Raw genomic sequence first — 112,941 nt, 5'->3', positions numbered from 1 at the left:
GGCCTCGGTCGACGAGAGCGCCATCACCGGCGAATCGGCCCCCGTGGTGCGCGAATCCGGCGGCGACTTCTCTTCGGTGACCGGCGGCACGCGGGTGCTGTCGGACTGGCTGGTGGTGCGCATCACCGTGAACCCCGGCGAGTCGTTTCTGGACCGCATGATCGGCATGGTCGAGGGAGCCCAGCGCCGCAAGACACCCAACGAGACGGCGCTGACCATCCTGCTGGTGGCGCTGACCATCGTGTTCCTCGTCGTCACCGTCACGCTGCTGCCGTTCTCGCAGTTCAGCGTGCAGGCCGCCGGCGCCGGCACAGTGGTGTCGCTGACCGCTCTGGTCGCCCTGCTCGTCTGCCTCATCCCCACCACCATCGGGGGGCTGCTGTCGGCAGTGGGCGTGGCCGGCATGAGCCGCATGCTGCGGGCCAATGTGATCGCCACCTCGGGCCGCGCGGTCGAGGCCGCGGGCGATGTGGACGTACTGCTGCTGGACAAGACCGGCACCATCACGCACGGCAACCGCCAGGCTTCTGCGCTTCTGCCGGCGCCGGGCATCACCGCCATGCGGCTGGCGCGTGGCGCGCTGCTGGCCTCGCTGGCCGATGAAACGCCCGAGGGGCGCAGCATCGTGGTGCTGGCGCAGCGACAGCGCATCGATGGCGGCGCAGTCGAGCAGGCCGTCGAGGGCGCAATCGATGGCGCGCAGCCCGTGGCCTTCACGGCGCAGACGCGCATGAGCGGCGTCGACCTGCCGGACGGCACGGCCCTGCGCAAGGGTGCCGTGGAAGCACTGCGCCGCCATGTCGAATCGCTGGGTGGCCAGCTGCCGCCGGAAGTGGCGCGTGCCGCAGACGAGGTGGCGCGCCGTGGCAGCACGCCGCTGGCCGTGGCCGAAGGTGCGCGCGTGCTGGGCATCGTCGAGCTGAAGGACATCGTCAAGACCGGCATCCGCGAGCGCTTCGCCGAGCTGCGCCGCATGGGCATCCGCACCGTGATGATCACCGGCGACAACAAGCTCACGGCCGCCGCCATCGCGGCCGAGGCCGGTGTCGACGACTTCCTCGCCGAGGCCACGCCCGAGGACAAGCTGCGCCTGATCCGCGCCGAGCAGGCCGGCGGCAAGCTGGTGGCCATGACCGGCGACGGCACCAACGACGCACCCGCGCTGGCCCAGGCCGATGTGGCCGTGGCCATGGGCAGCGGCACCCAGGCCGCCAAGGAGGCCGCCAACATGGTCGACCTGGACTCCGACCCCACCAAGCTGCTGGAGGTGGTGGAGACCGGCAAGGCCCTCTTGATGACGCGCGGCGCGCTGACCACCTTCAGCATCGCCAACGATGTGGCCAAGTACTTCGCGATCCTGCCGGCCATCTTCGTCGGCACCTACCCGCAACTGGCCGCGCTGAACCTGATGCGGCTGGCCAGCCCCAACTCGGCCATCCTGTCGGCGGTGGTGTTCAACGCGCTGGTGATCGTGTTCCTGATCCCGCTGGCGCTGCGCGGCGTGCGCTTTCGGCCCGTCGGTGCGGCCGCGCTGCTGCGACGCAACCTGGCCATCTACGGCCTGGGCGGGCTGCTCGTGCCCTTTGTCGGCATCAAGCTGATCGACCTCGTACTGGCCGCTGTCGGCCTTGTTTGAAAGCCCACCCACCATGACCACAATCATTCGCCCCGCCCTGGTGCTGTTCGTGCTGCTGAGCGCGATCACCGGGTTCGTGTACCCGCTGGCCGTCACCGGCGCGGCGCAGGCCCTGTTCCCGCAGCAGGCCAACGGCAGCGTGGTGCTGAAGGACGGCAAGCCCGTCGGCTCGGCACTGATCGGCCAGCACTTCAGCGAACCACGCTACTTCTGGGGCCGGCCCTCGGCCACGGCCCCCACGCCATACAACGCGATGGCGTCGGGCGGCGCCAATCTCGGGCCGTTGAACCCGGCACTGGTCGATGCCGTGCAGGCCCGCGTGGCGGCGCTGCGCGCGGCCGACCCCGGCAACCAGGCCACCGTGCCGCTGGATCTGGTCACCACCTCGGCCAGCGGGCTGGACCCGCACATCAGCCCTGCCGCCGCGCGCTGGCAGGTGCCACGCGTGGCACGCCTGCGCGGCCTGGCGCCCGAGCGTGTCGAGCAGTTGGTCGCCCAGCACACCGAGGCGCCGTTGTGGGGCCTGCTGGGCGAGGCGCGCGTGAACGTGCTGGCGTTGAACCTGGCGCTGGACGCCGCAGCCCGCTGAGCACGCCATGGCCGAACTGCCCGAGTTCCTGTTGGCGCTGGCCGCCCTGTTCATGCCCCTGGCCTGCGCCTGGCTGATCGTGCGGCATGGCGAGCGGCGTCGGCGCGGCCGCCGGCCGCCGCTGCGCTAACCTGCGGCGCTCGATGACCGACCCCGTCCGCCCCGATCCCGATGTGCTGCTGGCACAGCTGCACGCTGACGCAGCGCGCGGCCAGCGCGGGCGCTTGCGCATCTACTTCGGGGCCAACGCCGGTGTCGGCAAGACCTGGGCCATGCTCACCGCCGCGCAGGGCGCCCTGGCGGCGGGCCGTGACGTGGTGATCGGCGTGGTCGAAACCCATGGGCGCAGCGAGACGGCGGCGCTGGTCACCGGCCTGCCAGCCTTGCCCCTGCGCAGCGTGCCGCACCGTGGCAATGCGCTGCGCGAGTTCGATCTGGACGCCGCACTGGCGCGCCGGCCCGAGGTGCTGCTGGTCGACGAGCTGGCGCACCACAACGCCCCCGGATCGCGCCATGCCAAGCGCTGGCAGGATGTCGAGGAACTGCTGGCCGCCGGCATCGAGGTCTGGTCCGCGCTGAACGTGCAGCACCTGGAAAGCCTGAACGGCACAGTGGGCGCCATCACCGGTATCCGCGTGCACGAGACCGTGCCCGACAGCGTGCTCGACGACGCCGACGAAGTGGTGCTGGTCGACGCCACGCCCGACGAACTCGCGGCGCGGCTGGCGGCCGGCAAGGTCTTCCTGCCCCAGCAGGCCGAGCGCGCCGCGCAGCACTTCTTTCGCAAGGGCAACCTGATCGCGCTGCGTGAGATCGCCCTGCGCCGCACGGCCGAACATGTGGAAGACGACGTGCGCGACTGGCGTGTGGAGCAGTCCGGCGTACCACCGGCCGCCTGGAACACCTCGGGCGCCATCCTGGCCGCCGTCGGCCCCGGTGAAGGCGCGGCGCAGACCGTGCGCGCTTGCGCGCGCCTGGCCGGCCAGCTCAACGTGCGCTGGCATGCCGCCTATGTGGAGACACCGGCGCTGGCCCGCCTGCCGGCCGCGCAGCGCGACCGCATCCTGGCCGTGCTGCGCCTGGCCGAGGAGTTGGGCGCCGAGACCGCCGTTTGCACCGGCCAGGACGTCGCGGCCGAACTTGCGGCCCAGGCGCAGCGGCTCAACTGCGCCACGTTGCTGATTGGCCGCAGCACGGCAGCGCGCTGGCGCTCGCCGCTGGCCAGGCCACTGGCAGAACGACTTGCGCGCGCGGCACCGGCGCTGGACCTCGTCAGCGTGGCCCACACCGCCAGCGCGCGGCGCCTGGCGCGCACGCCGGTGCCGACCGATGAGGCCGACCCCGCCGCTGCGCGCTGGCCCGGCTACGCCTGGGCAGCCGCCGCCTGCGTGGCCGTGACGCTGCTGGCAGCGCCGCTGGCAGGCCGGCTGGAGCTGAGCAACATCGTCATGCTGTTCCTGCTCGGCGTGGTCGGCGTGGCCTGGCGCTTCGGCCGCGGGCCGGCAGCTTTCGGCGCAGCGTTGAATGTGTTGGTCTTCGACTTCTTCTTCGTCGCGCCGCAGCTGTCCTTCGCGGTCAGCGATGTGCAGTACCTGCTGACCTTTGCCGTCATGCTGGGCGTGGGTCTGCTGGTGGGCCAGCTGACGGCCGGCCTGCGCTTTGCGGCCCGCGTGTCGGCCAGCCGCGAGCGCCGTGCGCAGTCGTTGTTCGAGCTGACGCGTGAGCTGTCTGCCGCGCTGCAGAGCAGCCAGGTCGCGGCCCTGGGCGCCGCCGCCGTGCAGCGCCACTTCGGCGGCGAGGCGCTGGTGCTGGTGGCCAATGCGGCCGAGCAACTGGTGCTGCCGCCCGAACCACCTGCAGGCTTCGATGCCAGCGTGGCGGACTGGACCTGGCGCCAGGCACAGCCAGCCGGCCTGACGACAGGGACGCTGGCGGCCCAGCCCTGGCACTACGTCCCGCTGAAGGCGCCGATGCGCGTGCGCGGCGTGCTGGCGCTGCGCCCGGCCCAGCCACGCTGGCTGTTGATCCCGGAGCAGGCACAGCAGCTGGACACGCTGGCGCGGCAGATCGCGATCGCCATCGAGCGCGTGCACTACGTCGAGGTGGCGCAGCAGGCGGTGCTCGACATCGAATCCGAACGCCTGCGCAACGCGCTGCTCAATGCCCTGTCGCACGACGTACGCACGCCGCTGACGGCGCTGATCGCGCTGGCCGAGTCGCTGCGCGGCCTGCCCGTCGCCGAGCAAGGCCCGGCCGCCGATGCCATCGTGGCCCAGGCCCACGCGCTGCACGCGCTGGTCAGCAATCTGCTGGACATGGCGCGGCTGGAGAGCGACATGCACCTGCGGCGCGATTGGCAGTCGATCGAAGAACTCGTGGGCGCAGCCATCCGCGCGGCGCAGCCGGCCCTGCGCGGTGCGTCCGTGCACACTGCGCTGCCGGCCGACTTGCCACTGGTGGAGTGCGACGCCGTGCTGATGGAGCGCGTGCTGGTGAACCTGCTGGAAAACGCCGTGCGCTATGGCGCGCCGCCCTTCCTGGTGGCCGCGCAGGCCTTGCCGCAAGCCCTGCAGCTCAGCGTGCGCGACCATGGCCCCGGCCTGCCGCCAGCACTGCACGGCCGCGCGCACCAGCTGTTCGACAAGTTCACGCGCGGCCAGCCCGAATCCGCCACGCCCGGGGTGGGCCTGGGCCTGGCGATCTGCAAGGCCATCGTGCAGGCGCATGGCGGCGAGATCAGCGCCCACGATGCGCCGGGCGGTGGCGCAGAATTCCGCATCACCCTGCCACGCCGCGAACCACCGGCGCTCCCTGCATGAAACCCATGCCCGTTGCCATCGTCATCGAGGACGAGCCGCAGATCCGCCGCTTCGTGCGCAGCGCGCTGGAGGCGGAGGGCTGGCAGGTGCACGAGGCCGGCACGCAGCGCGAGGGGCTGGCGGCGGCTGGCACGCGCCAGCCCGATCTGCTGGTGCTGGACCTGGGCCTGCCCGATGGCGACGGCCTGGCGCTGATCCGCGATGTGCGTGGCTGGTCGGCCGTGCCCATCATCGTGCTGTCGGCCCGCAGCGACGAGGCCGACAAGATCGCCGCGCTGGACGCCGGCGTCGACGACTACCTGACCAAGCCCTTCGGCACCGGCGAGCTGCTGGCCCGCGTGCGCGCCAACCTGCGCCGGCCCCGCGCGCCGGCTGGCGACGGGGTCGATGAGGCGCTGTTGCGATATGGCGAAGGTGAGGGGGTGGTCGAGCTGGACCGCGCGGCCCGCGTCGTGCGGCGCGCAGGGCAGGAGGTGCATCTCACGCCGACCGAATACCGCCTGCTGACCGTGCTGGCAGCGCAGCCCGGCCGCGTACTGACGCAGCGCCAGTTGCTGCGCGAGGTCTGGGGGCCCAGCCACGTGGAACACAACCACTACCTGCGCGTGTACATGGGCCAGTTGCGCGCCAAGCTGGAGGTGGACCCGGCGCAGCCGCGGCATTTGCTGACCGAGACCGCCGTGGGTTACCGGCTGGTCACCTGAAGGCAAAAAAGGCCCGCGCCTTGCGGCGCGAGCCCTTCATGCAGCGTGAGCGCCTGACGCTCAGACTTCGCCGCCCACCAGCTGACCGTGACGCACGGCATAGACCGCTTCGGCGCGCACAGCGTCGCGCGTCAGGTTGCTCTTGGCCGAGGCCACAGCACCGATGTCGGCGCCTTCGCCCACTTCAGGCAGCGCGTCGTTGCGCTGGGCCTGCAGATACTCGGCCTGCACGGCAGAGCGGCTCAGCGTGCTGACCGAGGCCACCGGCGCAGCCGGCACGTAGCCCACTTCGCCGCTGGCGTTGTCGGCTGCAAAACTGGGAGCGGCGGCAAATGCGGCAGCGGCGATGAGGGCGGTGGTGAAGAGCTTGTTCATGGTGATTTCCTTCGATGCATGTTGACAAATCCGGGCAGGGCGGGCCACTTGCCCGTCTCGTCCAGCCTCGGTGAGTCGTCTACTTGGATACGGCTCATCGATGGGATGAACTGTAGAAGTTGGAGCACCAAAGAAAAATAGCCCGTGGCCGAACTGACCGTTTCGGATCTGGCAACAGTGCTGCGGCTCACCACGGGTGCGGCCCATTGCTCGGTGGTCAACCTACAGCCGGTTCAGCCCCAGCAACGCGGCATGCTGCAGCAGCATGATGGTCTTGCCGTCGGCGATGGCGCCTGCCGTGATCATCTCCAGAGCGACGGCCAACGGGATCTCCATCACCTCGATGTCTTCGCCCTCGGCGATGTCACCGCCACCGGGGCCGACACGGTCGCTGTCCTCGTATTCGGCGACGAAGAAGTGCAGCTTCTCTGTCACCGAGCCAGGACTCATGTAGGCCTCGAACAGCCTGCGCGGCGTGCGCACGGCGAAGCCCGTTTCCTCCTGCGCCTCGCGGCGGATGCAGGCCTGCGGATCATCGCCGTCGAGCAGGCCGGCGCAGGCCTCGATCAACAGGCCGTCCGAGCAGCCGTTGACGTACGCCGGAAAGCGGAACTGCCGCGTCAACACCACCGTGCCACGCGCGGCGTTGAACAACAAGAGCACGGCCCCGTTGCCACGGTCATAGGTCTCGCGCGACTGGCGCTGCCACTGGCCATCGCGGCGCTGGTAGTCGAACAGCGTCTTCTTCAGCAGGAACCAATCGTCCGACAGCACGCGCTCCTCGACCACGCGCACGCGCGCGTTCGCCGCCAGCACCGCCGCGCCGCTCACGACCGTGCTCCCGTGTCCATGCGCAGTGGCAGTTCCTGGACATCGAAGACCACCGGCAGGCCAAGCGCCCGGGCGCGGGCCACGTCCTGGTCGGCCCCGCGCGAGGCGCCCGGGATGCGCAGCACGGCGTCGCAGCGCGCCAGCAGCCGGTGGGCGACTGGGTACTGGTAGGCGTCGAACACCGCATCGCCATGCGCGCGGCCGCCCGCCGCATGGATGATTGGCAGCGCGACCCACTCGCTCACCATCGGCACATGGCCTCTGGCATACACGGGCAGGGCAAAGCTCTCCAGGCGCGCGCGGTTGGCGGCGACCTTTTTGGGGTCGCCGTCGGTGCCCGACATGTAGGGGCCGGCAATGAGCACCAGCAATGGCTTCGCGAGGTCGTGCAGGATGGAATCGGTTGTAGGCATATTTGCGTAGTTTCGTGCAACTTCGTGCAATCATAAGAGCCACCGCCTGCAAGTGCAAGCGAGAATCCCGCACCACGACACCGCCCCAACGACAGCATCATGTTGACCGTCCAGCGCAAAAAGCTCCTCCTTACGCGCCTCGCCGCGCAGGGCCAGATCGTCGCCAAGGACCTGGCGCACGAACTCGGCATCTCGGAGGACACGATCCGCCGTGACCTGCGCGAACTGGCCCAGGCCGGCCAGTTGCAGCGCGTGCACGGCGGCGCGCTGCCGGCGTCGGCGGCCGTGGGCGACCTGCGTGTGCGCGAGCAGGTGTCCCCGCAGGACAAGGCCGCGCTGGGGCGCTGCGGCGCAGCCATGGTGCAGCCGGGCCAGGTCGTCATCCTCGATGGTGGCACCACGGCCATCCAGATCGCGCGGCACCTGGACCGCGCGCTGCGCGCCACCTTCGTCACGCACAGCCCCAACGTGGCCGTGGAGTTGGCCGCGCATCCGCATGTGGAGATCATCATGCTGGGGGGCAGGCTGTTCCGGCACTCCATGGTCAACGTGGGGGCGGCCGTGATCGACGGCGCCTCGCGCCTGCGCGCCGATGTCTACTTCATGGGCGTCACAGGCGTGCACCCCGAGGCCGGGCTCAGCACGGGCGACGCCGAAGAGGCCGCCGTGAAGCGCGCGCTGCACGAGCGTGCGGCCGAGACGGTGGTGCTGGCCTCGGCGGAAAAACTGATGGCCGCCTCGGCCTTCGTCGTGGCGCCGCTGCAGGCGCTGAGCATGCTGGTGGTGCCGAAGGCCACGACTGCGCGCACGCTGCGGGCCTTGCGGGCGGGCGGGGTCGAGGTGCGCAAGGCGGGCTGAGGGCGCCGCACTGGCAGCGTGCGCGCCTGCCCTGCGTCGGCGTCAGGTGGGCGTGTCGGCGTCTCGGTAGAAGGCCTCGACCTTGCCCTTCAACTTGATCAGCAGCGGCTTGCCCTTGCGGTCCACGGTCTTGCCGGCGGCCACCTTGATCCAGCCTTCGCTCAGGCAGTATTCCTCGACATCGGAGCGCTCCTTGTCGTTGAAGCGGATGCCGATGTCGTGCTGGAACACGGCGGCCACATGGTGCGGGCTGCGCGGGTCGACGGACAGGTGGTCGGGCAGCGGCGGGCGGGGGGAAATTTCTGCGTTCATGGGGCGTGATTAGACCGCGAGTCGCGGCACGCTCACACCAGCACGCGCCGCAACGCGCGCACCCGTTGCCACACCTGCGCCTGCGTGCCGGCCACTGCCATCATCTGCATGCAGCGCTCCAGCCAACCGGTGCGCGCCTGCATGCGCTCGATGGCGCGCAGCAGGTCACGGCGGATGGACGCACCGTACGCCCCTTCCGCCTTGGCGACGGCCTGGCGCAGCAGCGGCAGCCTGGGCTGCAGCATGGCCAGGTCGATCAGGTCGCGGCTGAACACGCCGTCATCTGGCCAGCGGTCGGAGTTCGCCAGCAGCTTGCTCGTCGCCATGTCCAGGCGCGTCAGCGTGGGCACGCCACACAGCACATCGGCCTTGCCCGGTGTATCGAGCGTGATGCGGGCCTCGAACACGATCTCCATCTTGATCGGCTGCCCGTCCGCCACGATGCGCGTACGGATGCCGTACTGGTCGGCCCGCAGCTCACCGGCCTGCACGAGCGGCACAGACTGCGCCCGGGTGATGGCCGACAGGCCTTGCCCACCGGTCAGCGCCTGCCGCAACTGGCGGTACGCGGCGAGGTCGCTCACCAGGAAATCGATGTCCACCGACTCGCGGTATTCGCCGCAGCACAGCGCGATGGCCGTGCCGCCACCGAACAGGCACTGCCGTTCTCGCAACGCCGCACCATCGAGCGATTGCAAGACCCGCGCAATTCGCTGGTGGTGCGGCCGCTCAAACAACGGGCTGCCCCACAGGCGCATCGCCCAGGGCCAGGCGCAAGGCGTCGATCAGGTCGCGTTCGTCCGCGCCCAACGTCGCACTGTCCAGATGGCGGGCATTGCGTTCATAGATGCCCAGTGCCTCGCGCGGTGTCAGCACCTGGGGGCCATGCACCTGCCACGCGAGCTGCTGCAGCCAGGGGTAGTCGGCGATGTGGATGCGCGCCGGCAGCCAGCCGGTGCGCGAGGGCGCATGCGCGGCCGTCGCGTCGCGCGTCTGCACTGCAGCCGCAAGACCCAGCACCGTCAACACCTGCCAAGCCGCGCCGAGCGTGACCGAAGGCTCGCCCTTCTCGATGCGGTGCAGCGTCGGCCGCGAGATGCCCGCAGCTTCTGCCGTGGCCACCGCGCTGAGGCCCAGTGCCTTGCGCCGCTGGCGCACGGCGGCGCCCATGGCGACGAGAGCGTCGGTCGCCTGCAATGTCGAGGGCGGAGCAGAAGCGGGCATTTGTGATTCTCATTATTTACAAAACGTCCAATTTGTCAATTTTGAGAAACACTTTTGCTGCTCTACTACTCTCAGAGCCGCATCAACACCTTCTCCCCCGTCGCCTGTTTGCCATACACGCCAATGGCCTCCAGCGTCAGCGCCTGCGCCATCGTGACCTCGCGCGTGTAGTGGCTGGCGAAGGTGGTGGTCAGCTCGGCAGCCACGCGGGATTTCAGCTCCTGCACGCGGTGCGCGCCGACCTTCTGCAGGAAGGGGAACAGCAGCCAGCCGCCCACGCTCCAGGCCATGCCGAAGCCGCGCGCCAGTTCGATGGGGCTGCGGTCCAAGCTGCCGTAGACGTAGACCTGTTTGTGCGTGGCCGAGCCGTAGCGGCTGTACTCGGCCGCCTTGCGTGCGATGGCCGCTTCCATGGCGACGAGGATCTGGCCGGCCAGCTGGCCGCCGCCGATGGCGTCGAAGGCCAGCGTGGCGCCGGTGGCGGCAATGGCGTCGGTCAGCTCGGCCATGAAATCGGGTGACTGGCTGTCCACCACATGCTGCGCGCCCAGGCTGCGCAGCAGCGCGGCCTGCTCGGGCTTGCGCACGATGTTGACCAGACCCACGCCGTCCTTCAGGCAGATCTTGTTCAGCATCTGGCCCAGGTTGGAGGCCGCCGCCGTGTGCACCAGCGCGCTGTGACCCTCGCGCCGCATGGTCTCCACCATGCCGAGCGAGGTCAGCGGGTTCACGAAGCACGAGGCGCCCTGCGCGGCTGTCGTGCCCTCGGGCAAGGGCAGGCACTGCGCGGCCGGCATGGCGCGGTATTCGCTGTACATGGCGCCGCCGATGAGGGCGACCTTCTTGCCCATCAGCGCCTGCGCGGCGGCGGACGTGCCGGCCGCCACAACCGTGCCCGCGCCCTCGTTGCCCACGGGCATGGATTGGCCCAACCGGGCGGCCATCGCCGCCATGGCGGCAGGCGGCACGGTGGCCGTGATGACGGGCCGCTCGGCCGTGCCCGAGGCCTGCGCCGTGCGCATGTCGGCGCCGCCGAACAGCAGGCCCAGATCCGACGGGTTCAGCGGCGCGGCTTCCATGCGCACGATGACGTCCTCCTCGTGCGTGGGCTCGGGCACGGGCACCTCGGCGAGCGAGAGTTCCAGCACGGCATCGGGGCGGATCAGGGAGCGCAATTGCAAGGACATGGGCAAGGGCATGGCGGGCTTTCAGTTGGACGTTCAGACGGGTTCGGGGCAGTATAGAAACGCCCGATTCGCCCCGGGCCGGCGGGCACAATCGCGCGCCATGCGGTTCCTCAAAGACCTGAGCCTGCCAGCGTTCACGGCTGGTTTCGTCGCCGTCCTGGTCGGCTTCACGAGCTCGGTGGCCATCGTGTTCCAGGCCGCGCTGGCCTTTGGCGCCACGCCCGAGATCATCAGCTCGTGGATGTGGGCGCTGGGCCTGGGCATGGGCCTCGCCACGGCCATCCCCTCGCTGATCCTGCGCATGCCGGTCATGATCGCCTGGAGCACACCGGGCGCCGCCGTGCTGGCCGTGGCCGGTGCGGGCTATGGCATGGGCCATGCGGTGGGCGCCTTCATGCTGTGCGCCGCCGCCATCGCCCTGGCCGGCATGACGGGCTGGTTCGAACGCGTCATGAACCGCATCCCGATGGCGATTGCTTCGGCGCTGCTGGCCGGCGTGCTGGCCCGCTTCGGGCTGGAGGCGTTCCTGGCCGCCAAGACCGCGCTGGGCCTGGTGCTGCTGATGCTGGGCGTGTACCTGCTGGGCCGGCGCCTGCTGCCGCGCTACGCCGTGCCGTTGACGCTGCTGGCGGCCATCGTCTACTGCGCGCTGCGCGGTGAGCTGGCCTGGTCGGGCGTGCAGTTCGCGCTGGCGGTGCCGGTGTTCGTGATGCCGCAGTTCAGCTGGCAGGCGGCCATCAGCCTGGCGGTTCCGCTGTTCGTCGTGACCATGGCGTCGCAGAACCTGCCGGGCGTGGCGGCGATCCGCGCCTCGGGCTATGGGCGCATGCCGATCTCGCCGCTGATCACCATGAGCGGCCTGGCCACGCTGGTGCTGGCGCCGTTCGGCGCGTTCGCACTGAACCTTTCGGCCATCACGGCCGCCATCTGCATGGGCCGCGAGGCGCATGAAGATCCGGACAAGCGCTACACGGCCGCCGTCAGCTGCGGGCTGTTGTATGTGCTGATCGGCATCTTCGGCGCCACCGTCACCGGGCTGCTGACGGCCTTTCCGCGCGAGCTGGTGGCGGCCATCGCCGGGCTGGCGCTGCTGGGCACCATCGGCAACGGGCTGGCCATGGCCATGCACGACGAGAAACATCGCGAAGCGGCGCTGATCACCTTCCTCGTCACGCTCAGCGGTGTGGTGATCGCCGGCATCGGCTCGGCCTTCTGGGGCGTGGTGGCCGGCGCCGTGGCGCTGTTTGTGCAACAGTACGGCCCTTCCCGAACGCCCAGGCCATGACCTCCATGAACATCCTCTTCGTCGCCGATCCGTTGGCAGATTTCAAGATCTACAAGGACACCACCTTCTCGATGATGCGCGAGGCCCATCGACGCGGTCACCGCATCACGGTCTGCGAGCCGCGCCAGATCAGCTGGCGCACCGGTGGCCTGGTGCAGGCCCAGGTGCGCGAGATCACGCTGACCGGCGAGCCCGACGCGTGGTTTCGCGAGACCGCCACGCCGATCAAGGCCTTGAAGGAATTCGACGCCGTGCTGATGCGCAAGGACCCGCCGTTCGACAGCGAGTTCTTCTACGCCACGCACCTGTTGGAGCAGGCCGAGCGCGAAGGTGCCCGCGTCTTCAACAAGCCGGCCGCGCTGCGCGACCACCCGGAAAAGCTGGCCATCATGGAGTTCGCGCAGTTCACCAGCCCCACGCTGGTGACCCGCAGCGCGGCCGACGTGCGCGCCTTCCACGCCGAGCACCACGACATCATCCTGAAGCCGCTGGACGGCATGGGCGGCATGGGCATCTTCCGCGTGAAGGCCGACGGGCTGAACCTGGGCTCCATCGTCGAGACGCTGAACAAGGACGGCGCCGAGACCATCATGGTGCAGCGCTTCGTGCCCGAGATCACGCAGGGCGACAAGCGCATCCTGGTGATCGGCGGCAAGCCGGTGCCGTTCTCGCTGGCGCGCATTCCGCAGGGCTCGGAAGTGCGCGGCAATCTGGCAGCAGGCGGCAAGGGCGTGGCGCAGCCGCTCTCGGCACGCGACCTGGAAATTGCAGAAGCCATCGGCCCGGTGCTGGCCGCGCGCGGCCTGCTGCTGGTGGGGCTGGACGCGATCGGCGACTGCCTGACGGAAGTGAACGTGACGAGCCCGACCTGCTTCCAGGAGATCACGGAGCAGACGGGGTTCGATGTGCCGGCGATGTTTGTCGATGCGCTGGAGGCGGCGCTGGCGACATAGAACCGCTTCAGTGGTAGTCGCTCTCGCGCTGATGGCGGACCGCACCGATCAGCACGACCTGCGCATCCCGGATCTCGAACATGGCCACGTAGCCAGTCGCGCCGAAAGGAATGATGAGTTCGCGCACGAAGGCGCCGTCGCCGACCTTTCTGCAGCTGAAGGGTGTCAGTTCCAGCACACGGCAAGCAGTGCGGATGGCGTCGATGGCGCGGGCCGCAATCTCCAGATCGCCTGTCGCACTGTGCAGCGCACGCTCCGGCACATGGTCGAACAGCCTCTGGAGATCGTCTTCGGCCTCGCGGCTGAAGATGACCTGAAAACTCATGCGCGCTTGGCTTTGCGGGCTACGGCCAGCTTCGCTTCGAGCTTGGCAATCACGGCGTCGGCCGCAATGCCGTCGTTCGCCATGGCCGTTCGCGCGATGGCCGCGAGGCCGCGGCGGATGAATTCGGAGTGCTCACGCCGACGCGTCACTTCTGCGCGGACGGCCGTCTCGACCAGCCCCGCCATCGTTTCTCCCTGAAGCAAGGACTGCTCGATTTCGTCGCGAAGTTGCGGCTCGATCCGAACCGGGGGGATGGTGGCGGTCTTCATGTCCGCAGATCGTATTGCCGATGCGATACAAAAGTCGCCCTGCCCACTGCACTACGCCTGCGCACGAAAGTGCCGCTCGATCTCCTCCACCGTGCCCAGCAACAGCGGCCGCACATCCCGCATGAACACCTCCGCCGGCATCGCGCTCGGCCCGGCCGCGCTGAGCACCATCAGCGGCAGCCCCTTGCCGACGCGCACCGGCGCCGCAATCGCATGCACCTCGCTGCGCCAGTCGCCGAACGAGCAGCAGCACCCGTGCTGCGCCAGATCGCCCGCCGCCTGCGCGATGCCCTGCTCGATGCGCGGCCAGCCGGCGGGGTCGAGCGCGCGGATGCGGTCCTCCAGCCCCCGGCGCGCGCCGGGCTTGGCGGCGGCCAGGTAGGCGCGGCCCATGGCCGAGACCGCCAGCGGAATGCGCGAGCCGATGTTCAGGCGCAGCGTGACGATGGAATCGCTGCGGCAGGTTTCCATGTAGAGCATGGACATGCCGTCGCGCAGGCCCAGCGCGATCAGGCATTGCGTGGCGTTGGCCAGCTTCTGCATCAGGGGGCGGCTGACCTCCTTGGCATCCAGCCGCGCCAGGGTGGTGCCGCCCAGCGTGAGCGTGGCCATGCCCAGGCGGTAGCGGCCCTCCTCGGCCACGTGGTGCAGAAAGCCGAGCTTGGTCAGCGTGTACGTCAGGCGCGTGACGGTGGACTTGGGCAGAGCGCAGCGCTCGGCCAGGTCCTGGTTGCCCAGCCGTTCCTCGCCCGAGGCGAAGCACTGCAGTACCTTGAGGCCGCGCGCCAGCGCTTCGACGAAATGCCGGTCTTCCTTGGCGTTGGGCGTCGGCGCGGGCGCCGGGCTGGCGCGGGGCACGCGCTTCAGGCGCGCAGCAGGCCGGCCAGGCGCTGCGCGATGAGCGTTTCGGCCTCGCGCATGATGCGCGCGACGAGATCGGCGACAGTGGGGATGTCGTGGATCAGGCCGGCCACCATGCCGCAGCTCCAGGCGCCGGCGTCGAGTTCGCCCTGCTGCATCACCCGGGGGTAGATGCCCGCGACCTGCTCGTGGATGTCCTCGATCTTCAGCGCCTCGCCCCGCTCGCGCTCGATCTCCAGCAGGCGCTGCACGCCCGCGTTGTCGAGCACGCGTTCGGTGTTGCGCAGCGACCGCATGATGAGCCGCGTGTCGAGCTCGGACGCAGCCACGATGGCCTGCTTGACCTTGTCGTGCACGGGCGCCTCCTGCGTGGCGATGAAGCGCGTGCCCATGTTCATGCCCTCGGCGCCCAGCGCGAGGGCGGCCACCAGGCTGCGGCCGTCGGCCATGCCGCCGGAGGCGACGAACGGGATCTTCAGCTCCTCGGCCGCGCGTGGCAGCAGGATGAAGTTGGGCACGTCGTCCTCGCCGGGGTGGCCGCCGCACTCGAAGCCGTCCACGCTCACCGCGTCGCAGCCGATCTTCTCGGCCTTCAGCGAATGCCGCACCGAGGTGCATTTGTGGATGACCTTGATGCCCGCCGCCTTCAACGCCGCCATGTGGGCCTCGGGGCTGCGGCCTGCCGTCTCGACCGCGCGCACGCCGCCTTCGGCAATCGCGGCGATGTACTCGGCATAGGGCGGCGAGCTGAAGGTCGGCAGGAATGTGAGGTTCACGCCGAAGGGCTTGTCGGTCATTTCCCTGCAGCGGGCGATTTCGCGCGCCAGCAGCTCGGGCGTGCGCTGCGTGAGCCCGGTGATGATGCCCAGGCCGCCGGCGTTGGAGACAGCCGCAGCCAGCTCGGCCAGGCCGACGAAGTGCATGCCGCCCTGGATGATGGGGTGTTCGATGCCGAACAGTTCGGTGATGCGTGTGCGCATGGTGGGTGTCTCAATCCGGGTTGGGTTGGGCGCGTTGCGCGGCGATCTCGTCCTCGACGGCACGCAGGCGGTCCTTGCCGAAGAACATCTCGCTGCCGACGAAGAAGGTGGGCGAGCCGAACGCGCCGCGCTCGTAGGCGGACTGCGTGTTGGCCAGCAGCTGCTGCTTGACCTCGGCGTCCTGCGTGGCCGCGAAGAGGGCGGCCGATGGCAGATGGGCCGCCTCCAGCGCGGGCGCCACGACCTGCGGGTCGGCCATGTTCAGGCTCTGCTCCCACATGCAGGCGAACACGGCATCGACATACGCCTCGAAGCAGCCCAGCCGCTGCGCCGCGACAGCGCCGCGCATGATCAGCAGCGTGTTCACCGGGAAGAAGCTGTTGAAGCGGTAGGCCGTGAGCCCGTGCGCGGCGATGAAGCGGCGCATCTCCAGTGCGTCGTAGGCGCGCTTGTTCGGCACGGCCGCGAACGCTTCGGCCGGCGAGCGGTTGTTGGCCAGCTTGAACAGGCCGCCCAGCAGCACGGGCACGTACTCGACCGCCGCGCCGGTGCGGGCCGTCATCTGCGGCAGCACCTTGTGGCACAGGTAGGCGTTGGGGCTGCCGAAGTCGAACAGGAATTGAACGGGTGCCATTACCAGGACTCCATCCAGGGGCGCAGTTCGGTCTCGTGCGTCCAGGCGTTGCGCGGCTGCATGTGGATCTGCCAGTACGCATCGGCAATGCTGTCGGGCAAGACGATGCCGCCTTGGTCCTTCACTGCGTAGCGCTCGGGGAAGTTGCTGCGGATGAACTCGGTGTCGATCGCGCCGTCGATGATCGGGTGCGCCACGTGGATGCCCTTGGGCCAGAGTTCGCGCGCCATGCTCTGCGCCAGTGCGCGCAAGGCGTGCTTGGCGCTGGCGAATGCGGCGTAGCCCTCGCGCCCACGCAGGCTGGCCGTGGCGCCGGTGAAGATGATGGTGCCGCGGCCGCGCGGCAGCATGCACCTGGCGGTTTCGCGGCCCATGAGAAAGCCGCCCAGGCAGGCCATCTCCCACACCTTGGTGTACACGCGCGTCGTGGTGTCGGCGATGCCGAAGCGCACGTTGGCGCCGATGTTGAACACCGCCACCTCGATGGGGGCGATGTTGCGCTCGATGTTGTCGACCAGCGCAACCATGTCTTCCTCCTTGCGTGCGTCGCTGGCAAACCCGTGGGCCTGGCCGCCCGCGGCCTCGATCTCCTGCACCAGCGGCACCAGCTTGTCCGCGGTGCGGCGGGTCACGCAGGCGATGTAGCCCTCGCGGGCAAACCGCTTCGCGATCGCGCCGCCGGTGGCGTCTCCGGCGCCGATCACGAGGATGGCTTTCTTCTCACTCATGGCGATGTCCTTGTTGTCGTCGAATGCCAGATGACTTTCATCGGGCCGGTTCATTGTGGGGTGGACATGGCGGCAGCGGTGCATCGGTTACGCAACGTAAAACTGCACTGCAGAACAAGCACGAGCTTCTGCCAGTGGCAGGAACACGTGAATCTATTTCGACCGTACGTGCGTTCTGCACTGCAGTTCCGGTCTTTGCCACACGCAGGCGTCGGCTGCCTACACTGCCGCCCCAACCTACAAGGAGACTGCATGAGCGACGCGCCGGGCCGCCCCAAGCCAACACGCACCGAAGGCGACGCCGAAAGTACCCCGGTGAGAACCGATCTGCCGCCCGATGCGCCGCGTACCGGAGTCCGCCAGGCCCGTGACGATGCCGTGCACAAGGAGACGCTTCCCGCACCGCAGCGCGTGCACGAACTGCTGGCGCCCTGGCTGGAGCGCCAGCCCGATGCGCCGGCCTTGCGCGATGCGTTCGTCACGCTGCGCTACGGCGGGCTCGGACTGCAGCTGGAACAGATGGCGCGCCACCTGCAGGACGCGGGCGTGCGCGCCGGCGACCGGGTACTGATCGTGGGCGAGAACTGTGTCGCGCTGTGCGTGCTGTTCCTGGCGCTGAGCCGGCTTGACGCCTGGGCCGTGGTCGTCAACGCGCGGCTCTCGGCACGCGAGATCGACCAGTTCATCGCGCATTCCGGGGCGCGGCGCGCGCTGTACCTGCGCCATGTCTCGCCCGATGCCGGCGCGCACGCCGAACGCCATGGCGCCTCGCCGTTCGCGGGCGTGACTGGCACGCTGGGCGACATCGCCATCGGCCCGCTTGCCGACGCGGCCGTGCCCGAACCGTGCCACGCCGACCCGCGCGCGCAGGTGGCGGCCCTGGTCTACACCTCGGGCACGACCGGCGCGCCCAAGGGCGTGATGCTGACGCACGCCAACCTGCGCTTCGTGGCGCAGGCCGCGCGCGACATCCGGGGGCTGGGGCCGGGCGATGTCATCTACGGCGTGCTGCCGATGGCGCACGTGGTGGGCCTGTCGACCCAGTTCCTGGGCGCCATGTGCGCCGGCGCCCAGCTGCTGCTGGCGCCGCAGTTCTCGGCCGAGCGCACCGTGGATGCGCTGCGGCGCGAGGGCGTGACCGTGTTCACCGGGGTGCCGGCGCTGTACGCCCGCATCCTCGAATGGACGCGCCAGCGCGGCGAGTCGATCGGCGCCCCGGCGCTGCGCCTCATCAGCGTGGCCGGCTCGCCGCTGACGCCGCCGCTCAAGGCCGACGTGGAACACACCTTCGGCCTGCCACTGCAAAACGGCTACGGCCTGACCGAGACCGCGCCCACCGTCGCGCAGACCCGCGAGGAAGCACCGCGCGAGGACTGCTCGGTGGGCCCGGCGCTGCCGCAGGTCGAGCTGCGCCTGGTCGATGCCGCCGGGCGCGATGTGGCGCCGGGTGAGGTCGGCGAGCTGTGGGTGCGCAGCCCCGGCGTGATGCAGGGCTACTACCGCAACGCCGAGCTGACGGCCGCTGTGCTGGACGCGGCCGGCTGGTTCAACACCGGCGACATGGCGCGCATGGCCGCCGATGGTGCGCTGTTCATCACGGGGCGCAGCAAGGAGCTGATCATCCGATCGGGCTTCAACGTGTACCCGCTGGAGATCGAGCAGGTACTGAACGCCTACCCGGGCGTGGTGCAGTCGGCCGTGGTCGGGCGCGAGGCCGGTGCCAACGAGGAGATCGTGGCCTTCCTGGAGACCCGGCACGGCATGGTGATCGACGAGGCGCAGCTGCGCGCTTATCTGCGCGAACAGCTGTCGCCCTACAAGCAGCCCAGCGAGATCCGGCTGATGGCAGCCCTGCCGTCGGCACCGAACGGCAAGGTGCTGAAAAACGTGCTGAAGGAACAGGCCCGAACGCCCATGCCCTAAAAGACGGGTAGCGCCGCCTCAGTGGCGAGCGCCCCGCATCACGCCCGGCGTGCAGACGTGTTGCCGGCGCGTCGGTAGCTACATCGACAGGGCGCCGTCGACGAACACCTTCAGCTCGCCCGGCGCAAACGCCGTCCAGGCTTCGTTGGTGGTCAGCGGCGCTGTCACCACCACGGCCACGCGGTCGTTGGGCGTGGTCACCGTGGCGAAGTCGACCGACAGCTCCTCGTCGGTCAACTGCGCGTGGGCGAACGGGTGCCGACGCTCCACGTAGTGCAGGTGCGTGGAGGCATGCGCCCACAGCGCCTGGCCGTTGGACAAGAGGAAGTTGAACGTGCCGTGGCGCGCGATGCGTGGGGCCAGCTCGCGCAGCGTCAGCGTCAGCTCCTCCACCGTGGGCACGCCGGCATGCGACTTGGCCAGCTCCTGCAGGATCCAGCAGAACGCGCGTTCGCTGTCGGTGGTGCCCACCGGGTGGTAGGCGGCGTGCAGCCGGGGGTGAAAGTCCTTCAGATCGCCGTTGTGCGCAAACACCCAGTAACGGCCCCACAGCTCGCGCACGAAGGGGTGGCAATTCTCCAGCGCGATGGCGCCTTGCGTGGCCTTGCGGATGTGCGAGATCACGTTGCGGCTCTTGATCGGGTAGCGGCGGATCAGCTCGGCCACGGGCGATTCGCAGGCGCCCTGGTGGTCCACGAAATGCCGCAGCCCGTGGCCCTCGAAGAACGCGATGCCCCAGCCGTCGCTGTGGTGGTCGGTGCGGCCGCCGCGTTCGGCAAAACCGGTGAAGCTGAACACCACGTCGGTCGGCGTGTTGCAGTTCATGCCGAGCAGTTGGCACATGTCTACTCTCCCTGCGCCGGGCGCAACTGGCGCGCCGCGACGATGGCCAGCGCGCACAACGCGGCCAGCATCAAAAACGATTCGTTGAACGCCGCCAGCCGCGCCGGGCTGGTGACGGGGTTGGCCATGCTGTCGCCATGCACGGCCAGCCGCCATTCGAGCACGATGCCGCACAGGCTGATGCCGGCCGCGCCGCCCAGCATGCGCAAGAAATTGATGGCGCTGACACCCTGCGGGATCAACGCCTTGTCCAGCCCGCGCATGGCGCCCAGGTTCAGCGATGGCAGGATGAAGCCCAGGCCGATGCGCCCCAGGATCGCCCAGGCCACCAGCCACCAGATCGAGGTGGAGAGCGAGATCGTGACCATCAACGCGAACGACGCGGCCAGCAGCGCCAGCCCGGTGCTGACCAAAAGCGAGGCCGGCATGCGGTCGGCCAGGCGGCCCACGCCCACCAGCACGCCCGCCAGCACCAGGCCCGCCGGCATCAGGATGGTGCCCACATACGAGGCCGACAATCCCAGGCCTGACTGCATGTAGACCGGCAGCAGGTAGGTAGAGCCGAACAGCGCCGTGCCGTAGATGAGAGACACCACGCTGCCCATGGCGAACTGGCGGTAGCGGAAGAGCGCCAGGTTCATCAGCGGCGCGCCCCCCTGTGCCGCCAGCCGCCGCTGCCACCACAGGAACAGGCCGAATGCCGCCGCTGTGCCGGCCAGCAGCGCAGCCGCCCGCGCCAGCGCGCCATCGTGCAGCTCGACCATGCCATTGAGCAGGCACAGCGTGCCGACCGTGCCGAGCACCAGGCCGCGCCAATCGAGCGCGGCACCCCGGTCGACCGCGCCGCCACCCGGCGCCGTGACGGGCACGAACTTGCGCGCCAGCCACAGCGCAGCCAGGCACAAGGGCACCACCATGAAGAAGATGGAGCGCCAGCCGAACAGGTCGACCAGCACGCCACCGATGCTGGGGCCCAGCGCCGGCGCCAGCACCACCCCCATGCCGAAGATGCCGCTGGCGCGGCCCTGCTCATGCGGCTCGAACGCCCGCAGGATGATGATGGCCGGGATCGGTTGCAGCACGCCGGCCGCCAGGCCTTCGACCACGCGCGCGGCCAGCACCAGCGGATAGTTGCCGGCCAGCCCGCCGACGACACCGCCGACCAGCAACAGGCCCACTGCGCCGTAGCACGTCATGCGGTAGCCGTAGCGTGCCAGGAGCCAGGGCGTGGTCAGCATGGAGCTGGTCATGGCGACCATGAATCCCGAGCTGACCCAGGTGGCGCGCGAAGGGGTCAGCGCGAAATGCTGGCTCATGTCCGGCACGGCCACGTTCACGATGGTGGAGGACATGATGGAGGCCATGGTCCCCACCATCACCGACAGCAGCAGCAGCCAGCGGTAGCGCGGCCCGTAGCGGGCCTGCAGTTCGGGCAGGGTGGCCGGCGCGCTCAACGCAGATGGGCCATTACTTCTTCTCGGACCACAGCACGCCGCCGGTGGCCCAGTTCTGGCGTTGGATGTCCGTGATGATCACGTCCACCGATTCAGGCGAGCCGCCCAGGACCTCGACCGACACGCGCGTCAGCTCGGCGACCAGCTTCTTCTTCTGTTCGAGGGTGCGGCCTTCCATCATTTCGACGTGGTAGGTGGGCATGGGGTACTCCGATGTGATTGAAAGCCGGGGATGTTAGCCGCCGGCCTCGCCCCTGGCGCACTGCGCGCAGACGCAGGCGCGCCCGCGCAGCGCGGCGGGAATACGGTCGAGCACGCCGGGTGCGAAGTCGGTGACCTTGCACCAGCAATCCAGGGGTTTGACGCCCTGTGAGGCGCCGGGAACCGCCTGCAGGGCACAGCCGTTGGCAGCGCCGCACAAGGGGCACCGGCCGGGGTCCGGGGGCACGGCGGGCCCCTTTGTCGAAGTGGACATGCGGGCCAGTGTAGGCCGGCGCCGCCATGCCCACCGTGGGCCAAAGGGCCGGTCATGCAAGCCCCTCACAATGGGCCGTTCGCACAACAAGGAGAACAAGATGCTTGCCAATGTCCTGGTCGCACTGGTGGCCGCCCTGCACCTGTATTTCCTGGTGCTGGAGATGTTCCTGTGGGACAAGCCCTATGGCATGAAGACCTTCGGCAACACGCCCGAGAAGGCCGAGACCACCAAGGTGCTGGCCGCCAACCAGGGCCTGTACAACGGCTTTCTGGCCGCAGGTCTGGTGTGGGGGCTGAACCTGGGCGCCGATGGCCGGGAGATCACCACCTTCTTCCTCGGCTGCGTGGTGGTGGCCGGGCTGTTCGGCGCGCTGACGGTCAGCCGCAAGATCTTCTTCGTGCAGGCGCTGCCGGCGTTGCTGGCGCTGGCGGCGCTCTGGTTGCTGTGAACGGGCGCTCGAAGCGCTGCGCTCAGGGCAGCGGCCGCTCTGGCGCCTGCAGTGCCGCCGGCGCTGGCACGTCCACCGGCGGCGGCAGGGCCGCGGCGCGGGCCGCCTCATTGGCCTCGGCCTGCTCGGTGGAGAAGATGTCCCATACGGCGATGAACATGGCGGCGATCAGCGGGCCGATGACGAAGCCGTTCAACCCGAACACCGCCATGCCGCCCAGCGTGCTGATCAGCACCAGGTAGTCGGGCATCTTGGTGTCCTTGCCCACCAGCAGTGGGCGCAGCACGTTGTCGACCAGGCCGATCACCAGCACGCCATAGACCACCAGGCCGATGCCCGGCAAGGTGGCGCCGGTGGCCAGCAGGTACAGCGCCACCGGCCCCCAGACGAGGCCGGCGCCCACGGCCGGCAGCAGCGACAGAAACGCCATCAGCACCGCCCACAGCACGGGCGCATGGATGTCCAGGAACCAGAAGGCCAGCCCGCCCAGCGCGCCCTGCACCACGGCCACGGCGATGTTGCCCTTGACGGTGGCGCGAATGACGGTGATGAACTTGCCCGAGAGGTTGCGCAGGTACCGGGCGTTCAGCGGAATCGCATCGCGCATGCGCCGCGACAGCTGCGCACCGTCGCGCAACAGAAAGAACAGCAGGTACAGCATGATGAAAAAGCCGACCACGAAATCGAAGGTGTTCTGCCCGATGTTCAGCGCGCTCTGCGCAATCTTCTGACCGCCTTCGTTCAGCGCCGTCGTCAGGCGTTGCTGCAGCAAGGAGAGGTTGTCCAGCCCGAAGCGGCCCAGCAACTGGGTGAACCAGTCGGGCAGCGCGGCGTAGATCTGGTTCGCATAGCCGGCCAGGCTGATGTCGCCCTCGCGCATGCGCTCGACCAGCGACGTGCCTTCCTGGATCAGCGAGGCGGTGATCAGCGACATCGGCAGGAACACCAGCACCAGAATCCCCAGCAGCGTCAGCAAGGCCGCGACGGTGCGCCGCCCACCGACCTTGGCCAACAGCTTGCGGTAGACCGGCGCGAACACGATGGCCAGCACGGCCCCCCAGAACACGGCGCCGTAGAACGGCAGCAGGATCCACCCGAACGCCACTGAGACCACGAGCAGCAGCAGGATGAAGGCCTTCTGTTCGAGGGCGGGAGGCGATTCGGGGGGCAGGCCGTTCATGGAAATACGAGGGAGCGCAAGATGGGCTGGATCGTATCGGGAATCGACGGGCCGGTTTGTGGGACGGCGACGCGTGCCGGGGCGTGGTCCCCGTGCGGGTCGGCTGCGCGATCCGTCACCCCCGGTGGCGCAGCCCCGATGCCATGGGCCACCGGGACCAGCGCGGCCGGGCGCGTGAACTTCACCCGGGCGCTACGCCACAGCCGCCTGGCGCGTTGGCACCTCGACGCTGCCCTGCGCCCTTTGAAACGCGGCCAGGCGCAGCTGGCGCAATGTCTGAGCCACAGCCACGCTCTTCTCCTTGACGTGCCCGTAGCCGCGGATCTCGTCCGGCACGCTCGCGAGGGCCACGGCCGCGCCGTGGTTGGCGGGCTTGAGCCGGGCGCAGACCATGTCCAGTTCCTCGATGTAGTCCGCGATCAGCTGGCGCTCCTGCCGGCGTTCGTCCGTCTTGCCGAAGGGATCGAGCGCACTGCCACGCAAGCGCTTGAGCCGCGCCAGCCACTTGAACGCACCGAGCACCCAGCCGCCGAAAGCGCGCTTTTGCAGCGCGCCGGTCACCGCGTCGCGCTTGGCGATGCTGGGCGGCGCCAGGTGGTACTGCAGGCTGTAGCCGTGGGGGAACTGCGCGTCCAGGCTGGCCAGAAACGCCGGGTCGGCATGCAGGCGCGCCACCTCGTACTCGTCCTTGTAAGCCATGAGTTTGTAGAGGTAGCGCGCTGCCGCCTCGACCAGCGCGGCCTCGCCGGGCACGGCCTTGCGCTCGGCCTGCGCCACGCGCGCGATCACCTCGGCGTAGCGGCGTGCGTAGGCTTCGTCCTGGAAGGCGATCAGCTCGGGCACACGCGCTTGCAGCATGCGCCGCAGTTCGCCGCGCGCGCCGGTTTGCTCGACGATGGCCAGCGCCGCAGCGCTGAGCGCGGCCGGCGCCGGCGCGCCGCTGCGCGCCCTGGCGACCTCGGCCTCGACGAAGCACCGGTCCACCACCGCCATGCGGCCCCAGCGAAAGGCCGCCAGACTCATCTCCACGCCCACGCCCGACTGCCGGATGGCGGTCTCGATCGACTCGGCCTTCAAGGGCAGCGCACCGGCCTGGAAGGCCACGCCGACCATGAAGTTGTTGGTCGCCATCGCATCGCCGAACAGGCCCTCGGCCATGGCCTGCCCGTCCAGGTACACGTTGTCGGCCTTGCGCGTGACGCGGTCGATGCCGGCCGTGAGCACCCGTGGCGCCGGGAACAGCACATGGCGGTCGGCGATCATCTGGCCGGTCGGCGTCTGGGTGACCGACACCACGGCGATGGTGCGCGTGGGGTGGCACTTGTCCAGGTTCTTGGCGTCGGTGGCGTTGAGCAGGTCGAACCCCAGGTAGAGGTCGGCACGGCCGTCGCTGATCTTGTTGGCGCCGTCGAACGGCGCGTTGGTGATCTTGATGTCGGAGATCACCGCGCCGCCCTTTTGCGCCAGGCCGGTCTGGTCCAGGCCGATGACGTGTTTGCCTTCGAGCCGCGCGGCGTTGGCGATGGTGGCCACGACCGTCACCGAGCCGGTGCCGCCAATGCCCATCACATGGATGCCGAAGCCGAAACTGGCGTCGACCTTGGAGACCGGCTCGGGCAGGTCGACGTCCAGCGTGGGGATGCGGCCCTTCTTTTTCTTCGTCGGCGCGTCGCCCGTGGCAGGCGGTGCGTTCGGCGTGACGGTGAGGAACGACGGGCAGAAGCCCTTGACGCAGCTGAAATCCTTGTTGCAGGAGCTCTGGTGGATGCGGGTCTTGCGGCCGAACTCGGTCTGCACCGGCTCCACGCTCATGCAGTTGGACTTGACGCCGCAGTCGCCGCAGCCTTCGCACACGCGCTCGTTGATGACGGTGACCTGCACCGGCTCCTCGGCCTTGCCCCGGCCGCGGGCGCGGCGCAGCTCGGCCGCGCACTCCTGGTCGTGGATGAGCACGGTGGTGGCTTCCACGCCGGCCAGCGAACGCTGCGCTTCATCGAGCCGGTCACGGTGCCAGACCTCGGTGCCGCCGGCCAGCGTCACGCCTGCGTAGCGCGTGGGGTCGTCGGTGGTGACGAGCACCTTCCTGACGCCGTTGGCCAGCAGGTCGCCCACCATGTTGGCCACCGGATGCGCGCCCATGATGGCCTGGCCGCCGGTCATCGAGGTATGCGCATTGACCAGCAGTTTGAAGGTGATGCGTGCGTTGTTGGCGGCGGCGTAGCGGATGGCCAGGCTGCCGGAGTGGGCGTAGGTGCCGTCGCCCATGTTCTGGAAGATGTGCGGCGTGTCGGTGAACGGCGCCATGCCGATCCACTGCGCGCCCTCGGCGCCCATGTGGGTGCCCATCACCACGTTGCGGCCCATCCACATCGCCATGGTGTGGCAGCCGATGCCGGCCGAGACGATGGAGCCCTCGGGCGCCTGGGTGGAGCTGTTGTGCGGGCAGCCCGAACAGAACCAGGCGGTGCGGGTGGCGGTGGCGAGCTTGTCGCGGGCGTGGATGTCGTCCAGCCGCGCCAGCCAGGCGTCGGCCGATTCGACGCGCGCCTTGCGCGACAAGCGCTGGATGAGCGCGCGGCCGATCACGTCGGACTCGAACTCGCCGTAGTGCGGCAGCAGTTCGCGCTCTTCCTCGTCGAACTTGCCGACGATGCGCGGCGCGTTGGCCATGCCATAGAGCACGTTCTTGGCGAACATCTCCAGGAACGGGCGCTTCTCTTCGATGACGAAGATCTCTTCGAGACCTCGCGCGAACTCGCGCACCACCGTCGGCTCCATCGGAAACAGCATGCCCATCTTCAGGATGCGGATGCCGTAGCGCTGCAGTGCCGCGTCGTCCAGGCCGAGTTCTAGGAACGTCTGGCGCAGGTCGTTGTAGGTCTTGCCGGCGGTGAGGATGCCCAGCCACGCGTCGCGGTTGGGCAGCACCACATGGTTGAGCCGGTTGGCGGCGGCGTAACGCTTGGCGATTTCCAGGCGCCGGGTGTAGAGCGATTGCTCCATCTCCAGCGCTTCGGCGCGCACGTTCATGCCCAGGTTCATGCGGGGCGCGAAAGGCACGCCATCGAATGTCAGGTCGGGCGTGACGAAGTCCAGGCGCTCGGGGTCGACGCAGGCCGTGCCCGAGCCGTCGGCCACGTTGGTGACGATCTTCATGCCCACCCACAGGCCGGACAGGCGCGACATCTGGTAGCCGTGCAGGCCGTAGTCCAGGATCTCCTGCACGTTGGCCGGGTACAGGCTGGGGATGCCCACGTGCATGAGCATGGGCTCGGACTGGCTGGCCAGCGAGCTGCTCTTGCAGCTGGGGTCGTCGCCGGCAATGGCCAGCACGCCGCCGTTCTTGCCGATGCCGGTGTAGTTGGCGTGCTTGAGCGCATCGCCCGAGCGGTCCACGCCGGGGGCCTTGCCGTACCACAGGCCGGTGACGCCGTCGAACTTTTGCTTGCCCACGGTGTGCAGCATCTGTGTGCCCCACACGGCGGTGGCGGCCAGATCTTCGTTCAGGCCGTCAACAAAGTGGATGTGCTGGGACAAGAGGAGCTTTTGCTGCTTGATGAGCGCCGCGTCCAGCATGCCGACCGGGGAGCCCCGGTAGCCGCTGACGAACATGCCGGTCTTCAAACCCCGGCGTGCATCGGTGCGCACCTGGTCCAGCGTCAGGCGCACGATCGCGTCGATGCCGCCCAGGTGGATCTGCCCTGTTTCCTGGGTGAAGTTGTTGGGGGCTTCACTTTTTTTGGTTGCCATGGCGGCCTCTCGTCTGTGGTCTTGTGGGGTGCTTGCAGGAAGGTGGTGGTGCCGGGGCCATCAATGCCGGTGGCCCAGGTAGGCCTCGATCACCTTGGGGTGCTGCTGCAGTTCCTTCGCCGGGCCTTCCAGCGTGGTTTCACCCAGCTCCAGCACATAGGCGTGGTCGGACACCTTCAATGCAGCGCGCGAGTTCTGCTCGATCAGCAGGGTGGCCACGCCGGTGTCGCGCAGGCGCGAGATGACGCGGAACACCTCGTCCATGATCAGCGGGGCCAGGCCCAGCGACGGCTCGTCCAGCATCAGCACCTTGGGGCAGCTCATGAGCGCACGGCCGATCACCAGCATCTGGCGCTCACCGCCCGACAGCGTGCCGGCCATCTGGCTGCGCCGCTCCTTCAGGCGCGGGAAGGTGGCATAGATCGATTCCAGCCGTTCGTCGCGCGCCTGCGCACCCGCGCGGCGCTGCAGGTAGCCGCCCAGCTCCAGGTTGTCCTGGATGCTCATGGTGTTGAACAGCTCGCGCGATTCGGGCACCAGGGCCAGGCCACGGGCCACGCGTCGCTCCACCGGCAGGCCGCTGATGTCCTGCCCCTCATAGCGCACCTGGCCGCGCACGCGGCCGTTGCCGGGCAGGTTGCCCATCAGCGCGTTGAGCAGGCTGGACTTGCCGGCACCGTTGGGGCCGATCACGCAGACGATCTGGCCAGGCCGCACGGTGATGCTGGCGTTGGTCAACGCCGGCACCTGGCCATAGTCGACGCACAACTTGTGCGATTGCAGGATGGGTTCGGTCACAGCTCAACACCTCCAAGGTAAGCCCGCAGCACAGCGGGATCGTCACGCACCACTGCCGGCGTGCCCTGCGCGATCAGGGTGCCGAATTCCATGACCACGAGGCGGTCGGTCAGCCCCATGACGAAGTCCATGTCGTGCTCCACGATCAGCACGCCCATGCCCTCCTTGCGCAGCTGGCCCAGCAGGTCGGCCAGGGATTGCTTTTCCTTCAGGCGCAGGCCGGCGGCCGGCTCGTCCAGTAGCAGCACGGCCGGGTCGGTGCACAGGGCGCGGGCGATCTCCAGGATGCGCTGCTGGCCCAGCGCGAGGCTGCCGGCCGGTTGGTCCAGCAGGTCGCCCAGGCCGACACGGCGCAGCTGGGTGGCGGCCAGGTGCATCAGCCGCGCTTCTTCGGCCTGGTTGGTGCGCAGCGCGGCGCCGACGATGCCGCCGTTCCCACGCAGGTAGGCGCCGATGGCCACGTTCTCCAGCACGCTCATCTCCGGCATCAGGCGCACATGCTGGAAGGTGCGGGCCACGCCCAGCCGCACGATGGCGCGCGAGGGCAGCGAGTCCACCCGTTGGCCCAGGAAGCGGATCTCGCCCGAGGTCACCGGCAGCACGCCGGTGATGAGGTTGAACATGGTCGACTTGCCGGCCCCGTTGGGCCCGATCAAGCCGACGATCTCGCCGGCATGCAGGTCGAACACCATGTCGTTGACGGCCAGCAGACCGCCGAACTGCTTGCGCGCCTTGCGCACCTGCAGCACCGACTCGCCACGCGCCGGCATCACCCGGCTGGGCAACTGGGCAAAGCCTGCGGGCTCCTGCACCGGCGCGCGGGAGACGCGGGTCTGCGGCACCCAGCGCCGCCACAGCGCCTGCACCCCCGGCCACAGGCCACTGCTGGCAAATTGCAGCACGACGATGATGATCAGGCCGAAGGCCACGATCTCGAAGTTGCCGCTGGAGCCCAGCAGCCTGGGCAGCCAGTCCTGCAGCTCGCCCTTGAGCATCGTCAGCAGCCCCGCGCCCAGGATGGCGCCCCACACATGGGCGGCACCGCCGACCACGGCCATGAACAGGTACTCGATGCCCGCGTTCAGGCCGAACGGCGTGGCATTGATCGAGCGCTGCAAGTGGGCGTAGAGCCACCCGCCCACGCTGGCCATGGCCGCCGCCATCACGAAGGCTGCCAGCTTGTAGCGTGCCGTGTTGGCGCCCATGGCCTCGGCCATGACCACGCCGCCATGCAGCGCCCGGATGGTGCGGCCGGGTCGCGAGTCCAGCACGTTGAGCGTGACCACCACGCAGCCCAGCACGCACAGCCAGATGAGCGGGAACACCCTGTCGGGCGTGTCCAGCACCCAGGGGCCGATGGCGATCGGGGGGATGCCCACCAGGCCGTCGTACTTGCCCAGAAACTCCAGCGTGCCGAACAGGTAGTACAGCGACAGGCCCCAGGCGATGGTGGCCAGCGGCAGGAAGTGGCCCGACAGCCGCACCGTGAGCGAGCCGATCAGCGCGGCAGCCACCGCCGACAGCGCCGTGCCCGCCAGCAGGCCGGCCCAGGGCGACCAGCCGTGCGCCGTGCACAGCAGCGCCGTGGTGTAGGCGCCCAGGCCCACGAAGGCGGCCTGGCCGAACGAGGTGAGGCCGGCGACACCGGTCAACAGCACCAGGCCGATGGCCACCACGGCGGCCACGCCGATGTAGCAGCCCAGCGTGTACCAGAACGGCGGCACGGGCAGCCACGGCAGCGCGAGCATCAGCAGAAAGAAGACCACGGCAGGGCCGCGTGCGAACAAGCGTGCAAACATCATTCTTCCTCGACGTGGCGGGTGGTCAGCGAGCGCCAGAACAGCACCGGGATGATCAGCGTGAAGACGATGACTTCCTTGTAGGCACTGGCCCAGTAGGACCCATAGCTTTCGATCAGGCCGACCAGCAATGCGCCGGCGGCCGCCAGCGGGTAGCTGGCCAGTGCGCCGACGATGGCGGCGACGAAGCCCTTCAGCGCGATGAGAAATCCCGTGTCGTACTGCACCGTGGTCAGCGGCCCCATCAGCACACCGGCGAGCACGGCCATGGCGCTGGCCAGCGCAAAGGCTAGGCGGCCGGCACGCTGCGGCGCAATGCCCACGAGGCGGGCGCCAGCCCGGTTGATGGCGGTGGCGCGCAGCGCCTTGCCGGTGAGGGTGTGCGTGAAGACGAGGTAGAGCGCGGCAATCCATGCGGCCGACGCGAGCACGACGAGCAGGCTCTGGCCGGACAGCACCAGGGCGCCAAAGCTCCATGTCGTCTCGTTCAGCGGCTCGGTGCGCGCACCCTCGGGCCCGAAAGCCAGCAAGCCCAGGCCCATCAGCACGAAGTGCACGCCGACCGACATGATCAGCAGCACCAGCACCGAGGCGTTCATCGCCGGCTGGAACACCAGCCGGTAGATCATGGCGCCCATGGGGACGATGAGCGCGACCGTCATCGCCAGTTGCGCCAGCAGGCCCGCCGTGTCGAAGCGCACCACCTTGAGCACGCCCACCAGGGCCAGTGGCAGCATCAGGTTGAGCGCCACGCTCCCCAGCCAGGTGCGTGCCGGTGTGGCGCGGCCCTGCCGTGCGGCCCACAGGGCCTGCAGCGCATCCAGCGCAAAGGCGCAGCAGCCGAAGGCCAGCAGCAGCCAGGCGGTGTTGGGCCACTGGCCCGACTGCAGGGCCGCCAGCGTCAGCGCCGCAAAGGCCACCAGTTCGCCCTGCGCCACGAAGATCACCCGTGTCACCGAGAACAGCAGTACCAGCGCCATCGCGCGCAGCGCATAGACCGCGCCGTTGGTCATGCCATCCTGGGCCAGGATGGCGGTTGTCGAAAAGTCCATGCGTCAGTTCCCCTCGGTGGTACGGAAGACGAAAGCGTCACTGTGGAAATGGGCCGGGTCGAGCTGACCCTGCTGCGTGAAATCGCGCCGGGCCGCGTCGACCATCAGCGGGTGGCCACAGGCGTAGACCTCGTGGCGGCGCAGGTCGGGCCAGTCCTCCAGCACGGCCGTATGCACCATGCCGCGCCGGCCGGCCCAAGCGTCGCTGGGGTCGGACAGCACCGGCACCAGGCGCACGCCGGGGTGCGCGTCGTGCCATTGCGAAAGCGACGGCGCGCCGTACAGGTCTTCCGCGCGGCGCCCGCCCCAATACAGCACCGCCCCGCGCTCGGCCAGCTGCGCGCCGTGCGCTGCCAGCATCGAGGCGATGGGCGCGTAGCCGGTGCCCGAGGCCAGCAGCACGACGGGCGCCGTGCCCTCGCGCAAGGTGAAGCTGCCGAACGGCCCTTCGATGCGCAGCAGGTCGCGTGCCTTGAGCTTGTCGTAGGCGTGGGCAGAAAAGCGCCCGCCTTCGATGCGGCGGACATGCCATTCCAGCAGGCCCTCTTCGTTGGGCGCGTTGGCCATGGAATAGCTGCGCCGCGTGCCGTCGCGCAGCACCACCTCGGCGTATTGGCCGGCCTTGAAACGCCAGCCCGACGCGGGTGGCACCTGCAACCGCACCACCGTGACATCGGCACTGGGGCGCTGCACGTCGACCACGCGCGCGCCGGCCTGCACGACGCGCTGCCCCGGCTCGGCCGGCACGCCCGGCGCGCGCAGCACCAGGTCGGCCAGTGGGCGGGCCTGGCAAGCCAGGCATTCGCCCACCGGCGTTTCTGCCAGCGCCGTGGCGCCGGGCACCGCATCGGTATAGCTGATGCCGCCGGTCTCCAACGGCAGTCGGCAGGTGCCGCAGGTGCCGATGCGGCAACTGTGTGGCAGCCAATAACCGGCGGCGACGGCCGCGTCGAGCACGGTCTGGTCCGGACGGCAGGCAAATTGCCCACCGGCCGGGTCGATTCGAATCTGGAACATGTTCTCCTCCATGGGGGTTGCCGGCCCGCCGCTGCATGCGGCAGGCACGGCGGTCGGTTCTTATTTGAGAAAGATGACGCGGTCGGACTGCGGGTTGGTGTGCAGCATCAGCACGTCCTCGGCCCGGCGCGTGAGCACGGCGCGCTGGTTGATGTAGCCCTTGTCGGTGATCTCACCGGCGTCCAGGCTGGGCGGCTCCTGCAGCACGAGGGCCATGCCGGGGCACTGCGAGGCGCCACCACCGGCTTCGGCGCGCAACTTGCGCAGGCCCTCGCGCACGTGGGTGTGCAGCTGCTGCGGCGCCAGCTTGGCGGCCTCCGGCGTGGGGAAGATCAACAGGCCCACGGCGTCGCGGTCATGGCCGGTGATGACGACGTCTTGCGCAAAGGGCGCCAGTGCCGTCACGGCGGCCACGCGCAAGGTGCCCACCGAGACCCAGGTGCCGGTGGTCAGCTTGAAGTCTTCTGCCACGCGGCCGTTGAAGGCGATGCCCTTCTCGGGCAACTTCGCGTCCACCAGCCGGCCGGCGTCGCCGATCACGTAGTAGCCGTCCTCGTCGAACGCGTCGGCAGTGCCTTGCGGGTTGTTCAGGTAGCCCGCGAATACCTGCGGCCCCTTGACGCGCATCTCCAGCTTGTCGCCGTTGGGCAGGAACTTGATGGCCGTGCCCGCCACCGGCAGGCCGATGTTGCCCGGCCCGTCCAGCCGCCAGTGCACGTTGGTCAGCAGGGGCGCCGTCTCGGTGGCGCCCCAGGCGGAGGTGAACCACACCTCCTCGCCCATCACCTTCTTGGCCGAGCGCTCCAGGCGGTCCCAGGTCGACTGGGGCAAGGCCGCGGCGGCATAGAACATGGCCCGCAGGCGGCCGAAGAAATCGCGCGCGAAGGTCTCGTCTTCTTCCAGGAACGAGGCCAGCGCGTCGAAGCCGCGCGGCACGTTGAAGTACAGGTTGGGCTGCACCTCGCGCAGGTTGCGCACCGACTTTTCCATCTGCCCCGGCACGGGCCGGCCTTCGTCGATGTGCAGGCTGCCGCCGTTGGCCAGCACCATGTTGAAGGTGAAGTTCGAGCCGAAGGTGTGGCTCCAGGGCAGCCAGTCGACGAGCACGGGCCGCGTGTCCTTCAGGAAGGGCCAGCTCAGCTGCACCTGCTTCTGGTTGGCGCACAGCATGCGGTGGGTGTTGACGACGGCCTTGGGCCGCCCCGTCGAGCCCGAGGTCAGCAGGTACTTGGCGTGCGTGTCCGGCGTGATCTGCGCGAACGCCTGCATGACGGCGGGGCCCTCATCGCTGCGTTCCAGTTCGCTGAAGCTGACGCTGCCCTGCACCTGGTAGGCGTTGTGGCCCAGCACCACCGGGCAGTTCGCCATGGCGGCGCGGATGGCCGGGCCGTAGACGGCGCCATCGCTCGCATAGATCACGCCGGGCGCGAGCTCGTCCAGGATGGCCACGACCTTGCTGAACTCCTTGGCCAGGCGCGAGTAGGCGCTCGACACGGTGGTGTAGGGCCGGCCGATGTGCAGGGTGGCCAGCATCAGCAGCGCCTGCTCCAGGCTGTTGTCAGACAGGCAGACCACGGGCTGCGTCGGCCCCAGGCCCAGGTCCAGCAGGCCCTGCGCAATGCGGCCCACGCGGATGCGCACCTGGGCATAGGTCAGCCGGATCCAGTGGCCATCGGGGCCGCGCTCGGCCAGGTAGAGCTGGTTGGGCGTGCGTTCGGCCCAATATTCCAACCAGTCGCCGATGCAACGGGTCACCTCGCCCAGGGGTTCGGAGCAGGCCAGGATGAACCCGCCCTTGGACAGGTCGATGCGTGTGACGCGCGGCGGCGCCAGCATGCCGGGGTTGTCGAAGAAGCTCATGCTGTCCTCACTTGATGAGTTGCCAGGCGTTCTTCTGGATGCCCAGCAGCACGCGCGAGCGCACGTCGAAGCCGGAATGGTCCTGCGGGCTCATCGTGATCACGCCATGCGTGACCGCCAGCCCCTTGGTCCCTTCGATCGCATCGCGCAAGGCCTGGCGGAACTCCACGCTGCCCGGTGCGTTCTTCGTCGCGGCCTGTGCCACGGCTTTGTCCAGCACCAGGTAGGCGTCTTGCGCGTAGGCGCCGAAGTTGTTGCGCGAGCCGGCGCCGTGCTTGGCCTCGTAGGCCTTCACGTAGGCCAGGCCGATGGCCTTGGAGGGGTGGCTGTCGGGCAATTGCTCGGCCACCAGAACCGGCCCCGAGGGCAGGATGGCGCCTTCGTCGGCTGCGCCAGAGACGCGCAGGAAGTCGTTGTTGGCCACGCCGTGGGTCTGGTAGATCTGGCCCTTGTAGCCACGCTCGCGCAGCGCACGCATCGGCAGCGCGGCCGGGCTGCCACTGGCGCCCACCAGCACGGCATCGGCCTGGGCGCCCACCAGCTTCAAGGTTTGCGCTGTGACGGACGTGTCGCTGCGGGCATAGCGCTCGCTGGCCACCAGCTTGATGCCCATGGCCTCGCTGCGCGCCGTGGCTTCCTTCAGCCAGGACTCACCCCAGGCGTCGGCAAAGCCGATGTAGCCCAGCGTCTTCACGCCGTTGGCCTTCATGTGGTCGAACAGTGCGCCGGCCATGATGCTGACCGACTGCGGCAGCGAGAACACCCAGGGCAGCTGCTCGGGCTTGACCGCGAACGGCGCCAGCGCGATCTGCGGCGTGCGGGTCTGCGCGGCCACTTCGGCAATGGCCAGCGAGGCCGGCACGGCCGTCGAGCCGATGATCACGTCCACCTTGTCGACATCGACCAGACGGCGTGCGTTCTTGGCCGCCTGCGAGGGGTCGGTGGCGTCGTCGAGCATGACGTAGCGCACCGGCTGGCCGCCCAGGGTCTTGGGGGCCATTTCCAGCGTCTGCTTCTCGGCAATGCCGAGCGAGGCCGCCGGCCCGGTGGCGCTGAGCGACACGCCGACCACGACTTCGCGCGGTTGCGCCAGCGCCGGTCCCGCCGCGGCCAGCGCCGTGGCCAGGCCCGTCAACATCCATTTGCGTCTTTGCATTTCTTGTCTCCTTCATCAGGGGTGGATGGGCTCGGCCCGTCAAGGCTTGCCCGGGGGGGTGAAAAAAATTCCGCGTTCAGCGCAGGGCGCCCAGGCGTTCGAGCAGGGGGCCGGTCTCGGCCTGCTCGGCGCGCAGTGCCTGCAGGTACTCGGTACGCAGCTCGGCCACGATGTCGGCCACCGGGGCGATGCGGTCGATGCCGCCCACGCCGTGGCCGGCCGACCACACGTCTTTCCAGGCCTTCTTGCGGGTGCTGATGTCGCCGGAAAAGTCGATGCGCTGCTCGGCCTGGAGCGCGTCGCCGCGGATGCCGGCCGCCTCCAGCGTGGGGCGCAGCCAGTTGGCTTCCACGCCGGACACGGCCTTGGTCAGCACCAGATCTTCCAGGTGGCTTTGCACCAGCATCTCGCGGTATTGAGGGGTGGCCAGGCTTTCGGTGGCCGCGATGAAGCGCGTGCCCGCGACGACGAAGTCCACGCCCAGGCGCTGCGCGGCGCGGATGTCCACGCCGCGCGTGACGGCGCCGGCCAGGCCGAGCGGGCCGCTCCAGAAGCGGCGCACTTCGGCGACGAAGGCAAACGGGTTGTATTGGCCGGTGTGGCCGCCTGCGCCCTGGCACACCAGGATCAGCACGTCGACGCCGGCATCGGCCGCCTTGCGCGCCAGCGTCGGATTGACGACGTCGGCCACCACAATGCCGCCGTAGGCGTGCACCGGCTCCAGCACCCGGCGCGGGCTGCCCAGCGCGGTGGACACGATGCGCGGCTGGTATTCGCACACCAGTTCCAGCTCGCGCTCGAAGCGGTCGTAGGTGCTGTGCACGATCATGTTCAGTGCGAACGGCACGCCGGTGCCGGCGTTCTCCAGGCCGTCCACGGTGCGGGCCAGCCATTCGTCGAGCATCTCGACCGTGCGCGCATTGGCGGCCGGGTAGCTGCCGATCACGCCGGCCCGGGCGCAGGCCACCACCAGCTCGGGGCCGGAGACCAGGAACATGGGCGCGGCCATCAGCGGCAGGGCGCACTGCTGCAGCAGCGCCAGGAAGTCGACCTGCGCCGGCGTCAGGCCGCCGGTGGCGCGTTCGTTCGACGCGGGGATGTGAGGGGACATGGGTTGGCTCGTGTGTGTGAACACCCTTGCGGGCTTGCGCGGGGCGCACGCGTCCCCGCACCCCGACACATCGGGGCGTGGGCACATGGCCTTGCGTGGTGAATGCCTGGCGGGAACCGCTCAGCGCGCGCGCCGGATCTCCCAACCCCCATCGCTGTGGACGATGGTCGCCGTGGTGGCGCGCGAATTGGCCTTGGAGGCCAGCAGCACGTAGTGCCCGGCGTGGTCGTCCGGCTGGGCCATGAACTTCAGCGGCATGGACTCGGCCACCGAAGCCTGGAAGCCGGGGATCTCCGACAGGCGCTGATCCTGGCGCCCCAGCGTGGCCGGGCCGCGCAGCGGTGTGTTGGTGCCACCGGGTGCCACCGCGTTGACGCGCACGTCGGGCGCCAGCTCATAGGCCAGCTGCTTCACCAGCCCCACACCGGCGTGCTTGGAGGCCACGTACAGCGGCCCGCCGCCACCGGGGTAGAAGGCAGCGTTGGACAGCGTGAAGATCATGCTGCCGCCGCTGCGCCGCAGGTGGGCCACGGCCGCACGGGCCGCCAGCACATAGCCCTTGACGTTGACCGCGAAGATCTCGTCGAAGCTGGCGTCCAGATCCTGCGCGCTCAGTTTTTCCAGGCTCGCGAAGAAGTCCCACACGCCAGCATTGCCGACCAGCGTGTCGAGCTTGCCGTAGGCCTGGACCGTGCGCTCCACCGCCGACACGTTGTCCACCGGCGAACGCACGTCGCCCACCGTCACGCAGACCCGCGCGCCGAACTCGGCCTGCAGCGAGTCCACGTGTTCCTGGCTGCGCACCAGCACGCCGACGCCCACCGCGCCTTCGGCGAGGAAGCGTTTCACCACCGCCCGCCCGATGCCCGAACCGCCGCCGGTCACCAGGGCCACATTGCCATCAAGCCATCCCATGATCCTGTCCTCTCACAAGAAGGTGTTGAGGTTCTTGGCCATGAAGACCGACTGCGTGATCAGGATCTTGCGCCGCGCGATCCTGAAGCTGTCGCCATCGGCGCGCAGCACGTCTTCGCGCCGGCCGATCAGCAGATCGTTGTCACGCTCGACGCGGCTGCGGTAGTTCACGAAGGTGCTGTGCACCACGTACTCGCCGGGCACAGCGCCTGCGTAGGCTTCGATGCCGGACACCACATGCACATGGCGCGTGGGCGGGTCCTCGGCCCAGGCCGAAGGCTGCTTGAAGCGGGCGACGCGGCGCGTGAGGTCCAAGAGGTTGTCGTTGTAGAGCGCGCCACGGTCGAGCGCATAGGCGCCGTTCTTGTCGGCGCGGCGGCGGTTCTCCATCGTCGGCATCCAGTAGTGGATGTCCTCGGTCATGAGCGCCAGCCAGGCGTCCCATTGCTCGTGGTCGAGCAGGCGGGCTTCGCGGTAGAGGAACTGCTCGACGCGGTGCAGGGTCTGCGCGTCGACCGGCACTTCGGCCGGTGCCGCTGAGGCGAGGGCGGCGGCGTTCATGCGGCCTCCTGCAGGGTCGGCACGTCGCGCTGGGTGACGCTTTTCCAGTGGTCGGCCTTCAGGAGGTCGAGCCAACGCTGGTAGAAGGCGCGCTGGTTGGCCTCGTTGATCTGGCCACGGAAGACGTTGCCGGGCAGGCCGGAGTCGTGCAGCCGGGTGTCCTGCCCCAGCCCGATGTAGAGGTCTTGCTGGCGCGTGACGAAGCCGGCGTTGACGCGCGTCGAATACTCCCAGTTCTCGCCGTCGTCCATCTCGAACACGCCCGAGGGGCTGAACGTCATCATCGCGCCCTTGCGCCAGGCGTCCTTGATTTCCTGCGGCGCGTTCTTGTTGACGAAGGTCCAGGTGTGCAGCTCGATCTGGCCCGGCCCACGCGGGTGCCAGGTGCGAAAGGTGTTCTGCCCGGGCAGGAACGAGGTGTTGGGGAACAGCGTGCACGAGGAGATGGCGCCGATCATCTTGGAGCGCACCTCGCCCATGCGTTCTTCCACCTGGGGCTGCAGGGTGTAGAGGTACTTGATGATGCTCTTGTCGCCCAGCGTTCCGGCGTTGCCGACGATGTCCTGGTTGAACTCCCAGCCGTGGCCGTTGAAGTTGACGTGGTAGGACTGGTCGGGGAACTTGTGGACCTCGGCCACCGGGCCGCCCACCATGGCCTTGGCGCCGGAGTCGTGCGTCCACAGCGCGTGCAGGATGTCGCCTGTGAAGTTCTCGGAGGCGTATTTCCAGTTGCACGAGATCACCGACTTGACGCAGCCGCCGATGAACTCGGTGCCGCCTTCGTCCATGTTGAACACGGCGTCCAGGTAGTAGCGCATGTCGCCCAGGTAGTCGGCCAGGCTCGGTGCGTCCGGGTCCAGCGTGGCGAAGATGAGCCCACGGTAGCTGTCGATCTTGGCCACAGGATGCAGGCCGTGCCGCGACTTGTCGATGCCGCTGTCTTCGTAAGCCTCGGAGGCCGCCATGCCCTTGAGCGCACCGTCGATGCCGAACGACCAGCCGTGGTAATTGCAGACGAACTGGCGCGCGTTGCCCAGGTCGGCAAAGCACACCTTGTTGCCACGGTGGGGGCAGGTGTTGAGGAAGCCTTTGACGCTGCCATCCTTCTGGCGCACGATCAGCACGCTGTCTTCGCCCATGTAGGTGGCCACGTAGTCGCCGGGCTTGGGCAGCTGAGAATCGTGTGCCACGAACAGCCAGCAGCGCGCGAAGATGCGCTCGAGCTCCTGGTCGTAGATGTCACGGTCCCAGAACACGTCGCGCGACATGCGGCCCGCGTCCAGGTCCATCAGCTGGTCGAGGCGATCGACCGAAGGCGCCACAGGGCGGCGGATCAGGCGCACGGGGACGCCCTTGGGTTCGTTGCTCATGCTCAACACTCCTCTTGTTGATGTGTGGGTGGGAGAGGGAAGGGGGCTCTAGATGGCGCTGGCCGCTTCGTCGGCTTCCTGGTCCAGGTCGACCATGACTTCGTCGCCTTGCTCGATCACCTTGTAGGTGCGCAAGGCGTGTTCACAGGGGAAGCTCAGGGCCTGGCCGGACGGGATGTGGAAGGTGCCGTCGTGCACCGGGCAGGCGATGCAGTCGTCGTCGATGATTTCGCCCTCCGACAACGAGGCCGTGGCATGGGTGCAGGCGTCCTGCGTGGCATAGAACACGCCATCGACGTTGAAGACCGCCAGCGCGTTGCCTTGCAGGTCGACGCGGCGCGCCTGGCCAACGGCCAGGTCGGCCTTGCGGATCAGAAAAATGGGTTGTGACATGGGGGGTTCTTCCTCAGGCGTGGAGTTGCACAAAGCCCAGGCCGGTGACCCATTGCGGAACCGGGGCGTAGTCGATCAGCTCACCCCGGGCACCCGGCAACGCGCCCATGGCGCAGGCCCACTGACGGATTTCCATGCCGCCGTTGCCACCGTGTTCCAGGATGTAGTCGTCGCTCAGCGCGGCCATGGCGTCGGTGTCGCCACGGCAGGCGTAGTCGATGATTTCGCGGTCGAAGGCTTCGTTGACGCGGCCCATTTCGGGCGTGCCGACCCAGTGGCTGATGCCGCCGCTGCCGATGACGACGACGCGCTCGTCCGCCGGCGCGGCCTCGACGGCTGCCCGGATGGCGCCGCCCAATGCGATGGCGCGGCGCATCTTCAGGTAGGGGTCGGAACCCGCCGCCAGGTAGACCGGGATGGTGCCGATCGACAAGCCCTTGGCACGCGCCGGATCCACGATCAGCCGGTCGGGCATGGCCACCGCATGGTCCACGGTGAAGGCGCGTGAGACCGTCCAGTCGAAGCCGTTCTCGAAGCCATGCTCGGCAATGAAGCGTGCCAGCGGTTCCCGCGTGGGGATGGTCTGGCGCCTGAGGCCCGGCATCACGTCGATGGGGCCATCCACGTCACCGGTGCCGATCAGGTACTGCGGCAGGCAGCCGGGGCCGAAGTTCAGGCAGTGGTCGGCGCCGATGATGACGACCGCCGTCGGCTCCAACGCGGCCAGCCGCACGGCGCAGGTCGCAAACGCTGCCCACATGCGGCGGCGCACGTCCAATGCGGGCGCCTCGGGCGCCACGTACATGATCGGGCAATGCGAGACGGCAAAGCCGCCCACGATCTTTCCCATGGTGTGCTCTCCGTTATTGCTTGAGGGCGGCCGAGAAGGTCGGGCCTGAGCCGGGGTCGGCGCCGCGCAGTGCCGTCATGTAGGCCACGGGGCTGCGGTCCGGCGCGTTCTCGGACCAGAAGCCCATGGTCAACATGGCGTTGACGCCGTGGCGCTGCATCGCGGCCACGTCGAAGCCGCGCACCATGGCGCGTTCCTCATCGGTCAGCGCGTAGCGGGCGAGCAGGCCTTCGGGGTCTTCCTTCAGGCGCTGCTTGACGGCGCGGTCGATGCACAGCTGGTGCATCAGTTTTTCCAGAACATTGCGGCTCATGGCGCGACCCTCGCGTCAGGCGCAGAACTGGCGCACGAGATGCAGGAAATCCGCCCGGCGTTCGGTCTGCACCCAGTGGCCGCAGTGGCCGAACAAGTGCAGATCGGCCTGCGGGATCGCCTGGGCCAGCAGCTGGCCGCACTGGGGCGGCACGACGCCGTCTTCGCGGCCGTGCAGCACCAGCGTCGGCGCCTGGATCTGCTTGAGCGAGGCTTCGGGGAAGCCCCTGACGATGGTCGGCCCTTCGGTGTTGGGCTTGGGGATCAGCTTGCGCAGCGCGTCTTGTGAGCCGGGGCGTGCGCTGGCCTCGAACCGCGTGCGGATCATCTCTTCGGTGATGATGGATTGGTCGTAGGGGAACAGCCGCATCGCGCGCTCCATGGCTTCCATGGAGGGCTCGTATTCCCAGGCCGAGCGCAGGCCGGCGGTCTGCTCGAACTCACCGGCTGGCGTGCCCAGCAGCACCAATTTGTCCACGCGCTCGGGCTTGAACAGCGCCAGGCCGATGGCCAAGGCGCCGCCGAAGGAGTTGCCGACGAAGGACGCTTTGTCGATCTGCAGCGCATCCATGATGCCCAGCAGGTGCTTGGTCCACAGCTTGATGTCGTACTTGCTGTCGGCCTTGAACTCCGTGTAGCCGAAGCCTGCGATGTCCGGCGCCACGATGCGGAAGGCGTCGGTCAGCGACGGCCAGACCTTGCCCCAGTTGGTCCAGGCGGACACGCCCGGGCCGGAGCCGTGCAACAGAAAGAGCGGTTTGCCCGCGCCCTCGTCAAAGTAGTTGGTGCGGTGGTCCGCTGCGGTCAGGGTTTTTCCAGTTCCAGTTTGGTTCATCATGGTCTCCATACAGATACGAATGTGTATGGTATGGAGGCGCCGCGATACCCACAAGAGAACTAAGGGAAAGTACTAATGATTTACATCAAAAACTAGGATTAATAGCTCATATAAGAGTTTTTGAATCGACGACTCTGTGATTTGGATCAAAGACAGTTCCGTGAAATCACAATACACATGCGTATGTGTCTTGGAATTCCGGGTGCAAATCAGCGACGTCTACAATTCCGGCATGCAAGACTCAGCTGAGCCCACTTCGCCTGTTCCTGGCGCGCGCCGGGCGCGACAGCCTGCAGGTCAGACGCCTGGTTCCGCGCCGCCAGGCCGCACCCAACTGACGCCGCAGGACTGGATCGATGCGGCCACTGCGGTGCTGGTGGACAAGAGCATCGATTCCGTGCTGGTGGATGCGCTGTCAAAGTCCCTGGGCGTGACGCGCGGGAGCTTTTATTGGCATTTCACGGACCGGGCGGATCTGCTGGCGCGCGTTCTGCAGAGCTGGCGCGACGCGGCGACGGAGCAGGTCATCTCGCGCTTCGAGCGCGAGGGTGCCACCGCGCGCGAGCTGGTCGGCGAGTTGCTGAATCTTCCGTTCCGGGGGCGTGCCGCCTCGCGTGCCTCGTCGATCGAGATGGCGATACGTTCGTGGAGCCGACGCGACGAGATGGCCCGGCGTGCAGTCGATGAAGTGGACGCCCAGCGCCTCGCTTACATCGCCCAGTGCTTCTCGAGTCTGGGCTACGACATCGCGGAGGCACGCACCCGCGCCTTCGTGCTGTATGGCTTCGAATTTGGCGAATCGCTGCTGATCCGACACGGCACCGACCAGCAGCGCGAGGATCGGCGCGCGTTCATCGAGCGACTGCTGCTGAGCCCGGCGTCCAGCGGGACGTCCTGAGGCTGCTGGTGCGGCCGTTGCGCCGGGGGTGCCCCGGCGGCGGGTTCAGTACCGCGTCTGCGCTTGGCCGACGGGTCGGGGGGCCGGGTCGTATGGCGGGAGGTCTGCGCCTCCCGCGCTGAGGAGCGCTCAGCCCGCCTTGACCTTCAACCGCCAGGCGTGCAGCAGCGGCTCGGTATAGCCACTCGGCTGCTCCTTGCCCTTGAACACCAGGTCCAGCGCAGCCTTGTACGCCGCCGACGTGCCGAAGTTGCCCGCCATCTTCTGGTACAGCGGATCGTCCGCGTTCTGCCCGTCCACCACGGCGGCCATGCGCTCGAAGGTGGACTTGACCAAGGCTTCGGTCACCACCCCATGGTGCAGCCAGTTGGCGATGTGCTGGCTGCTGATGCGCAGCGTGGCGCGGTCTTCCATCAGGCCCACGTTGTGGATGTCGGGCACCTTGGAACAGCCCACGCCCTGGTCGACCCAGCGCACCACGTAGCCCAGGATGCCCTGGGCGTTGTTGTCCAGCTCCTGCTGCTTCTCGGCGTCCGACCAGTTCGGCGTGGCCGTGACGGGAATCGTCAGCAGCTTGTTCAGGATGTCGGCGCGCTCGGCGGCCACGTCGGTCTGCTCCAGGCCCTTCTGGATCTCGGCCACGTTGACCTGGTGGTAGTGCAGCGCGTGCAGCACGGCGGCCGTGGGGCTGGGCACCCAGGCGGTGTTGGCGCCGGCCTTGGGCTGGGCGATCTTCTGCTCCAGCATGGCGGCCATCAGGTCGGGCATGGCCCACATGCCCTTGCCGATCTGCGCCTTGCCGCGCAGGCCGCAGGCCAGGCCGACCAGCACGTTGTTCTTCTCGTAGGCCTGGATCCAGGCCGTGGTCTTCATGTCGCCCTTGCGCAGCATGGGGCCGGCCTGCATGGCGGTGTGCATCTCGTCGCCGGTGCGGTCGAGGAAGCCGGTGTTGATGAACGCCACGCGGCTGGCGGCGGCGGCGATGCAGGCCTGCAGGTTGACGCTGGTGCGGCGCTCCTCGTCCATGATGCCCAGCTTGACGGTGCTGTCGGCCAGGCCCAGCAGCTGCTCGACGCGGCCGAACAGTTCGCTCGCGAACGCCACTTCGGCCGGGCCGTGCATCTTGGGCTTGACGATGTAGACCGAGCCGGTCCGCGAGTTGCGCACGGTCTGGCCGGCGCGGGGCTTCAGGTCATGCAGCGCGATGGTGGTCGTGATGACCGCGTCCATGATGCCTTCGGGGATCTCTTTCGTGCTGCCGTCGGCGGCCGTGTAGAGGATGGCCGGGTTGGTCATCAGGTGGCCGACATTGCGCAGGAACATCAGTGAGCGGCCGTGCAGCGTGACAGGCTTGCCGTCGGCACCGGTGTACCGGCGGTCGGCGTTCAGCCCGCGCGTGAAGGTCTTGCCGCCCTTGGCGACTTCTTCGGTCAGCGTGCCCTGCAGGATGCCGAGCCAGTTGCTGTAGGCCAGTTCCTTGTCTTCGGCGTCGACCACGGCGACCGAGTCCTCCAGGTCGAGGATGGTGGACAGAGCCGCTTCCATCACCACGTCGCTCACGCCGGCCGGGTCGGTCTTGCCAATCGCCGTGCTGCGGTCGATCTGGATGTCGATGTGGTTGCCGTTGTGCTTGAGCAGCACCGAGGTCGGCGCGGCTGCATCGCCCTGATAGCCGATGAACTGCGACGCGTCGGCCAGGCCGGTGGCGCCCTGGGCCGTCTGCACCACGAGCTTGCCGCCGTCCACGCGGTAGCCGGTGGCGTCCGTGTGCGAACCGCTGGCCAGCGGGGCGGCCTGGTTCAACACATTGCGGGCGTAGGCGATGACCTTGGCACCGCGCACCGGGTTGTAGCCCTTGCCCTTTTCGGCGCCGTCGGTCTCGGCAATGGCGTCGGTGCCGTAGAGCGCGTCGTACAGCGAGCCCCAGCGCGCGTTGGCGGCGTTCAGCGCGTAGCGCGCGTTCAGGATCGGCACGACCAGCTGCGGGCCGGCTTGCGTGGCCAACTCGGCATCGACATTGGTCGTCGTCGCCTTGGTGCCGGCGGGCACAGGCACCAGGTAGCCGATTTTTTCCAAGAACGCCTGGTAGGCGGGCATGTCGGCAGCACTGGTGGAATCACCTGCGGCGATGGGGCCGGGGTGGGCCTTGTGCCAGGTGTCGATCTCGGTCTGCAGGCGGTCGCGCTCGGCCAGCAAGGCGATGTTCTTGGGCGCCAGGTCACCGACGATGGCGTCGAACCCCTTCCAGAACGCGGCGGCCTCGATGCCAGTGCCGGGCAGCACCTTGTCTTCGACGAAGCGAACCAGGTTGGTCGCAACCTGGAGGCGGTGGAGGGAGGTGCGTGCGGTCATGGTGCGGGCCTTTCGGGTGTCGGCGGGGGTAGCAAGAACAAAGCCGCGCGCAGCGCGTGGCGTCAGCATCGACTGTAGAGGAGACTTGGGGTCTGATTGCCCATGCCGACTGCGGGTCATCTGTGACCCAGACAATCGTAATCGCTTGCAAAATCCATCGAAACCGATGAGCGGACGGCGCAATGACCGCGCCGTTTTTCTGTCCAGAACGCACCAGGAACTCTTGCCCATGGCCCGTCCAAACGCCCGACTGAACCCCGCCGCGCTGCGCCGCCTCACGCAGACCTTGCAACAGCACATCGACGCCGGGCGCATTCCCGGCGCCGTGGCCCTGGTCGGCGCGGGAGGCGAGGTGCAGCACTTCGAGGCGCTGGGCCGGCTCGACCCGGCCGGCAGCCGGCCGATGCCGCTGGACGCGGTGTTCCGCATCTATTCGATGACCAAGCCCATCGTCTCGCTGGCCACGTTGATGCTGGCCGAGGCCGGCCGGCTGCAGCTGGTCGACGCGGTGACCAAGTACCTGCCAGCGTTCTATGCAACGCCCGTGGGCGTGGAGCAGGACGGCACTCTGGTGCTGCAGCGCCCGCATCGCCCGGCGACGGTGCACGATCTGCTGCGCCACACGGCGGGCTTCACCTACGAGTTTCTGGGCGACAGCGCGGTGCAGCGCCAGTACCAGGCGGCCGACCTGGCCGAGCGTGGGCGCGACAACGCCAGCTTCTGCGAGGCGCTGGCGCAGCTGCCGCTGGCGGCCCAGCCGGGCACACAGTGGGCCTACAGCCGCGCCACCGACGTGCTGGGCGCCGTGCTGGAGGTGGTCTCAGGCCAGTCGCTCGGCGCGCTGCTGCAGGACTTGCTGCTGGGCCCGCTGGGCATGGCGGACACCGGCTTTCACATCGCGCCGGACCACTTCCCGCGCATCGCCGAGCCCTTTGCCAACTGCCCCGACAGCGGCCAGGCGGTGGTGATGATGGACGCGCGTGTGGTGCCGGCCTTCGAATCCGGCGGCGGCGGCCTGCTGTCCACGGCAGGCGACTACCTGCGCTTCCTGCAATTGCTGCGCGGTGAGGGCATGTTCGAAGGCCAGCGCCTGGTGTCGCGCAAGACCATCGCGTGGATGACGGCGGACCACCTGGGCGCCATCCCGGCCAGCGGCGACCTGCTGCCGCCGGGCCACGGCTTCGGCCTGGGTGTGGCGGTGCGGCTGGCCGAGGGCCTGGGGCCGCAGCCCGGATCGCCCGGCATGTACTACTGGAGCGGCATCGGCGGCACCTCGTTCTTCGTCGACCCGCAGGAGGATGTGTTCGCCATGCTGCTGACGCAGGCGCCGAACCAGCGGATCTACTTCCGCAATCTGTTCCGGCATCTGGTGTATGCGGCGGTGGAGTAGAAAGCGGGCATGACCCATTTCCGACAGCCGCATTTCCTTCAAGCGAGCCCGCGTTGGCGCTGGCTTGTACCCGTCACGGCCAGCTTGCTGACGGCCTGCGCCGGCCTGACCGCCCCCGACCCCGGCGCTGCAGCCCGCCGCGCCGGCGCCATGCCCGGTGCCGTCAGCGTGACGCATGCCGACCCGGCCCAGTTTCGCAACGCGCGCAGCGGCGGGCACGAGAGCGCGGCATCGCGCCGCGCCTGGCTCAACGAGCTGAGCGAACACCTTGCCGATCGCGCCGCCGCCGTGTTGCCGGCCGGGCAGCGGCTGGAGGTGCAAATCACGGATGTGCAACGTGCCGCCGGTGCCGAGTCCGGCAGCGGCGCGCCGGCGGCAGACCTGCGCATCGTGCGCGACGCCTATCCGCCGCGCATCGACCTCACGTTCAAGCGCCTGGCGGCCGGTGGCAAGGTGCTGCAGTCCGGCAGCCGCCAATTGCGCGACCAAAACTTCCTGATGCGGCCCAACCGCTATGGCAACGATGCGCTCGGCTTCGAGAAAAGGCTGGTCGACGACTGGGTCGACCAGGAGTTCGGCGCCGGGCGCTGAGCTGCGCACGGCGCCGCGTGGCAAGGGCCACGCAGCGGGCGGCCTGGCCGCTGGCGCCGCTCAATCCGCGTACACCCCCGCCGCGCGGATCACCGGCCCCCACTTGCCGATCTCCGACGTCAGCCAGGTCTTCAGACCTTCAGGCGACTGCTTGGATTCGGGCACCACGTCGGCGCCCAGCTCGTTCATGCGACTCACGAAGGCCGGGTCTTTCAGCGACGCGCGCAGCGCGACATTGAAGCGCTCGATGGTGGCCGCCGGCGTGCCCTTGGGCGCGTAGATGCCGTGCCAGACCTTGACCTCGAAATCCTTCAACCCCTGCTCGGCCAGCGTCGGTGCAGTGGGCAGTGCGCCCACGCGGGCCAGCGTGGTCACGCCGAACAGCTTGACGGTGCCGGCCTTGATGTGCGGCGTGGTCTGCGTGGTCTGGTCGCACAAGATGTCGACCTGGCCGCCCAGCAGCGCATTCATGGCCGGCGCCGTGCCGGAAAACGGCACGGTCGTCACCTCGACGCCAACGGCCTTCTGGAACAGCATGCCGCACAGGTGCGAGACGGCGCCCAGCCCGGCGTTCGCCAGGTTGGCCTTGCCAGGGTTGGCCTTGAGCCAGGCCAGCAGCTCTGGCAGGGTGCTGGCGGGCAGGTCCTTGCGGCCCAGCAGCGTCATGGGCACGTCGACCACCTGGCTCACGTACTCGAAATCGGTGAGCGGGTTGAAGCTCATCTTGCGGTACAGCGCCGGCGCGGTGGACATGCCGTTGTGGTGCAGCAGCAGCGTGTAGCCGTCCGGTGCGGACTTGGCGACGTGGGCCGCTGCCACGGTGCCACCGGCGCCGACCTTGTTCTCGACCACGACCGTCTGGCCCAGCTGGCGCGTCAGCAGCGCACCCACCGTGCGGGCGACGACGTCGGTGGGGCCACCGGCGGCGAAGGGCACGACCAGCGTGATGGGCTTGGTCGGGTAGGCCTGGGCGTGGCTGGCGGCGGCGACCAGCAGCAGGGCCGGGGCCAGCAGCAGCGCACGGGCGCGGCGCGACCAGGAACGGGGGGTGGCGGACAGGGGGGACAGGGGCATGGGGATGGGCTCCAGATCGGGTTTGTAACGAATGGTGCAGTCTGCCTGCGCAGCCCGCGCGCAGAAAGGGCGTTATCCCGAAGCCCCTGCAACTCTATGCGGCGGTCGAACGCAGGCACCGTCGACGCAGGCACCTGAGGAAAGAGCGTGCGCAAGGCAGGCCATGGGAGAGGGCTTGCCCCACCCGTTGCCGCAACGGCGCTTCAAGCCCCCGCGAGTGCGCGGTGCACCAGGGCCATCAGCTCAGAGGGCAGCACAGCCTCCCCCATGGCCCCGGCCGCAGCGCATCGCGCAGCGCGCTGGGCACGCCGGTCGGGATTGGATTCGCCGTGGTAGACCACCACCGGTACGGCCTGGCCGGTCGCACGCATGCGGCGCAGCAGGCTGAGGGCCGCAGAGCCGCTTTCGTCCGGGCGCGTCCAGTCGGTCAGCACCAGGTCGAAGGGCTCGCCCGCCGCAGCGTCATGCGCCAGCCGGGCCAGCGCCTCGTCGGTGGAGCGCACGGCAACGACCTCGATCTGCAGTTTGGCGAGGGCCGCCGCTTCAAGGCGGTTGTTCTCGGGCCGTTCGTCCACCCAGAGCACGCGCCGTTGGTCCGGCACGTCGATCAGCGCGCGCGTGTCCTCGGCCAGCTGCGCGCGCAGGCCCTCGCCCACCGGGGCGCCGCCGCGCGCGGCCTCGGCAGTGCCGACCTGCCGCAGCACACCGTCCACCACGGCCGCCAGCACCGCGTCGGCGGCCGGTTGCGCCGCGCCGGTCGGTGTCGGGCCATCCGCCGGGACTCCACTGCGCCTGGCCATCGGGCGCGTGGCGTCGCCTGCCGGGCCGCCGGCCGCTGCATTCGGTGCGGGCTGCCGTGCCCGCACGGCGGCGACTGCGGCCCGCAGCCCCTTGGCCACGTTGGTCCACGCCTCGTCGCGGTTCGCCCACGAGGTGACGGGCTTCAGGTCGGTCGGCAAACCCTGCAAGGCCATGAACGGGAACACATCGCGGTCCTCCGGCTCGATGTTGACGGCCCGCACGATGATGGGCACCACGTCGCAGGCCCGGTCGGCATGGCGCTGCATGGCGCGCTGCAGCTCGACGCCGAAGATGTAGTCGCTCTCGATGAAATCCTTGCTGACCAGCAGCAGCACGAGGTCGGCACGGTCGAGGTTCTTGTCGATAGCGGCCGCCCAGTCCGCCCCGGCGACGATCTTGCGGTCGTGCCAGACGCGTATCAGGCCGCGCCGCTCCAGGATCTTGAGGTGTCCGGCGAGCTCGTCGCGCAGCGCCTCGTCCTCGTGTGCGTAGCTGTAGAAGACCGCCACGGCGGTCGCTGGGTGATCGGAGTCTGTCACGCGTCGTCCTCCCACTGCAATGGCCTGGCACCAAGGCGCGCCAGGGTGCGCCGTGGCCGCCAGTGTGGCGCACACGGCGCGAGTGCCGCAAGCACGCGCGACATGGGGTCAGCCGCCCGGCCCAGCCCGCCTCAGCCCGCCTCAGCCCGCCTCAGCCCGGCGCAGGCCGCCCCAGCCCTCCTCAGACCGGCGCAGCGCCGGCTACCAGGCCCGCGTCGTGCAGCCGGCCGATGGCGCCGCCATCCAACCCCAGCACCTCGGCCAGCACCTCGTCGGTGTCGGCGCCCAGCAGCGGCGCGGGCCGCGTCGCGGCGCGCTCCATCGCGGGGGCGCGCACGGCGCTGCCGGCCACCAGATGCTCGCCCATGCCGGGCGTGACGCTGCGCTCGAACACCGGGTTCGCAAGGCTCACACGCTGGTCGCGGGCCAGCAGCTCGCCCACGGTCTTGTAGCGGCCCCAGCAGACCTTGTTCGATTCCAGCGTGCGCTCGACCTCGGCCGTGCCACGCGCGGCGAACCAGGGCTCGATGAGTTCAGCGATGGCATCGCGGCCTTCGAAGCGCTGGGCCTCGTCGTCGAAATCCAGGCCCAGGCGCTGCTGCGTGGCGGCCACGGCGTCGGCGATGCCGCAGGCCTTGACGAGCGATCGCCACTGCCCGGCCGAGATCGCGGCCACCATGATGCGCACGCCATCGGCGGTCGCGAAATCGCGGCCAAAGGCGCCGTAGATGTGGTTGCCGAGCGAGGGCCGCTCTTCGTGCAGCAGCTCGGCCTCGGACAGCACGCCCAGGTGCGACAGGGTGGTGAAGGCCATGTCCGACAGGGCGATCTTCAGCTCGGCGCCCGTGCCGGTGCGCTGGCGGTGCTGCACGGCCGCGACGATGGCGAACGCGGCCTGGTAGGCGCAGGCCACGTCCCACGCCGGCATCACATGGTTGACTGGCCGCGCAGGCGAGCCGCCGCCGGTGGAGTACGGGTAGCCGGTCGCGCAGTTGACGGTGTAGTCCACCGCCGTGCTGCCGTCGGCATTGCCCTGGATGGTGCAGCTGATCATGTCGGCCCGCTTCGCCGACAGCACCGCGTGCGCCAGCCAGGGCGTGCCGATGTTGGTCAGCAGCACGCCGGCCTCTTTGCCGGGTGCCGTGGCCAGCGCCTGCACCAGCTCACGGCCCTCGGGCTTGCGCAGGTCGATGGCGACCGAGCGCTTGCCCTTGTTCAGGCCGGCCCAGTAGATGCTGCGCCCGCGGCCCTCCGGGTGCGGCATGCGCGGCAGCCGCGCGTAGTCGATGCCGCCGCCGGGGATGTCCACGCGGATCACGTCGGCGCCGAACTGCGACAGCGTGAGCCCGGCCAGCGGCGCAGCGATGAAGGCCGAGCTTTCGATGACGCGCAGGCGGTTCAGGAAGGGGTAGGTCATGAGGGTCCGTGCGAGGGTGTGTGGGCAATCCGGGGCTGAGCCTGCGCGTCGTCGCGGCCCAGCTGGAACACGGCGACAGTCTGCACGAGCGCCTGGGCCTGCTGCCGCAGGCTGCTGGCAGCGGCGGCCATCTGTTCGACCAGCGCGGCGTTCTGCTGTGTGGTCTGGTCCATCTGCACCACGGCCTCGCCGACCTGGCCGACCCCGGCGCTCTGCTCGCTGCTGGCGGCGCTGATCTCGCCCATGATGCGGGAGACACGCTGGATCGCGGCCACCACCTCCTGCATGGTGCGGCCGGCCTGGTCGACCAGCGCCGTGCCGGCCTCTGCGCGTTCCACACTGCTCGTGATCAGCGTCTTGATCTCGCGCGCGGCCTGCGCCGAGCGCGTGGCCAGGTTGCGCACCTCGCCGGCCACCACGGCAAAGCCGCGGCCCTGCTCGCCCGCACGGGCAGCCTCGACCGCGGCGTTCAGGGCCAGGATGTTGGTCTGGAACGCGATGCCGTCGATCACGCCGATGATGTCGGCGATCTTGCGCGAGCCGGCGTCGATGTCCTTCATGGTGGCGATCACGCGTTGCACCGTGGCGCCACCCTCCTGCGCCACGCTGGAGGCGCTGCGCGCCAGTTCGCTGGCCTCGCGTGCGTTCTGCGCGTTCTGCGTCACGGCCGAGCCCAGCTCCTCCATCGACGCCGCGGTCTGCTGCAGCGCGCTGGCCTGGCCTTCGGTTCGACTGGACAGGTCCTGGTTGCCCTCGGAGATCTCGGCACTGGCCGTGGCCACCTGGTGCGCACCCTGGCGCACGCTGGCCACCACGCCGGCCAGGCTCTGCTGCATGCGCTGCAACTGCGCCATGAGGCTGTGGGTGTCACCGGGCTTGAGCTGCAAGCCTTGACTCAAGTCGCCCTGCGCAACCTGGGAGGCCAACGCTGCGGCCTGTGCCGGCTCGCCACCCAGCGGGCGCAGCACCAGGCGCTCCAGCGCCAGTGCCAGTCCCAGCGAGACCAGCACGATGGAGGTGACCGCCAGCGCAAGCGCCGTGTACTGCAGGGTGCGCACTTCGGCCAGGATCTGGTCCTCAGGCACGGTCGCCGCGAACGACCACGGCGTGCGCGTCGCGCCCACGCGCACGGGCACGTACAGGCGCGTGACGTCGGTGCCCAACCGCTCGTGGAAGAAGCCGGTCTCCAACGGCTTGCCTTCGCGGATCGCTGCGCGCGCCTCGTCCTGGCCGGCTCCCATGTCCTTGCCCGCGTTGACCGGGTCGCGGTCGCCCACGTACAGGCCGCCGTTGGACAGCAGGCTGGCGTAGCCGGTGCCGTAGACGCTGATGGCGCCCACGGTGTCCTGCAGGCTGGACAGCGCGATGTCCACACCGGCCACGCCGAGGACGCGACCGCCCACCACGATGGGCGCGACCATGCTGGTGATCAGCGTGTCCTTGCCGGCCACCGGGTACTTGTAAGGCTCGATCAGGGTTTCGTCGCCGCTGTTGCGGGACAGCAGGTAGTAGTCACCCGCGCCCGGCTTGTCGTAGTCCACCAGGGGCTCCACGGCCAGCGCGCCGCTGCCGCGGTTCCAGTACGGGATGTAGCGGCCCGTGCCGTCGTGCCCGGGCTTGCCGACGAACTCGGCATCGCGCCCGTCGAAGGCATTGGGCTCCCAGGCCGTCCACACGCCCAGAAAGCGCGGGCTGCCGGCCAGCACGCCTTTGACCATGGCATCCGCTGCGGCTCGATCAGGGCTGCCGGCGGCCTGCATGCCGCCCAGCGCATGCGCGAGCGTGCGGGCGGCCAGCAGCGCGCCCTCCAGCTCGGCGGCCACCTGGCCCGCGTTGCGCGCCGCCAGCTCCTCGGCGTAGAGCAAGGCCGTCTTGTGCTGCATCGCACTGGCCTGTCGCGCCAGCACAGCCAATGTGAGCGCAAAGCCCAGCAACACGATGCACACGACCAGCCACAACAGCTTGGCCCGCAGACTCAACCTCGGCTTCGACATGGACATATGGATGTTGTGATGTGGGAGACGGGCTGCCCGGAGGCAGGCGGACACGCCGTTTTTACAACACCCGTGCGTCGAAACGCATCCCACATGACAGCGCCGAGTGGACATTCAGCCCAGCCGCACCAGACTGCGGCCCACCGAAGGTGAAGGGGCTGTTCACCCCTTCACAAGCCCCCCTACTCGGGCATCTTGATCGAGCAGTTCGCGTCAGCGAACGGGCCGCCGACCTTCTGCCACTGCGCACCCGGCGATTCAGGCTCGCACATGGTCTTGCCGGTGCTGGCGTTCTTCCACTGGAAGTAGATGCTCGGCTGGGCGCCGGCGGTGCCGGCCAGGCCCAGTGCGAGAAGGCAGATGCAGGTGATGCGTTTCATGGTGAATCCTTGGTTGCTTGGGCTCAACGATAGATGAGTGAATTTCCCACCTCGACCAGCAGGGCTTTGGTCTGCCCCACGATGGCGGTGCGGTAGGCCTCGTAGCGCGCGTCCGACATGGCGTTGTCGTTGCGCGTACCGCCCGCGGTGTTGGGCGTGCCGCCGAAGTAGTTGTTCATGACCGGCACGTGGATGTGGCCGGCCGGGATGTCCAGGCGGAAGACGTCGCGCAGCACGGTGTTGCGGTACGCGCTTTCGTTGGACAGGTAGTTGCCGCCGCCGCCCGAGCTGGAACACCAGACCGGATTGGGCTCGGACACGAGCGACAGGTCGGGCAGCGAATTCATGACGTTGTTGGACGGCACGCTCACCGTGGTGGGCGCGTTGCAGTCCGGGAAGTAGCCGTAGTTGGTATGCCACGTCACGTTGAATCCCTCGGTGCCGTCGCTGGTGGCGCCTGGCGGGCGCACGATGCCCTTGCGGGTATCGGCCGTGATCATCCCGGCAATCGGCAGCGAGGCCTTGGAGAACTGCGTCGGGAAGTCCTTGATCCACGCGGCCGCGCTGTCGTAGCCGAGCCAGCGCTTGGGCGGGTTGATGTCGCAGCCCGAACCGGGGATGGAGATCGGCGCGGTGTCCGGCGCTGTGACGGTGCCCAGCGGCAGCACATAGCTGGGAAGGCGGTTGCCGATGGGGCAGTAGATGATGCCGTCGTTGCCGGCGCCCGGGCCGTGGTAGCGGCCGTTGTACTCCTCCAGCCAGAACTGGTTGGCACCGCCCTGGCTGATGGTGATGGAGGCATCCACGCGCCGGTCGCCGGGCCGGAACCAGGGTCCCAGTGTGTCCTCCTGCATGCCCAGGTTGAACGGGTCGTAGCTGACGGGCAGCACGTAGGCCTCCACGCGCAGCGTGCTGCCGTCGGCCAGCTTGATTTCGCGGCCATCCATCTCCAGAGCTGTCGCGCCCGACGGGTTGCCGTTGCGCAGGCCGGTGCTCGGCGTGCCTGGCGTGCCCAGCGTGAAGACGTCGAATCCGCTGATGATCATGCGGCGGTACCTGGAGCCGTCGGCCGCGTTGCCAGCCGGCAGTTCGATGTCGTACTGCCCGCGCGATGAGCGCTCGAACTGCCACTGCAGTTCGGCCGCCTGGGCAGCGGTCAGGCCGAACGAGGGCACCCACTGGCGCAACGTCTTGGTCATGTAGACGCGGGTCCAGTACAGCATGCGGTCATCGCTGGCGGGCATCAGGCTGCCAGCCGGCGAGGCGCGGCGGCCCTGCACGCGGTCGACCGCAGCGCGCCACAAGGCATGCCCCTCTTCCTTGACCGCTTCCAGCGCGGCGTCATAGCTGGCGATGGCCGTCTGCCCGTCGGTGCCGCACAGGCGCGCGGCGAACGCCGGGTCGAAGCCGTCGAAGCCGGTGTCTTTGACGATGCGCTCGGCAAACGGCGTCTGGTCGGCCGTAGCGGCATTGGCACCGGTGAACGGCAGCGGCGTGGTCAGCCGGCGTTCCTCGAAGGCCAGCAGCACGTCGCGGTTCCACGAGCAGGCGGCAGTGGGCGCCTCCGGTTCGGGGTCGGAATCGCCACTGCCGCCGCAGGCGACGAGCAAGGCCGCTGCGGCCACGGAGGTCAGGGCGTATCTGGAAACGCGCAGTGTCTGGTACATGGATCGGACTCCTTGAGGGCGGATGGCGGCTGCCGAGCAAAGACGGGCAGACGCATCGGGTGAACGGATATGGCAGCGAGCAGCCAACGTGGGGCACGGTAGGTGGGTCGTTCGATAGGCGATTCCTCCGTGCTTGCAGCCGCTGCCGTTGCCGCGCGTCAGCCCATGACGCGTTCGGGCAACCACGTCACGATGCCGGGGAACCAGTAGATGAGCAGCACCGCCAGCATCAGCAACAGGAACATCGGAAACGCCGCGCGCGCAATCCACAGCAGGCTCTTGCCGGTCATGCCCTGCAGCACGAACAGGTTGAACCCCACAGGCGGCGTGATCTGCGCCATCTCGACCACCAGCACCACGAAGATGCCGAACCACAGCGGGTCGATGTTGGCCGTCTGCACGATGGGCAGCACGACGCCCATGGTCAGCACGATCAGCGAGATGCCATCGAGAAAGCAGCCCAGCACGATGTAGAAGACCATCAGCGACATCAGCAACATGAGGGGCGACAAGCCCAGGCTGCCGATCCATTCGGCCAGCTGGCGCGGCAGCCCCAGGTAACCCATGGACAAGGTCAGGAACGCGGCGCCGGCCAGGATCAACGCGATCATGCAGAACAGCCGCGTCGCCCCCAGCAGCGAGGCGATGAAGCTCTCGCGCGAGAGCGACCCTTGCACTGCAGACAGTGCCAGCGCGCCCACCACCCCCACGCCGGCGGCCTCGGTCGCGGTGGCCAAGCCGCTGTAGATCGAGCCGAGCACACCCAGGATCAGCACCACGACGGGGATCAGGCTGCGCGAGGCCGCCAGCTTCTGGCGCAGCGACTGGCCGGCGTCGGCCTGCGGCACACGGTCGCGGTGGAGCAGCGACCACACGCCGATGTAGCCCATCATCAAGGCCGCCACCAGCAGGCCGGGCAGCGCCCCGGCAACGAACAGCCGCGTGATCGAGACATCGGCCGCGACGCCATAGACGATCATGATCAGCGACGGCGGAATCAGCAGGCCCAGCGTGCCGGCACCGGCCAGCGAGCCGATCACGATGGAATCCGGGTAGCCCCGGCTGCGCAGGGCGGGCAGCGTCATCTTGCCGACCGTGGCGCAGGTGGCCGCGCTCGAACCGGAGACCGCAGCGAAGATCGTGCAGCCCAGCACGTTGACGTGCAGCAACCGGCCCGGCAAGCGGTTCATCCAGGGCGCCAACCCCGTGAACATGTCCTGCGACAGGCGCGTGCGGAACAGGATCTCCCCCATCCACACGAACAGCGGCAACGCCGTCAAGGTCCAGGAAGAAGACGATCCCCAGATCGTCACGGCCATCGCATCGCCGGCCGGGCGTCCGCTGAAGACCGCCATGCTGACCCACGCGACCCCGGCCAGCGTCAAACCCACCCAGACCCCACTGCCCAGGATGGCGAACAGCGAGACGACCAGGGCGGTCGCAACCAATGCGTTGTCCATCCCGTCCTTATTCGATGAGGGCCGGCGCCTCGGCCGTCGCAGCGCGCTCGACACCGCGCAGGCGCAGCACGAATTCGTCGACGAACGCGATGCAGAAGATCGACGTGCCGATGGCCATCGCCAGTTGCGGGATCCACAGCGGCGTGGCGTCGTTGCCGGTGGACACATCGTGGTACGCGATCGAATTCATCACCAGCCGGATGCTGAACCACGCCAGCGCGCCACTCAGTGCGCTGGCGCAGGCCAGGCTCCAGATCTCCAGCGCGCGCCGCGTGCGCGGGCCGACCAGGCCCAGCACCAGGGTGACCCGGATGTGCTCACCGCGCTTGAGGGTGTAGGCCAGTGCCAGGAACCCGGCTGCCGCCATGGCGTAGCCGGCGTACGCGTCCAACCCGCGCAGGCCCACCGGCACGAAGCGGTCGACGATGTTGGCCAGCACTGTCAGCAAGGTCAGCACCATGCAGACGGCGGCCGCATAGCCGGCCCCATCGAACAGCAGGTCGAGCGCCCGGCGCATGGTCAGGGCTTCTTGAAGCTCTCGACGATGGACTGGCCGTCCGGGCCGGCCTTCTCCAGCCACTCTTTGAGCATGGTGTCGCCGACTTTCTGCATGCCGGCCTTGAGTTCAGCGGAAGGCTCGAGCACGTTCATGCCGTTCTTGCGAAGGCCGTCGAGGTACTCCTTGTCCTTTTGCTCGGACAGCTTCCAGCCGCGCTGCTCGGCATCGGCCGCTACCTTCAGCACCGCATCCTGCGTGGCCTTGTCCAGCGCGTCGAAGGCGCGCTTGTTGACGATGACCGCGTTCTTGGGCAGCCAGGCGTTGGTCGTGTAGTAGTACTTGACCTGCTCGTAGACCTTGGCGCCGTAGCCGGTCGAGCTGGAGGTCATGAAGGCTTCGACCACGCCGGTGGCCAGGGCCTGCGACAGCTCGGCCTGCTGCACCGTGACGGGCTGGGCGCCGACCAGCTCCGCGATGCGCGCCGTGGCGGGGCTGTAGGCACGCCACTTCATGCCCTTGAGGTCTGCCGTGCTGGCCAGCGGGCGCTTGACGTAGATGCCTTGCGGCTGCCAGGGCACGGTGTAGAGCAGCACCATGCCTTGCTCGGCCAGCTTCTTCTGCAGCACCGGCTTCTGGGCCTTGTACAGCTTGTCGGCTTCGGCATAGCTGGCGGCCAGGAACGGCATGCCGTCGATGCCGAAGGGCTGCCATTCGTTCTGGAAATTGCCCAGCAGCACCTCACCGGCCTGGGCCTGGCCGCCCTGCACGGCGCGCTTGATCTCGGGTGCCTTGAACAGCGCCGCGTTCGGGTGCAGCGTGATCTTCAACTTGCCCGCCGTGGCCTTGTCCACATCGGCAACGAACTGCGCCAGATTCTCTGTGTGGAACGTGGTCGCAGGGTAGGCCGAGGGCAGATCCCATTTGGCCTGGGCGACGGCGGCGCAGGCTGCGGTGGCCAGGGTGAACGCGAGAAGCGGCTTGGTCAGCATGGTGCGGCTTTCAGAGTTACTGATGGGAACAAAACATGACAATGCAAACTACATGCCACTGTAGGTTGTTCAACAATCATGGGTTATTGGTAGAAACTCGCACGTTTGCGCTCAAATGCGTGGCAAAAATGGTGCGTAAATGCGCCCAAATGGCGCGTGCCGACCTCCGGCCAGCGCGCAGGAAGCGCACCGTGGCCGGGGGCCTGTTCCCAGCCGTAGGGGTCGCGCGCGCGGCTGCGCTGCCGGCGCGGCGGTGCCGTGATTCCGTGGGGCCCCGCTCAGGGCGCGACGCAGCTGAAGTTCGCTGCGTCGTTGATGTCGCCGCTGCCGTTGTAGCGGGCCCAGTTGGGGTAGACGCACAGCGGGCGGCTGCGTGCCGTGGCACCGAAATAGCCGGGCGCGCTCGCCGTGGCGAGGATGCGCTCGGGCGCCTGGCCGCGTTCGACCCAGTCCACCAGCGGGCCCAGCATGTCAAAGCGGTCCGTGCCCGGCCCGCCTGAGCAGTGGTTCATGCCCGGCACGATGAAGTAGCGCACCGATTCCGCACCGCGCCCGCCGGCCCGCTGGTCGATGGCGCGCACCCAGCGCGCCGTGTCGTTGTGGTTGTGCGAGGAGTCGGCGCTACCGTGGTAGAGCAGCATCTTGCTGCCGCGCGCGCGAAACGCGTCCAGATCGGGCGAATCCGCGAGCCCATAGCTCTTGGCCGACTCGGTGTACAGCGGCGTGGTCGCGGTGATCAGCGCCTCGGTGTCGTCGATGTTGAAGTTCAGTTCGTAGTCGATGTATTGCGCAGTCGTCAGCGGCGCAGGCGGTGTGCGCCAGACCATCGCGTGCTGCGGCGTGCTGAGCGTGACCTTGATGGCGTTGTTCGTGGCCGAAGCGTAGCTGCCCAACCACCAGGAGCGAAAGCCGCCATTGAAGCTGCTGCCGTTCATGCCGCCGATGCCCGGGTCCCACGAGTTGCCCGCGTAGAGCTGCACACCGGCCGAGGTCTTCGGCCCGGCCATGGCTTTCTGCATCGCCGTGATCTGCGAGCGCGTCACGCAGGCATCCGTCTTCGCGCCGGTGCAGGCGATCTTGTCCAGTTCGGGCATGACCACGGCCTCGGTGCAGGCCGCCAGGTTGCTGGCCATGCCGTCGACCACGCCGTCACGCGCATCGCACGCCGAGAGCACGGCGTTGGCGATCAGCTGCAGGTCGCCATTGGTGTAGGTCTTGTTGATGAGCGGTACGCCGTCGGCACCGATCTGGCCCTGCTCGAGTGCCAGCGGCACGAAGGTCTGCAGCAGGTACGGCGCGTACGAGGCGTGGTAGGGCAGGCTGATGGCGGGGGCCCCGGCCACGATGCCGTCGTAGTGCTGCGGGAAGCGCTGCGACATCAGCGCGGCCTCGCGCCCGCCCTCGGAGCAGCCGACGAAATACGACTTGTCGGGTGCCTTGCCGTAGTACTTGGCCACGACCGCCTTGCCGGCTTGCGTGGTCAGGTCGTAGGCGCGGTAGCCGAAATCGATGCGCGCCTGGGGGTCGCGGCCATAGGCCGACGCCCCGGCCCAGGCCGGGTCGGAATTGACCGCGTTGTCGTGGCCCGAATCGGTAGCCACCACGGCAAAGCCCTGCATCAGCGCGGTGATCGTCTGCTGCCCGCCCACCGGGCCGGTGGCGTCGCCCAGCGTGCCGTTGGAGCCACCCCCACCCTGCATCAGGAATCGGCCATTCCACGAGGTGGGCATGCGCAGGCGGAACTTCACCGCGTAGGGCTTGCCGTCGACCGCGCTGGTGCGCTCGTTCATGGCGCCCACGATGTGGCAGTGGCGCGGCATGTTGGCTGCTGTGTCCAGCATCTCGGACGTGAGCACACGCACCGTGGTACCGGCGGGCAGGCCGAGCGCCGCGGGCTCGGCGGCCACGCGGGCAGCGGCCTCGCTGCACCCCAGGGGACCAGCGGCGATGGGCGTGGCGGCATCATCGCCACCGCCACAGGCGGCCAGCACCGTTAGCGCGCACACGCTGGCCATGGCGTGGGCGGTTCGGGATCGGATGGGCATCTTGGTCTCCTTCATCGTGGTGGTGGAACTGGGGTGGGCAGCCGCTGCGCCTGCCGCTACTGCATCGACAGATTGAGCTCGCGCGTCATGCTCTGGTAGGCAGGCCAGGTCTGGGCGATGAACGCCTTGAGCGCGGCGCCGGTCGGCGGGGGATCGGTCACGCCCAGCTGGGCCAGCACCATCTTGACCTTGTCCGACTCGGTGGCAGAAGACCGCACCAGGGCTGCCAGACGCTCGATCACCTCCGGCGGCGTGCCGGCCGGGGCCAGCAGCATGTTGCACTCCTTCAGGCTCTGGAACGCCGGTCCGACGAAGCCCTCGTCGGCCCAGTTGCTCAGGCCCGGCAGCAACGGATTCCTGCCGTCGCCCGAGATCAGCAGCAAGGGCTTGAAATCGCCGCGCTGGATGCCGGGGCCAAGCCCTGCCATCGAACCGGCGCCCATGTCGATGTTGCCCGCCATGAGGTCGAACACCATCGGGCCGGTGCCCTTGTAGTGCACCATGGTGAACTGCGCGCCAGTCTCCTTGGCCAGCTGCGTCATCATCATCTGCCAGCCCGAGCCGATGCCGTAGTTGCCAACCGTGACCGGCCGCGTCTTGGCCAGCGCGATCAGGTCCTTCAGGGTCTTCACCGGCAGATCCTTCTTCACCACCATGGGCGCCACGCCGGTGCTGTAGGCACCGATCGGGATCAGGTCCTTGCCGGGGTCGATCGGCGGCTTCTTCAGCAGCACCGGTGCCTGTGCCAGCTGGCTGTGCAGCGTGATGAGCAGCGTGTAGCCGTCCGGGTTCGAGCGCACCACATGGTCGGCCGCGATCATGCCGACGCCGCCGGGCTTGTTCTCGACCACCACGCTGGTCTTGAGCTGCATGGTCAGGTACTCGGCCAGCGCCCGCGCCGTCGCGTCGTTGGACGAGCCCGGGGCCTGGGCCGCGATGATGCGAATGGTCTTGGAAGGCCATTCCTGCGCGAGTGCCGCGCGTGGCAGCCAGGCCGCCGCGAGTGCACCGCCTGCCACTGCCAGAATGCGCCGCCGTCCCAGCTGCCGGCTTGCGCCCTGGGTTCCCGATCCGTTGTCCATGTGTGTCTCCTTGATTGCTGGTCCGTCCCCGGCGTTGCCGCCGTGCGGTCGATCGATGCCGGCCCCGTAACGAGAAAGGCGTGTTGCGTGGCCCGGCCTACATGCCGATGCGGTCTGCCCGGTCCACCAGGTTGCGCACGATGCGCACCGAGGCGATGTCGATCATCTTTCCCTCGTACTGCACCGCGCCGAGGCCCTGGGCCAGGGCGGCGTCGTAGGCCTTGATCATTTCGCGCGCGCGGCTCACGTCGGCCGCCACCGGCGAGAATGTCTCTTGCGCGATCTCCACCTGCGACGGGTGGATCGCCCACTTGCCGACCATGCCGAGCACCATGGCACGGCGGCATTCCTCGCGGAACGCGTCGGGGCTGCGGAAGTCGGCATAGGGGCCGTCCACGGCGTCGATGCGGTTGGCGCGCGCGGCGATGGTCAGCTTGTGCCGCTGGTAGTGCCAGATGTCGCCCGGGTAGCCGCTGGCGCCACCGATGTCCTTGAGCGAGATGCCCTGGCTGGCCGAGTAGTCGCCCATGCCGAAGATCAGGCATTCCAGTCGGGGCGTGGATGCGGCGATCTCCTCCACGCGCATCATGGCGTCGACCTCCTCGATCAACACGTCCAGGCCGATGCGCCGGGTCAGCTTGAGCTTCTTCTCCATCATCGTCAGCAGCTTGTCGACGAACTGCACGTCGGCCGCGCACATGGCCTTGGGCAACATGATCACGTCCAGCTTGTCGCCGGCGCCTTCGACCACCTCGATGATGTCTTCATAGGCGTACTCGGTGGTGAGGTCGTTGATGCGCACGCAGCGCACCGTGCGGCCCCAGTCGAGCTCGTTGAGTGCCCGCACGATGCGCTGGCGCGACGGCCGCTTCTCCGATGGCGCAACGGCATCCTCCAGGTCTAGGAACACGAAGTCCACGCCGAGCGCGGCGGCCTTCTGCATCATCTTTTCGCTGGAGCCGGGCACCGAGAGCTGGCATCGGCGAAGTCGTTGGGGTCGTGTCGGTTGCATGGGGTCGGTCCTGGTCTGTGGTTGCAATGGAGGGGGCCTGCTCAGCCGAGCGCGCCGGCCTCGCGCAGCGCGGCGATGTCGCCGGCCGCAAAGCCGAAGGCGGCCAGCGTCTCGTCGGTGTGCTCGCCCGTGCGTGGCGCGCGGCGCTTGACGCCGCCTGGCGTGGCGCTCATGTGGATGGGGGTGCCGGCCAGCGTCAGAGGGCGCTCGGCGCCGGGCTGTTCGGTGTCCACCAGCATGCTGCGCTGGCGAAAGTGCGGGTCGGCGAAGATGTCGGCCGCGTCCAGCACCGGGCCGTAGGGGATCTCGCCGCCCAGCAGCGCGCTGAGTTCGGCCTTGGTGTGGCGCGCGGTCCATTCGGACACGATGGCGTCGACCTCGCCCCGGTGCGCCACGCGTGCCTCGTTGCTCGCATAGCGCGCATCGCTGGTCAGCTCGGGCCGGCCCATGCGCTGCACCAACGGCACCCAGAAGCGGTCGTTGGGCACGCCCAGGCTCACATGGCCGTCGCGCGCCGGGAACAGGCCGAAGGGGCACAGCAGCGGGTGGCCGTTGCCCTCGGGCCGCGGCGCCTGGCCCGAGGCGCTGTACTGGAACACGGCGCGCTCGCACAGCGCGAGAACGGCGTCCACCATGGCCACGTCCACGAACTGCCCGCGCCCGCTGCGCTGCGCCTGCCAGCAGGCCGCGGCCACGCCGTAGGCCAGGAACATGGCCGGCACGAGATCGCCGACGCCGGGGCCGATCTTGGTCGGCGCACCACCGGGCACGGCGCCGGTGATGCCCATGATGCCGCCCATGGCCTGCGCCACCGGGTCGTAGGCCGGCCAGTGCGCATAGGGGCTGGCACCGCTGCGCGGGTCGCCGAAGCCGCGCAGCGCGGCGTACACGAGGCGCGGGTTCAGCTCGGCCAGCTGCTCGTAGCCCAGGCCCAGCCGGTCCATCACGCCGGTGCGGTAGTTCTCCACCAGCACGTCGGCCTGGCCCACCATGCGGCGCAGCGCTGCCTTGCCCTCTGGCTTCTTCAGGTCGAGCGTCAGCGAGTGCTTGTTGCGGTTGATGGACGCGAAGTACGCGCCGAAGCCGCCCTGCTCGATACCGTGCGCACCCGGCAGGTGCGGCCCATTGCGCCGCGTCTTGTCGCCGCCCGGCGGCTCGATCTTGATGACGTGCGCCCCCTGGTCGGCCAGCATCATGGTGGCGAAGGGGCCGGCCAGCATCTGCGTGAGGTCGAGCACCACCAGCCCGCTCAAGGCGCCGAACGAAGGCGCACCGCCCATCACTTGCCGGCCCAGTGGCTCTTGCGCTTGAGCAGCACGGTGCGCTCGGCCTCCACGCACAGCTTGTCGTCCTGGTTCAGCCCGTAGTGCCGAAAGCGCACCAGCCCGGCGTCTTCGCGCTCTGCGTCGCGCGTCTCCAGCACCTCGCTGTAGGCGTACAGCGTGTCGCCATGGAACACGGGGTTGGACAGGCGGATCTTGTCCAGGCCGATCTCCTGCAGGCACTGCTCGGCCGTGTCCTGCGCGGCCAGGCCCAGCACCATGGACAGATTGATGCCGCCGAACACCACGCGCTGGTTGAAGATGCCGCGGCCGTCGCGGCGCATCGCGTCTTCGTTGAAGTGCCCCTCGGCGGTGTTCATCACGAGGTTGGTGATGAGCACGTTGTCCATTTCGGTCACGGTCTTGCCGCGCGCGTGGCGCATCAGCATGCCGGCCTCGAAGTGTTCGAAGTAGTTGTCGGCGCTCGTCAGGTAGGCGGTCTTCATGCGGCGGCCACCTTGCGCGCGGCCTGCTTCTCGAACGCGCGCTCGGCGATCATGGCCTCGACCTCAGACTTGCCCAGCAGGCTGGTGGCGATGATGCGCTGCTGGATCTCCGACGTGCCTTCGAAGATCTTGGTCAGCCGCGCGTCGCGCCAGTAGCGCTCGATCGGGAACAACTTGGTGTAGCCGGCGCCGCCGAAGATCTGCATCGCCTCGGACGTGACCCGCTCGGCCATCTCGGAGGCGAAGTACTTCACCATCGAGGCCTCCTTGTCGCAGCGGCGCCCGCGGTCGATCTCGTTGCAGACGTAGTAGAGCAACTGGCGCGCGGCCTCGATGTCGGTCGCCATGGTGGCGATCTTGAAGCGGATCGCCTGGTACTCGGCGATGGGCATGCCGAACTGCTTGCGCTCGGTGGCGTAGGCGATGGAATCTTCCAGCGCGCCCTGCGCCAGACCGATGGCGCGCGAGGCCGTGTGGGCACGGGCGCCCTCCAGGCCCTTGGCCATCAGCAGGAAGGCCTTGCCTTCCTCGCCGACGAGGCCTTCGGCCGGCACGCGCACGCCGTCCAGCGCCAGCTCGAACGTCTTCCAGCCGAAGTAGCCGATCTTCGGAATCGGCGCGCCGGTCATGCCCTTGGGAAAGGTGCCGCGCTCCTTCTCGATCAGGAAGCACGAGATGCCCTGCCAGCGCTTGTCGGCGCTCGGCGGCGGCGCGGTGCGCGCGAACACGGTCAGGTAGTCGGCACCATCGGCGAAGGTGCACCAGTACTTGTTGCCGGTCAGCACCCAGTCGTCGCCGTCGCGCACGGCGCGGCACGAGATGGCGGCCAGGTCGGAACCGGTGTCCGGCTCGGACAGGGCGCTGGCGTTCAGGAACTCGCCGCGCACCACGCGCGGCAGGTAGCGGTCGCGCATGGCCGGCGGCATCGACGAGCGGATCCACCCGCCCTGCGCGCGCGCCACGATCGAGGCCACCGACATCCAGCCGCGCGCCAGTTGCTCGCAGATCAGGCAGTACTCGAAGATGCCCAGGCCCATGCCGCCGTACTCTTCGGGAATGGTGATGCCGAAGTAGCCCATCGCGGCCATCTTGTCGCGCAGCGCCATCGGAATTTCGCCGTCCGGGCCGTCCAGCGCGTTGGCCACGGGCAGCACCTCTTTCATCGTGAACTCGCGTGCGGCGTCGCGGATCATGCGGCGCTCCTCGGTCATGTAGCCCATACCGTCTTGTTGCATCTTCAGGTCCTCTGCTTCACCAGGTTCGATCGCTTGAAACGGATCACTTCATCGCCGTGCTGGTTGGTGCCCAGCGTGTGCCAGGTCACGATGCCGTAGCCCGGCCGGTTGGAGGCCAGGCGGCGTGCCACCACTTCGGAGGCTGCGTACAGCGTGTCGCCCGGGTAGACGGTGGTGCCGTAGGCCAGCTCGTCCACGCCGAGGAACGGGCCGCCGCCCTCGGACAGGTCTTCCACCGACAGCCCGAACACGGTGTTGAACACCAGCAGCGGGTTCACCGGCGTGTCGCGCAGCCCATGGGCCTTGGCGAAGTCCAGGCTGGTGTAGTGCGGGTTGTAGTGCAGCGTGAGCGTGGAGAACAGCGTGTTGTCGGCGGCGCTGACGGTGCGGCCCCAGTGGTGCGTGAAACGCCGGCCGACGTCGAAGTCTTCGTAACGGTTGCCGCGGGGCCACAGGCGGGCGTCGGCCTTCAGCCGCGCCACCGTGTCGATGGCAGTGGTCATTGCAGGGTCTCCATGAGGGGGTGGATCGAGGGTGCGTCGGCCAGCGCCTGCACCTGCGCGAGCAGGCGCGCAAAGCGCTCGGCGCCCAGCACCGGCGTGGCGATGGCGTGCGCCTTGTCCGCCAGCCGCGCCCACTGCGCGGCGGTGTCGGTGGCGGGCACGCCGACATTCGCCTCGGCCACCAGCGTGCGGCCGTCGCGCGTGAGGAGCGTGACCACGGCCGCATGGTGGTGCGCCAGCGCGGTCGGCTGCACCTGCACGCGGCGGCGGGCGCTGGCGTAGCGCGGGTCGCAAGCAGTGGCATCGGTGTAGAGCCCCAGCGCGGCGGTGTCGGCCCCGTCCAGCGCCAGCAGCGCGAGCTGGCGGATCGAGAACTTGAGGTTCAGGCCGGTGGCCGGCTCGGCGATGTCGCACACGCTCTGGTGGCCGGCCACCACCTGGATGGTGAGCGTCTCCACGTCCTCCGAGGCGACGCCGTCGCGCGCGCGCAGCATGCGCATGGCCTCGATCGTGGAGTGGGTGAGATAGCACGCCGCGTGGTACTTGAAAAGCGTCTGCTCGATGGCAAAGCCCTGCGCCATATCGATCGGCAGCAGCGGTTGCACAGCGTCGGCCTGCGTCCAGGCGAAGCCCTGGAAGCACTCGAGCGCGTCGGGGTTGGCGGTGAAGCCGCGCGCCGCCAGTTGCGCCGCCATGACGCCGTTCATCGCCGCCTTGCCAGCGTGTAGCGGCTTGGCCATGGTGCCGAACATGGACTTGAGCCCTGCCGCCTGCGCGGCGGCCAGCCCCAGCGCGTGTGCCGTCTGCCCGGCATCCAGCCGCAGCAGGCTGGCGGCCGCAGCGGCGGCGCCGAAGGTGCCGATGGTGCCGGTGGCGTGAAAGCCGCGCGCGTAGTGCGTGGTGCCGACCACCTCGCCGATGCGCGATTCGACCTCGTGGCCGATGACCACGGCGCGCAGGAAATCCGTGCCGCTGGCCCCATGCAGCTGGGCCATGGCCAGCGCAGCGGGCAGCACCGGCACACTGGGGTGGCCGTGCATGCGCGCGGCCACGTCGTCGAAGTCCAGCGCATGGCCTGCCGCACCGTTCACGAGCGCCGCCTGCAACGCGCCGATGCGCCTGGCATCGCAGACCAGCGGGGTCGATGCGCCTGCATATTCCTGCTGCAGCATCTGCACCAGCGGCTCACTGGCGCCGGCCACCGTGACGGCCAGCCAGTCCAGTGTGGCATGGCGCGCCCACTCGAAGGCGGACGCGCTGACCTGCGCGTTGCCGTTCTGGGCGATCCATTCGGCCAGCCGGCGCGTGCTGCCCTGCGCAGGGTCGGTGGGCAGGGTGCCGGGCCCTGCCTGAAGTTCGACGTTGCTCACGTGGTGAAGATCCTTGTACGGGGCACAGCGCCCGTCTGCACAAAGTATCAGCGCGATGGTGATTTCTTTGATCACGTATGTGATGGATCGCACCTGGCGGCGCATCGATCACGTACGTGATCGATTGCCCCGGGTTAACCCGCCACACTGGCGGCCCTGCAAGCTTCGACAAGGACCTCACCCATGACCGACCGGTTGCCCCGCCCCCGCCGTTCCGCGATCTACGTGCCCGCTGCCAACCCGCGCGCCGTGGCCAAGCTGCGCAGCCTGGACTGCGACGCCGTGCTGTTCGATCTGGAAGATGCCGTGGCCCCGGCCATGAAGGCCGAGGCGCGCCGCCACCTGGTGGAGGCTTTCGGCGCCGGCGACTTCGGTGGGCGCGAAACGGTAGTCCGCGTCAATGCCGTGGGCACGGCCGATTTCGCGCTCGACATGGACGCCCTGGCGCAGTGCCGACCCGATGCCGTACTGCTGCCCAAGGTGGAGAGCGCCGACGCCTTGGTGCAACTGGGCACGGCCTGCCGCGCGCGCGAACTGGGGCCCGCACTGCAGGCCTGGGCCATGGTGGAGACCCCGGCCGGGCTGCTGGAGCTCGATGGCATCGTGCGCGCGGGTGTCGCGCTCACGCCTGCGCTGGCCTGCCTGGTGGTGGGGACCAATGATCTGGCCAAGGACACCGGCGTGGCCACGGGCAACGGCCGCGCGTGGCTCGTGCCCTGGCTCATGCACACGGTGCTGGTGGCGCGCCGTTGGGGGGTGACCGTACTGGACGGTGTGTGGAACGATTTCGGCGACGTGCAGGGCTTCGATGCCGAGGCGCTGCAGGGCCGCCAGATGGGCTTCGACGGCAAGACGCTGATCCATCCGACGCAGATCGACGCGGCCAACCGCGCCTTCGGTACCGCGCCCGAGGCCTTGGCAGACGCGCAGCGCATCGTGGCGGCCTTCGCCTTGCCGGAGCACGCCAGCGCCGGTGTGATCCAGCTACAGGGCAGGATGGTGGAGCGCCTGCACCTCGCGCAGGCCGAACGCCTGCTGGCCATGGACGCCGCCATCCGCGCCCGCAGGGCGCCCTGACCGGCGCCAGCGCGGCTCAGAACAGCGCTGCGGTGGCCAGCACGGCCGCCAGGATCTTCTTGCGCTCGCGTTGCAGACGGTGCACCGGGGCGCCGACCCCGACACCCAGCCTCTGGCCACGGATGGGCGTGGCCAGCAAGGTGGCGATCACGCCGGCGCCGGGCGTGGCCAGGTTGGCCGATTCGTACCAGCCCTGCTCGCGCGCCTGGTGCACGGCGCGCAGGGTTTCGGCGATCTTGGCCGCCGGCCCCCCCTTGCCGATCTCGGCGTTGTAGCGGCGCAGCAAGCGGCCGATCTGCTCGTCGTCGAGCTGGCTCAGCAGCACGATGCCCAGCGACGCATGGTGCAGCGGGCGCAGCATGCCGGACGTCAGCGAAAAACGCAGCGCGTGCTGCGACTCCAGGACGGAGACGTACTGCACCGAGAGGCCGGACTGGCGCGCCAGGATGACGGTCTCGCCGGTTTCCTGGTTGAGCCGGCGCAACGCTTCCTGGATGTCTTCTTCATGCTCGGGAGCGCGGATCGCCCAGTCGCCCAGGAACGCGACGCGCACCGACGGACAGTACTCACGCGTCGTCGCGTCGAACTCCATGTAGCCACGCGCGACCATCGTCTTGACCAGCATGGACACGCTGGACTGTGGCATGCCAAGCTTGTCGACCAACTCGGCGATGCGCAGGGGGCGCCGCTCGGCGTCGAACAGTTCGAGCAACTCGAACACCCGCATCGCGGACTTGACCAGGCCGCCCTCCATCAGCGCGCCGCTCCGGGGCGAACACGGCTGGGCGTCATGCGGACGCCTTTTGCGCCCGCACCTCGCCCACCGCATCCAGAAAATCCATCAACACCGCCGCATCGTCGATGGTGTTCGACTCGGGCGTGTGGAACTCCGGGTGCCACTGCACGGCGGCGATGTAGCTCTTGGCCGGGTCTTTGCGGCGGATGGCTTCGACCAGACCATCGGTGGCGCTGGTGGCCTCGGCGACGAACTCGGGCGCGAGGTCCTTGATCGCCTGGTGGTGAATGCTGTTGACGCGCACACGCTCCACGCCCGGGTAGAGCTGCGACAGGCGCGAGCCCTGCACGATGTCCACGCTGTGGTAGTTCAGGTCGTAGGTGACCGCGTCACGGTGCACGAAGGATTCAGGCACCTGCGTGTTGATGTCCTGGTAGAGCGTGCCGCCGAAGGCCACGTTCAACAATTGCAGCCCGCGGCACACGCCGAAGATGGGCTTGCCCACGGCAGAAAACGCGGCGACCAGCGCCTTGTCGTAGTCGTCGCGGATGCGGTCGCCGCCCCAGCGCTCTTCCAGCGGATCTTCGCCATAGCTGCCGGGCCAGACGTCGGCCCCACCATGCATGACCAGGCCGTCCAGCCACTGCGCATAGTGCTCGTAGGTGACGTCGCCACGCTGCGTGCTGCCGGTGGGGCAGGGCACCATGACCACCATGGCGCCGGTGGACATCAGCCAATGGGCGATGGACTGCTCCACGTACTGCAGCGTCTTGCCGGTGAACAGCGAACGCGCCGGGTCGGCGTGGGAAAAACAGGCCGAAAGGCCGATCTTCAAGCGGCTGTGGACATGGCTCATGGCTGGGTGGGCAAAGGCACTCATTCTGCACACGCAGATGCGGCGCGTCAGCAGCACGCCACAAGCCCTTCCACGCGCAGGGCGGGGCGCCCCGCCCCACGATGCGTCAAAAAGTATCGGCCGATCTGCCGGTGGGTATCAAGCCGCCCGGCGGCTGTGCGTATCGTGGGGCGTCAACCATTGATACAGGAGACAGACGACATGGCAAACCATTTGCAAGACAAGGTCGCGGTCGTGACCGGGGGGGCGTCCGGCATCGGGCTGGCCAGCGCCCTGGCCATGCTGCAATCCGGCGCGCGCGTGGTCATCGTGGACCGCGACGCGGCCGCGCTGCAGGCATTGGTCGCCCAACACGGCGCGGCGCTGATGCCGCTGGTGATCGACCTGCTGGATCCGCAGGACTGCGCAACGCTGCTGCCACGGGCGCTGGCGTTGGCGGGGCAGGTCGACATCCTGCACGCCAACGCGGGCGCTTATGTGGGCGGCGACCTGGTGGACGCCGACACGGCGGCGATCGACCGCATGCTGCACTTGAACATCAACGTCGTGATGAAGAACGTGCGCGACGTGCTGCCGCACATGATCGAGCGTGGCACCGGCGACATCATCGTCACCAGCTCGCTGGCGGCGCATTTCCCCACGCCGTGGGAGCCGGTCTACGCGGCGTCGAAATGGGCCATCCACTGCTTCGTGCAAACCGTGCGGCGCCAGGTGTTCAAGCACGGCATCCGCGTCGGCTCGATCTCGCCCGGCCCGGTGATCACCGCGCTGCTGGCCGACTGGCCGCCCGAGAAGCTGCAGGAGGCGCGCGACTCCGGCAGCCTGCTGGAAGCCGGCGATGTGGCCGAGGTGGTGCTGTTCATGCTGACGCGCCCGCGCGGCATGACCATCCGCGACGTGGTCATGCTGCCCAGCCAGTTCGATCTGTGAGGTGAGCGCAGCAAGGGCACGGGCGCCCCTCTGACGCGCTGCGCAGCGGCGAGAGAACTCAGGCCGCGCCGAGGCGCCGGCGCCGCAGCCAGGCCAGGGCGGCAAGCGCCCACAGGCCCGCGCCCCACCACCAGCCGGCGGCGCCGCCGCCACCGTCGTCCGAACCGCCACCGCCGCCACCGCTGTTGCTGAACGAGGTGAGGCCGACCACGGCATCGTCGGTGCGGCCGGCGCTGTCGGTCACCACCAGGCGGAACGCGAACGCGGCCGCGCTGTCCGGCAGCTGCACGGTGGCGCGGGCACTGGTCGCGTTGACGATGGCGACGGCAGGGCCCTGGGTCTGCGTCCAGGCGTAGCCGACCAACGTGGCGCCGCTGCTGGCGATGCTCTCGCCGCCGTCCAGCACGACGCTGGCGCCGACAGCCGGCGACACGACGGGCCGGATCGCCGCCACCGCCACGTTGCCGGGGCTGGCGGCCTGCACAGCGGCGGCAGTGTCCAGCAGGCCGGCACCACAGGTCGCAGTGGTGCAGTTGCAAACGCCCGGGTTGCCGGCGCTGCACGCCGACGAGCCAGCCAGTGCCACGTGCGGACGCGCCGACGCCTTCAGGCGCTCGACCAGTTGCGCCGGCGTCAGCGACGGGTTCACCGCCAGCATCAGCGAAGCCGTGGCGGCCACCAGGGGCGACGAGAAGCTGGTGCCGGCCTTCAGTCCGTAGGCGTCGGCGCCCGGCACGGTGCGGCCGCTGTTGTCGATGGACAAGATGGCGCGCGTGGCGGTCCCGCCGGGCGCAGTGATGCCGATGGCCGTACCCAGGTCGGCATAGGAGGCCTTGCGCCCGTCTTCCTGCACGGCCCCCACGGCCAGCACGCCGCGGCAGTCGGCCGGCCGGGCAGGCGTGCCGGCGCTATTGCCACCGGCCGCCACCAGCAGCGCGCCGGCCGCACCGATCTCGTCGATCACGGACTGGTAGCTGGAGGTGCAGGCGACGTCGCCACCGAAGCTGAGGTTCAGCACACGCGCGGGATTGGGATTGACGGGCACGCCCACCACCGGCAGGCCGGCCGCCCAGCGCATGCCGTCCAGCAGGTCGGACAGCAGCGCGCCGCACTTGCCGGCGATGCGCACCGGCAGCACCTTGCCCTGCCAGTCGATGCCGGCGACGCCGGCGGCGTTGTCGGTCAGCGCGGCGATCTGCCCGGCGATGAAGGTGCCGTGCCAGGAGCTGTCTTCGACGTCGCAGTTGCGGAACGTGCTGGTGAGCGTGTCGGCCTGGCTGACCCAGTCGCCCGGGTCACTGGCATCGGCGTCGCGGCCATCGCCGTCGTTGGCGAAGTTGACCTCGCTGACGAAGTCATAGCCCGGCAGCAGCTTGCCGGCCAGCTCGGGGTGGCTGGGGCGCGTGCCGACATCCAGCACCGCCACCACACGTTGCGCGCGGCCGGTCGTCAGGTCCCACGCGGCCGGGGCGTTGATTGCGCCTGCGAACACGCTGGGCGCCTGCAGGTGCCATTGGTTCACGAAGCCCGGGTCGTTCGGCACCGCCAGCCGGCGGATGCGCACGTCCGGCTCGACATCAGTCACATCGGGATGCAGGCGCAGCCGCCGCATGGTCGCCTCCAGTGCCTCGCCGGACTGGGCCTGCGGCAGGCGCAGCAGGTGGTGCCCGCTGCCGACGATGCGCTCGTCTTGCATCGCCACGCCGGCCGCGCCGGCCACGCTGCGCATGCGCTCGCGCGCGGCTTGGGGCGCCTCGCGATCATTCTGTACGGCGGGCTTGAGCCGCACGATCAGGCTCTGGACCGGGCCTTGGCCGGTCTGTGCGTGGGCTTGGCCGAGCAGGCCGATGGCCAGCGCGGCGGCGATGAGGACGTTGTGCATGCGGTGTTGTACCTGAGATTGCACGCAGATGGTGTCAGCAATGTGGCGGCGCTCGCGTGGGCTTGCACGACAATCAGCGCCGCCCGCGCGCCGGTCGCGCTTCAATTCGCATCCCCATGAAGATCAGCAAAGACACCGCCGTTACCTTGCAATACAGCGTGACCGAAGCCAACGGCAAACCCCTGGCGAACCGCGAATCCACCGCCTACCTGCACGGCGGCTATGGCAACACGCTGCCCAAGATCGAGGAAGCGCTGGAAGGCCAGGAGACCGGCTACCGCTGCACGCTGGAACTGGCGGCTGAAGACGCCTTCGGCAAGCGCGACGAAGCGTTGGCCCGCACCATCCCCAAAACCGAGTTCCCGCCCGGCGTGAAGGTCGGCGGCCAGCTGCGCGGCATGACCGAAGATGGCCAGGAACAGGTGTTCACCGTCATGAAGATCAAGGGCGACCAGGTGCTGCTGGACGCCAACCACCCCTGGGCCGACAAGGCCCTGCGCTTCACGGTGCAGGTGACCGAGGTGCGCGCCGCGTCGGCCGAAGAGATCACCCATGGCCATGTGCACGGCGGCCACGGCCACCACCACTGAGACGTACCGGGCGCACTGGCGCTCACGCTAACCCCGCCTTCGTCTACGGTGCGAGCGCCTGGCAGCGGCCGGGCGACGCCCACCCTCTCAGGGCCCGTGCAACATCGTCCGGCTGAACGCCTCGCTGCGGCCGGAGGCCACCAGCGCCAGGTGCTGCACCAGGCCGTGGATGTCAGCAGGTCGGCCGAGCTGCGGCAGCAGGCCCAGCGCGCCGACCAGCACCATCGGCACCCAGCGCTGCCGCAGGCGCGGTGTGCCTTTGCCCGCCGACGTGATCGGCAGCCAGGCCGCCAGCGCGCCGAGCGCCAGGCCGGCTACCACCTCCGAGACCGAATGCGTCAGCAGCACCACGCGTGAGATGCCGACCACCAGGCCCACGCCCAGCCCGGCGCCGACGGCCCACCCGCGCGTGCTCTGTGTGCAGCCGGTCGCCAGCAGCCACGCGCCCAGCGTGAACACGGCGGTCGCCAGCGTGGCGTGGCCGCTGATGCCGGTGAAATCGAGCGCGGCGCTGCCCAGCCCCCAGCCCATAAACGCCAGCTTGCTGGCCAACACCAGCACGACGGCCGCGCCGAACGACAGCGCCCAGGCCAGCGCCAGCGCCCGCTGACGCACCAGCAACAGCCACAGCGCCAACACCAGGGCGGCGGGCAACAGCAGCGTTGCTTCGCCCAGTTGTGTGACGGCGGTCCAGAAGGGATGCGGGGACATGGCGCTGACTTGGCGTGGGGGTGTGGCGGGTTGTTGCGGCTTGTTGTGGTGACGTGTGGTTACAGACCCCGCTCCACCATGTCGAGCAGGCGCGGCACCAGAGCGTCCACCTGCGCTGGCGCGTGCGCGCGCAGTGGCCCATCGATCAAGAGCAGCGCCAGGCCGTGGACGGTGGACCAGGCCAGGAACTCCGCATCCGGCCGCCGCGCCGCAGGCAACGCACCAGCCTCGACCAGCAGATCCAACGCGCGCGCCAGGTGTTGAAACGGATCGAGCCCGACGCGGCCCGTGCCGGCCGGGCCATCGCCCGCGTGCAGCTGGAAGTTGCCGGCGAAGGCCGTGCGGAACAATCCGGTCTGCGCCCTTGCGAACGCCAGGTAGCCCGCCCCCACGGCGCGCAGCATCGCCCGCGCATGGGCAACTGGCTCGCCCGGCGGCGGCAGCGCCTGCATCTGCAACTCCATGGATTCGGCCATGGCGGCCACGGCGGCCTGGCGCACCGCTTCCAGCAGGTCTTGCCGGCTGGCGAAGTGGCGGTAGGCGGCGTTCGGCGCGACACCGGCGCGGCGCGTGGCCTCGCGCAACACCACCGCCTCGGGGCCGCCAGCGGCGGCCAGCGCCAGGCCGGCGTCGAGCAGCGCACGGCGCAGGTCGCCATGGCGGTAGGTGTCGCGGGCCGGCGGCGGTCCCGGGGGCGCGGAAGTGGCTGGAAGATTCATGTGGACAGCGTCCATTATTGCGGACAGAATCGTTGTGAACGCTGTTCACAAGTGCTCAACAGGAGACCGCCCCATGCAAATCCAACCCTATCTGTTCTTCGAAGGCCGCTGCGAAGAAGCTCTGAACTTCTACCGCGACCAACTCGGCGCCCGCATCGTGGTGATGATGCGGTTCAGCGAGGCGCCGCCCATGGGCCAGCCGCAACCCGCCGAGGGCTGCGCCGGTGGCCCGCCGGCCGATATGTCGAAGATCATGCACGCGGAGTTGCGCATCGGCGAGACCACGCTGATGGCCTCCGACGGCATGGCCAGCGGCAAGCCGGCGTTCGCGGGCGTGTCGCTGTCGATACTGGTGGCCGACGTGGCCGAGGCCGAGCGCCTGTTTGGCCTGCTGGGCGACGGCGGGCAGGTGCAGATGCCGCTGGGGCCCACCTTCTTCAGCCCGGGCTTCGGCATGGTGGCCGACCGCTTCGGCGTCTCGTGGATGGTGGTAGTCGACGCGCCCGGCCAGCCGCCCCAGTGAGCGCCCGAGCCGCGTGACCGCCTTGCTCGGTGCTCGACGAGCGCCTGACGGGCCCTTGACTGGCGCGTGAAAGGCGAGTCGGGGCCGCGTGACAGGCGCCTGGCGGGCCCGCGCGACGGCCCGTCCGTCGACGCGTCCGTCGGCGCTTCCGTCGACCCGGCTGTCGGCGCATCTGTCGGCGCCCCCGCGTCGGGTACGCTCGCCGGGCTCTCAACTGCCGCGCCATGCCGAGCCCGCCCGCCTCCGATACGTCGACCGCCCGCCCCGTCTGGCCCATGCTGCTGGCGCTGACGGCCGCGTTCGCCATGAGCCAGGCCTACCGCACCGTGGCGGCCATCCTGGCGCCGCCGCTGCAGGCCGAGTTCGGCCTCTCGGCGCAGCAGCTCGGGCTGTTCGCGGCGACCTTCCATTTCGCATTCGGCGCGCTACAGCTCGTGGTGGGCATCGGTATGGACCTGCACGGCCTGCGCCGCACGGTGCTGGCGGCGTTTCCGCTGACGGTGCTGGGCGCTGCCGTGTCGGCCATGGCCAGCGGCCACGGCATGTTGCTGCTCGGCCAGGCGCTGATCGGCGTGGGCTGCGCGCCGGCCTTTCTGGCCTGCACGCTGTTCATCGCGCAGAACTTCCCGTTGCAGCGCTTCGCGATGATGTCCGGCCTGATCATGATGCTGGGCGGCATTGGCATGCTGGTCACCGGCACGCCGCTGGCCTGGCTGATCGATGCCTACTCCTGGCGCGCGGGCATGTGGGTATTGGCGGCAGGCTCGCTGCTGGCCTGGGCGCTGGTGTGGTCGCAGGTGGCCGACACGGCCCCGGCAGCGGCCACGGCCGGCGCGGCCCCACGCGAATCGGTCGGCCAGGCGCTGCGTGGCTTCGGCGCGCTGCTGCTGATGCCGCACACCTGGGCCATCGTGCTGATGTCGGCGGTCAACTACGCCTCGTTCCTGAGCCTGCGGGGGCTGTGGCTGGGGCCGATGCTGACCGAGCGCCACGGCCTCACGCTGGTGGCCAGCGGCCATGTGGCGCTGGGGGTCTCGGTGGTGTCGCTGGTCAGCCCCCTGCTGTTCGGCCGTTACGACCCGGGCCCGGCAGGCCGGCGCCGTCGCATCGCGGGCTGCACGCTGCTGATGGCAGGGCTGTTCCTGGCGATGGGCCTTGTGCGCGGGCTGGTACCCGACGTGGTGCTGGCCGTGGCCGTGGCGGCGAACTCGGGCTACATGGTGCTGCAGTACGCCGACGTGCGCGCCGCCTACCCGCCTGCCATGATCGGGCGTGCGCTGTCGGTCTTCACGATGGCGATGTTCATGGGCGTGGCGGTGATGCAATGGGGCACCGGATGGGTGGCCTCGCGCGCGGCCGGCTGGGGGGTGGAGCCGTTCACCGCCGTGCTGCTGTCGATCGCCGCCGCGCTGCTGCTGGGTACCGTGGCCTATGTGCGGCTGCCGCAGCCACCGCCCGGCAACGCCGCCTGAAACGACCCGGTCCCACCGCTTTGGTCTGATCGCACCGAGCAGAAAAGGAAGCCCCACCATGATCGCCCGCCGCCAACTGTTCCGAGCCGCCACCGCCAGCGCGGCCAGCCTCGTCCTTCCCATCGCGCAAGCGCAACCTGCGTGGCCGCAGAACGGCCCCGTCCGCCTGGTGGTGCCGTTTGCGCCCGGCGGCAGCACCGACGGCATCGCGCGCGCGATTGCGGAAGAACTGCGGCCACGCATCGGCCAGTCGGTGGTGGTCGAGAACCGCCCGGGCGCCGGCTCCACGCTCGGCACGGGGCAGGTGGCCCGGGCCGCGCCCGATGGCTACACCTTGCTGGTCTCGGTGGTCAGCGCCTCGTCGGTGGGCAGCACGCTGTACCGCGGGCGCATCCAGTGGGACCCCGACAAGAGCTTCGCCCACATCGCCGACATCCTGCGCACGCCCTATGTGCTGATGGCCGGCGCGGCCACGCCCTACCAGTCGCTGCCCGATCTGATCGCCCATGCCCGGCAGAACCCCGGCGTGGCCTATGGCACCTCGGGCATCGGCTCGATTCCGCACCTGGCGATGCTGCGCCTGGCCAAGGCCACCGGCATCGAGCTGACGCATGTGCCCTACAAGGGTGGCGCCCAGGCCGTGGCCGATCTGCTGGGCGGCCAGGTGCCGCTGGTGCTCGATGGCCTGGCCGCTGCCGTGCCGCACCTCAATTCCGGTCGCGTCAAGGGTTTGGCACTGTCGTCCGCGCAGCGCAGCCCGCTGCTGCCGCAGGTGCCGACGTTCGCCGAACAGGGCGCCCCGGATCTCGTGATCGAAGGCTGGGCCGGCATCGCCGCGCCGGCCGGCACGCCACGGCCGGTGCTGGAGAAGCTGGCCGCCGCGATCGGCGAGATCAAGGCGCTGCCCGCGCTGCAGGAGCGCTACCGCGCCGCGGCGTCCACCGGCGGCACGCTGCAGCTCGACGCGATGCAGAACTTCGTGCGGGCCGACGCCGAGACCTGGCGCCCGCTCGTCATTGCATCGGGCGCGACACCCGACGCCTGATCGCGCGACGCGCGCCACCACGCCGGGTTGGTCGGAGCGCGCGCGGTTCGACGGTGTTTCCGAAAGCCGCCACAGGACGAAGCGGTCGGATCACATCGCTCCGGGCTGCAGGTCGGCGTAGTCCACCGCGTACTTCACGAGTGCGGCCTGGCCGTCGATGCGCAGCTTGCGGCGCAGGTGCAGGCGATGCGTCTCCACCGTGCGCACCGAGGCGCCCAGCGCGCTGGCGATCTCCTTGTTCGAGCAGCCGTCGGCCAGCAGCGTGAGCACCGCGGCTTCCTTGGGCGTCAGATGGCCCCAGGCGCGGGTGACGGGCGGCGCCGCAGGCAAGTCGGGCAGCACCAGGCCCGGGCTGAAATAGCGGCCGCCGCCATGCACGACGTCGATGGCCTCGACCAGTTGGTGGCCCGGGCCGTCCTTGAGCACGTAGCCGCAGACGCCGAACGCAACCGCCCGCCGCACGTACTCGGCGTCGTGGTGCATGGTCAGCACGAGCACGCGCACATCGGGAAAGCGCTCGCGGAACGCGCAGGCCAGCTGGATGCCGCTGGCGTCCGGCATGCGGATGTCGGTCAGCACCAGATCGGGCTGCAGCCGCTCGGTCAGCTCGGTGGCCTCGTGCACGCCCCCGGCCTCGCCCACGACCCGGATGTGCGGCGTGGCGTGCAGGCGCATGCGCACGCCATCGCGCAGCAGCGGGTGGTCGTCGACCAGGAGGACGCGGACGATGGGGCAGACATGGGTCATGGCGTGAGATCGGGGGGTCGGAGGTTGAAGCGGCGGGTCGGTTGCAGGGTGCGCGGCGCGGCCATTGGCGCCTGGAGCGGCACGGCGCCGGAAGCTGAAGCGGGCACGGGCAGGCTGGCATGGATCCGCGTGCCCGCGCGGCTGGACACGATGACCAGCGTGCCGCTCAGCCCGGCAGCGCGCTCGCGCATGTTGCGCAGCCCGATGCCGCGCTTGCCATCGGCAAACACGCGCTGCGTGTCAAAGCCGCTGCCGTTGTCCACCACGACCAGACTCACGTTGCCGGGCGCCGCGCACAGGATCAGCTGGACTTGCGTGGCATGGGCGTGCGTGGCCGCGTTGTGGAGCGCCTCCTGCGCGATGCGGAACAGGGCCGTGCCGTGTTCCAGCGGCAGCGCGGCGGGTGCGCCCTCGCACACGAAAGAGATGTCGCAGCCACCCTGCCCGTTCATTTGCTCGACCAGCAAGGCCAGCGCCGGCGCCAGGCCCAGGTCGTCGAGCAAGGCCGGCCGCAGCCCGTGCGACACGCGGCGAATCTCCGCCAGCGCGCCACCCAGCCGCGCCAGGCCCTGGTCCAGCGCCTGGCGCGGTGCAGTGGCCACGCCGGCGGCCGGGTCGGCCAGCTGGAGTTGCGCCGTCTCCAGTAGGAACTTGGACGATGCCAGCACCTGCACCACGCCGTCGTGCAGCTCGCGGGCAACCCGCAAGCGCTCTTCCTCCTGCGAATGCACGACGCGGCGCGCCAGCCGGCGCAGCTTGTCGCTGGAAACACGGTGGTCCTTCAGGTTCAGCACCAGCCCGCCCAGGCCGATCAGCACCACGCACAGGGCCGCGATCGCGTACAGGCGCTTGCGCGTGGCCTCGATGTTGGCGCGCGCACCGGCCTCGATGGCCTGCAGTGCGCTTTGCACGTCATCCAGGTAAATGCCGGTGCCGATGACCCAGTCCCAACCCGGGATGGTGAGCACGTAGCCGAGCTTGGGCACGACCGATTGCGAGGACGGCTTGTTCCAGCTGTAGCGCACCACGCCGCCGCCGCTGCGCGCCGTGGCCAGGATGCGGTGGGCGGAGTCGGCTCCCACGGGATCGTCGGGGTCGCAGAAATCCACGCCCTGCATGGGCAGGCTCTTGGGGTCCATCAGCAGCTTGCCGTGCTGGTCGTAGGCGAAGAAATAGCCGTTCTGGCCATACTGCATGCGCGCCAGCGTGGCCAGCGCGGCCTCCTTGCGCGGGCCCACGTCGCCCGGTGATTCGACGATGCGCAGCAGGGTGTTGCGCGCCAGCTCGACGTAGTGCTGCAGCTCGGCCTCTTTGCTGTGCACGAACGCCGCCTGCACGAGAGCCTGTTCTTCACGCGCGAGCTTGAGCGTCTGATGCTGCATGGTGGCGCCCATCAAAGCCAGCGCCACGACGATGGGCACGGTCGATAGCAGCACCAGCTTGAGGCGCAGCTGCACGCTCAGTGCTTCAAAAGGAGGCAGGCCACGGAGCGCGCGATGGAAGTGTGCATGGGTGAATCAGTGGTCCCTGGCTATCGACGGTAAATGCTTGTGCACTGCAATAAAAAGGCCAGCGCCACCTGCATTTCAGACCGAAGTGCCGCGCAGCACATCCACTTTTTCCCCTAGCGCAAGCGGTTTGCGTACTACCACGTAGGGGAAAAGAGATGTCAGTTGCGTGAAAAGCCGTTCCTAGAATTCACCGCGTCATCTACTCGGTTCGCAACATGAACGGTCTTCTCTGAAGGCCTGTGCAGGCGCCACCGATGACCGGTTTCTTGGCCCATAGAAAAGGAAAGCAGCATGCGTCACTACCCCACCACCCTGCGCCGCATTGGCATTACCGCGAGCTGCGTGGCAGCCCTGGCCCTGACGGCCTGCGCCATGCCGATGAAGCGCGAGGTGCTCTCCACCACCGGCGTGCCACCGGCCATCGGCCCGTATTCGCAAATGATCTCGCACGGCAACACGCTGTATTTCTCGGGCGTGATCCCGCTCAACACCGCCGGCAATGCCGTCGTCGGCACCACCATCGAAGAGCAGACGCGCACGGTGCTGGGCTACATCGGCGTCATGCTCAAGTCGCAGGGACTGGACTACTCGGACGTGCTGTCCACCACGGTCTACCTGAAGGACCTGAACGAGTTCGCCGCCATGAACAAGGTCTACGGCGAGCACTTCACGAGCGGCGCACCGGCGCGCGCCACCGTCGAGGTCGCGCGCCTGCCGCGCGACGTGAAGGTCGAGATCGGCGCCATCGTCGGCCGCCGTTGAGCCACCGCCCCCACCCAAGGAAACCCTCACCATGAACGAGCAGACGACATCCCGCGCCCCGGTCTCACTGGAGTCGCCCAGCGACATGCCCATGGACACGTCGCGCTGGACGAACAAGCGCCGCGACTTCCTGCGCATGCTGGGCTACGGCGCCGGCGCCGCCACGCTCGGCCCGATCCTGATGGCCTGCGGCAGCAGCAACTCGGCGACGCAGGCCGAAACCCTGCGTGCGCAACTGGTCGCCGACGAGGCCTTCTGGACCAGCGTGCAGCAAATGTTCACGCTGAACCCCGCCAAGACCTTCATGAACATCGGCACGGCCGGCTCCATGCCCAAGGCCACGCTGGACCTGTTCGACGCCGAGAACCGCAAGAAGGCCGCCGAATCGGGCAACGGCTACAGCAACCTGCTGGACCTGCGCCGCCTGGCTGCCCCCGGCTTCGGTGTCGATGCCGACGAGCTGGCGTTCTCGGCCAACACCTCCTCGGGCATGTGCCATGCAATCCTGGGCATTCCCTGGCAGGCTGGCGACGTGGTGGTCACGACCAACCACGAGCACGGCGGCGGTCTCACGCCGCTGAACATCGCCAGAGACCGCTACGGCATCGAGATCTCCTACATCGCGATGCCGGTGGGCAACAACCAGACAGCTGCCACCTATCAGAACCTGTTTGACGAGCGCATCCGCGCGCTCAAGGCCCAGGGCAAGCGCGTACGCGCCGTGATGTGGTCCTCACCGACCTACAAGACCGGCACGATGCTGCCGATCGCCGAGTTGATGGAAGTGGTCAAGCAGCACGAGCTGATCAGCATCGTGGACGGCGCGCACCTGCCCGGCATGATGGACTACAACTACGGCGCTCTGGGCATGGACTTCATGTCTGGCGCAGGCCACAAGTGGCAGTGCGGCCCCGGCTCCACCGGCATCCTGATCATGCGCAACAAGATCCGCGCATCGAACCCGCTGCCGCTGCCCAAGTGGTATCCGATCCACACCAGCAGCTATTCGACGCGCGAACGCACGACCACCGCCACCGAGACCTTCGACATCGCCGCCAGCGTGACGGCCTGCGGCAGCGTGCACACGCCGCTGTTCCAGGCGCTGGTCAACGCCTGCCAGCTGTGGGACACGATCGGCCGCAAGAAGATCGAGACCTACGACCTGACGCTGTCGGCGTACCTGAAGGAAAAGATCGTCGAGCGCTGGGGCATCGACTCGCTGTACTCACCCAAGGACGATCCCAAGCTGGTGTGCGCGCTGACCTCGTGGAACCCGTTCCGCAACAAGGCGGACGTGATGGATGCGGCCAAGTCCGGGCAGTTCGTGACGCGCCTGCTGAACGAGTACCCGCAGGGCCTGATCATCCGCAACTCCGGCTTCGAGGTGATTGGCTCGACGGCCCAGCACTATGCGATGCGCGTCTCCACCCACGTGTGGCACGACGCGAACGACATCGACGCGCTGGTCGATGCGATGTGGGATCTGTCGGGCAAGATGGCCTGATTGCTGCCGCCGCTGCCCACTGTGGCAGCGGGCGGCACCCCCGTCTCAGGACTTGGCCTGCGGCGGCGCCACGCCGTCCAGCGTGGCGTTGACCTCGTCCAGCACTTCGGCCGACTTGGCCAGCTTTCGTTCGACGCTGTCGGTATGTTCCAGCGCCTGGTCCACCTCGGGGTGCAGCGCTTGCTCGGCCAGGTGGGCTTCGAACACGGTGTTGGCCACGGCCAGATCGTCGGCGGCCTGGCGGATGTCGGCCGCCACTTCCTTGGCCCTCTCGATGGCCTGCTCCAGGGCGGCAGCGGCTTCGGCGTCAGATACGGGTTGCGACATGGCGGGAAATCTCGGGCGAAAAGGGGGGCGCACATCGTAGCGCGCCCTGGAGGCGGGTCGAACGACCCGCCCGCTGACTCAGGTTTACTTGGCGATCACGCGGACCATTTCGATCACCTTGTTCGAATAGCCCCACTCGTTGTCGTACCAGCTCACCAGTTTGACGAAGGTGCTGTCCAGCGCAATGCCGGCTTCGGCATCGAAGATCGAGGTGCGCGGGTCGCCACGGAAGTCGGTCGCGACGACCTTGTCCTCGGTGTAGCCCAGCACGCCCTTCAGCGCGCCCTCGGACTGGGCCTTGAACTCGGCGCAGATTTCCTTGTAGCTGGCTTCCTTGAGCAGCTCGACCGTCAGGTCGACCACCGACACGTCAGAGGTCGGCACGCGGAACGACATGCCGGTCAGCTTCTTGTTCAGCTCGGGGATCACCACGCCCACGGCCTTGGCGGCGCCGGTGCTGCTCGGGATGATGTTTTCCAGGATGCCGCGACCGCCACGCCAGTCCTTGTTGCTCGGGCCGTCCACGGTCTTCTGCGTGGCGGTGGCCGCGTGCACAGTGGTCATCAGGCCGCGCTTGATGCCCCACTTGTCGTTCAGCACCTTGGCCAGCGGGGCCAGGCAGTTGGTGGTGCACGAAGCGTTGGAGATGATGGCCTCGCCCTTGTACGTCTTGTCGTTCACGCCGAAGACGAACATGGGCGTGTCGTCCTTCGATGGTGCGGACAGGACAACCTTCTTGGCGCCGGCATCGATGTGCTTCTGCGCGGTTTCCTTGGTCAGGAACAGGCCGGTGGCCTCGACCACGATGTCGGCGCCGACGTCGCCCCACTTCAGGTTGGCGGGATCGCGCTCTTGCGTCAGACGGATCTTCTTGCCATTGACGATGAGCGTGTTGCCATCGACCGACACTTCGCCCTTGAAGCGGCCGTGCACCGAGTCGTACTGCAGCATGTAGGCCAGGTAGTCCGGCTCCAGCAGGTCGTTGATGCCGACGATCTCCACGTCGTCGAAGTTCTGCACGGCTGCGCGCAGAACCATGCGGCCGATGCGGCCGAAACCATTGATGCCAATCTTGATCGTCATTGCGTTGCTCCTGGGAATGAAAAGTTACTTCGCCAGGACCTTGCGGACCGTGGCTGCGACGTTCTCGGGCGTGAAGCCGAAGTGCTTGAACAGAACCGGCGCGGGCGCCGATTCACCAAAGGTGTCGATGCCGACGACGGCTGCGCAGCCGTACTTCCACCAGCCGTCGGTGGCGCCCATTTCGACGGCGATGCGCGGCAGCTTGGCAGGCAGCACGGCCTTCTTGTAAGCCAGGCTCTGGCGGTCGAAGGTGGTGGTGCTGGGCATGGAGACCACACGCACGGGAATCTTGCGCTCGGCCAGCAGCTTCTGCGCCGCCATCGCCAGCTGCACTTCGGAGCCCGTGGCGATGATCACGGCCACGGCCTTCTTCTTCAGACCCACGTCGGCAGGCTCGCTGAGCACGTAGGCGCCGTTGGCGATGTCGTCCAGCGCCGCTTCGCTCTTGGGCGCGTAGGCGATGTTCTGGCGCGACAGGAGCAGCGCGGTCGGGCGTTGCTTCTGGGCCAGGGCCACGGCCCAGGCGATCGCCGTCTCGGCCGTATCGCCGGGGCGCCAAACGTCCAGGTTCGGGATCAAACGCAGGCTGGCTGCATGCTCGATGGATTGGTGCGTCGGGCCGTCTTCCCCGAGGCCGATGGAGTCGTGCGTGAAGACGTGGATGACGCGCTGCTTCATCAGCGCGGCCATGCGGATGGCGTTGCGGCTGTAGTCGCTGAACGTGAGGAAGGTGCCGCCGTAAGGGATGTAGCCGCCGTGCAGCACGATGCCGTTCATCACGGCGGCCATACCGAATTCGCGCACGCCGTAGTTGATGTGGCGGCCAATCACGCCGTGCGGCGCCTCTTCCACCGGGGCGCTCTTCTCGTCTTCGGCGCCGGCCTTGCGGTCGGGCGCAGCCCCCAGCACCACGGCGCCGGTCTGCGGGTCGACACGGAACGCGGGCGTGTGGCTGGTGTTGGTGAGGTTGGAGCCGGTCAGGTCGGCCGAGCCGCCCAGCAGCTCGGGCAGCGCCGCTGTCAGGCCTTCAAGCGCCAGCTGGCTCGCCTTGCGGCTGGCCACGGTGGCGGCCTGGTCGTGCGCATCGGACGCGATGCGGGCCGCGATCTCGCCGAAATTGGCGGGCAGCTCGCCGCGCATGCGGCGCGTGAACTCCGCAGCCAGCCCGGGGTGTGCGGCCTGATAGCCGGCGAACAGCACGTCCCACTCGGCCTCGGCCGCCAGGCCCTTGGCCTTGGCGTCCCAGGCGGCGTAGAGGTCGGCCGGGATCTCGAACGGGGCGTATTCCCAGCCGATGGCTTCGCGCGTGAGCTTGATTTCTTCAGCACCCAGCGGCTCGCCGTGCGCCTTGGCGGTGCCGGCGCGGTTGGGCGAGCCCTGGCCGATCGCGGTCTTGCAGATGATCAGCGTGGGCTTGCCGCTCGAGGCCTTGGCCTCGGCCAGCGCAGCCGACACGGCAGCGGCATCGTGGCCGTCGACCGGGCCCAGCACCTGCCAGCCGCAGGAGACGAAACGCAGCGCGGTGTTGTCGACGAACCAGGGCGTGACCTTGCCGTCGATGGAGATGCCGTTGTCGTCGTACAGCGCGATCAGCTTGTCCAGCTTCCAGGCGCCGGCCAGGGCCACGGCCTCGTGGCTGATGCCCTCCATCAGGCAGCCGTCGCCCAGGAACACGTAGGTGCGGTGGTCGACGATGGGAAAGTTGGCGCGGTTGAACTCGGCGGCCAGCAGCTTCTCGGCCAGCGCCATGCCGACGGCATTGGTGATGCCCTGGCCCAGCGGGCCGGTGGTGGTCTCCACGCCGGGCGTGATGGCGTGCTCGGGATGGCCGGCGGTCTTGCTATGCAGCTGGCGGAAGTTCTTGAGCTCACCGATCGGCAGGTCGTAGCCCGTCAGGTGCAGCAGCGCGTACAGCGCCATCGACGCATGGCCGTTGGACAGCACGAAGCGGTCGCGGTCGAACCAGCCGGGGTTGCCCGGGTTGTGCTTGAGGTGCTCGCCCCACAGCGCAACGGCCATGTCGGCCATGCCCATGGGCGCGCCGGGGTGGCCGGAATTGGCCTGTTGCACGGCGTCCATGGCCAGCGCGCGGATGGCGTTGGCCATGCGGGTCGCTACGGGCGCGTCCGGCACGGCAGGCGCAACCGCCGTGTCGATGGCCTGGTCATTGGGGGTGGAAGAGGCCATCGTGTCAGTGTTCGCCATGGGTGCGCTTTGCTCCGCAGAGTCGGGGGAAACGCGGGATTTTAGCCAGCCGCCACGCGGGCGCGGCCCCGCTTGTCTACAGTCGCCCGGTCTCCTTCGCCGCACCATGCCCATGCCGACTCTTCCCGCTGGCGCCACGCTGTTCGAACGCGGCTGGCTTTCGTCCAACAATCTGCTGCTCTGCGACCCGCAGGGCCGTGGCCCCACCGCGCTGATCGACAGCGGCTACTGTACGCACGCCGCGCAGACGCTGGCGCTGGTGGCGCACGCGCTGCAGGACCAGCCGCTGGACCTGCTGCTGAACACCCACCTGCACAGTGACCACTGCGGCGGCAACGCGGCGCTGCAGCAGCGCTACCCGGGCGTGCGCACGGCCATCCCCCCCGGGCAGGCCGCTGCCGTGCTTGATTGGAATGCGGACGCATTGAGCTACGCGCCCACCGGCCAGCAGTGCCCACGCTTCGCCTTCGACGCCCTGCTGGCGCCCGGCAGCACGCTGGCGCTGGGGGCAGCGCAGTGGCAGGTGCACGCGGCGCCGGGCCACGACCCGCATGCCGTCGTGCTGTTCGAACCGGCCACGCGCACGCTGGTCTCGGCCGATGCGCTGTGGCACAACGGCTTCGGCGTGGTGTTTCCGGAACTGGAAGGCGAGGCGGCGTTCGACGACGTGGGCGCGACACTGGACGTGATCGAGCGGCTGGCGCCGACGGTGGTCATTCCCGGCCACGGCAGCGCCTTCGACGACGTGGGCCCGGCGCTGGAACGCGCGCGCCGCCGGCTCGACAGCTTCGCGCGCGCGCCCTTGAAGCACGCGCACTACGCGGCCAAGGTGCTGCTCAAATTCAAGCTGCTGGAGCTGCAGCGCATCCATCAGGCCGACCTGCTGGCCTGGGCCACGGCCACGCCGTATTTCCGCACGCTGCACGCCACGCATTTCGCCGACCGTGGCGAGCTGGCGCAGTGGGCCGCTGGTCTGGTGGATGACCTGCTGCAGTCCGGCGCCGCGACGCGCGAGGGTGGGCTGTTGCTGAACCAGTAAGCGTCAGCCGGGCGCCTGCAGTTGCAGGTGCGCGCCAGGCAACGGCATGCGCAGCGCCACGCAGCTGTAGCCCGGCCGTGACACCAGCTCCAGCGTGGCGCCCACGCGCTGGGCCCGGCTGCGCATGTTGGCCAGACCGCGGCCGTTGCCCTCTGGCGTGAGGCTGAAGCCGACGCCATCGTCCTGCACACTCAGTTGCAGCTCTTGCCCCAAGACACACGCCCGCACCGTGACGCGGCTGGCGGCCGCATGGCGCAAGGCGTTGGCCAGCGACTCCTGCAGAACCCGCAGCAACTGCAGCGTGGTCAGGGGCGACAGGCTGGCGGCTTCGTCCAGCCCATGGAACTGCCATTCGGAGGCCACCTGCGCTTCGCTCAGCAGCGGCTCCCACCGAAACCGCAGCCCACCGAGTGCGTCGGCCAGCGCGGGCTGGTCCGGGGCGACGACGTCGAAGATCAGCCGCATGTCGGCAATGCAGTCGCGCAGCATGCGCGCCACCTGCGGCATGTCCAGGGCGCCGCGCTGCACCCGCAGCAAGGTGGTGAACATGCGCGAGCCCAGGCCATCGTGCAGGTCGCGCATGATGCGCTGGCGCTCTTCGGCGACCACCTGCTCGCGCTCCAGCGCGGCCACCTGGGCATGGCGCAGGCGCAGCTCTTCCTCGCGCCGGGCCACGCGCATCTCCAGGTCGCGGTTCAACTCGGCCACGGTGTCCAGCACCTCGATGTGGCGCAGCGCCAGGATGACGCCCATCACCAGCAGCAACAGATTGGCGCCGTGGTGCATCAGGAAGACGCCCCGGGCCAGCCAGTCGCGCACCGCGTCCGGCAAGGCATAGGCGCTGTGCCAGTCGACCAGGTAGTCGTGCACGCCCGCCAGCGTGGCCAGCAGCAGGGCGATGAACAAGGCCCCGGCCGCACCACCACGCTGGCGCCAGGCGGCCAACCCGGTGAAGCCGACGATGGACAGCCCGATGGGCATCAAACCGGCGACCCACACCAGGCTGATCTGCTTGTCCAGCCCGCCGAGCGTGGCAACGAGCAAGGCCGGGCCCAGCAGCGCATAGGCGACAAAGACACGTTCGAGCACCGGCTTGCGCATGCCGCACAGCCGCAGCGAGAACAGGGCCAGCAGCACGATGAAGCCGCCCGTGGCCGCGAAGTAGATGACGCGCCACCAGCGCCACACGTCCACGGGCAACACCTCGATCACGAACACGCCGGTGCGCACGCTCCACAGGATGGCCGCCATGCCGAACAGGCCGTACAACACCTCGCTGCGCCGCAGCGCCCACATGGCGGTGACGATGACGCCGACCACGAGGCAGACCACGATGGTGATCTGCGGCATGGTGCGCGCCCAGACCAATCTGCGCTCGTACACCGGCGACAGCACGCTCAAGGGGCCGACCGCCAGGCCCTGCAGTTCGCCAGGCCCGTCGGCGGGGTCGCGTTCGACCTCCAGCAGCAGTTCGTTGCGGCCGGGTTGCCACAGCGCGTCCGGCATCGTCATCAACCCCGGACGCAGCCAGCGCACGTGGGTGCGGGCGTTGGCGCGGGCCATGGTGGCCACCGGCGTGCCGTTGAACGTGAAGCGGCTGGCGCTGTACAGGTGCGGCAGGTACAACACCCAGGACTCTTCGCCGCCCGCGGCCGCCTCCCGCTCGAAGGTGATGCGGTAGAACAGCACCATCTGGCGCGCGCCGGCATGGCGGCCCATCTCGGCGCGCAGTTGCCGGTGCAGCGTGGCCCAGGCTGGTGCATCCATGCCCTGCACCGCGTGCCAGGCCTCGGCCTGCGCGGCGCCGTCCACCGACGTGATGCGCGCACTCACCGCAGAAGGTGCCAGCCCGGGCGGCGCCGCCTGCACGCTGAAGGCCGCAAGCACCAGGGCGCCCCACAACAGGGCGCGCAGTACGGCGGCCATGGCGTTGCAGTGCACGGGAGCCTGCCTACAACAGGCCCAGCTGGCTAGCCTCGAACACCGCCTCGCCGCGCGAGTGCACGGCCAACTTGCGGTAGATGCGCTTCACATGCGTGACCACGGTGTGCGGTGAGATGCCCAGCACCTCGCTGACCGCCTCGAAGCTCAGGCCCTTGGCCGTCAGGCGCAGGATCTGCGTCTCGCGTGCCGACAACAGATCGGGCGCACGGTCGCACGCTTGCCCCGGCAATTCCGGCGCGGCGCGCAGTCGGCCCAGCACGCGCCTGGCGATGCTGGGGCTGATGGGCGAGCCGCCCGCATGCACCTCGTGGATGCTGGCGACGATGTGGGCGCTGCCGGCGTCCTTGAGCAGGTAGCCCACGGCGCCTGCCGCAATGCTCTCCAGGATGTGGGCGTCGTTGGCGAACATGGTCACCACCAGCACGTCGCAGCCGGCGCAATGGGCGGCGGCATGGCGGATCACTTCGACACCGTGCATGTCGGGCAGCCCGAGGTCGACCAACAGCACATCCGGGGCGCTCTCGCGCAGCCGGGCCAGCGCGGACGCGCCGGTGGACACGGCCGCCAGCAGCCGCAGTTGCGGATCGGACAGCACCGCCTCCAACAACACGCGCATGAACTCCGGCTCGTCTTCCACGATCATCACGCTGGTCGTCATGGGCTGCTCCGGAACATGTCGCCTTTGCGGTCAGTACACGCCCTGCCACGGACTTTGTCAAAGGCCAATCGTCATGTCGCGCAGCGCGTACCGCGAACACGGGACAGGCGACCGCGTCCACGGTATGGCGCGGCCACGACCGCCTTCCTACGATGGCTCGACCGGGCGATTGCGTGGGCAACCAGCGCCGGCCACTACACCACCAAGGGAATCTCCATGTCGACCTACCGATCCGTCTGCCGGGGCAGCCTGCTGGCACTGTCCCTGGGCCTGTCCGCAGGGCTGGCACAAGCCAACCTGCTCGTCAACGGCAGCTTTGAGAACACAGCCAACACCTACGTGCCCGCAGGCCAGGGCTTCATGACCGTGGACGCGGCGGCCGATGCAATCACCGGCTGGTCGTTCTACTCGACCGCCAACAACAGTTCCAGCTCGCTGTCGTGGATGATGCCGCCGGTGTTCGGCTTGTCACCGTCCGAAGGGGCGATGTTCGTGGACCTGACAGGCAGCTTCGACAGCAGCTTTTCCGGAGTGCGGCAGAGTGTGGCCACGCAGGTAGGCGCGCGCTACCACCTGGCGTTCGACCTGGGTGCTGCGAATGCGCCGGCCTGCCCCGGCTTCGATTGCTCGGGGCCGGTGGCGGTCACGGTGGCCCTGGGCGATCTCGTGAGCCAGGTGATCGGCCCCTACGACCCGGCCGCAGCCGGCATGCAGTGGCAGACCTTCGGCTTCGACTTCCTGGCCAGCTCCAGCAGCACGCTGCTCGGCATCCACGGTGTGAACGCCGGTGGCAGCATTCAGCTCCTGGGGCTGGACAACGCCGTGCTCACGCTGACGGCCTTGCCGCCAGGCACCTCCGTGCCAGAGCCCGGGACCTGGGCCCTGATGGCGGCGGGCCTGGGCGCCCTGGCCTGGCGCAGGCGGCGCGCATCTGCGGGACGCTGATGGGCGCTGCGGTGAGTGCGCCGCAGTGCGCGTCACTGCAGGGGGCTGCTGGTCCCGCAGCAAGCAGTGCTGGCTTTCATGCTGGTGTCACGCAGCGCGGTCAGGCTGGCGGGCTTGTCCTTCCACACCCCCACCCACCGCATGTTCCGACTGAAATCTGGCGCTGTCTGCGCCGCCCTGGCCTGTGCCAGCCTGTCTTCCACCGCCTGGGGCCAGCAGATCTACCCGGCAACGCTGGCCGGCCACGCCGTGCTGCCGGCCCGCACGTTGATCGCGCCGCCGGCCGATGCACCGGCCGACCTGCGGATGGCGGGCAAGTTCACCACGGCCAAGCGCGTGGACGCGGCCGGCAGCGTGATGGGGCTGTCGGCAGGGCGGCCGACCGGCATCGGCCTGCCCTTTGCTGGACAGCCGGCGCAGGGCCATTCCGGCATCAAGCGCATGCCCGACGGCAGCTACTGGCTGCTCACCGACAACGGCGCCGGCAGCAAGGCCAACTCGCCGGACTTCATGCTCTACCTGAGCCAGTACGTGGTGGATTTCAAGACCGGGCAGTTCGAGCGCAAGAAGACCGTGTTCCTGCACGACCCGGACCGCAAGGTGCCGTTTCGCATCACGCAGGAGGGCAGCGACAAGCGCTACCTGACGGGCTCGGACTTCGACCCCGAGAGCTTCCAGTTTGCGGGCGGCTCGCTCTGGGTGGCCGACGAGTTCGGCCCCTGGCTGATCCAGGCCGACCTGGACGGCAAGGTGCTGGCCGTGTTCGAGACACTGGTGGACGGCAAGGCCGTGCGCTCGCCCGACCACCCCGCCATCGTGATGCCCGGCGCGCCGGACGCCGCATTGCCGGCGTTCGAGGTGCGCCGCTCCAAGGGCTACGAGGGCATGGCTGTCTCGCCCGACGGCAGCAAGCTGTATGCCCTGCTGGAAGGCCCGCTGTGGGACGCCGCGACCAAGTCCAACGAGATGGTGGACGGCAAGCCTTATCTGCGCGTGCTGGAGTTCGACGTCCAGCGCAAGGCATGGACCGGCCGGCACTGGAAGTACCCGCTGGAGGCCGGCCACCACGCCATCGGCGACTTCAACATGATCGATGCCACGACCGGCCTGATCATCGAGCGCGACAACGGCGAAGGCACAGCGGACATGGCCTGCCCTGCGGGCCAGCGCGGCACGGACTGCTTCCACGACCTCGCGAAGTTCAAGCGCGTCGTCAAGATCGAGATGAACGAGGCCAACGTGGGCGCACCGGTGCGCAAGATCGGCGCCATCGACCTGATGAACATCCAGGACCCACGCAAGCTGGCGCGCAAGCCGCTGACCAATGGCGTGCTGACCTTCCCGTTCTTCACGATCGAGAACGTGGAGATCGTCGACGCCACGCACATCGTGGTGGGCAACGACAACAACCTGCCCTTCAGCAGCAGCCGTGCGCCGAACCAGGCCGACGACAACGAGCTGGTGTTGCTGGAGGTGGGGGAACTGTTGCGCGCGAAGTAGGCCCGTGGGGCCCGGCGCGCCGGGTCGCCTCCCCGGCGACCGAGGGGCTGCCCGCAGCTTGCGGTCAGCCCGTTTTCGTCAGACCGCCGCGCCGGCGCTGGCGCGCAGATCTTCGGCGAAGGACGGCTGGGTGTGCGCGTAACGCTCGGCCAGGTCAAGCAGGCTTTCGCGTGAAGCCGAGGGCTTGCGCAGGTTGGCCAGCAGCGAACCGCTGGGGCGCAAGGCGCTGTTCAGCCCGTTACTGAGGTACAAAGAAACGCCGTGCAAGGTGATGGAACTCATGATGAATACTCCTGTTTTGGGTGAACCCTATGCCTCAATCATAGGGTATTCCCTTAACCCGAGTTGGTAACTGGGTTACTTACCCGGTACGGCGCGCGCCCATCGCCAGTACCGCAGCGGCCACCACCACCAATCCCATCGCCCAGCTGAGCGACGACGCCTGGGCCACGAAGCCGATCAGCGGCGGCCCCACCAGGAAGCCCGCATAGCCCACCGACGACACCGCCGCGATGGCGGCCGCGCGGCTGGTGCCCGGCACGTGCGTGGCGGCCGTGAACAGGATGGGCACCACCAGTGCCAGCCCGATGCCCACGAACAGATAGCCCACCAGCGCGACGCCGGGGTGGCGCAGCAGCAGCACCAGCGCCATGGCGACGGCGGCGAGCAGGGCGCCGGCACGCAGCAGGCGGCGCTCTTCGTAGCGGGCGCGCAGCGTGTCGCCACCGAATCGCGCCAGCGCCATGGCCAGTGAGAACACCGCAAAGCCCAGCCCGGCCTGCGCCTGCGGCATGCCCAGCTCCTGCGAGAGGTAGAGCACGCACCAGTCGTACATCACGCCCTCGGCCATCATGCCGGCGAAGATCAAGAGCCCGATCAGCAGCAGCGGACCGCGCGGCCAGACGAAATGGGCCTGCGGCTCGTCGGCATCGGGGTGGGCGTCCAGCATGCCGCGCGAGGCGGCGAGCGACAGCGCCAGCACACCCGCGCCGATGCAGGCCAACTGCAAGGCCGGCGCCACGCCCAGGCGCAGCAGCAAGGCCGCCAGTGCCGCGCCGGCCATGCCGCCCAGCGAGAACATGCCGTGCAGACCACCCATCACGGCGCGCCGGCTCATGACCTCCAGCGCCGTGCCTTCGGCATTGATGGCAACGTCGAACAAGCTCATCGCAGCGCCGAACACCAGCATGGCCGGCAGCAGCCAGACCAGCGAGGGCCACAGCAGCGCGGCGCCCAGCATGGCGCACATGGCCGCGGCGGCCAGCATGGCGGTGCGGCGCGCGCCGACACGGCCGACGATCCGCCCCGCGATCAGCAGCGACACGATGGCGCCGGCGGCGATGGTCAGCAGCACCAGCGACAGGCTGGCCTCGTCGAGCGCGTGGCGCGCCTTCAACGAGGGGATGTGCACGCCCCAGGCGCCGCCGACCAGGCCAAGCGAAGCGAATTGCAGGCGGTCGGCGCGGCGCGCCCGGCTGAGGCGCAGGCGGTCAGGCGGCGAGGGAGCGGAAGGCGGCATGGGAGGACGGACGCAGGCAGGCACCATGGGTTGACTTGGGCAGGCCGGCAGGGTTGCAGCCCGCACAGGCCAAAGCGCTTTGGACTATACCGGGCCGACCGTGCGCACGTGCGCCGTGTCAGCGGGCCAGCGGCTCCACCCAGTCGGCCAACAGTTCTACCTCGGCACGCTGGTGGATGCGGTCGCTGGCAGAGCCCACACACAGCCCGTAACGCCCGGCCGGCGCCACCCAGGCCTGGCGCGTGGTGTCGAACGAGGCGAACGCGCGCATGGCCAGCGTCAGCGTCACGCTGCGCGCCTCGCCCGGGGCCAGTTCCAGTTTGGCAAAGGCCTTGAGTTCCTGCGGCGGGCGCGGCACCGGACCGGGCGGCGGCTGCACGTAGAGCTGCACCACCTCGCAGCCGCGCCGCGCGCCGGTGTTGCGCACGGTGGTATGCAGCGCAAGCGTGCCACCCGCCGCCAGCGTGCGGGCGTCGAGCCGCAGCCCCTCGTGCGCGAACTGCGTGTACGACAGCCCGTGGCCGAACGCGAAGCGCGGCGCGATGCCGTGGCGTTCGTGGTGGCGGTAGCCGATGAACACGCCCTCGCCGTAGTGCACGTGGCCGTCCACGCCGGGGTACTGGCGCGCATCGCCGCCAGCCACGCCGTCCGCCAGCCGCGCGGGCCAGGTCTGCGGCAGACGGCCGCCGGGCTCGGCCTCGCCCAGCAGCAGCTCGGCGATGGTGTGGCCGCATTCCTGCCCCGGGTACCAGGCCTGCAGCACGGCGGGCACCTGGTCGAGCCAGGGCAGTTCCACTGGTGCGCCAGTCTGCAGCACCACCACGGTGCGGGGGTTGGCCGCCGCCACGCGGGCGATCAATTCGTTCTGCCCGTGCGCCAGCGCCATGCTGGGCCGGTCCAGGCCTTCGGTGTCCCAATCCGGGCCGAGGCCGGCGAACACCACGGCCACATCGGCCGTGGCCGCGGCCTGCACCGCAGCGGCGATGTCGGCCTCGCCCAGCGCGCGGGCCAGGCCCAGGCGCAGCGCATGCACGGACGTGCCCGGGATGCTGGTGAACTCGACCGTGATGGCGTACGTCTGGCCGGCCAGCAAGGCGTGCCCGGCCACGACCTCTTCACAGCCATGGCCGAAGTAGGGCTCGCCGGCGCGCCAGCCGGTCCAGGCGTCCACCACCTGCACGCCGTCGACAAAGGCGCGGCAGCGGCCGGCGCCGATCAGCGAGATCTGGTGCTCGCCATCGTCCTTGGCCGTGAAGCGCAGCTGCGCGCGCACCGAGAAGCCCTGCGCGTCCACGCCCTCGGGCAGGCCGCCGATCCACAGCCGCTCGCTGCTGGGCCAGTGCTCGCTGCAGACCGGCGCGCCGCTGCAATCGCCGTTGTTGAAATAGTCCAGCGCCACCGGCCCGGGCAGCACCGGCACCCAGCGGTGGAAGTCGGCGCCCGGTGCGTGGACCAGGTGCACGCCCGGCAAGCGCGCCGCCAAGGCCTCGGCCGGCGTGCTGCGGTAGTGGGCGTTGACGGTGGCGCTGCCGCCCCCCATGGCCAGCGCCTGCGTGGCCGGGCGGCCGATCAGCGCGATGGTCTGGCCGGCCTGTGGCGCCAGCGGCAGCAGCGCGGGCGCGTTCTTCAGCAGCACGGCGCCGGCGGTGCCGAGCCGGCGGATCAGCGCCCGGTGCGCCGGCAGGTCGTCTGCACCCTCGGGGCCGGTGGGCGCGCGCTGCAGGCCGCCGGTGCGTTCGATCAGTTGCAGCACGCGGCGGGCGCAGGCGCGCACAGCGTCTGCCGGCACGCGGCCGTCGTGCACGGCCGCCTCCAGCAGCGCGCCGCGCATGCGGGTGGGGCCGGGCATCTCCAGATCGCAGCCGGCCAGCACGCTCTGCACGGTGTCGTGCTGCGCGCCCCAATCGGTCATGACCAGGCCGTCGAAGCCCCATTCGCCGCGCAGCACCTGCTGCAGCAGCCAGTGGTGGTCGGCGGCGAACACGCCGTTCAGCCGGTTGTAGCCGGTCATGACGGCCTGTACCCCGCCCTCGCGCACGGCGCGCTCGAACGGCAGCAGGTACAGCTCGCGCAGCGCACGCTCGGGGATGTCCGAGCTGATGCTGGTGCGCTGGTACTCGCTCTCGTTGCCGGCAAAGTGCTTGATGGTGGCCGCCACGCCGCGCGCCTGCACGCCGCGCACCAGGGCCAGCGCGACCTCGGAGGCCAGCCACGGGTCTTCGGCATGGCATTCGAAGTTGCGCCCGTTCAGCACCGTCCGGTGCAGGTTGACGGTGGGCGCCAGCAGCACGCTGGCGCCTTTGAGCCGGGCCTCGTCGGCCAATGCCCCACCGGCCTGTTGCAGCAGCACCGGGTCCCAGCTGGCCGCCATCGCGATGCCGGCCGGAAAGCAGGCCGTGGTCGGCCCGTCCTGGAACACGCTGCCGCGCGCGCCGTTGGGGCCGTCGGTCAGCTGGATGGACGGCACGCCCAGGCGCGGCACCGGCACGGTGCGCCACAGGTCGGCGCCGGTCAGCAGGGCCACCTGTTCGGTGAGCGTCATGGCGCTCAGCAGCGCGTCGAGGTCAGAAGTCGGCATGGTTCAGTGTTCTCGTGGTGGGTCGAAGATGTCGCCCATCTCCCAAACCTGCAGCGACAGGTCGGCCGGGCCATCGGCAAAGGCCTCGGCCTGCACGCTGTCGGCGAGCAGGGGGTAGAGGCGGCTGGCCAACGTGACGCGCCCGTTGGCGAAAACTTCCAGCACGCTGCCGTCCAGCAGCACCCGCAACTCCAGCGGCTCGCCCCGCTCCAGCACCAGCACGGCCTGCTGGTCCTGGTGCCGCGTGCCGGTGTCCAGCGAGCTGCGCGCGCGCTCGATGACCAGCCGGCGCGACTGCGCGCGGTAGACGATGCGGGTGGTCTCGCGGCCGTCGGGAGTGGTCAGCAGCGTGAGGCCGGCGTCGGCCAGCGCGTGCAGCGTCCAGCGCGCCGTGATGTCCAGATGCCGGCCGGCGAAGCGCCGGCGCTGGCCGGGGCCGGGGCCGGCCACCGCCACAGGCACCACGGCGCGCTGGCGCAGTGCGGCCAGGGCTTCGGCCGGCCGGCTGCACAGGCGATGCTGCCGGTCCAGCCACAGCTCGCGCGGCACGCTCAGCGCACCGGCCCAGCCGGCTGCCTCCACCCGGTGCGGGTCACGCTGCTCGTCGATCCAGGCCCACTGCAGCACGCGGCCGTCGGCAGCGGTCATCGCCAGGTGGGCGAAGGCGCTGCCGTCGCCGTCGATCTGCTGTTGACCCTCGGCAATAAAGCGCTCATCTTCGAAGCGGCCGACGAAGCCAAGCACGCCCAGGTTCGGCCATTGCGAGACGATGAGCAGCCAGCGCTCGCCCAGGGGCAGCAGGTTCGGGCATTCCCACATGGCGCCCAGCGTGGCGTCGGGCGCCTCGAACAGCGGATGCCGATAGTCCCAGTGCCGGCCATCGCGGCTGCGGTACAGCAGCACCTGGCCGGCCTCACCGCCGCGCGAGGCGCCAACCAGCAGGTACTGCCAGCCGTCGTGGCGCAGCACGAAGGGGTCGCGAAAGTCCTGCGCCGCCACGCCGGGCGGCGGCGTGGCGATCAACGGCAGCGCGTCTTTGTGCCAGTGCTGCAGGTCGCGGCTGGTGGCCCGGCACTGCACCTGGCCGGCAGCCGACGCACCGGTGTAGTACGCCGTGGCCAGGCCCTCGTCGTCGACCGCGATGCAGCCGGAGAAGCAGCCCCCGGCCTCCCACGGCAACGTGGGGCCGAAGGCGATGGGTTCGTCGCGCCAGTGCACCAGGTCGGCGCTGGAGACATGGCCCCAGTGGATGGGCCCCCAGTGCGCCGCATGCGGATGGTGCTGGTAGTGCAGGTGCCAGCGGCCACCGTGCTGGCACAGGCCGTTCGGATCGTTCAGCCAGTGGCGCGGCGCCGTCACGTGGAAGCGCGGGCGGTGGCGGTCGCCAGTCATGTTCAGCCTGCCGCCGTCGGTGCCATCAGCAGCGCGATGGCCGCCATCACCAGGTTGGCCACGGCGTGCGGCGGACGTTCGTAGAAGGCATCCCAGGCCTGGGCCACCTGCTCGTTGTAGGCGCCGGTGCCACCGTCCTGCTTCCAGCCCAGTGCCACGGCGTGGCCGATGAGCACGTCCAGCACCAGTGTCTCGTGCAGCCGCAGGCCGGGGTTGGCGCGGGCGATCTCCGACAGCGCCTGCAACGCTTCCACGCACAGTTGCCGGTAGGCCGGCGCGTGGATGCGCTCCAGCAGTTCTTCGACCTGCAGCGCAAAGCTGTGTTCGCCGGGCGTGGTGTCGGCACGCACCAGCAGGCTGTCGAGCCGGTTGCCGGGGTCGAGTTGGTCGCCGATGACCAGGCCGGCGCAGTGTTGCAGCAGCCTCCAGACGCTGGCGTGAAAGGACTCGGGCAGGCGCACGATGACGCCGTTCAGCTCGCGCCAGCCGGTCCAGCCGCCGTGCTCGGCCCGCAGCACCGGGTCGTGTTCGGCGGCAAACTCGATCTGCGTCAGTGCGCCGGCCGTGGCATGCAGCGTCTGCACCTGTCGCAGGTCGGCCCGCATGTCCTGCTCGCGGCCGATCACCTCGCGCAGCCGGCCGGCGATGGCGTGCGGGCTCAGGTCCAGCACGTGGTCCAGCGCCTCGGCTTGCGAGACGCCGTGCTCGCGCGCCAGCCAGCCCGTCAGCAGCAGCAGTGACTGCCAGGGCCGCAGCGTCAGCGTGCCCTTGAACAGTGTGGGGTCGGCCTGCAGCAAGAGGCTCAGCAGCAGCACCAGCTCTTCGATCAGCACGCGGCCCCGGTGGTCGTCGCCGCCGTGGGCCTGCAGCCGCGCCAGCAGATCGGCGTGCGACAGCGGCTGCGCCACGACCGATCCGGCGCTGTAGGCGCGGCCCAGGGCGATGCGCTTGCCGCGCAGCGCGATGGCGGCCACGGCGTCTTCCAGCGCGTCGTCGTGGATCTGCAGCAGGCCGGCGGCGCGGCGGATCACGCCCCAACGGCGGGCGCGGCAGGCGCGGGCATACAAAGCCTCGGTCAGCGCGCGCACGTTGCCGCCCAGGCCGGTGTCGCGCTGCGGCCCGGCGCGGCGCCATAGCGCGGCCAGCAGCTCGGCCTGCTCATAGGGGTTGCGGCTGTGCGTGAGCTGGGCGAGCAGCGCGGCTTCGTCCTGCTGCTGCGCCACCATGGCCACGCGCTGCACGGTCAGCGCGCGGGTGGCGGCTTCCTCCCACACCGGCCAGGCGGGCGCTGCCGCAACGGTGGGCAGCGGCGCGGCGGCCTGGGTCGTGGCGGCCGGCCAGTGCAGTTCGGCCGGCAACCGGCACACGGCCACGCGCGGCAGCAGCCCGCGCAGCGGGCCGGCGTCAACGCCCTCGGCGCTGGACAGGCGCACCAGCGCGTCGACCAGCTCGTCGGCGCCGGGCGCGTCCAGCATGCTGCGGGTCAGCAGCAGCGCCAGCAGCGGCTGCCCGGTGTAGTGCCAGTGCCGGCGCAGCTGGGCGATCTCGCCGGCCAGCTCTTCGGCCAGCAGCCGGTTGTCTAGCCCCAGGTAAAAGCCGCGTTGGCGGCCGAAGGCGGGCAGGCAGACGATGCGCTCCGTGCCCTGCACGAACAACCGGGCCGTGGCCAGCGTGCCCAGCGGCTGCACCGGCCGGCCCGACAGGCCCAGCGCCTCGCAACGCCCCAGCCCGCCCAGCGCCGCCGCCAGCTGGGCAGCATCGCGCACCTGCAGCGGCCCCAGCGCGTCCAGCGCCTGGGCGGCCAGGCCTTGCGCCGCCAGCCGCGCGGCCACCAGGCCGCTTTCGGCCAGCAGCGCCAGCTGCACCGTCGGCGCGGGCCGGCTGCGGCCGGCATGGCGCCGGCCCAGCGGGTCGAGCTGCTGCGGCGTGACATGCCCCTCCTGCAGCAGCAGGCCGACCAGGTACAGGCTCTGCGCCCAGACCAGCGGCACGTTGACGTTGGGCACGCGGGCCTGGCTTTGCGGAGCGGCGCGTTCGGCGTCCACCGACTCGGCCGGCACCACATAAAGCTCGGGCAGCAGCTGCTGGCCGCCCTGCTCGACGGTCAGCGCCTGCAGACGCTCGCGCCACTGCAGCGCCTGCGCGGCGTCGCCGTCCAGCGCAGCGCCGATCAGCAGGTAGGTGAAGAACAGCGGCCACTCGGATTCGATGTGCGCGAACTGCTGCAACTCACCGGGCGTGTAGTACAGGCGGCCGTGGTCTTCCAGGACGGTCTGGTGGCCGTCGCGCAAAAAACGCTTGCAGCCGTAGCGGCCCTCCAGCTGCTCCAGCAGGCGTTCACGCGTGCGCGCGGCCAACTCCGCCTTGTCGACCGCGAACGCCGGGTAGCCGAGGATGGCAAGCAGCGCGGCATCGGTCTCCTTGGAGGCGGACTCGCGCGGCAGCAGCGCGTGCAGCGTGGCGCGCGCGGCGGCCACGTCGTCGGCCAGCACCAGCACCGGTGGCGCCTGGCCGGGCAGTGGCTCGAAGCCGTCGATCGCCTGCAGCGCCGCCTTGGCCATGCCGAGCGAGCTGGCATTCAGCTCGGCCGCGCCCTCGTTGCGCTTGTGGCCGCGCTCCCAGATGCCGTAATCCGGCGTGCGCCAGGCCTTGGCCAGGTACCAGACCAGGTTTTGCACGAAGGCCACTTCGTCGGGCGTCTGCACGATGGCCAGGCCGCTCTCGCTCATCTGGCGCAGCTGCAGCACGAAGATGGCCGTGGCGTCGATCTGCAGGTGGCCCCAGTCGGCGTCGCCCACCACCGGCTCGCCCGTGGCCGTGTGGTACTTGGCGTGCAGCGCGTCCATCGGGTTCTGCGTGTGCTTGAAGCGCTCGACCTTGTGCGCCTGGCGCTGCATGGCCTGCAGCAGGCCGCGCATCAGCCGCACGACGGCGGCGTCCAGCGCGTCGGCCGCGTCGGCGTCGACCCTGCGGTAGGCCAGGCCCAGTGCCCAGACGGCCAGGATGCTGTAGACGTTGTCACGCACCCAGGCGTGGGTGTAGTCGCCATGCACGGTGACAGCGGTGCTGGCTGGCAGCAGGCCAGTGACCGGGTCTTGCCGCGCCAGCAGGATGGCCTGCACCTGCGCGCGCAGTGCGTCCAGCCGGGCGCGGTCTGGTGCCTCGCCCGGGGTCGTGGTGGGCGCCATGGTCTACGCCGGCCTGCTGACCGGCACCAGCCGGCGGTACAGCGCGGCGTAGGCCTGCGCCGAGCTAGCCCAGCCCACGTCGGCCCGCATGCCGGCCTGCTGCATGCGCGCCCACACCGCCGGCTGGCGGTACAGCTGCACGGTGCGGCGCACCACTTCCAGCAGGCCGTCCGCCGTGATGTCGGAGAACTGCAGCCCGGTGGCCACGCCGGCCTTGACGGCCGCGTCGTTGGCGTCGATGACCGTGTCGGCCAGCCCGCCCACACGCGCCACCACCGGCACGCAGCCGTAACGCAGGCCGTAGAGCTGCGTCAGGCCGCAGGGCTCGAAGCGCGAAGGCACGAGGATGGCGTCGCAGCCACCCTGCAGCAGGTGCGACAGCCCCTCGTCGTAGCCGATGCGCACGGCCACGCGCGTGGGGTGGCGCTGGGCGCCGGCGCGCAGCGCGTCCTGCAGCGCCGCGTCACCCGTGCCCAGCACCACCAGGCGGGCGCCGCTGTGGACGATGGCATCCAGCACGGCGGCCACCAGGTCGATGCCCTTTTGCGCGGTCAGCCGGCTGACCATGCAGATCAGCGGGCTGTCGTCGGCCGGCAGGTCGAAATGCGCCTCGACCGCGCGCTTGTTGGCCTGGCGCGCCTCCATGCGGCTGGCGTCGAAGGTTTGCGCGAGCAGCGGGTCGGTCGCCGGGTCCCAGATGTCGGTGTCGATGCCGTTGACGATGCCGCTGACGGCCGCGCCGCGCCAGCGCAGCATGTCGTCCAGCCCCATGCCGCCGGACAGCGTGCGGATCTCGTGCGCATAGGTGGGGCTGACGGTGGTGATGGCGTCGGCAAAGTGGATGCCGGCCTTCAGGTAGCCCACATCGCCGTGGTACTCCAGCCCCTGCATGGCGAAGGCCTCTGCCGGCAGGCCCAGGCGGCTCCAGATGTCGGCCTTGAACTGGCCCTGGAAGGCCAGGTTGTGCAGCGTGAGCACGGTCGGCACGCGCCGCCGGCCGGCCCCCAGGTAGTGCTGGTAGGCCGGCACCAGCGCGGCCTGCCAGTCGTGCGCGTGCAGCAGGTCGGGCTGCACGCCGGGCACATCGCCCCAGCCGATGCGCGCGGCGGTGAAGGCCAGCGCCGCATAGCGCTCGGCGTTGTCGGCCCAGTCGCGGCCATTGCCATCCAGATAGGGGTTGCCGGGGCGGTCGTACAGATGCGGGGCGTCCAGCACCAGCAGCTCCAGTGGGCCATGCCGGCCGGCCACCAACCGCGCCGTGCCGCCGAACCAGCCGGGCCAATGCGCCAGTTCGCGCGGCTGCGCGAGGCCCGCCAGCACGGCAGGGTGCCCCGGCAACAGCGTGCACACCTGCACACCCAAGGGCGCCAGCGCGCCGGGCAGGGCACCGGCCACATCGGCCAGGCCGCCGGTCTTGAGCAGCGGGTACATCTCGGAGGCCACGCCCAGCACCTGGATCGGTGCGGCAGCCGGGGCCGCAACGGGGGCTGCAGCGGGGGCGGTGGTGGTCGCTGCTGGTTTGGCGCGCGGCTTGGTCACGTGGGCCATGTCACTTCATCTTGTCGATCATCGGCTGCGTGATCAGGCACACGCCGCGCTCGGTGCGGCGAAAGCGGCTGGCGTCCAGTTCGGCGTCCTCGCCCACGACCAGGCCATCGGGCACGACCACGCCGCGGTCGATCACCACCTTCTTCAGCCGCGTGTGCCGGCCGACCTTCACGTACGGCAGGATCACGGCCTCCTCGATGCGCGAGTAGGAACTGGTGCGCACGCCGGTGAACAGCAGCGAGCGCCGCAACTCGGTGCCCGAGACAATGCAGCCGCCCGAGACCAGCGAGCTGATCGCCATGCCGCGGCGATCGGGCTCGTCGTGCACGAACTTGGCGGGCGCGGTGAGTTCGCTGTAAGTCCAGATCGGCCATTCGGTGTCGTACAGGTCCAGGGCGGGGATCACGTCGGTCAGGTCGATGTTGGATTCCCAGTACGCATCGACCGTGCCAACGTCACGCCAGTAGGCCTCGGCCTCCTGCTCGGAACGCACGCACGAGGCGCCGAAACGGTGCGCCACCGCTTTGCCGTGCTTGACCACGTAGGGCACCAGGTCCTTGCCGAAATCGTGGTCGGAGTCTGGGTTGGCGGCGTCGGTGCGCAGCAGCTCGAACAGGTAGTCGGTGTTGAACACGTAGATGCCCATCGAGGCCAGGGCCATGTCCGGCTTGTCGGGGATGCCGGGCGGGTCGGCCGGCTTCTCGACGAAGCTGATCACGGTGTCGTTCTCGTCCACGTGCATCACGCCGAAGCCAGTGGCCTCCATGCGTGGTACCTCCAGGCAGCCCAGCGTGACGTCGGCGCCCGAGTCCGCGTGCTGCTGCAGCATGATCTCGTAGTCCATCTTGTAGATGTGGTCGCCGGCCAGCACCACCATGTACTTGGGCATGTAGGTTTCGACGATGTCGATGTTCTGGTAGACGGCATCGGCCGTGCCGCGGTACCAGTCGTGTTCGGACACGCGCTGGCTGGCCGGCAGGATGTCGAAGCTCTCGTTGCGCTCGGCGCGCATGAAACTCCAGCCGCGCGTGAGATGCCGGATCAGGCTGTGCGCCTTGTACTGCGTGGCCACGCCGATGCGCCGGATGCCCGAGTTCAGTGCGTTGGACAGCGCGAAGTCGATGATGCGGGTCTTGCCGCCGAAGAACACGCCGGGCTTGGCGCGCCGGTCGGTCAGCTCCATCAGCCGGCTGCCGCGGCCGCCGGCCAGCACGAAGGCCATCGTGTCACGCGCCAGGCGCGAAGTTCTCTGGGGTTTGCTCATCTCGTCTCCTCTTAGTGATTCAAATCTGCCAGCTGAAGACCACGGTGGCCAGCGGCGGCAAGGACAGGTGCAGCGAGTGCGGACGCCCTATCCAGGGCACCGGTTCGGCCGTGATCTCGCCGAACGGCGCACCGACGTTGCTGCCGCCATAGTGCGCCGAATCGGTGTTGATGCGCTCGCGGTAAATACCCGGATGCGGCACGCCCACGCGGTAGCCATGCTGGACGGCGGGCGTGAAGTTGCACACCACCAGCACCAGCGAATTCGCATCGGCACCACGCCGGATGAAGCTGATGACGCTGCGCTCGGCATCGTGGTGGTCCACCCACTCGAAGCCCTCGGGCGTGAAGTCGCGCTGATAGAGCGCGGGGGTGGCGCGGTACAGCGCGTTCAGGTCCTTCAGCAGGCGCTGCACGCCGGCGTGCCGCGGGTCGTCGAGCTGATGCCAGTCCAGGCTCTGCTCGTGGTTCCACTCGGCGCCCTGGGCGAATTCGCAGCCCATGAACAACAGCTTCTTGCCGGGGTGCGTCCACATGTAGCCGTAGTAGGCGCGCAGGTTGGCAAACTTCTGCCACGCATCGCCCGGCATCTTGGTGAGCAGCGAGCCCTTGCCGTGTACCACCTCGTCGTGCGAGATGGGCAGCACGAAGTTCTCGTTGAAGGCGTAGACCAGCGAGAAGGTGATCTCGCCATGGTGGTGCTTGCGGTACAGCGGGTCGCGTGCGAAGTACGCCAGGCTGTCGTGCATCCAGCCCATGTTCCACTTGTAGTGAAAGCCCAGCCCGCCGCTGTAGACCGGGCGCGAGACCTGCGGGAAGGCGGTCGATTCCTCCGCCAGCGTGACGGCCTGCGCACGCTCCACGCCCACCACCTCGTTCATGCGCTGCAGGAAGGAGATGGCCTCCAGGTTCTCGCGCCCGCCGTGCACGTTGGGAATCCACTCGCCATGCTTGCGGCTGTAGTCGCGGTACAGCATGGAGGCAACCGCATCCACGCGCAGCCCGTCCACGCCATAGCGCTCCAGCCAGTACAGCGCGTTGCCGACCAGGAAGTTGCGCACCTCGGTGCGGCCCAGGTTGTAGATCAGCGTGTTCCAGTCCTGGTGGAAGCCCTCGCGCGGGTCGGCGTACTCGTACAGCGCCGTGCCGTCGAAGTTGGCCAGGCCATGCGCGTCGCTGGGGAAGTGCGCGGGCACCCAGTCCAGGATCAGGCCGATGCCTTCGGCATGGCAGCGGTCCACGAAACGGCGAAAGCCCTCGCCCACCGTCGCATCGCCCGGCACGCCAAAGCGCGCCGTGGGCGCGTACATGCCGATCGGCTGGTAGCCCCAGGAGCCGTCGAACGGGTGCTCGGTGATGGGCAGCAGCTCCAGGTGGGTAAAGCCCATCTCGCGTGTGTAGGGCACGAGCTCGTCGGCCAGCTCGTCCCAGTTGAGCCAGCGGTTGCCGTCCTTGCGCCGCCACGAACCCAGGTGCACCTCGTAGATGCTCATGGGCGCGTCCAGCGCATTGGCGCGCTGGCGCTCGGGAGAGGCGGCGATGGCCGGTGGCATGCGGGCCACCACGCTGGCCGTGGCCGGGCGCAGCTCGCCCTGCAGCGCGTAAGGGTCGGCCTTGTGCGGCAGCACGTGGCCTTCGCGCGTGCGGACTTCGTATTTGTAGCGGGTGCCGGCGCGCACGCCGGGCAGGAAGATCTCCCACACGCCGCATTCGCGGCGCAGCCGCATGGCGTGGCGACGCCCGTCCCAGAAATTGAAGTCGCCCACCACGCTGACGCGTGACGCGTTCGGCGCCCACACGGCGAAGGATGTGCCGGCCACGCCCTGCATCTCGCGCTCGGTGGCGCCCAGCACTTCGTAGGGGCGCAGGTGGGTGCCTTCGCCCATCAGCCACACGTCCATCTCGCCCAGCACGGCACCGAAGCGGTAGGGGTCGTCCAGCAGCGCGGTCTGGCCGTCCTGCCAGCGCACGCGCAGGCGGTAGTCGCCGGGCATGCCGGCAGGCATCGCGCCTTCGAACAGGCCCTCGGCGTCGCGCTCGGCCAGCGCGCCCAGCACCGTCTGGCCGTCGGCGCTGCAGGCCTCGACGCTGGCGGCGCCAGGCAGGAAGGCGCGCAGCCAGGTCTGGCCCTGCGCATTGGCATGCAGGCCCAGCACGGAGAACGGATCGCCATGGGCCGCGCTGCGGACCAGGGCCACGGTGGCGTCGTCGATCATCGGCGGGCTCCAGGGAAAAACGGGGTCAGGCGGGCGCGCGGTCCAATGCGCTGGCGGCACCCAGCAGGGCCGGCGACGGGTCGGCGTGGATCACGAACACCGGGATCGCCGCCAGGTAGGCTGCAAAGCGGCCCTTGTCTTCAAAGCGCGCACGAAACGACGACTGCGCGAACGCGGCGCCCAGGCGCGGCACGATGCCGCCACCGATGTAGACGCCACCGCGCGCGCCCAGCGTCAGCGCCAGGTTGCCGGCGGCCGTGCCGAGGAAAGCGCAAAGCAAGTCCACCGCCTCGCGGCAGCGCGCGTCGCCCTGCTCCAGCGCGCCTTGCACGATCTGCGCGGCTGTGCGTTCAAGCGAGGGTTGCGCGGGCGCATCTAGCGCCTGCAGCGCCAGGTGCAGGTCAACCAGGCCCTGGCCGCAGACGGCGCGCTCGCCCGAAGCATGGCCGTGGCGCGCATCCAGCCACTGCAACACAGCGTGCTCGCGCGGCGTGCGCCCGGCCAGCGTGACGTGGCCGCCCTCGCCCTCCAGTGGCGACCAGCCGCCACGCCCGTCCGGCACCAGGCCGGACACGCCCAGCCCGGTGCCCGGGCCGATCAGGCCGATGGCGGCCCCGGGCACGGCCGCGCCGCCGCCGACCTGCTTCAAGGCCTCGGGCGGCAGCAGCGGCAGCGCCAGGGCCAGCGCGGTGAAATCGTTCAGCACCTGCAGGCGCGTGAAGCCGCACTGCGTGCGCAGCGCGGCGATCGAGAACGCCCAGTGGTGGTTGGTCATGCGGATCTGGTCGCCGGTCACCGGGTTGGCGATGGCGATGCCGCAGTCCGGCGGCGTGCCGCGGCCCAGGCGCGTGAGGTAGGTGGTGATGGCATCGGCCAGCGTGGCGTGTTCGGCGCACGGCAGGGTGCTCACGTCGGTGATGGGGGCGCCCGGCCCGGCCTGCCAGCCGAAGCGTGCGTTGGTGCCGCCGACGTCCGCCAGCAGACGAGCGCCGGGGGTCACTGCATTGCTCATCGTTCGATCTCCTCGTCCCACAGATAGACACGGGCCTCGTAAGGCCGCAAGGTGAAATTCTCCACCACGTCGGGCCGGGTGACAGGCAGGTTGGCGATCAGCAGCGACACACGTTCGGCGCGCAGGTCGGCGGGCCATTCGAATGGCGCCTCCAGCGCGCTGAAGTTGCACACCACCAGCAGCGTCGTCGCCCCGAGTGTGCGTGTGTAGGCATAGACCAGCGGGTCATCCGGCAGCAGCAGAGTATGCCGCCCGTGGACGATCACCGGGTGGGTTTTGCGCAGCGCGATCAGGCGCCGGTAATGGTGCAGAACCGAGTCGGCATCGGCCTGCGCTTGCTGTGCATTGACCTCGACGTAGTTGGGGTTCACGCCGATCCACGGGGTGCCCCGCGTGAAGCCGGCGTGCGCCGTGGCGTCCCACTGCATGGGCGTGCGGGCGTTGTCGCGGCCCTTGGCGCGGATGGCGGCCAGCACGTCGGCGGCGTCCGCGCCGCGCTCGAACACAGCCTCGCGGTACATGTTGATGGACTCGATGTCGCGCACCTCGGCCAGCGAGGCGAACGGCATGTTGCTCATGCCCAGCTCTTCACCCTGGTAGATGTAGGGCGTGCCCTGCAGCATGTGCAGCCAGGTGCCCAGCATCTTGGCGGACGCGACGCGGTGCACCCCGTCGTCACCGAAGCGCGAGACCGGCCGCGGCTGGTCGTGGTTGCTGAGGTACAGGCTGTTCCAGCCCTGGCCGTGCAGCGCGTCCTGCCAGCGCGACATGGTGGCCTTGAGGTCGCGCAGATCCAGCGGCTTGACGTCCCACTTGCCGGTCAGTGGGCCGCCACCGCCCGAGTCCAGGTCCATGTGCTCGAACTGGAACAGCATGTTCAGCGCGCCGTCGGTCGCGTGCGTGAGCTCCAGCCCCTGGTGGATGGTGGCCATGGGCGCCTCGCCCACCGTGATGCCGTCCACGTGCGCGAGCACCTCCAGCCGCATTTCGCGCAAGTACTCCAGCAGCCGCGGGCCGTTGGTGACCATGACGAAACCTGGCTGCAGGAAGCCCGGCCGCACGATGGGCGCGTCGGGCAGGCCCTCGGGCTTGGAGATCATGTTGATCACGTCCATGCGGAAGCCGTCCACGCCCTTGCGCTGCCAGAAGTGCATCATCTCGAAGATCTCGGCGCGCACCTTGGGGTTGTCCCAGTTCAGGTCCGGCTGCTTCTTCGAGAACATGTGCAGGTAGTACTCGCCCGTGGCCTCGTTCCATTCCCAGCACGAGCCATTGAAGGCCGCTTCCCAGTTGTTGGGCTCGCGTTGCGCATGGCCTTCGCGCGCCTCGCGCCAGATGTAGTAGTCGTGGTAGGGATTGCCCCGACTGCTGCGCGCCTCCTGAAACCAGGGGTGCTCGTCGGAGGTGTGGTTGACCACCAGATCCATCATCAGACGGATGCCGCGCGCGTGCATGGCCGCGAGCATGGTGTCGAAGTCGGCCATGGTGCCGAACTCTTCCATGATCGCGCGGTAGTCGCTGATGTCGTAGCCGTTGTCGTCGTTGGGCGAGCGGTACACGGGCGACAACCACACCACGTCCACACCCAGCTGCTGCAGATGGTCCAGCCGCGAGGTGATGCCCGGCAGGTCGCCGATGCCGTCGCCGTTGCTGTCGCAAAAGCTGCGCGGGTAGATCTGGTAGACGACGGCGTTCTTCCACCATGCTGTGGCCATGGTCGGCTCCTCGGGGGTCTTGGTGCGGTGCAATGCGCGGCGGGTCAGACCGGCAGCTGGACGGTGCGCGCGAAGGCCTGGCCCTGGGCATCGAACAGATGGCAGTCTTCGGCGCGCAGACCCAGCGTCACGCGGGTGCCTGGCGTGTGCGCGGCGTCGCCCACCAGCCGCAGCGTGATCGCCGGGCTGTTGGGCGCGGTCTCCAGGTAGAGCAGCGAGCTGTCGCCCAGACGCTCCTTCTGGCGCAGCGTAAGTTGCAGGCCACCGCCGCCGCCTTCGACCAGGTGCTCGGGCCGGATGCCCAGCGACACGGCAGAGCCGGCGGCCGCCGCGCGCGCGTCCACCGCCACGGTGATCTCGGTGCCGTGCACATCGACCACAGCATGGCCGGCCTCGGCACGCACCAGTTTGCCCTGCAGGATGTTCATCTTGGGGCTGCCGATGAACTCGGCCACGAACAGGTTCTGCGGCCGGTGGTACAGGTCCATGGGCGTTCCGAACTGCGCCACGCTGCCGATGGTCTGCACCTCCGGGCCCGCGCGCAGCAGCACGATCTTGTCGGCCAGCGTCATGGCCTCGACCTGGTCGTGCGTCACGTAGATCATGCTGGCCTTGCCGATGTCGTGGTGCAGCTTGGCGATCTCCAGCCGGGTCTGCACGCGCAGTGCTGCATCGAGGTTGGACAGCGGCTCGTCGAACAGGAACACATCGGGCTCCTTGACGATGGCACGGCCGATGGCCACGCGCTGGCGCTGGCCACCCGACAAGGCCTTGGGCAGGCGGTCCATCAACGGCACGAGCTGCAGGATCTCGGCGGCCTTCTGCACGCGGCGCGTGATGTCGGCCTTGTCCGAGCCCAGCACCTGCAGGCCGAAGGCCATGTTTTGCGCCACCGTCATGTGCGGGTACAGCGCGTAGCTCTGGAACACCATGGCCACGCCGCGCTGCGCCGGCGGCAGGCCGTTCATGCGCTTGCCGCCGATCTCCAGCTCGCCCGAGGTGATGGATTCCAGCCCCGCCACCATGCGCAGCAGCGTGGACTTGCCGCAACCCGATGGCCCGACGAACACACAGAACTCGCCGCGGTCGATGGTCAGGTTGGCGTTGTTGATCGTGAGCGGGAGCCCGGGCGCATAGCGCTTGCAGACCTGCTTGAAATCGATGCGTGACATGGCTCTTCTCCGGGCGGTTCAGTCGAGGCGCGCGAACAGCACGCCATGGGGTTCGAATTGCACGATGCCGGCGCTGACGCGGGCACCCTGCGCGCCACTGCCCTCCAGCACGGCGCCCGTGGGAACGGGCGGCTCGTAGGCGCAGGGCTCGGCACTGAGGTTGAAGGCGCACAGCACGCGCTCGTCCGCCGTGCTGCGCACGAAGGCCAGCACCTGCGGGTGCGCCGGCAGCAGTTGCAGGCCGCCGCGCACCAGGGCCGGCTGCGCACGGCGCCAGCGCAGCAGGTGGCGCACGAACTGCAATTGCGAGCCTGCGTCGGCCTGCTGCCGGTCGGCCGCCAGCGCGCGGTGCGTCTCCACATACGGCAGCCAGGGCCGCGCACCGCTGGAGGCGGTGCCGAAGCCCAGGTCGCTTGCATCGCCCTCCCACGGGAACGGCGTGCGGCAGCCGTCGCGGCCCTTGAACTCGGGCCACATGGTGATGCCATAGGGGTCGCGCAAATCCTCGAACGCGATGTCGGCTTCGGGCAGGCCCAGCTCATCGCCCTGGTAGATGCAGACGCTGCCGCGCAGGCTGAGCTGCAGGGCGGCGGCCTGACGCAGCAGCACGGGTGCGGGCGTCTCGCCACCCCAGCGCGTGGCCAGGCGCCTGCAATCGTGGTTGGACAACGCCCAGCAGGCCCAGCTGTCGGCGCCCACATGTTCGAACTTCTCGACCACGCCGTGCACGTAGGTGGCATCGCAGCGGTCGGTCAGCAGGTCGAAGCAATAGCCCATATGCAGGCGGTCGCGGCCGCTGCTGTACTCGGCCACCATGACCATGCCGGACTCGTCTCCGATCTCGCCGACCATGGCGACGCCCGGGTATTGGTTGGTCAGCGCGCGCAGGCGCTGCAGCACCTCCAGTGCCTCGGGCCGGCTGCGGTCGTACAGGTGCTGCTGCCAGGCATAGGGGTTGCTGGCCGAGACGGTGGGGTTGCTGCCGTCGGGCCGGCCGAGGCCGGGGTTGTCACGCAACTCGTCGTCGTGCACGCAGAAGTTGATGGCGTCCAGCCGCAGCCCGTCGACGCCCAGGTCGAGCCAGAAGCGCACGCTGTCCAGCAGCGCCTGCTGCACGGCGGGGTTGTGGAAGTTCAGGTCGGGCTGGCTGGCCAGGAAGTTGTGCAGGTAGTACTGCTCGCGACGCGTGTCCCACTGCCAGGCGCTGCCGCCGAAGACGGACAGCCAGTTGGTCGGCGGCGTGCCGTCGTCGCGCGGGTCGGCCCACACGTACCAGTCGGCCCGGGGGTTGTCGCGGCTGGCGCGGCTTTGCACGAACCACGGGTGCTGGTCGGAACTGTGCGAGAGCACCTGGTCGATCATCACACGCAGGCCCAGTGCGTGGGCACGCGCCAGCAAGGCCTTGAAATCCTCCAGCGTGCCGAACATCGGATCGACGTCGCAGTAGTCGGACACGTCGTAGCCGTAGTCCTTCATCGGGCTCTTGAAGAAGGGCGACAGCCACACCGCATCGGCGCCCAGGGCGGCCACGTAGTCCAGCCGGCGCGTGATGCCCGGCAGATCGCCGATGCCGTCACCGTTGCCGTCGGCAAAGCTGCGCGGGTAGATCTGGTAGATGACGCCACCGCGCCACCACTCGAGGTTCTGCACCGTGTCCATCGACCTCATCCCTTCACCGCGCCGGCCGTCAGGCCCGAGACGATCTTGCGCTGGAACACCAGCACCAGCACGATCAGCGGCACGGTCACGATGACGGACGCGGCCATGATGGAACCCCAGGGCACCTCGTAGGCGGTGGCACCGGTGATCAGCGAAATGCTGACCGGCACGGTGCGCTGCGTGTCGTCGTTGACGAAGGTCAGCGCGAACAGGAACTCGTTCCACGCACCGATGAAGGCCAGCAGCCCGGTGGAGACCAACGCCGGCCACAAGAGCGGCATGAACACCTGGAAGATGATGCGCAGCGGGCCGCAGCCATCCATGATGGCGGCCTCTTCCAGCTCCTTGGGCAGGCCACGCATGAAGGTGGTCAGCACCCAGACCGTGAACGGCAGCGTGAACACGGTGTAGGGCACGACCAGGCCGATGGCCTTGTTGTACAGGCCCAGGGCCTGCATCAGCTCGAACATGCCCGACAGCACCGCCACCTGCGGGAACATCGACACCGCCAGGATCGCCAGCAGCAGCGCGCTCTTGCCCTTGAACTGGATGCGCCCCAGCGCATACGACGCGGTGATCGCCATGACCAGCGAGATCGTCACCGTGATGGTGGCCACCATGATGGAGTTCAGCAGATGCCGGCCGAAGGGCTGGCGCCCCTCGAACAGCTGCACGTAGTTGCGCAGCGTGGGCTCGCGTGGCCACAGCGACGCATCGAACAGCGCGCTGCCGGTTTTCAGCGACGTGGCGACGGTGTAGAGAAACGGGTAGACCGACCCCACCACGACCAGCGCGGCGAGCAGGTACAGCACGATGGTGCCCAGCAACGGGCGCTGGCTCTCTTCGGTCATGACGACTCCTCGGACAGCTTGACGCGGGCGGCACGCAGGAACAGCAGCGCCGAGACGAAGATGATCAGCGTGAGCGACGTGGACGCCGCCGAGCCGAAGCCCAGGTTGCCGTTGTCCACCATCTCGCGGCGCACGAAACCGGACATGCTGATGGTGCTGCCACTGTTGGACGTCAGCACGAAGATCAGGTCGAAGATGCGCAGCGCATCGAGCAACCGGAAGATCACCGCCACGAACAGCGCTTGCTTGATCAGCGGCAGGGTGATCTTGAAGAACACACGCAACGGGTGCACGCCATCGACGCGGGCGGCCTCGTAGCAATCCTTGGGCAGGGTCTGCAGTGCGGCCAGGATGAGCAGCGCCATGAACGGCGTGGTCTTCCACACGTCCACCAGCACCACCGTCCACAACGCGTAGGCGGGCTCGGCCGTCCAGGCGATCTTCTCGGCGATCAGGCCCCAGTCGAGCAGCAGCTGGTTGATGAGGCCGAACTGGTCGTGCAGCATCCAGCCCCACATCTTGGCCGACACGATGGTCGGGATCGCCCAGGGAACCAGCACCGCCGTGCGCACCAGCATGCGGCCGCGAAACTCCTGGTTCAGCAGCATTGCCACACCCAGGCCGCACAAGGTCTCCAGCACCACCGAGACGATGGAGAACTTGAAGGTGTTGGCGATCGACACGCCCCAGTCGCTGTTCCAGAAGCCGTCGGTGTAGTTGGGGTTGAAGAACAGCCCGAACTCACCGAAGTAGTTGTCCAGTCCGATGAACTGGCTGGCGCTGATGTCGTTGATGTTGGTCTCTGTCAAGCTGAACCAGATCGAGCGCGCCAGCGGCCAGCCGGCCACCAGCATCATCAGCACGATCATCGGCACGAGAAAGAGCCAGGCAGTGCGTACCCTGTCGTTCATGGCGGCCTCACGAAGTGGTGGGGGATGGACGCTCAGCTCACCACTTGTTGCGCTTGACCTGCTTGAGCTTGGCCTCGAGCTTCTTCACGCTCTCGGCGCCGCTCGACTTCTTGGACAGCACGTCGTGCGTGGCGTCCCAGAAGGCGCGGCTGACCTCGGGGTACTTGAGCGCAGTGGTCGTGGCCGGGCGTGCCACGGCGTTCTTGAACACGTCCAGCAGCTGGCCCATGAAGGGGTTGGCGCCGGTCACGTCCTTGTCCTCGTACAACGCCATGATGGTGGGGTTGTAGGAGCCGCCGATGGCGCGGATCTTCTGCATCTCGGCGCTGGTCATGTACATGGCCAGCGCGGCGGCGGCCTCGATGTTCTTGGAGTACTTGGGCACGGCCAGCTGCCAGCCGCCCAGCGTGGCCGCGCTCTTGCCGCCGACGCCGGCCGGCAGCGGTGCCACGCCGATCTTGCCCTTGACCGGGCTGTCCGCCGCCTGGCCCATGGCCCAGGCATACGGCCAGTTGCGCATGAACAAGGCCTTGCCGTTCTGGAACACGCCGCGTGAGTCTTCCTCGGCGTAGTTCAGCACGCCGCCTGGTGAGATGGTGCCGATCCAGCTGGCCGCTGCATCCAGCGCCTTGGCGGCCTGGGGGTTGTTGATGGTGATGTCGCCCGCCGCATTCACGATCTCGCCGCCGCCAAAGCTGGCAATCCACTCCAGCGCGTTACAGCTCAGGCCCTCGTAGGCTTTGGCCTGGAACACATAACCCTGGAAATCGGCGTTGCCTGCGGCGCGTTCGGCGGCCATGACCTTCTTGGACGCAGCGGCCAGGTCGTCCCACGTGGCAGGGGCCTTCAGACCGTGTTTGTCGAGCAGGTCCTTGCGGTAGTACAGCAGTCCGGCATCGGTGAACCAGGGCATGCCCAGCAGCTTGCCGTCCACGGTGTTGTTGGCCACGATGGCCGGAAAGTGCGCGGCCTCGGCGCCCTTGGAGAAGGGCTT

The 112,941-nt window shown here is 69.2% G+C and carries 102 protein-coding genes (2 of these 102 cut by a window edge); 24 read left to right on the top strand and 78 right to left on the bottom strand.

What is annotated here, in order from left to right:
• The 5 genes in view from kdpB to kdpE are tightly spaced (at most 13 nt apart) and all read left to right on the top strand, a layout consistent with a single transcriptional unit that may run on beyond the window.
• A protein-coding gene (gene kdpB / locus AC099J_RS01265; RefSeq protein WP_479613379.1) for a potassium-transporting ATPase subunit KdpB crosses the window boundary here: on the top strand, positions 1–1,636 show its 3' portion. Its footprint begins 446 nt before the window's first position; 1,636 of the gene's 2,082 nt are visible here — the last part of the coding sequence; its start codon lies beyond the left edge, outside the window; it ends in the stop codon at positions 1,634–1,636.
• Positions 1,637–1,649: 13 nt separating this feature from the next.
• A complete protein-coding gene (gene kdpC / locus AC099J_RS01260) occupies positions 1,650–2,225 on the top strand; it encodes a potassium-transporting ATPase subunit KdpC (RefSeq protein WP_479613378.1) in 576 nt (191 codons plus the stop codon).
• Positions 2,226–2,232: 7 nt separating this feature from the next.
• Positions 2,233–2,355: a hypothetical protein gene (locus tag AC099J_RS01255; RefSeq protein WP_479613377.1), complete on the top strand. Its 123-nt coding sequence runs from the start codon at positions 2,233–2,235 to the stop codon at positions 2,353–2,355.
• Positions 2,356–2,368: 13 nt separating this feature from the next.
• Positions 2,369–5,044: a DUF4118 domain-containing protein gene (locus AC099J_RS01250; RefSeq protein WP_479613376.1), complete on the top strand. Its 2,676-nt coding sequence runs from the start codon at positions 2,369–2,371 to the stop codon at positions 5,042–5,044.
• Entirely contained in the window at positions 5,041–5,748 is a 708-nt protein-coding gene (gene kdpE / locus AC099J_RS01245) for a two-component system response regulator KdpE (RefSeq protein ID WP_479613375.1), read from the top strand. Before AC099J_RS01250 ends, kdpE begins: the two co-directional genes overlap by 4 nt.
• Positions 5,749–5,808: 60 nt before the next feature.
• Here kdpE and AC099J_RS01240 read toward each other — a convergent pair whose 3' ends face one another.
• The 3 genes from AC099J_RS01240 to AC099J_RS01230 all read right to left on the bottom strand — a co-directional run bounded on the left by AC099J_RS01240 (position 5,809) and on the right by AC099J_RS01230 (position 7,367).
• Positions 5,809–6,123 (bottom strand): hypothetical protein, encoded by a 315-nt coding sequence (locus AC099J_RS01240; RefSeq protein ID WP_479613374.1) that lies wholly within the window; start codon positions 6,121–6,123, stop codon positions 5,809–5,811.
• 222 nt (positions 6,124–6,345) lie between these two features.
• Complete coding sequence (locus AC099J_RS01235; protein ID WP_479613816.1) at positions 6,346–6,939, bottom strand: NUDIX domain-containing protein; 594 nt, start codon at positions 6,937–6,939, stop codon at positions 6,346–6,348.
• A gap of 11 nt (positions 6,940–6,950) precedes the next feature.
• The gene (locus AC099J_RS01230) at positions 6,951–7,367 is read right to left on the bottom strand and encodes a DUF4406 domain-containing protein (RefSeq protein ID WP_479613373.1); all 417 of its coding nucleotides are present in this window, start codon (positions 7,365–7,367) and stop codon (positions 6,951–6,953) included.
• Between the two features lie 99 nt (positions 7,368–7,466).
• On the opposite strand from AC099J_RS01230, the gene AC099J_RS01225 reads away from it, so the two are divergent.
• A complete protein-coding gene (locus AC099J_RS01225; RefSeq protein WP_479613372.1) occupies positions 7,467–8,225 on the top strand; it encodes a DeoR/GlpR family DNA-binding transcription regulator in 759 nt (252 codons plus the stop codon).
• A gap of 42 nt (positions 8,226–8,267) precedes the next feature.
• Here the strand turns inward: AC099J_RS01225 and AC099J_RS01220 are convergent, their stop codons facing one another.
• From AC099J_RS01220 to AC099J_RS01205, 4 genes are all read right to left on the bottom strand, one after another.
• Positions 8,268–8,537: a DUF3297 family protein gene (locus AC099J_RS01220; RefSeq protein WP_479613371.1), complete on the bottom strand. Its 270-nt coding sequence runs from the start codon at positions 8,535–8,537 to the stop codon at positions 8,268–8,270.
• A 32-nt stretch (positions 8,538–8,569) separates the two neighbouring features.
• A complete protein-coding gene (locus AC099J_RS01215) occupies positions 8,570–9,235 on the bottom strand; it encodes a nucleotidyl transferase AbiEii/AbiGii toxin family protein (RefSeq protein ID WP_479613370.1) in 666 nt (221 codons plus the stop codon).
• 31 nt (positions 9,236–9,266) lie between these two features.
• Positions 9,267–9,761: a helix-turn-helix domain-containing protein gene (locus AC099J_RS01210; protein WP_479613369.1), complete on the bottom strand. Its 495-nt coding sequence runs from the start codon at positions 9,759–9,761 to the stop codon at positions 9,267–9,269.
• Between the two features lie 71 nt (positions 9,762–9,832).
• Positions 9,833–10,948, bottom strand: a complete 1,116-nt coding sequence (locus tag AC099J_RS01205; protein ID WP_479613368.1) for a zinc-binding dehydrogenase — start codon at positions 10,946–10,948, stop codon at positions 9,833–9,835.
• 100 nt (positions 10,949–11,048) lie between these two features.
• Between AC099J_RS01205 and AC099J_RS01200 the strand changes: the two genes are divergently transcribed.
• The gene (locus AC099J_RS01200; RefSeq protein ID WP_479613367.1) at positions 11,049–12,233 is read left to right on the top strand and encodes a benzoate/H(+) symporter BenE family transporter; all 1,185 of its coding nucleotides are present in this window, start codon (positions 11,049–11,051) and stop codon (positions 12,231–12,233) included.
• 5 nt (positions 12,234–12,238) lie between these two features.
• Positions 12,239–13,186, top strand: a complete 948-nt coding sequence (gshB, locus tag AC099J_RS01195; protein WP_479613815.1) for a glutathione synthase — start codon at positions 12,239–12,241, stop codon at positions 13,184–13,186.
• Positions 13,187–13,193: 7 nt separating this feature from the next.
• On the opposite strand, the gene AC099J_RS01190 is transcribed toward gshB, so the two are convergent.
• Genes AC099J_RS01190 through AC099J_RS01165 form a run of 6 tightly spaced genes read right to left on the bottom strand, consistent with a single transcriptional unit; the run spans position 13,194 to position 16,983 of the window.
• The gene (locus AC099J_RS01190; protein WP_479613366.1) at positions 13,194–13,511 is read right to left on the bottom strand and encodes a type II toxin-antitoxin system RelE/ParE family toxin; all 318 of its coding nucleotides are present in this window, start codon (positions 13,509–13,511) and stop codon (positions 13,194–13,196) included.
• Entirely contained in the window at positions 13,508–13,780 is a 273-nt protein-coding gene (locus AC099J_RS01185) for a YlcI/YnfO family protein (RefSeq protein WP_479613365.1), read from the bottom strand. The genes AC099J_RS01190 and AC099J_RS01185 overlap by 4 nt, the downstream gene beginning before the upstream one ends.
• A gap of 51 nt (positions 13,781–13,831) precedes the next feature.
• Positions 13,832–14,638 (bottom strand): IclR family transcriptional regulator, encoded by an 807-nt coding sequence (locus AC099J_RS01180; RefSeq protein ID WP_479613364.1) that lies wholly within the window; start codon positions 14,636–14,638, stop codon positions 13,832–13,834.
• Between the two features lie 5 nt (positions 14,639–14,643).
• The gene (locus tag AC099J_RS01175) at positions 14,644–15,621 is read right to left on the bottom strand and encodes an NAD(P)H-dependent flavin oxidoreductase (RefSeq protein ID WP_479613363.1); all 978 of its coding nucleotides are present in this window, start codon (positions 15,619–15,621) and stop codon (positions 14,644–14,646) included.
• A 10-nt stretch (positions 15,622–15,631) separates the two neighbouring features.
• Entirely contained in the window at positions 15,632–16,255 is a 624-nt protein-coding gene (locus AC099J_RS01170) for a DsbA family protein (RefSeq protein WP_479613362.1), read from the bottom strand.
• A complete protein-coding gene (locus AC099J_RS01165; protein ID WP_479613361.1) occupies positions 16,255–16,983 on the bottom strand; it encodes an SDR family oxidoreductase in 729 nt (242 codons plus the stop codon). The genes AC099J_RS01170 and AC099J_RS01165 overlap by 1 nt, the downstream gene beginning before the upstream one ends.
• Before the next feature lie 252 nt (positions 16,984–17,235).
• On the opposite strand from AC099J_RS01165, the gene AC099J_RS01160 reads away from it, so the two are divergent.
• On the top strand, positions 17,236–18,906 hold the full coding sequence (locus AC099J_RS01160) for a class I adenylate-forming enzyme family protein (RefSeq protein ID WP_479613360.1): 1,671 nt from the start codon (positions 17,236–17,238) through the stop codon (positions 18,904–18,906).
• Between the two features lie 78 nt (positions 18,907–18,984).
• Here AC099J_RS01160 and AC099J_RS01155 read toward each other — a convergent pair whose 3' ends face one another.
• From AC099J_RS01155 to AC099J_RS01140, 4 genes are read right to left on the bottom strand one after another with little or no spacing between them, the layout of a single operon-like run.
• Complete coding sequence (locus tag AC099J_RS01155) at positions 18,985–19,749, bottom strand: class II glutamine amidotransferase (protein ID WP_479613359.1); 765 nt, start codon at positions 19,747–19,749, stop codon at positions 18,985–18,987.
• A 2-nt stretch (positions 19,750–19,751) separates the two neighbouring features.
• Entirely contained in the window at positions 19,752–21,203 is a 1,452-nt protein-coding gene (locus AC099J_RS01150; RefSeq protein ID WP_479613358.1) for an MFS transporter, read from the bottom strand.
• A gap of 13 nt (positions 21,204–21,216) precedes the next feature.
• A complete protein-coding gene (locus tag AC099J_RS01145) occupies positions 21,217–21,405 on the bottom strand; it encodes a 4-oxalocrotonate tautomerase (RefSeq protein WP_479613357.1) in 189 nt (62 codons plus the stop codon).
• Positions 21,406–21,438: 33 nt separating this feature from the next.
• On the bottom strand, positions 21,439–21,678 hold the full coding sequence (locus AC099J_RS01140; protein ID WP_479613356.1) for a cysteine-rich CWC family protein: 240 nt from the start codon (positions 21,676–21,678) through the stop codon (positions 21,439–21,441).
• A 100-nt stretch (positions 21,679–21,778) separates the two neighbouring features.
• On the opposite strand from AC099J_RS01140, the gene AC099J_RS01135 reads away from it, so the two are divergent.
• The gene (locus AC099J_RS01135; RefSeq protein ID WP_479613355.1) at positions 21,779–22,129 is read left to right on the top strand and encodes a DUF1304 domain-containing protein; all 351 of its coding nucleotides are present in this window, start codon (positions 21,779–21,781) and stop codon (positions 22,127–22,129) included.
• Positions 22,130–22,151: 22 nt separating this feature from the next.
• Here AC099J_RS01135 and AC099J_RS01130 read toward each other — a convergent pair whose 3' ends face one another.
• The 16 genes from AC099J_RS01130 to AC099J_RS01055 form a co-directional block, all read right to left on the bottom strand.
• Positions 22,152–23,309: an AI-2E family transporter gene (locus AC099J_RS01130; RefSeq protein ID WP_479613354.1), complete on the bottom strand. Its 1,158-nt coding sequence runs from the start codon at positions 23,307–23,309 to the stop codon at positions 22,152–22,154.
• A 192-nt stretch (positions 23,310–23,501) separates the two neighbouring features.
• Positions 23,502–27,059: an indolepyruvate ferredoxin oxidoreductase family protein gene (locus tag AC099J_RS01125; RefSeq protein WP_479613353.1), complete on the bottom strand. Its 3,558-nt coding sequence runs from the start codon at positions 27,057–27,059 to the stop codon at positions 23,502–23,504.
• Between the two features lie 60 nt (positions 27,060–27,119).
• Positions 27,120–27,857, bottom strand: a complete 738-nt coding sequence (locus tag AC099J_RS01120; protein WP_479613352.1) for an ABC transporter ATP-binding protein — start codon at positions 27,855–27,857, stop codon at positions 27,120–27,122.
• Positions 27,854–29,656, bottom strand: a complete 1,803-nt coding sequence (locus AC099J_RS01115) for a branched-chain amino acid ABC transporter ATP-binding protein/permease (RefSeq protein WP_479613351.1) — start codon at positions 29,654–29,656, stop codon at positions 27,854–27,856. The genes AC099J_RS01120 and AC099J_RS01115 overlap by 4 nt, the downstream gene beginning before the upstream one ends.
• The gene (locus tag AC099J_RS01110; RefSeq protein ID WP_479613350.1) at positions 29,656–30,708 is read right to left on the bottom strand and encodes a branched-chain amino acid ABC transporter permease; all 1,053 of its coding nucleotides are present in this window, start codon (positions 30,706–30,708) and stop codon (positions 29,656–29,658) included. Before AC099J_RS01110 ends, AC099J_RS01115 begins: the two co-directional genes overlap by 1 nt.
• 3 nt (positions 30,709–30,711) lie before the next feature.
• Positions 30,712–31,725 carry an FAD-binding oxidoreductase gene (locus AC099J_RS01105; RefSeq protein WP_479613349.1) on the bottom strand — a complete coding sequence of 338 codons (1,014 nt, stop codon included), beginning with the start codon at positions 31,723–31,725 and terminating at the stop codon, positions 30,712–30,714.
• 60 nt (positions 31,726–31,785) lie between these two features.
• Positions 31,786–33,585: a feruloyl-CoA synthase gene (locus AC099J_RS01100; protein ID WP_479613348.1), complete on the bottom strand. Its 1,800-nt coding sequence runs from the start codon at positions 33,583–33,585 to the stop codon at positions 31,786–31,788.
• Positions 33,586–33,592: 7 nt separating this feature from the next.
• Complete coding sequence (locus AC099J_RS01095) at positions 33,593–34,741, bottom strand: ABC transporter substrate-binding protein (RefSeq protein ID WP_479613347.1); 1,149 nt, start codon at positions 34,739–34,741, stop codon at positions 33,593–33,595.
• 76 nt (positions 34,742–34,817) lie between these two features.
• On the bottom strand, positions 34,818–35,852 hold the full coding sequence (locus tag AC099J_RS01090) for an NAD(P)H-dependent flavin oxidoreductase (protein ID WP_479613346.1): 1,035 nt from the start codon (positions 35,850–35,852) through the stop codon (positions 34,818–34,820).
• A 120-nt stretch (positions 35,853–35,972) separates the two neighbouring features.
• Positions 35,973–36,767 carry a 3-(cis-5,6-dihydroxycyclohexa-1,3-dien-1-yl)propanoate dehydrogenase gene (gene hcaB, locus AC099J_RS01085; protein ID WP_479613345.1) on the bottom strand — a complete coding sequence of 265 codons (795 nt, stop codon included), beginning with the start codon at positions 36,765–36,767 and terminating at the stop codon, positions 35,973–35,975.
• A 12-nt stretch (positions 36,768–36,779) separates the two neighbouring features.
• Positions 36,780–37,328 (bottom strand): 3-phenylpropionate/cinnamic acid dioxygenase subunit beta, encoded by a 549-nt coding sequence (locus AC099J_RS01080; protein ID WP_479613344.1) that lies wholly within the window; start codon positions 37,326–37,328, stop codon positions 36,780–36,782.
• A complete protein-coding gene (locus tag AC099J_RS01075) occupies positions 37,325–38,698 on the bottom strand; it encodes an aromatic ring-hydroxylating dioxygenase subunit alpha (RefSeq protein ID WP_479613343.1) in 1,374 nt (457 codons plus the stop codon). Before AC099J_RS01075 ends, AC099J_RS01080 begins: the two co-directional genes overlap by 4 nt.
• Before the next feature lie 48 nt (positions 38,699–38,746).
• Positions 38,747–39,091, bottom strand: coding sequence for a non-heme iron oxygenase ferredoxin subunit (locus AC099J_RS01070; protein ID WP_479613342.1), 345 nt, complete (start codon positions 39,089–39,091; stop codon positions 38,747–38,749).
• Positions 39,092–39,104: 13 nt separating this feature from the next.
• Positions 39,105–39,941, bottom strand: coding sequence for a DODA-type extradiol aromatic ring-opening family dioxygenase (locus tag AC099J_RS01065; RefSeq protein ID WP_479613341.1), 837 nt, complete (start codon positions 39,939–39,941; stop codon positions 39,105–39,107).
• A 13-nt stretch (positions 39,942–39,954) separates the two neighbouring features.
• On the bottom strand, positions 39,955–40,254 hold the full coding sequence (locus AC099J_RS01060) for a hypothetical protein (RefSeq protein WP_479613340.1): 300 nt from the start codon (positions 40,252–40,254) through the stop codon (positions 39,955–39,957).
• 15 nt (positions 40,255–40,269) lie between these two features.
• A complete protein-coding gene (locus AC099J_RS01055) occupies positions 40,270–41,088 on the bottom strand; it encodes an alpha/beta fold hydrolase (protein ID WP_479613339.1) in 819 nt (272 codons plus the stop codon).
• A 139-nt stretch (positions 41,089–41,227) separates the two neighbouring features.
• On the opposite strand from AC099J_RS01055, the gene AC099J_RS01050 reads away from it, so the two are divergent.
• Positions 41,228–41,989 carry a TetR/AcrR family transcriptional regulator gene (locus AC099J_RS01050; protein ID WP_479613338.1) on the top strand — a complete coding sequence of 254 codons (762 nt, stop codon included), beginning with the start codon at positions 41,228–41,230 and terminating at the stop codon, positions 41,987–41,989.
• Between the two features lie 129 nt (positions 41,990–42,118).
• Here AC099J_RS01050 and AC099J_RS01045 read toward each other — a convergent pair whose 3' ends face one another.
• The gene (locus tag AC099J_RS01045) at positions 42,119–44,341 is read right to left on the bottom strand and encodes a malate synthase G (RefSeq protein WP_479613337.1); all 2,223 of its coding nucleotides are present in this window, start codon (positions 44,339–44,341) and stop codon (positions 42,119–42,121) included.
• Positions 44,342–44,570: 229 nt separating this feature from the next.
• On the opposite strand from AC099J_RS01045, the gene AC099J_RS01040 reads away from it, so the two are divergent.
• Both AC099J_RS01040 and AC099J_RS01035 read left to right on the top strand, forming a co-directional pair.
• Positions 44,571–45,731 carry a serine hydrolase domain-containing protein gene (locus AC099J_RS01040; protein ID WP_479613336.1) on the top strand — a complete coding sequence of 387 codons (1,161 nt, stop codon included), beginning with the start codon at positions 44,571–44,573 and terminating at the stop codon, positions 45,729–45,731.
• Positions 45,732–45,740: 9 nt separating this feature from the next.
• Positions 45,741–46,322, top strand: coding sequence for a DUF3016 domain-containing protein (locus AC099J_RS01035; RefSeq protein ID WP_479613335.1), 582 nt, complete (start codon positions 45,741–45,743; stop codon positions 46,320–46,322).
• Positions 46,323–46,382: 60 nt separating this feature from the next.
• Here AC099J_RS01035 and AC099J_RS01030 read toward each other — a convergent pair whose 3' ends face one another.
• From AC099J_RS01030 to AC099J_RS00950, 17 genes are all read right to left on the bottom strand, one after another.
• On the bottom strand, positions 46,383–47,396 hold the full coding sequence (locus AC099J_RS01030) for a tripartite tricarboxylate transporter substrate-binding protein (RefSeq protein WP_479613334.1): 1,014 nt from the start codon (positions 47,394–47,396) through the stop codon (positions 46,383–46,385).
• 203 nt (positions 47,397–47,599) lie between these two features.
• Entirely contained in the window at positions 47,600–48,736 is a 1,137-nt protein-coding gene (locus tag AC099J_RS01025) for a TIR domain-containing protein (RefSeq protein WP_479613333.1), read from the bottom strand.
• 181 nt (positions 48,737–48,917) lie between these two features.
• Positions 48,918–50,153 carry a CoA transferase gene (locus AC099J_RS01020; protein ID WP_479613332.1) on the bottom strand — a complete coding sequence of 412 codons (1,236 nt, stop codon included), beginning with the start codon at positions 50,151–50,153 and terminating at the stop codon, positions 48,918–48,920.
• A complete protein-coding gene (locus AC099J_RS01015) occupies positions 50,150–52,147 on the bottom strand; it encodes a methyl-accepting chemotaxis protein (RefSeq protein ID WP_479613331.1) in 1,998 nt (665 codons plus the stop codon). Before AC099J_RS01015 ends, AC099J_RS01020 begins: the two co-directional genes overlap by 4 nt.
• Positions 52,148–52,329: 182 nt before the next feature.
• Positions 52,330–52,527: a hypothetical protein gene (locus AC099J_RS01010; protein ID WP_479613330.1), complete on the bottom strand. Its 198-nt coding sequence runs from the start codon at positions 52,525–52,527 to the stop codon at positions 52,330–52,332.
• A 23-nt stretch (positions 52,528–52,550) separates the two neighbouring features.
• On the bottom strand, positions 52,551–54,194 hold the full coding sequence (locus AC099J_RS01005; RefSeq protein ID WP_479613329.1) for a hypothetical protein: 1,644 nt from the start codon (positions 54,192–54,194) through the stop codon (positions 52,551–52,553).
• Positions 54,195–54,352: 158 nt separating this feature from the next.
• Positions 54,353–55,654: a TRAP transporter large permease gene (locus AC099J_RS01000; protein WP_479613328.1), complete on the bottom strand. Its 1,302-nt coding sequence runs from the start codon at positions 55,652–55,654 to the stop codon at positions 54,353–54,355.
• A gap of 7 nt (positions 55,655–55,661) precedes the next feature.
• Positions 55,662–56,171: a TRAP transporter small permease gene (locus tag AC099J_RS00995; RefSeq protein ID WP_479613327.1), complete on the bottom strand. Its 510-nt coding sequence runs from the start codon at positions 56,169–56,171 to the stop codon at positions 55,662–55,664.
• A 2-nt stretch (positions 56,172–56,173) separates the two neighbouring features.
• The gene (locus AC099J_RS00990) at positions 56,174–57,142 is read right to left on the bottom strand and encodes a TRAP transporter substrate-binding protein (RefSeq protein WP_479613326.1); all 969 of its coding nucleotides are present in this window, start codon (positions 57,140–57,142) and stop codon (positions 56,174–56,176) included.
• Positions 57,143–57,420: 278 nt separating this feature from the next.
• Positions 57,421–59,187, bottom strand: coding sequence for a tannase/feruloyl esterase family alpha/beta hydrolase (locus tag AC099J_RS00985; RefSeq protein ID WP_479613325.1), 1,767 nt, complete (start codon positions 59,185–59,187; stop codon positions 57,421–57,423).
• Positions 59,188–59,243: 56 nt separating this feature from the next.
• The gene (locus AC099J_RS00980) at positions 59,244–60,269 is read right to left on the bottom strand and encodes a tripartite tricarboxylate transporter substrate binding protein (protein ID WP_479613324.1); all 1,026 of its coding nucleotides are present in this window, start codon (positions 60,267–60,269) and stop codon (positions 59,244–59,246) included.
• Between the two features lie 97 nt (positions 60,270–60,366).
• Positions 60,367–61,281 (bottom strand): HpcH/HpaI aldolase/citrate lyase family protein, encoded by a 915-nt coding sequence (locus tag AC099J_RS00975; RefSeq protein ID WP_479613323.1) that lies wholly within the window; start codon positions 61,279–61,281, stop codon positions 60,367–60,369.
• Between the two features lie 41 nt (positions 61,282–61,322).
• Positions 61,323–62,561, bottom strand: a complete 1,239-nt coding sequence (locus AC099J_RS00970) for a CaiB/BaiF CoA transferase family protein (protein ID WP_479613322.1) — start codon at positions 62,559–62,561, stop codon at positions 61,323–61,325.
• On the bottom strand, positions 62,561–63,049 hold the full coding sequence (locus AC099J_RS00965) for a MaoC family dehydratase (RefSeq protein ID WP_479613321.1): 489 nt from the start codon (positions 63,047–63,049) through the stop codon (positions 62,561–62,563). The genes AC099J_RS00970 and AC099J_RS00965 overlap by 1 nt, the downstream gene beginning before the upstream one ends.
• The gene (locus AC099J_RS00960; RefSeq protein ID WP_479613814.1) at positions 63,046–64,269 is read right to left on the bottom strand and encodes an acyl-CoA dehydrogenase family protein; all 1,224 of its coding nucleotides are present in this window, start codon (positions 64,267–64,269) and stop codon (positions 63,046–63,048) included. Before AC099J_RS00960 ends, AC099J_RS00965 begins: the two co-directional genes overlap by 4 nt.
• Positions 64,270–64,286: 17 nt before the next feature.
• On the bottom strand, positions 64,287–64,787 hold the full coding sequence (locus AC099J_RS00955) for a MaoC family dehydratase (protein ID WP_479613320.1): 501 nt from the start codon (positions 64,785–64,787) through the stop codon (positions 64,287–64,289).
• Positions 64,784–66,157: an MmgE/PrpD family protein gene (locus tag AC099J_RS00950; RefSeq protein ID WP_479613319.1), complete on the bottom strand. Its 1,374-nt coding sequence runs from the start codon at positions 66,155–66,157 to the stop codon at positions 64,784–64,786. The genes AC099J_RS00955 and AC099J_RS00950 overlap by 4 nt, the downstream gene beginning before the upstream one ends.
• 183 nt (positions 66,158–66,340) lie before the next feature.
• Between AC099J_RS00950 and AC099J_RS00945 the strand changes: the two genes are divergently transcribed.
• Positions 66,341–67,234 (top strand): HpcH/HpaI aldolase/citrate lyase family protein, encoded by an 894-nt coding sequence (locus tag AC099J_RS00945; protein ID WP_479613318.1) that lies wholly within the window; start codon positions 66,341–66,343, stop codon positions 67,232–67,234.
• Between the two features lie 16 nt (positions 67,235–67,250).
• Here AC099J_RS00945 and AC099J_RS00940 read toward each other — a convergent pair whose 3' ends face one another.
• Both AC099J_RS00940 and AC099J_RS00935 read right to left on the bottom strand, forming a co-directional pair.
• On the bottom strand, positions 67,251–67,988 hold the full coding sequence (locus AC099J_RS00940) for an IclR family transcriptional regulator (protein WP_479613317.1): 738 nt from the start codon (positions 67,986–67,988) through the stop codon (positions 67,251–67,253).
• A 34-nt stretch (positions 67,989–68,022) separates the two neighbouring features.
• Complete coding sequence (locus tag AC099J_RS00935) at positions 68,023–68,826, bottom strand: gamma-glutamyl-gamma-aminobutyrate hydrolase family protein (protein WP_479613316.1); 804 nt, start codon at positions 68,824–68,826, stop codon at positions 68,023–68,025.
• A gap of 201 nt (positions 68,827–69,027) precedes the next feature.
• Here AC099J_RS00935 and AC099J_RS00930 point away from each other — a divergent pair, with 201 nt between their 5' ends.
• Positions 69,028–69,756 carry an SDR family oxidoreductase gene (locus AC099J_RS00930; RefSeq protein ID WP_479613315.1) on the top strand — a complete coding sequence of 243 codons (729 nt, stop codon included), beginning with the start codon at positions 69,028–69,030 and terminating at the stop codon, positions 69,754–69,756.
• 58 nt (positions 69,757–69,814) lie between these two features.
• On the opposite strand, the gene AC099J_RS00925 is transcribed toward AC099J_RS00930, so the two are convergent.
• Complete coding sequence (locus AC099J_RS00925) at positions 69,815–71,638, bottom strand: S8 family peptidase (protein WP_479613314.1); 1,824 nt, start codon at positions 71,636–71,638, stop codon at positions 69,815–69,817.
• Between the two features lie 116 nt (positions 71,639–71,754).
• Between AC099J_RS00925 and AC099J_RS00920 the strand changes: the two genes are divergently transcribed.
• On the top strand, positions 71,755–72,228 hold the full coding sequence (locus AC099J_RS00920) for an FKBP-type peptidyl-prolyl cis-trans isomerase (RefSeq protein ID WP_479613313.1): 474 nt from the start codon (positions 71,755–71,757) through the stop codon (positions 72,226–72,228).
• An 87-nt stretch (positions 72,229–72,315) separates the two neighbouring features.
• Here the strand turns inward: AC099J_RS00920 and AC099J_RS00915 are convergent, their stop codons facing one another.
• Entirely contained in the window at positions 72,316–72,939 is a 624-nt protein-coding gene (locus AC099J_RS00915; protein ID WP_479613312.1) for a phosphatase PAP2 family protein, read from the bottom strand.
• A 59-nt stretch (positions 72,940–72,998) separates the two neighbouring features.
• Positions 72,999–73,658, bottom strand: coding sequence for a TetR/AcrR family transcriptional regulator (locus tag AC099J_RS00910; protein WP_479613311.1), 660 nt, complete (start codon positions 73,656–73,658; stop codon positions 72,999–73,001).
• 73 nt (positions 73,659–73,731) lie between these two features.
• On the opposite strand from AC099J_RS00910, the gene AC099J_RS00905 reads away from it, so the two are divergent.
• The 3 genes from AC099J_RS00905 to AC099J_RS00895 all read left to right on the top strand — a co-directional run bounded on the left by AC099J_RS00905 (position 73,732) and on the right by AC099J_RS00895 (position 76,698).
• A complete protein-coding gene (locus AC099J_RS00905; protein ID WP_479613310.1) occupies positions 73,732–74,181 on the top strand; it encodes a VOC family protein in 450 nt (149 codons plus the stop codon).
• 224 nt (positions 74,182–74,405) lie between these two features.
• On the top strand, positions 74,406–75,653 hold the full coding sequence (locus AC099J_RS00900) for an MFS transporter (protein ID WP_479613309.1): 1,248 nt from the start codon (positions 74,406–74,408) through the stop codon (positions 75,651–75,653).
• Positions 75,654–75,711: 58 nt separating this feature from the next.
• Entirely contained in the window at positions 75,712–76,698 is a 987-nt protein-coding gene (locus AC099J_RS00895) for a Bug family tripartite tricarboxylate transporter substrate binding protein (RefSeq protein ID WP_479613308.1), read from the top strand.
• A gap of 90 nt (positions 76,699–76,788) precedes the next feature.
• Here the strand turns inward: AC099J_RS00895 and AC099J_RS00890 are convergent, their stop codons facing one another.
• Positions 76,789–77,445 carry a response regulator gene (locus tag AC099J_RS00890; protein WP_479613307.1) on the bottom strand — a complete coding sequence of 219 codons (657 nt, stop codon included), beginning with the start codon at positions 77,443–77,445 and terminating at the stop codon, positions 76,789–76,791.
• A complete protein-coding gene (locus tag AC099J_RS00885) occupies positions 77,442–78,902 on the bottom strand; it encodes a cache domain-containing protein (protein ID WP_479613306.1) in 1,461 nt (486 codons plus the stop codon). Before AC099J_RS00885 ends, AC099J_RS00890 begins: the two co-directional genes overlap by 4 nt.
• Before the next feature lie 345 nt (positions 78,903–79,247).
• Here AC099J_RS00885 and AC099J_RS00880 point away from each other — a divergent pair, with 345 nt between their 5' ends.
• Both AC099J_RS00880 and AC099J_RS00875 read left to right on the top strand, forming a co-directional pair.
• Positions 79,248–79,718, top strand: coding sequence for a Rid family detoxifying hydrolase (locus tag AC099J_RS00880; protein ID WP_479613305.1), 471 nt, complete (start codon positions 79,248–79,250; stop codon positions 79,716–79,718).
• Between the two features lie 85 nt (positions 79,719–79,803).
• On the top strand, positions 79,804–81,222 hold the full coding sequence (locus tag AC099J_RS00875) for an aminotransferase class V-fold PLP-dependent enzyme (protein ID WP_479613813.1): 1,419 nt from the start codon (positions 79,804–79,806) through the stop codon (positions 81,220–81,222).
• A gap of 45 nt (positions 81,223–81,267) precedes the next feature.
• Here AC099J_RS00875 and AC099J_RS00870 read toward each other — a convergent pair whose 3' ends face one another.
• From AC099J_RS00870 to AC099J_RS00860, 3 genes are all read right to left on the bottom strand, one after another.
• Complete coding sequence (locus AC099J_RS00870) at positions 81,268–81,549, bottom strand: hypothetical protein (protein WP_479613304.1); 282 nt, start codon at positions 81,547–81,549, stop codon at positions 81,268–81,270.
• A gap of 84 nt (positions 81,550–81,633) precedes the next feature.
• Complete coding sequence (gap, locus tag AC099J_RS00865) at positions 81,634–82,632, bottom strand: type I glyceraldehyde-3-phosphate dehydrogenase (RefSeq protein ID WP_479613303.1); 999 nt, start codon at positions 82,630–82,632, stop codon at positions 81,634–81,636.
• Between the two features lie 24 nt (positions 82,633–82,656).
• The gene (locus AC099J_RS00860) at positions 82,657–84,738 is read right to left on the bottom strand and encodes a transketolase family protein (protein WP_479613812.1); all 2,082 of its coding nucleotides are present in this window, start codon (positions 84,736–84,738) and stop codon (positions 82,657–82,659) included.
• Positions 84,739–84,943: 205 nt separating this feature from the next.
• Here AC099J_RS00860 and AC099J_RS00855 point away from each other — a divergent pair, with 205 nt between their 5' ends.
• Positions 84,944–85,876, top strand: a complete 933-nt coding sequence (locus AC099J_RS00855) for an MBL fold metallo-hydrolase (RefSeq protein WP_479613302.1) — start codon at positions 84,944–84,946, stop codon at positions 85,874–85,876.
• 3 nt (positions 85,877–85,879) lie between these two features.
• On the opposite strand, the gene AC099J_RS00850 is transcribed toward AC099J_RS00855, so the two are convergent.
• Both AC099J_RS00850 and AC099J_RS00845 read right to left on the bottom strand, forming a co-directional pair.
• On the bottom strand, positions 85,880–87,802 hold the full coding sequence (locus AC099J_RS00850; protein WP_479613301.1) for a sensor histidine kinase: 1,923 nt from the start codon (positions 87,800–87,802) through the stop codon (positions 85,880–85,882).
• Between the two features lie 25 nt (positions 87,803–87,827).
• Positions 87,828–88,478 carry a response regulator gene (locus AC099J_RS00845; RefSeq protein WP_479613300.1) on the bottom strand — a complete coding sequence of 217 codons (651 nt, stop codon included), beginning with the start codon at positions 88,476–88,478 and terminating at the stop codon, positions 87,828–87,830.
• A 216-nt stretch (positions 88,479–88,694) separates the two neighbouring features.
• Between AC099J_RS00845 and AC099J_RS00840 the strand changes: the two genes are divergently transcribed.
• Together AC099J_RS00840 and AC099J_RS00835 are read left to right on the top strand one after the other, a co-directional pair.
• On the top strand, positions 88,695–89,423 hold the full coding sequence (locus AC099J_RS00840; RefSeq protein WP_479613299.1) for a PEP-CTERM sorting domain-containing protein: 729 nt from the start codon (positions 88,695–88,697) through the stop codon (positions 89,421–89,423).
• Between the two features lie 141 nt (positions 89,424–89,564).
• A complete protein-coding gene (locus AC099J_RS00835; protein ID WP_479613298.1) occupies positions 89,565–90,923 on the top strand; it encodes an esterase-like activity of phytase family protein in 1,359 nt (452 codons plus the stop codon).
• 78 nt (positions 90,924–91,001) lie between these two features.
• Here the strand turns inward: AC099J_RS00835 and AC099J_RS00830 are convergent, their stop codons facing one another.
• From AC099J_RS00830 to AC099J_RS00760, 15 genes are all read right to left on the bottom strand, one after another.
• Positions 91,002–91,205 carry a hypothetical protein gene (locus AC099J_RS00830; RefSeq protein ID WP_479613297.1) on the bottom strand — a complete coding sequence of 68 codons (204 nt, stop codon included), beginning with the start codon at positions 91,203–91,205 and terminating at the stop codon, positions 91,002–91,004.
• Between the two features lie 79 nt (positions 91,206–91,284).
• Positions 91,285–92,442: an MFS transporter gene (locus tag AC099J_RS00825; RefSeq protein ID WP_479613296.1), complete on the bottom strand. Its 1,158-nt coding sequence runs from the start codon at positions 92,440–92,442 to the stop codon at positions 91,285–91,287.
• A 118-nt stretch (positions 92,443–92,560) separates the two neighbouring features.
• Positions 92,561–95,020, bottom strand: a complete 2,460-nt coding sequence (locus AC099J_RS00820; RefSeq protein WP_479613295.1) for a glycoside hydrolase family 3 C-terminal domain-containing protein — start codon at positions 95,018–95,020, stop codon at positions 92,561–92,563.
• 3 nt (positions 95,021–95,023) lie between these two features.
• Complete coding sequence (locus AC099J_RS00815; RefSeq protein WP_479613294.1) at positions 95,024–96,412, bottom strand: glycoside hydrolase family 32 protein; 1,389 nt, start codon at positions 96,410–96,412, stop codon at positions 95,024–95,026.
• A 2-nt stretch (positions 96,413–96,414) separates the two neighbouring features.
• Positions 96,415–99,600 carry a glycoside hydrolase family 15 protein gene (locus tag AC099J_RS00810; RefSeq protein WP_479613293.1) on the bottom strand — a complete coding sequence of 1,062 codons (3,186 nt, stop codon included), beginning with the start codon at positions 99,598–99,600 and terminating at the stop codon, positions 96,415–96,417.
• Positions 99,601–99,603: 3 nt separating this feature from the next.
• Positions 99,604–101,148 carry a glycogen synthase GlgA gene (glgA, locus tag AC099J_RS00805; protein ID WP_479613292.1) on the bottom strand — a complete coding sequence of 515 codons (1,545 nt, stop codon included), beginning with the start codon at positions 101,146–101,148 and terminating at the stop codon, positions 99,604–99,606.
• A 1-nt stretch (position 101,149) separates the two neighbouring features.
• Positions 101,150–102,412 (bottom strand): glucose-1-phosphate adenylyltransferase, encoded by a 1,263-nt coding sequence (gene glgC / locus AC099J_RS00800; RefSeq protein WP_479613291.1) that lies wholly within the window; start codon positions 102,410–102,412, stop codon positions 101,150–101,152.
• A gap of 19 nt (positions 102,413–102,431) precedes the next feature.
• Positions 102,432–104,627: a 1,4-alpha-glucan branching protein GlgB gene (glgB, locus tag AC099J_RS00795; RefSeq protein ID WP_479613290.1), complete on the bottom strand. Its 2,196-nt coding sequence runs from the start codon at positions 104,625–104,627 to the stop codon at positions 102,432–102,434.
• Between the two features lie 25 nt (positions 104,628–104,652).
• Positions 104,653–105,639, bottom strand: a complete 987-nt coding sequence (glk, locus tag AC099J_RS00790; RefSeq protein WP_479613289.1) for a glucokinase — start codon at positions 105,637–105,639, stop codon at positions 104,653–104,655.
• Positions 105,636–107,354, bottom strand: a complete 1,719-nt coding sequence (locus AC099J_RS00785; protein WP_479613288.1) for a glycoside hydrolase family 13 protein — start codon at positions 107,352–107,354, stop codon at positions 105,636–105,638. Before AC099J_RS00785 ends, glk begins: the two co-directional genes overlap by 4 nt.
• Positions 107,355–107,398: 44 nt before the next feature.
• The gene (locus AC099J_RS00780; protein ID WP_479613287.1) at positions 107,399–108,526 is read right to left on the bottom strand and encodes an ABC transporter ATP-binding protein; all 1,128 of its coding nucleotides are present in this window, start codon (positions 108,524–108,526) and stop codon (positions 107,399–107,401) included.
• A gap of 18 nt (positions 108,527–108,544) precedes the next feature.
• Entirely contained in the window at positions 108,545–110,185 is a 1,641-nt protein-coding gene (locus AC099J_RS00775) for an alpha-glucosidase family protein (protein ID WP_479613286.1), read from the bottom strand.
• Between the two features lie 5 nt (positions 110,186–110,190).
• Entirely contained in the window at positions 110,191–111,036 is an 846-nt protein-coding gene (locus AC099J_RS00770; RefSeq protein ID WP_479613285.1) for a carbohydrate ABC transporter permease, read from the bottom strand.
• Positions 111,033–111,947, bottom strand: a complete 915-nt coding sequence (locus AC099J_RS00765) for a carbohydrate ABC transporter permease (RefSeq protein WP_479613284.1) — start codon at positions 111,945–111,947, stop codon at positions 111,033–111,035. Before AC099J_RS00765 ends, AC099J_RS00770 begins: the two co-directional genes overlap by 4 nt.
• Before the next feature lie 37 nt (positions 111,948–111,984).
• Positions 111,985–112,941, bottom strand: partial view of an ABC transporter substrate-binding protein gene (locus AC099J_RS00760; RefSeq protein WP_479613283.1) — the 3' portion only. The gene runs 309 nt beyond the window's last position; 957 of the gene's 1,266 nt are visible here — the last part of the coding sequence; its start codon lies beyond the right edge, outside the window; the stop codon is at positions 111,985–111,987.

This window comes from Rhodoferax sp. RT4P68 (assembly GCF_056521305.1).
Note: the sequence above shows the minus strand (reverse complement) of the source record. Positions and strands in the feature narration are given on the sequence as shown.

Bases quoted from the DNA above. Each gene is read 5' to 3' on its own strand.
- AC099J_RS00870 (WP_479613304.1), bottom strand. From the start codon at position 81,549: ATGTCGCAACCCGTATCTGACGCCGAAGCCGCTGCCGCCCTGGAGCAG.
- AC099J_RS01160 (WP_479613360.1), top strand. From the start codon at position 17,236: ATGAGCGACGCGCCGGGCCGCCCCAAGCCAACACGCACCGAAGGCGAC.
- AC099J_RS01125 (WP_479613353.1), bottom strand. From the start codon at position 27,059: ATGGCAACCAAAAAAAGTGAAGCCCCCAACAACTTCACCCAGGAAACA.
- AC099J_RS01055 (WP_479613339.1), bottom strand. From the start codon at position 41,088: ATGAACCAAACTGGAACTGGAAAAACCCTGACCGCAGCGGACCACCGC.
- AC099J_RS00780 (WP_479613287.1), bottom strand. From the start codon at position 108,526: ATGTCACGCATCGATTTCAAGCAGGTCTGCAAGCGCTATGCGCCCGGG.
- AC099J_RS00860 (WP_479613812.1), bottom strand. From the start codon at position 84,738: ATGGCCAACGCCATCCGCGCGCTGGCCATGGACGCCGTGCAACAGGCC.
- AC099J_RS00815 (WP_479613294.1), bottom strand. From the start codon at position 96,412: ATGACTGGCGACCGCCACCGCCCGCGCTTCCACGTGACGGCGCCGCGC.
- AC099J_RS00910 (WP_479613311.1), bottom strand. From the start codon at position 73,658: ATGAATCTTCCAGCCACTTCCGCGCCCCCGGGACCGCCGCCGGCCCGC.
- AC099J_RS01140 (WP_479613356.1), bottom strand. From the start codon at position 21,678: ATGTCCACTTCGACAAAGGGGCCCGCCGTGCCCCCGGACCCCGGCCGG.
- AC099J_RS00925 (WP_479613314.1), bottom strand. From the start codon at position 71,638: ATGCACAACGTCCTCATCGCCGCCGCGCTGGCCATCGGCCTGCTCGGC.
- AC099J_RS00895 (WP_479613308.1), top strand. From the start codon at position 75,712: ATGATCGCCCGCCGCCAACTGTTCCGAGCCGCCACCGCCAGCGCGGCC.
- AC099J_RS00880 (WP_479613305.1), top strand. From the start codon at position 79,248: ATGCGTCACTACCCCACCACCCTGCGCCGCATTGGCATTACCGCGAGC.
- AC099J_RS01110 (WP_479613350.1), bottom strand. From the start codon at position 30,708: ATGGACTTTTCGACAACCGCCATCCTGGCCCAGGATGGCATGACCAAC.
- AC099J_RS01155 (WP_479613359.1), bottom strand. From the start codon at position 19,749: ATGTGCCAACTGCTCGGCATGAACTGCAACACGCCGACCGACGTGGTG.
- AC099J_RS00855 (WP_479613302.1), top strand. From the start codon at position 84,944: ATGCCCATGCCGACTCTTCCCGCTGGCGCCACGCTGTTCGAACGCGGC.
- AC099J_RS01250 (WP_479613376.1), top strand. From the start codon at position 2,369: ATGACCGACCCCGTCCGCCCCGATCCCGATGTGCTGCTGGCACAGCTG.
- AC099J_RS01000 (WP_479613328.1), bottom strand. From the start codon at position 55,654: ATGGACAACGCATTGGTTGCGACCGCCCTGGTCGTCTCGCTGTTCGCC.
- AC099J_RS01225 (WP_479613372.1), top strand. From the start codon at position 7,467: ATGTTGACCGTCCAGCGCAAAAAGCTCCTCCTTACGCGCCTCGCCGCG.
- AC099J_RS00920 (WP_479613313.1), top strand. From the start codon at position 71,755: ATGAAGATCAGCAAAGACACCGCCGTTACCTTGCAATACAGCGTGACC.
- AC099J_RS01115 (WP_479613351.1), bottom strand. From the start codon at position 29,656: ATGTTTGCACGCTTGTTCGCACGCGGCCCTGCCGTGGTCTTCTTTCTG.
- AC099J_RS00765 (WP_479613284.1), bottom strand. From the start codon at position 111,947: ATGAACGACAGGGTACGCACTGCCTGGCTCTTTCTCGTGCCGATGATC.
- AC099J_RS00840 (WP_479613299.1), top strand. From the start codon at position 88,695: ATGTCGACCTACCGATCCGTCTGCCGGGGCAGCCTGCTGGCACTGTCC.
- AC099J_RS01145 (WP_479613357.1), bottom strand. From the start codon at position 21,405: ATGCCCACCTACCACGTCGAAATGATGGAAGGCCGCACCCTCGAACAG.
- AC099J_RS00945 (WP_479613318.1), top strand. From the start codon at position 66,341: ATGACCGACCGGTTGCCCCGCCCCCGCCGTTCCGCGATCTACGTGCCC.
- AC099J_RS01080 (WP_479613344.1), bottom strand. From the start codon at position 37,328: ATGAACGCCGCCGCCCTCGCCTCAGCGGCACCGGCCGAAGTGCCGGTC.
- AC099J_RS00900 (WP_479613309.1), top strand. From the start codon at position 74,406: ATGCCGAGCCCGCCCGCCTCCGATACGTCGACCGCCCGCCCCGTCTGG.
- glgB (WP_479613290.1), bottom strand. From the start codon at position 104,627: ATGATCGACGACGCCACCGTGGCCCTGGTCCGCAGCGCGGCCCATGGC.
- AC099J_RS00915 (WP_479613312.1), bottom strand. From the start codon at position 72,939: ATGTCCCCGCATCCCTTCTGGACCGCCGTCACACAACTGGGCGAAGCA.
- AC099J_RS01035 (WP_479613335.1), top strand. From the start codon at position 45,741: ATGACCCATTTCCGACAGCCGCATTTCCTTCAAGCGAGCCCGCGTTGG.
- AC099J_RS01030 (WP_479613334.1), bottom strand. From the start codon at position 47,396: ATGCCCCTGTCCCCCCTGTCCGCCACCCCCCGTTCCTGGTCGCGCCGC.
- glgA (WP_479613292.1), bottom strand. From the start codon at position 101,148: ATGGCCCACGTGACCAAGCCGCGCGCCAAACCAGCAGCGACCACCACC.
- AC099J_RS00835 (WP_479613298.1), top strand. From the start codon at position 89,565: ATGTTCCGACTGAAATCTGGCGCTGTCTGCGCCGCCCTGGCCTGTGCC.
- AC099J_RS01020 (WP_479613332.1), bottom strand. From the start codon at position 50,153: ATGACCTACCCCTTCCTGAACCGCCTGCGCGTCATCGAAAGCTCGGCC.
- AC099J_RS00985 (WP_479613325.1), bottom strand. From the start codon at position 59,187: ATGCCCATCCGATCCCGAACCGCCCACGCCATGGCCAGCGTGTGCGCG.
- AC099J_RS00940 (WP_479613317.1), bottom strand. From the start codon at position 67,988: ATGGAGGGCGGCCTGGTCAAGTCCGCGATGCGGGTGTTCGAGTTGCTC.
- AC099J_RS00930 (WP_479613315.1), top strand. From the start codon at position 69,028: ATGGCAAACCATTTGCAAGACAAGGTCGCGGTCGTGACCGGGGGGGCG.
- AC099J_RS01130 (WP_479613354.1), bottom strand. From the start codon at position 23,309: ATGAACGGCCTGCCCCCCGAATCGCCTCCCGCCCTCGAACAGAAGGCC.
- AC099J_RS01185 (WP_479613365.1), bottom strand. From the start codon at position 13,780: ATGAAGACCGCCACCATCCCCCCGGTTCGGATCGAGCCGCAACTTCGC.
- gap (WP_479613303.1), bottom strand. From the start codon at position 82,632: ATGACGATCAAGATTGGCATCAATGGTTTCGGCCGCATCGGCCGCATG.
- AC099J_RS00935 (WP_479613316.1), bottom strand. From the start codon at position 68,826: ATGAGCCATGTCCACAGCCGCTTGAAGATCGGCCTTTCGGCCTGTTTT.
- AC099J_RS01045 (WP_479613337.1), bottom strand. From the start codon at position 44,341: ATGACCGCACGCACCTCCCTCCACCGCCTCCAGGTTGCGACCAACCTG.
- AC099J_RS00770 (WP_479613285.1), bottom strand. From the start codon at position 111,036: ATGACCGAAGAGAGCCAGCGCCCGTTGCTGGGCACCATCGTGCTGTAC.
- AC099J_RS00980 (WP_479613324.1), bottom strand. From the start codon at position 60,269: ATGGACAACGGATCGGGAACCCAGGGCGCAAGCCGGCAGCTGGGACGG.
- AC099J_RS01165 (WP_479613361.1), bottom strand. From the start codon at position 16,983: ATGAGTGAGAAGAAAGCCATCCTCGTGATCGGCGCCGGAGACGCCACC.
- AC099J_RS00810 (WP_479613293.1), bottom strand. From the start codon at position 99,600: ATGGCGCCCACCACGACCCCGGGCGAGGCACCAGACCGCGCCCGGCTG.
- kdpE (WP_479613375.1), top strand. From the start codon at position 5,041: ATGAAACCCATGCCCGTTGCCATCGTCATCGAGGACGAGCCGCAGATC.
- AC099J_RS01010 (WP_479613330.1), bottom strand. From the start codon at position 52,527: ATGAAACGCATCACCTGCATCTGCCTTCTCGCACTGGGCCTGGCCGGC.
- AC099J_RS00830 (WP_479613297.1), bottom strand. From the start codon at position 91,205: ATGAGTTCCATCACCTTGCACGGCGTTTCTTTGTACCTCAGTAACGGG.
- AC099J_RS00820 (WP_479613295.1), bottom strand. From the start codon at position 95,020: ATGCCGACTTCTGACCTCGACGCGCTGCTGAGCGCCATGACGCTCACC.
- AC099J_RS01205 (WP_479613368.1), bottom strand. From the start codon at position 10,948: ATGTCCTTGCAATTGCGCTCCCTGATCCGCCCCGATGCCGTGCTGGAA.
- AC099J_RS00995 (WP_479613327.1), bottom strand. From the start codon at position 56,171: ATGCGCCGGGCGCTCGACCTGCTGTTCGATGGGGCCGGCTATGCGGCC.
- glgC (WP_479613291.1), bottom strand. From the start codon at position 102,412: ATGAGCAAACCCCAGAGAACTTCGCGCCTGGCGCGTGACACGATGGCC.
- AC099J_RS00975 (WP_479613323.1), bottom strand. From the start codon at position 61,281: ATGCAACCGACACGACCCCAACGACTTCGCCGATGCCAGCTCTCGGTG.
- gshB (WP_479613815.1), top strand. From the start codon at position 12,239: ATGAACATCCTCTTCGTCGCCGATCCGTTGGCAGATTTCAAGATCTAC.
- AC099J_RS01230 (WP_479613373.1), bottom strand. From the start codon at position 7,367: ATGCCTACAACCGATTCCATCCTGCACGACCTCGCGAAGCCATTGCTG.
- kdpC (WP_479613378.1), top strand. From the start codon at position 1,650: ATGACCACAATCATTCGCCCCGCCCTGGTGCTGTTCGTGCTGCTGAGC.
- AC099J_RS00875 (WP_479613813.1), top strand. From the start codon at position 79,804: ATGCCCATGGACACGTCGCGCTGGACGAACAAGCGCCGCGACTTCCTG.
- AC099J_RS01200 (WP_479613367.1), top strand. From the start codon at position 11,049: ATGCGGTTCCTCAAAGACCTGAGCCTGCCAGCGTTCACGGCTGGTTTC.
- AC099J_RS00890 (WP_479613307.1), bottom strand. From the start codon at position 77,445: ATGACCCATGTCTGCCCCATCGTCCGCGTCCTCCTGGTCGACGACCAC.
- AC099J_RS01040 (WP_479613336.1), top strand. From the start codon at position 44,571: ATGGCCCGTCCAAACGCCCGACTGAACCCCGCCGCGCTGCGCCGCCTC.
- AC099J_RS01090 (WP_479613346.1), bottom strand. From the start codon at position 35,852: ATGTCCCCTCACATCCCCGCGTCGAACGAACGCGCCACCGGCGGCCTG.
- AC099J_RS01060 (WP_479613340.1), bottom strand. From the start codon at position 40,254: ATGAGCCGCAATGTTCTGGAAAAACTGATGCACCAGCTGTGCATCGAC.
- AC099J_RS00970 (WP_479613322.1), bottom strand. From the start codon at position 62,561: ATGGGCGGTGCGCCTTCGTTCGGCGCCTTGAGCGGGCTGGTGGTGCTC.
- AC099J_RS01240 (WP_479613374.1), bottom strand. From the start codon at position 6,123: ATGAACAAGCTCTTCACCACCGCCCTCATCGCCGCTGCCGCATTTGCC.
- AC099J_RS01015 (WP_479613331.1), bottom strand. From the start codon at position 52,147: ATGTCGAAGCCGAGGTTGAGTCTGCGGGCCAAGCTGTTGTGGCTGGTC.
- AC099J_RS01210 (WP_479613369.1), bottom strand. From the start codon at position 9,761: ATGCCCGCTTCTGCTCCGCCCTCGACATTGCAGGCGACCGACGCTCTC.
- AC099J_RS00850 (WP_479613301.1), bottom strand. From the start codon at position 87,802: ATGGCCGCCGTACTGCGCGCCCTGTTGTGGGGCGCCCTGGTGCTTGCG.
- AC099J_RS00825 (WP_479613296.1), bottom strand. From the start codon at position 92,442: ATGCCGCCTTCCGCTCCCTCGCCGCCTGACCGCCTGCGCCTCAGCCGG.
- AC099J_RS00845 (WP_479613300.1), bottom strand. From the start codon at position 88,478: ATGACGACCAGCGTGATGATCGTGGAAGACGAGCCGGAGTTCATGCGC.
- AC099J_RS01175 (WP_479613363.1), bottom strand. From the start codon at position 15,621: ATGCGCACACGCATCACCGAACTGTTCGGCATCGAACACCCCATCATC.
- AC099J_RS01220 (WP_479613371.1), bottom strand. From the start codon at position 8,537: ATGAACGCAGAAATTTCCCCCCGCCCGCCGCTGCCCGACCACCTGTCC.
- AC099J_RS01065 (WP_479613341.1), bottom strand. From the start codon at position 39,941: ATGGGAAAGATCGTGGGCGGCTTTGCCGTCTCGCATTGCCCGATCATG.
- AC099J_RS01105 (WP_479613349.1), bottom strand. From the start codon at position 31,725: ATGTTCCAGATTCGAATCGACCCGGCCGGTGGGCAATTTGCCTGCCGT.
- AC099J_RS01135 (WP_479613355.1), top strand. From the start codon at position 21,779: ATGCTTGCCAATGTCCTGGTCGCACTGGTGGCCGCCCTGCACCTGTAT.
- AC099J_RS00960 (WP_479613814.1), bottom strand. From the start codon at position 64,269: ATGGGCTACATGACCGAGGAGCGCCGCATGATCCGCGACGCCGCACGC.
- AC099J_RS01100 (WP_479613348.1), bottom strand. From the start codon at position 33,585: ATGAGCTTCTTCGACAACCCCGGCATGCTGGCGCCGCCGCGCGTCACA.
- AC099J_RS01075 (WP_479613343.1), bottom strand. From the start codon at position 38,698: ATGAGCAACGAACCCAAGGGCGTCCCCGTGCGCCTGATCCGCCGCCCT.
- AC099J_RS00785 (WP_479613288.1), bottom strand. From the start codon at position 107,354: ATGGCCACAGCATGGTGGAAGAACGCCGTCGTCTACCAGATCTACCCG.
- AC099J_RS01255 (WP_479613377.1), top strand. From the start codon at position 2,233: ATGGCCGAACTGCCCGAGTTCCTGTTGGCGCTGGCCGCCCTGTTCATG.
- AC099J_RS00965 (WP_479613321.1), bottom strand. From the start codon at position 63,049: ATGAAGACCGCCTACCTGACGAGCGCCGACAACTACTTCGAACACTTC.
- AC099J_RS00905 (WP_479613310.1), top strand. From the start codon at position 73,732: ATGCAAATCCAACCCTATCTGTTCTTCGAAGGCCGCTGCGAAGAAGCT.
- AC099J_RS00775 (WP_479613286.1), bottom strand. From the start codon at position 110,185: ATGGACACGGTGCAGAACCTCGAGTGGTGGCGCGGTGGCGTCATCTAC.
- AC099J_RS01170 (WP_479613362.1), bottom strand. From the start codon at position 16,255: ATGGCACCCGTTCAATTCCTGTTCGACTTCGGCAGCCCCAACGCCTAC.
- AC099J_RS00990 (WP_479613326.1), bottom strand. From the start codon at position 57,142: ATGCTGACCAAGCCGCTTCTCGCGTTCACCCTGGCCACCGCAGCCTGC.
- AC099J_RS01005 (WP_479613329.1), bottom strand. From the start codon at position 54,194: ATGTACCAGACACTGCGCGTTTCCAGATACGCCCTGACCTCCGTGGCC.
- AC099J_RS01070 (WP_479613342.1), bottom strand. From the start codon at position 39,091: ATGTCACAACCCATTTTTCTGATCCGCAAGGCCGACCTGGCCGTTGGC.
- AC099J_RS01095 (WP_479613347.1), bottom strand. From the start codon at position 34,741: ATGCAAAGACGCAAATGGATGTTGACGGGCCTGGCCACGGCGCTGGCC.
- hcaB (WP_479613345.1), bottom strand. From the start codon at position 36,767: ATGGGATGGCTTGATGGCAATGTGGCCCTGGTGACCGGCGGCGGTTCG.
- AC099J_RS00955 (WP_479613320.1), bottom strand. From the start codon at position 64,787: ATGACCACTGCCATCGACACGGTGGCGCGGCTGAAGGCCGACGCCCGC.
- glk (WP_479613289.1), bottom strand. From the start codon at position 105,639: ATGAGCAATGCAGTGACCCCCGGCGCTCGTCTGCTGGCGGACGTCGGC.
- AC099J_RS01190 (WP_479613366.1), bottom strand. From the start codon at position 13,511: ATGAGTTTTCAGGTCATCTTCAGCCGCGAGGCCGAAGACGATCTCCAG.